General features: G+C 60.3%; 102 protein-coding genes and 1 riboswitch (1 of these 103 running past the window's edge). Of the genes, 50 read left to right on the forward strand and 52 right to left on the reverse strand.

The genetic code is table 11. The features are described from left to right. Positions 1 to 148 precede the first annotated feature (148 nt). Both dapE and IG627_RS10630 read left to right on the forward strand, forming a co-directional pair. Positions 149 to 1279 carry a succinyl-diaminopimelate desuccinylase gene (gene dapE / locus IG627_RS10625; protein ID WP_193192342.1) on the forward strand — a complete coding sequence of 377 codons (1131 nt, stop codon included), beginning with the start codon at positions 149 to 151 and terminating at the stop codon, positions 1277 to 1279. Positions 1280 to 1357: 78 nt separating this feature from the next. Further along, positions 1358 to 3310 (forward strand): alpha/beta hydrolase family protein, encoded by a 1953-nt coding sequence (locus tag IG627_RS10630; RefSeq protein WP_193192343.1) that lies wholly within the window; start codon positions 1358 to 1360, stop codon positions 3308 to 3310. Between the two features lie 50 nt (positions 3311 to 3360). Here the strand turns inward: IG627_RS10630 and IG627_RS10635 are convergent, their stop codons facing one another. The 3 genes from IG627_RS10635 to IG627_RS10645 form a co-directional block, all read right to left on the reverse strand. Next, positions 3361 to 3726: a hypothetical protein gene (locus IG627_RS10635; RefSeq protein WP_193192344.1), complete on the reverse strand. Its 366-nt coding sequence runs from the start codon at positions 3724 to 3726 to the stop codon at positions 3361 to 3363. A gap of 7 nt (positions 3727 to 3733) precedes the next feature. Then, positions 3734 to 4285, reverse strand: coding sequence for a flavodoxin (locus tag IG627_RS10640; protein ID WP_193192345.1), 552 nt, complete (start codon positions 4283 to 4285; stop codon positions 3734 to 3736). 277 nt (positions 4286 to 4562) lie between these two features. Continuing rightward, on the reverse strand, positions 4563 to 5036 hold the full coding sequence (locus IG627_RS10645; protein ID WP_193192346.1) for a Spy/CpxP family protein refolding chaperone: 474 nt from the start codon (positions 5034 to 5036) through the stop codon (positions 4563 to 4565). A gap of 168 nt (positions 5037 to 5204) precedes the next feature. Here IG627_RS10645 and IG627_RS10650 point away from each other — a divergent pair, with 168 nt between their 5' ends. From IG627_RS10650 to IG627_RS10660, 3 genes are all read left to right on the forward strand, one after another. Then, complete coding sequence (locus IG627_RS10650) at positions 5205 to 5927, forward strand: response regulator transcription factor (RefSeq protein ID WP_193192347.1); 723 nt, start codon at positions 5205 to 5207, stop codon at positions 5925 to 5927. Between the two features lie 6 nt (positions 5928 to 5933). Beyond that, the gene (locus IG627_RS10655; protein ID WP_193192348.1) at positions 5934 to 7307 is read left to right on the forward strand and encodes an ATP-binding protein; all 1374 of its coding nucleotides are present in this window, start codon (positions 5934 to 5936) and stop codon (positions 7305 to 7307) included. A 250-nt stretch (positions 7308 to 7557) separates the two neighbouring features. Further along, positions 7558 to 8241, forward strand: a complete 684-nt coding sequence (locus IG627_RS10660) for an SRPBCC family protein (RefSeq protein WP_193192349.1) — start codon at positions 7558 to 7560, stop codon at positions 8239 to 8241. Positions 8242 to 8290: 49 nt separating this feature from the next. On the opposite strand, the gene rluB is transcribed toward IG627_RS10660, so the two are convergent. From rluB to IG627_RS10685, 5 genes are all read right to left on the reverse strand, one after another. Continuing rightward, complete coding sequence (gene rluB / locus IG627_RS10665; protein WP_193192350.1) at positions 8291 to 9154, reverse strand: 23S rRNA pseudouridine(2605) synthase RluB; 864 nt, start codon at positions 9152 to 9154, stop codon at positions 8291 to 8293. Then, on the reverse strand, positions 9151 to 10254 hold the full coding sequence (gene scpB / locus IG627_RS10670; protein ID WP_193192351.1) for an SMC-Scp complex subunit ScpB: 1104 nt from the start codon (positions 10252 to 10254) through the stop codon (positions 9151 to 9153). The genes rluB and scpB overlap by 4 nt, the downstream gene beginning before the upstream one ends. Positions 10255 to 10316: 62 nt before the next feature. After that, complete coding sequence (locus IG627_RS10675) at positions 10317 to 11279, reverse strand: segregation and condensation protein A (protein WP_226864949.1); 963 nt, start codon at positions 11277 to 11279, stop codon at positions 10317 to 10319. 169 nt (positions 11280 to 11448) lie between these two features. Then, positions 11449 to 12072 (reverse strand): L-threonylcarbamoyladenylate synthase, encoded by a 624-nt coding sequence (locus IG627_RS10680; RefSeq protein WP_193192352.1) that lies wholly within the window; start codon positions 12070 to 12072, stop codon positions 11449 to 11451. Between the two features lie 100 nt (positions 12073 to 12172). Then, entirely contained in the window at positions 12173 to 13063 is an 891-nt protein-coding gene (locus tag IG627_RS10685) for a PHP domain-containing protein (RefSeq protein WP_319024549.1), read from the reverse strand. Positions 13064 to 13324: 261 nt separating this feature from the next. On the opposite strand from IG627_RS10685, the gene IG627_RS10690 reads away from it, so the two are divergent. The 9 genes from IG627_RS10690 (at position 13325) to IG627_RS20870 (ending at position 20659) form a co-directional block, all read left to right on the forward strand. Next, the gene (locus IG627_RS10690; protein WP_193192354.1) at positions 13325 to 14050 is read left to right on the forward strand and encodes a VC0807 family protein; all 726 of its coding nucleotides are present in this window, start codon (positions 13325 to 13327) and stop codon (positions 14048 to 14050) included. A gap of 42 nt (positions 14051 to 14092) precedes the next feature. Further along, positions 14093 to 14392: a YciI family protein gene (locus IG627_RS10695; RefSeq protein ID WP_193192355.1), complete on the forward strand. Its 300-nt coding sequence runs from the start codon at positions 14093 to 14095 to the stop codon at positions 14390 to 14392. 41 nt (positions 14393 to 14433) lie between these two features. Continuing rightward, a complete protein-coding gene (locus tag IG627_RS10700) occupies positions 14434 to 15114 on the forward strand; it encodes a TIGR04211 family SH3 domain-containing protein (protein WP_226864940.1) in 681 nt (226 codons plus the stop codon). Between the two features lie 122 nt (positions 15115 to 15236). After that, positions 15237 to 15821, forward strand: coding sequence for a peptidylprolyl isomerase (locus IG627_RS10705; RefSeq protein ID WP_193192356.1), 585 nt, complete (start codon positions 15237 to 15239; stop codon positions 15819 to 15821). A 3-nt stretch (positions 15822 to 15824) separates the two neighbouring features. Next, positions 15825 to 16583 (forward strand): pyridoxine 5'-phosphate synthase, encoded by a 759-nt coding sequence (locus IG627_RS10710; protein ID WP_193192357.1) that lies wholly within the window; start codon positions 15825 to 15827, stop codon positions 16581 to 16583. Continuing rightward, positions 16583 to 17458, forward strand: a complete 876-nt coding sequence (locus IG627_RS10715) for a Rossmann-like and DUF2520 domain-containing protein (protein ID WP_193192358.1) — start codon at positions 16583 to 16585, stop codon at positions 17456 to 17458. Before IG627_RS10710 ends, IG627_RS10715 begins: the two co-directional genes overlap by 1 nt. Continuing rightward, positions 17455 to 18249 (forward strand): TrmH family RNA methyltransferase, encoded by a 795-nt coding sequence (locus IG627_RS10720; RefSeq protein ID WP_193192359.1) that lies wholly within the window; start codon positions 17455 to 17457, stop codon positions 18247 to 18249. Before IG627_RS10715 ends, IG627_RS10720 begins: the two co-directional genes overlap by 4 nt. Positions 18250 to 18468: 219 nt before the next feature. Then, positions 18469 to 19518, forward strand: coding sequence for an OmpA family protein (locus IG627_RS10725; protein WP_193192360.1), 1050 nt, complete (start codon positions 18469 to 18471; stop codon positions 19516 to 19518). A 301-nt stretch (positions 19519 to 19819) separates the two neighbouring features. Beyond that, on the forward strand, positions 19820 to 20659 hold the full coding sequence (locus tag IG627_RS20870) for a thrombospondin type 3 repeat-containing protein (RefSeq protein WP_319024550.1): 840 nt from the start codon (positions 19820 to 19822) through the stop codon (positions 20657 to 20659). Between the two features lie 504 nt (positions 20660 to 21163). Here IG627_RS20870 and IG627_RS10735 read toward each other — a convergent pair. The 4 genes from IG627_RS10735 to IG627_RS10750 all read right to left on the reverse strand — a co-directional run bounded on the left by IG627_RS10735 (position 21164) and on the right by IG627_RS10750 (position 24128). Continuing rightward, a complete protein-coding gene (locus tag IG627_RS10735) occupies positions 21164 to 22489 on the reverse strand; it encodes an ankyrin repeat domain-containing protein (protein WP_193192361.1) in 1326 nt (441 codons plus the stop codon). 69 nt (positions 22490 to 22558) lie between these two features. After that, positions 22559 to 23143, reverse strand: coding sequence for a DKNYY domain-containing protein (locus tag IG627_RS10740; protein ID WP_193192362.1), 585 nt, complete (start codon positions 23141 to 23143; stop codon positions 22559 to 22561). Positions 23144 to 23200: 57 nt separating this feature from the next. Further along, complete coding sequence (locus tag IG627_RS10745) at positions 23201 to 23653, reverse strand: hypothetical protein (RefSeq protein WP_193192363.1); 453 nt, start codon at positions 23651 to 23653, stop codon at positions 23201 to 23203. A 19-nt stretch (positions 23654 to 23672) separates the two neighbouring features. Then, positions 23673 to 24128: a hypothetical protein gene (locus IG627_RS10750; protein ID WP_193192364.1), complete on the reverse strand. Its 456-nt coding sequence runs from the start codon at positions 24126 to 24128 to the stop codon at positions 23673 to 23675. A 558-nt stretch (positions 24129 to 24686) separates the two neighbouring features. On the opposite strand from IG627_RS10750, the gene IG627_RS10755 reads away from it, so the two are divergent. Then, the gene (locus IG627_RS10755; RefSeq protein WP_193192365.1) at positions 24687 to 26060 is read left to right on the forward strand and encodes a hypothetical protein; all 1374 of its coding nucleotides are present in this window, start codon (positions 24687 to 24689) and stop codon (positions 26058 to 26060) included. A gap of 100 nt (positions 26061 to 26160) precedes the next feature. Here the strand turns inward: IG627_RS10755 and metE are convergent, their stop codons facing one another. The 5 genes from metE to IG627_RS10780 form a co-directional block, all read right to left on the reverse strand. Then, complete coding sequence (metE, locus tag IG627_RS10760; protein WP_193192366.1) at positions 26161 to 28452, reverse strand: 5-methyltetrahydropteroyltriglutamate--homocysteine S-methyltransferase; 2292 nt, start codon at positions 28450 to 28452, stop codon at positions 26161 to 26163. Between the two features lie 490 nt (positions 28453 to 28942). Further along, the gene (locus IG627_RS10765) at positions 28943 to 29779 is read right to left on the reverse strand and encodes a CopD family protein (RefSeq protein ID WP_193192367.1); all 837 of its coding nucleotides are present in this window, start codon (positions 29777 to 29779) and stop codon (positions 28943 to 28945) included. Next, a complete protein-coding gene (locus IG627_RS10770) occupies positions 29776 to 30171 on the reverse strand; it encodes a copper resistance CopC family protein (RefSeq protein ID WP_193192368.1) in 396 nt (131 codons plus the stop codon). Before IG627_RS10770 ends, IG627_RS10765 begins: the two co-directional genes overlap by 4 nt. A 132-nt stretch (positions 30172 to 30303) precedes the next feature. Further along, positions 30304 to 31641, reverse strand: a complete 1338-nt coding sequence (locus IG627_RS10775; protein WP_193192369.1) for a PepSY-associated TM helix domain-containing protein — start codon at positions 31639 to 31641, stop codon at positions 30304 to 30306. A 60-nt stretch (positions 31642 to 31701) separates the two neighbouring features. Further along, positions 31702 to 34002 (reverse strand): TonB-dependent receptor, encoded by a 2301-nt coding sequence (locus tag IG627_RS10780; RefSeq protein ID WP_193192370.1) that lies wholly within the window; start codon positions 34000 to 34002, stop codon positions 31702 to 31704. Between the two features lie 257 nt (positions 34003 to 34259). Here IG627_RS10780 and IG627_RS10785 point away from each other — a divergent pair, with 257 nt between their 5' ends. Both IG627_RS10785 and IG627_RS10790 read left to right on the forward strand, forming a co-directional pair. Then, entirely contained in the window at positions 34260 to 35783 is a 1524-nt protein-coding gene (locus IG627_RS10785; protein ID WP_193192371.1) for an adenylate/guanylate cyclase domain-containing protein, read from the forward strand. After that, on the forward strand, positions 35776 to 36849 hold the full coding sequence (locus tag IG627_RS10790) for a tetratricopeptide repeat protein (protein WP_193192372.1): 1074 nt from the start codon (positions 35776 to 35778) through the stop codon (positions 36847 to 36849). The genes IG627_RS10785 and IG627_RS10790 overlap by 8 nt, the downstream gene beginning before the upstream one ends. A 26-nt stretch (positions 36850 to 36875) precedes the next feature. Here IG627_RS10790 and guaA read toward each other — a convergent pair whose 3' ends face one another. After that, complete coding sequence (guaA, locus tag IG627_RS10795; protein ID WP_193192373.1) at positions 36876 to 38453, reverse strand: glutamine-hydrolyzing GMP synthase; 1578 nt, start codon at positions 38451 to 38453, stop codon at positions 36876 to 36878. A 155-nt stretch (positions 38454 to 38608) separates the two neighbouring features. Continuing rightward, entirely contained in the window at positions 38609 to 40096 is a 1488-nt protein-coding gene (guaB, locus tag IG627_RS10800; protein WP_193192374.1) for an IMP dehydrogenase, read from the reverse strand. A gap of 193 nt (positions 40097 to 40289) precedes the next feature. On the opposite strand from guaB, the gene xseA reads away from it, so the two are divergent. Both xseA and IG627_RS10810 read left to right on the forward strand, forming a co-directional pair. Next, the gene (gene xseA / locus IG627_RS10805; RefSeq protein ID WP_193192375.1) at positions 40290 to 41642 is read left to right on the forward strand and encodes an exodeoxyribonuclease VII large subunit; all 1353 of its coding nucleotides are present in this window, start codon (positions 40290 to 40292) and stop codon (positions 41640 to 41642) included. Between the two features lie 117 nt (positions 41643 to 41759). Beyond that, positions 41760 to 44027: a transporter substrate-binding domain-containing protein gene (locus IG627_RS10810; RefSeq protein WP_193192376.1), complete on the forward strand. Its 2268-nt coding sequence runs from the start codon at positions 41760 to 41762 to the stop codon at positions 44025 to 44027. A 327-nt stretch (positions 44028 to 44354) separates the two neighbouring features. Here IG627_RS10810 and IG627_RS10815 read toward each other — a convergent pair whose 3' ends face one another. The 6 genes from IG627_RS10815 to pdxH form a co-directional block, all read right to left on the reverse strand. Beyond that, positions 44355 to 45332, reverse strand: coding sequence for an NAD(P)H-quinone oxidoreductase (locus IG627_RS10815; RefSeq protein ID WP_193192377.1), 978 nt, complete (start codon positions 45330 to 45332; stop codon positions 44355 to 44357). Positions 45333 to 45470: 138 nt separating this feature from the next. Beyond that, the gene (locus IG627_RS10820; protein WP_193192378.1) at positions 45471 to 47747 is read right to left on the reverse strand and encodes a TonB-dependent receptor; all 2277 of its coding nucleotides are present in this window, start codon (positions 47745 to 47747) and stop codon (positions 45471 to 45473) included. Between the two features lie 325 nt (positions 47748 to 48072). Next, on the reverse strand, positions 48073 to 49404 hold the full coding sequence (locus tag IG627_RS10825; RefSeq protein ID WP_193192379.1) for an RDD family protein: 1332 nt from the start codon (positions 49402 to 49404) through the stop codon (positions 48073 to 48075). Further along, entirely contained in the window at positions 49404 to 51095 is a 1692-nt protein-coding gene (locus IG627_RS10830) for a molecular chaperone HscC (protein ID WP_193192380.1), read from the reverse strand. Before IG627_RS10830 ends, IG627_RS10825 begins: the two co-directional genes overlap by 1 nt. Positions 51096 to 51148: 53 nt before the next feature. After that, a complete protein-coding gene (locus IG627_RS10835; RefSeq protein ID WP_193192381.1) occupies positions 51149 to 51421 on the reverse strand; it encodes a cupin domain-containing protein in 273 nt (90 codons plus the stop codon). Positions 51422 to 51452: 31 nt separating this feature from the next. Next, positions 51453 to 52091 carry a pyridoxamine 5'-phosphate oxidase gene (gene pdxH / locus IG627_RS10840; protein WP_193192382.1) on the reverse strand — a complete coding sequence of 213 codons (639 nt, stop codon included), beginning with the start codon at positions 52089 to 52091 and terminating at the stop codon, positions 51453 to 51455. 226 nt (positions 52092 to 52317) lie between these two features. Between pdxH and IG627_RS10845 the strand changes: the two genes are divergently transcribed. The 8 genes from IG627_RS10845 to IG627_RS10880 all read left to right on the forward strand — a co-directional run bounded on the left by IG627_RS10845 (position 52318) and on the right by IG627_RS10880 (position 60744). Then, positions 52318 to 53922 carry a 5-guanidino-2-oxopentanoate decarboxylase gene (locus IG627_RS10845; RefSeq protein WP_193192383.1) on the forward strand — a complete coding sequence of 535 codons (1605 nt, stop codon included), beginning with the start codon at positions 52318 to 52320 and terminating at the stop codon, positions 53920 to 53922. Between the two features lie 80 nt (positions 53923 to 54002). Next, positions 54003 to 55436 carry an aldehyde dehydrogenase family protein gene (locus IG627_RS10850; RefSeq protein ID WP_193192384.1) on the forward strand — a complete coding sequence of 478 codons (1434 nt, stop codon included), beginning with the start codon at positions 54003 to 54005 and terminating at the stop codon, positions 55434 to 55436. Between the two features lie 124 nt (positions 55437 to 55560). After that, positions 55561 to 55677: riboswitch (SAM-I-IV-variant riboswitch) on the forward strand. Between the two features lie 87 nt (positions 55678 to 55764). Further along, on the forward strand, positions 55765 to 55980 hold the full coding sequence (locus tag IG627_RS10855) for a hypothetical protein (protein WP_193192385.1): 216 nt from the start codon (positions 55765 to 55767) through the stop codon (positions 55978 to 55980). Between the two features lie 78 nt (positions 55981 to 56058). Next, complete coding sequence (locus IG627_RS10860; protein ID WP_193192386.1) at positions 56059 to 57258, forward strand: glycine C-acetyltransferase; 1200 nt, start codon at positions 56059 to 56061, stop codon at positions 57256 to 57258. Positions 57259 to 57375: 117 nt separating this feature from the next. Further along, positions 57376 to 58401 (forward strand): L-threonine 3-dehydrogenase, encoded by a 1026-nt coding sequence (gene tdh / locus IG627_RS10865; RefSeq protein ID WP_193192387.1) that lies wholly within the window; start codon positions 57376 to 57378, stop codon positions 58399 to 58401. A gap of 158 nt (positions 58402 to 58559) precedes the next feature. Next, positions 58560 to 59417 (forward strand): AraC family transcriptional regulator, encoded by an 858-nt coding sequence (locus IG627_RS10870; RefSeq protein WP_193192388.1) that lies wholly within the window; start codon positions 58560 to 58562, stop codon positions 59415 to 59417. A 31-nt stretch (positions 59418 to 59448) separates the two neighbouring features. Beyond that, positions 59449 to 60066 carry a LysE family translocator gene (locus IG627_RS10875; protein WP_193192389.1) on the forward strand — a complete coding sequence of 206 codons (618 nt, stop codon included), beginning with the start codon at positions 59449 to 59451 and terminating at the stop codon, positions 60064 to 60066. Positions 60067 to 60096: 30 nt separating this feature from the next. Then, positions 60097 to 60744, forward strand: coding sequence for a GNAT family N-acetyltransferase (locus tag IG627_RS10880; RefSeq protein ID WP_193192390.1), 648 nt, complete (start codon positions 60097 to 60099; stop codon positions 60742 to 60744). A gap of 3 nt (positions 60745 to 60747) precedes the next feature. Here the strand turns inward: IG627_RS10880 and IG627_RS10885 are convergent, their stop codons facing one another. After that, positions 60748 to 61461 (reverse strand): alpha/beta fold hydrolase, encoded by a 714-nt coding sequence (locus tag IG627_RS10885; protein ID WP_193192391.1) that lies wholly within the window; start codon positions 61459 to 61461, stop codon positions 60748 to 60750. Positions 61462 to 61645: 184 nt separating this feature from the next. On the opposite strand from IG627_RS10885, the gene IG627_RS10890 reads away from it, so the two are divergent. After that, positions 61646 to 62200, forward strand: a complete 555-nt coding sequence (locus IG627_RS10890) for a DUF1439 domain-containing protein (protein WP_193192392.1) — start codon at positions 61646 to 61648, stop codon at positions 62198 to 62200. Position 62201: 1 nt separating this feature from the next. Here the strand turns inward: IG627_RS10890 and IG627_RS10895 are convergent, their stop codons facing one another. Next, positions 62202 to 63443 carry a cation:proton antiporter gene (locus tag IG627_RS10895; protein WP_193192393.1) on the reverse strand — a complete coding sequence of 414 codons (1242 nt, stop codon included), beginning with the start codon at positions 63441 to 63443 and terminating at the stop codon, positions 62202 to 62204. Further along, complete coding sequence (locus IG627_RS10900) at positions 63444 to 64988, reverse strand: FMN-binding glutamate synthase family protein (RefSeq protein ID WP_193192394.1); 1545 nt, start codon at positions 64986 to 64988, stop codon at positions 63444 to 63446. It lies immediately after the preceding gene. A 127-nt stretch (positions 64989 to 65115) separates the two neighbouring features. On the opposite strand from IG627_RS10900, the gene IG627_RS10905 reads away from it, so the two are divergent. Further along, positions 65116 to 66204 carry a PA0069 family radical SAM protein gene (locus IG627_RS10905; protein ID WP_193192395.1) on the forward strand — a complete coding sequence of 363 codons (1089 nt, stop codon included), beginning with the start codon at positions 65116 to 65118 and terminating at the stop codon, positions 66202 to 66204. Between the two features lie 137 nt (positions 66205 to 66341). On the opposite strand, the gene IG627_RS10910 is transcribed toward IG627_RS10905, so the two are convergent. The 3 genes from IG627_RS10910 to IG627_RS10920 all read right to left on the reverse strand — a co-directional run bounded on the left by IG627_RS10910 (position 66342) and on the right by IG627_RS10920 (position 75657). Beyond that, positions 66342 to 67958: a hypothetical protein gene (locus IG627_RS10910; RefSeq protein WP_193192396.1), complete on the reverse strand. Its 1617-nt coding sequence runs from the start codon at positions 67956 to 67958 to the stop codon at positions 66342 to 66344. A gap of 850 nt (positions 67959 to 68808) precedes the next feature. After that, positions 68809 to 69219 (reverse strand): hypothetical protein, encoded by a 411-nt coding sequence (locus IG627_RS10915; RefSeq protein ID WP_193192397.1) that lies wholly within the window; start codon positions 69217 to 69219, stop codon positions 68809 to 68811. Between the two features lie 24 nt (positions 69220 to 69243). Next, positions 69244 to 75657, reverse strand: a complete 6414-nt coding sequence (locus tag IG627_RS10920) for an RHS repeat-associated core domain-containing protein (protein ID WP_193192398.1) — start codon at positions 75655 to 75657, stop codon at positions 69244 to 69246. A gap of 345 nt (positions 75658 to 76002) precedes the next feature. On the opposite strand from IG627_RS10920, the gene IG627_RS10925 reads away from it, so the two are divergent. Then, positions 76003 to 76311, forward strand: coding sequence for a GIY-YIG nuclease family protein (locus IG627_RS10925; protein WP_193192399.1), 309 nt, complete (start codon positions 76003 to 76005; stop codon positions 76309 to 76311). Positions 76312 to 76485: 174 nt separating this feature from the next. Here the strand turns inward: IG627_RS10925 and IG627_RS10930 are convergent, their stop codons facing one another. Together IG627_RS10930 and IG627_RS10935 are read right to left on the reverse strand one after the other, a co-directional pair. Continuing rightward, positions 76486 to 76662, reverse strand: coding sequence for a hypothetical protein (locus IG627_RS10930; protein ID WP_193192400.1), 177 nt, complete (start codon positions 76660 to 76662; stop codon positions 76486 to 76488). Then, positions 76662 to 77186 carry a DUF1097 domain-containing protein gene (locus IG627_RS10935; protein WP_193192401.1) on the reverse strand — a complete coding sequence of 175 codons (525 nt, stop codon included), beginning with the start codon at positions 77184 to 77186 and terminating at the stop codon, positions 76662 to 76664. The genes IG627_RS10930 and IG627_RS10935 overlap by 1 nt, the downstream gene beginning before the upstream one ends. Positions 77187 to 77545: 359 nt before the next feature. Here IG627_RS10935 and IG627_RS10940 point away from each other — a divergent pair, with 359 nt between their 5' ends. Further along, positions 77546 to 78319, forward strand: coding sequence for a TSUP family transporter (locus tag IG627_RS10940; protein WP_193192402.1), 774 nt, complete (start codon positions 77546 to 77548; stop codon positions 78317 to 78319). A 10-nt stretch (positions 78320 to 78329) separates the two neighbouring features. Here IG627_RS10940 and IG627_RS10945 read toward each other — a convergent pair whose 3' ends face one another. After that, positions 78330 to 79250, reverse strand: coding sequence for a LysR family transcriptional regulator (locus IG627_RS10945; protein WP_193192403.1), 921 nt, complete (start codon positions 79248 to 79250; stop codon positions 78330 to 78332). A 139-nt stretch (positions 79251 to 79389) separates the two neighbouring features. Here IG627_RS10945 and IG627_RS10950 point away from each other — a divergent pair, with 139 nt between their 5' ends. After that, a complete protein-coding gene (locus tag IG627_RS10950; protein ID WP_193192404.1) occupies positions 79390 to 80148 on the forward strand; it encodes an SDR family NAD(P)-dependent oxidoreductase in 759 nt (252 codons plus the stop codon). Positions 80149 to 80258: 110 nt separating this feature from the next. Next, positions 80259 to 80885, forward strand: coding sequence for an isochorismate family cysteine hydrolase YcaC (gene ycaC / locus IG627_RS10955; RefSeq protein ID WP_193192405.1), 627 nt, complete (start codon positions 80259 to 80261; stop codon positions 80883 to 80885). Positions 80886 to 80949: 64 nt separating this feature from the next. Here ycaC and IG627_RS10960 read toward each other — a convergent pair whose 3' ends face one another. Further along, the gene (locus IG627_RS10960; protein ID WP_193192406.1) at positions 80950 to 81645 is read right to left on the reverse strand and encodes an SDR family oxidoreductase; all 696 of its coding nucleotides are present in this window, start codon (positions 81643 to 81645) and stop codon (positions 80950 to 80952) included. A 54-nt stretch (positions 81646 to 81699) separates the two neighbouring features. Here IG627_RS10960 and IG627_RS10965 point away from each other — a divergent pair, with 54 nt between their 5' ends. The 6 genes from IG627_RS10965 to IG627_RS10990 all read left to right on the forward strand — a co-directional run bounded on the left by IG627_RS10965 (position 81700) and on the right by IG627_RS10990 (position 87082). After that, positions 81700 to 82020 (forward strand): DUF3301 domain-containing protein, encoded by a 321-nt coding sequence (locus IG627_RS10965; protein WP_193192407.1) that lies wholly within the window; start codon positions 81700 to 81702, stop codon positions 82018 to 82020. A 25-nt stretch (positions 82021 to 82045) separates the two neighbouring features. Continuing rightward, on the forward strand, positions 82046 to 82258 hold the full coding sequence (locus tag IG627_RS10970; RefSeq protein WP_193192408.1) for a DUF1653 domain-containing protein: 213 nt from the start codon (positions 82046 to 82048) through the stop codon (positions 82256 to 82258). A gap of 20 nt (positions 82259 to 82278) precedes the next feature. Beyond that, complete coding sequence (locus IG627_RS10975; RefSeq protein WP_226864941.1) at positions 82279 to 83406, forward strand: saccharopine dehydrogenase family protein; 1128 nt, start codon at positions 82279 to 82281, stop codon at positions 83404 to 83406. Between the two features lie 161 nt (positions 83407 to 83567). Beyond that, positions 83568 to 84098 carry a phosphatase PAP2 family protein gene (locus tag IG627_RS10980; RefSeq protein WP_193192410.1) on the forward strand — a complete coding sequence of 177 codons (531 nt, stop codon included), beginning with the start codon at positions 83568 to 83570 and terminating at the stop codon, positions 84096 to 84098. Continuing rightward, positions 84095 to 85162 carry an MJ1255/VC2487 family glycosyltransferase gene (locus tag IG627_RS10985; protein WP_193192411.1) on the forward strand — a complete coding sequence of 356 codons (1068 nt, stop codon included), beginning with the start codon at positions 84095 to 84097 and terminating at the stop codon, positions 85160 to 85162. Before IG627_RS10980 ends, IG627_RS10985 begins: the two co-directional genes overlap by 4 nt. Positions 85163 to 85279: 117 nt before the next feature. Further along, entirely contained in the window at positions 85280 to 87082 is a 1803-nt protein-coding gene (locus IG627_RS10990) for an acyl-CoA dehydrogenase (protein ID WP_193192412.1), read from the forward strand. 91 nt (positions 87083 to 87173) lie between these two features. Here the strand turns inward: IG627_RS10990 and IG627_RS10995 are convergent, their stop codons facing one another. Further along, positions 87174 to 88049 carry an AraC family transcriptional regulator gene (locus IG627_RS10995; RefSeq protein ID WP_193192413.1) on the reverse strand — a complete coding sequence of 292 codons (876 nt, stop codon included), beginning with the start codon at positions 88047 to 88049 and terminating at the stop codon, positions 87174 to 87176. 177 nt (positions 88050 to 88226) lie between these two features. Between IG627_RS10995 and IG627_RS11000 the strand changes: the two genes are divergently transcribed. Beyond that, positions 88227 to 89144: a DMT family transporter gene (locus IG627_RS11000; RefSeq protein WP_193192414.1), complete on the forward strand. Its 918-nt coding sequence runs from the start codon at positions 88227 to 88229 to the stop codon at positions 89142 to 89144. Between the two features lie 58 nt (positions 89145 to 89202). On the opposite strand, the gene IG627_RS11005 is transcribed toward IG627_RS11000, so the two are convergent. The 7 genes from IG627_RS11005 to IG627_RS11035 form a co-directional block, all read right to left on the reverse strand. Further along, a complete protein-coding gene (locus IG627_RS11005; protein WP_193192415.1) occupies positions 89203 to 90549 on the reverse strand; it encodes an ATP-binding protein in 1347 nt (448 codons plus the stop codon). Between the two features lie 17 nt (positions 90550 to 90566). After that, positions 90567 to 91241 (reverse strand): response regulator transcription factor, encoded by a 675-nt coding sequence (locus tag IG627_RS11010; RefSeq protein ID WP_193192416.1) that lies wholly within the window; start codon positions 91239 to 91241, stop codon positions 90567 to 90569. Positions 91242 to 91313: 72 nt separating this feature from the next. Continuing rightward, entirely contained in the window at positions 91314 to 91631 is a 318-nt protein-coding gene (locus IG627_RS11015; RefSeq protein WP_193192417.1) for a PepSY domain-containing protein, read from the reverse strand. A gap of 66 nt (positions 91632 to 91697) precedes the next feature. After that, positions 91698 to 92267 carry a glycine zipper 2TM domain-containing protein gene (locus IG627_RS11020; protein WP_193192418.1) on the reverse strand — a complete coding sequence of 190 codons (570 nt, stop codon included), beginning with the start codon at positions 92265 to 92267 and terminating at the stop codon, positions 91698 to 91700. A 287-nt stretch (positions 92268 to 92554) separates the two neighbouring features. Further along, entirely contained in the window at positions 92555 to 93919 is a 1365-nt protein-coding gene (locus IG627_RS11025) for an L-cystine transporter (RefSeq protein ID WP_193192419.1), read from the reverse strand. A 102-nt stretch (positions 93920 to 94021) separates the two neighbouring features. Next, positions 94022 to 94495: a TlpA family protein disulfide reductase gene (locus IG627_RS11030; RefSeq protein WP_319024555.1), complete on the reverse strand. Its 474-nt coding sequence runs from the start codon at positions 94493 to 94495 to the stop codon at positions 94022 to 94024. Beyond that, on the reverse strand, positions 94401 to 95801 hold the full coding sequence (locus IG627_RS11035) for a YihY family inner membrane protein (protein ID WP_193192421.1): 1401 nt from the start codon (positions 95799 to 95801) through the stop codon (positions 94401 to 94403). Before IG627_RS11035 ends, IG627_RS11030 begins: the two co-directional genes overlap by 95 nt. Before the next feature lie 194 nt (positions 95802 to 95995). Here IG627_RS11035 and arsC point away from each other — a divergent pair, with 194 nt between their 5' ends. The 5 genes from arsC (at position 95996) to IG627_RS11060 (ending at position 100235) form a co-directional block, all read left to right on the forward strand. Further along, positions 95996 to 96340, forward strand: coding sequence for an arsenate reductase (glutaredoxin) (gene arsC / locus IG627_RS11040; RefSeq protein ID WP_193192422.1), 345 nt, complete (start codon positions 95996 to 95998; stop codon positions 96338 to 96340). Beyond that, the gene (gene wrbA, locus IG627_RS11045) at positions 96340 to 96954 is read left to right on the forward strand and encodes an NAD(P)H:quinone oxidoreductase (protein WP_193192423.1); all 615 of its coding nucleotides are present in this window, start codon (positions 96340 to 96342) and stop codon (positions 96952 to 96954) included. The genes arsC and wrbA overlap by 1 nt, the downstream gene beginning before the upstream one ends. After that, positions 96951 to 97322, forward strand: a complete 372-nt coding sequence (locus IG627_RS11050; protein WP_193192424.1) for a DUF2069 domain-containing protein — start codon at positions 96951 to 96953, stop codon at positions 97320 to 97322. Before wrbA ends, IG627_RS11050 begins: the two co-directional genes overlap by 4 nt. 139 nt (positions 97323 to 97461) lie before the next feature. Continuing rightward, the gene (sppA, locus tag IG627_RS11055) at positions 97462 to 99339 is read left to right on the forward strand and encodes a signal peptide peptidase SppA (protein ID WP_226864942.1); all 1878 of its coding nucleotides are present in this window, start codon (positions 97462 to 97464) and stop codon (positions 99337 to 99339) included. A 185-nt stretch (positions 99340 to 99524) separates the two neighbouring features. Beyond that, complete coding sequence (locus IG627_RS11060; RefSeq protein ID WP_193192425.1) at positions 99525 to 100235, forward strand: glycine zipper 2TM domain-containing protein; 711 nt, start codon at positions 99525 to 99527, stop codon at positions 100233 to 100235. A gap of 25 nt (positions 100236 to 100260) precedes the next feature. Here IG627_RS11060 and IG627_RS21095 read toward each other — a convergent pair whose 3' ends face one another. Continuing rightward, entirely contained in the window at positions 100261 to 100557 is a 297-nt protein-coding gene (locus tag IG627_RS21095; RefSeq protein WP_319024551.1) for a DUF3175 domain-containing protein, read from the reverse strand. 272 nt (positions 100558 to 100829) lie between these two features. Between IG627_RS21095 and IG627_RS11070 the strand changes: the two genes are divergently transcribed. The 3 genes from IG627_RS11070 (at position 100830) to IG627_RS11080 (ending at position 104802) form a co-directional block, all read left to right on the forward strand. Further along, entirely contained in the window at positions 100830 to 101666 is an 837-nt protein-coding gene (locus tag IG627_RS11070; protein WP_193192427.1) for an HAD-IIB family hydrolase, read from the forward strand. A 148-nt stretch (positions 101667 to 101814) separates the two neighbouring features. Continuing rightward, on the forward strand, positions 101815 to 103038 hold the full coding sequence (locus IG627_RS11075) for a glycosyltransferase family protein (protein ID WP_193192428.1): 1224 nt from the start codon (positions 101815 to 101817) through the stop codon (positions 103036 to 103038). A gap of 9 nt (positions 103039 to 103047) precedes the next feature. Next, positions 103048 to 104802 (forward strand): alpha-amylase family glycosyl hydrolase, encoded by a 1755-nt coding sequence (locus IG627_RS11080; protein ID WP_193192429.1) that lies wholly within the window; start codon positions 103048 to 103050, stop codon positions 104800 to 104802. A 13-nt stretch (positions 104803 to 104815) separates the two neighbouring features. Here the strand turns inward: IG627_RS11080 and IG627_RS11085 are convergent, their stop codons facing one another. The 7 genes from IG627_RS11085 to IG627_RS11115 form a co-directional block, all read right to left on the reverse strand. Continuing rightward, positions 104816 to 105169: a hypothetical protein gene (locus IG627_RS11085; RefSeq protein ID WP_193192430.1), complete on the reverse strand. Its 354-nt coding sequence runs from the start codon at positions 105167 to 105169 to the stop codon at positions 104816 to 104818. 58 nt (positions 105170 to 105227) lie between these two features. Next, positions 105228 to 105644: a hypothetical protein gene (locus IG627_RS20880; protein ID WP_226864943.1), complete on the reverse strand. Its 417-nt coding sequence runs from the start codon at positions 105642 to 105644 to the stop codon at positions 105228 to 105230. A 51-nt stretch (positions 105645 to 105695) separates the two neighbouring features. Beyond that, positions 105696 to 106604: a trypsin-like serine peptidase gene (locus IG627_RS11095; RefSeq protein WP_193192432.1), complete on the reverse strand. Its 909-nt coding sequence runs from the start codon at positions 106602 to 106604 to the stop codon at positions 105696 to 105698. 270 nt (positions 106605 to 106874) lie between these two features. Continuing rightward, positions 106875 to 107240 carry a helix-turn-helix domain-containing protein gene (locus IG627_RS11100; RefSeq protein ID WP_226864944.1) on the reverse strand — a complete coding sequence of 122 codons (366 nt, stop codon included), beginning with the start codon at positions 107238 to 107240 and terminating at the stop codon, positions 106875 to 106877. Between the two features lie 68 nt (positions 107241 to 107308). Further along, complete coding sequence (locus IG627_RS11105; protein WP_319024552.1) at positions 107309 to 107929, reverse strand: phage tail protein; 621 nt, start codon at positions 107927 to 107929, stop codon at positions 107309 to 107311. Further along, complete coding sequence (locus IG627_RS11110) at positions 107926 to 110706, reverse strand: hypothetical protein (RefSeq protein ID WP_193192434.1); 2781 nt, start codon at positions 110704 to 110706, stop codon at positions 107926 to 107928. Before IG627_RS11110 ends, IG627_RS11105 begins: the two co-directional genes overlap by 4 nt. Before the next feature lie 64 nt (positions 110707 to 110770). Beyond that, a complete protein-coding gene (locus tag IG627_RS11115; protein WP_193192435.1) occupies positions 110771 to 111379 on the reverse strand; it encodes a hypothetical protein in 609 nt (202 codons plus the stop codon). Positions 111380 to 111751: 372 nt separating this feature from the next. Here IG627_RS11115 and IG627_RS11120 point away from each other — a divergent pair, with 372 nt between their 5' ends. After that, complete coding sequence (locus IG627_RS11120; RefSeq protein WP_193192436.1) at positions 111752 to 112516, forward strand: hypothetical protein; 765 nt, start codon at positions 111752 to 111754, stop codon at positions 112514 to 112516. Positions 112517 to 112561: 45 nt separating this feature from the next. Here IG627_RS11120 and IG627_RS11125 read toward each other — a convergent pair whose 3' ends face one another. Then, the gene (locus tag IG627_RS11125) at positions 112562 to 115039 is read right to left on the reverse strand and encodes a serine/threonine-protein kinase (protein ID WP_193192437.1); all 2478 of its coding nucleotides are present in this window, start codon (positions 115037 to 115039) and stop codon (positions 112562 to 112564) included. Positions 115040 to 115154: 115 nt separating this feature from the next. Here IG627_RS11125 and IG627_RS11130 point away from each other — a divergent pair, with 115 nt between their 5' ends. Further along, positions 115155 to 115343, forward strand: partial view of a sigma 54-interacting transcriptional regulator gene (locus tag IG627_RS11130; RefSeq protein WP_193192438.1) — the 5' portion only. The gene runs 1359 nt beyond the window's last position; the window shows 189 of its 1548 coding nt (coding positions 1-189); it begins with the start codon at positions 115155 to 115157; its stop codon lies beyond the right edge, outside the window.

The raw sequence follows: 115343 nt of genomic DNA on the forward strand, positions 1-115343 counted from the left end.
GGCGGCCAGGGATGGCCGCCGACGAGCCTACAGGGATGTACTCGTGGCGTGTCCCGCAAACGAATACCGGGAGCAGTGCTGCCATGCAACCGGCTACAAAGTACCGATCACTGAACTCGCTACAGGCAACAAAGCCAAAGGAATACCAATGACCCCAACCCTCAAGCTCGCCAGCGACCTGATCCGCCTAAGATCGATAACCCCAGATGACGCCGGCTGCATGCCACTGATGATCGAGCGCCTGGAAAAAATCGGCTTCGAGACCACCTGGCTGCGCCGCGGCGACACCGACAATTTCTGGGCGGTGCGCAACGGCAATGGCGATGGCCCGCTATTCGCCTTCGCCGGCCACACCGACGTGGTGCCCACCGGCCCCGAGGAAAACTGGCAGCACCCGCCCTTCGAGCCGGTGATCGAAGGCGGCTACCTCTTCGGCCGCGGCGCCGCCGACATGAAGGGCTCACTGGCGGCCATGGTGGTGGCCTGCGAGGAATTTGTCGCCGCAAATCCGGGTCACAAGGGGCGCATTGCCTTCCTGATCACCAGCGACGAAGAGGGTCCGGCCCACGATGGCACTGTCAAAGTGGTGGAGTGGCTCGGGGAACAGGGCGAGAAGATCGACTGCTGCCTGGTCGGAGAGCCATCGAGCACCGAGCGTGTCGGCGACGTGATCAAGAACGGCCGCCGTGGCTCACTGGGCCTGGAACTGACCATCTACGGCGTACAGGGCCACGTAGCCTACCCGCACCTGGCGGATAACCCTATCCACGGACTTGCCCCGGCGCTGGCCGAACTCGCTGCCGAGGAGTGGGACAAGGGCAACGACTTCTTCCCGGCAACCAGCTTCCAGGTATCCAATATCAACGGCGGCACCGGCGCCACCAATGTGATTCCCGGCGAAGTCAAAGTGGTCTGCAACTGGCGCTTCTCCACCGAGACCACAGCTGAGCAACTGGAGGAGCGCGCGCGCAAGATTCTCGACAGGCACGGCCTCAAATACCGGGCCGACTTCAAACTCTCCGGCCAGCCTTTCCTGACCGCCGAAGGCCCGCTGGTAGAAGCGGCGCAGGCTGCCATTCAATCGGTTGTCGGGTTCGACACCGAGCTGTCCACTGCCGGCGGCACCTCTGACGGCCGCTTTATCGCACCCACGGGCGCCCAGGTGGTTGAGCTGGGGCCGGTGAACGCGACCATTCACAAGGTGGACGAGTGCGTGAAAGCAGAAGACCTGGACAAACTCAAGGACATGTATCGGGAGATTCTGCAGCGGCTGCTGTAATCCGCTGTAATTGCGCGCATCTGGTCCGGTGCGCGCGCTTTCGCCATAATTAAAAAAAGACAGAAAGCGGACCGCCCAATGCTTCGGACCCTGGTTACCAGCCTGCTGCTCATCTTCTCCTCTACGGCTGTCGGTGTCAGCCGCATTCCACTGCAGGAGCTGATCAAGCACAAAGATATCCAACAGGTGAAAATTTCCCCCAAAGGCACCCACCTCGCCGTACAAAAGCTCTACGACGGCGAGCGTATCCTGGTGTTCATGTCGCTGAAACCGCTGGAGATCACCGGTATCCTGCGCTTTCGTGGCAAAGAGGAGGTAGGTAATTTCTACTGGGCCAATGACGAGCGAGTGGTCGCCGAAGTCATTTCCCGCAAAGCAGCCCTGGAAGCACCGGTCAATTACGGCTCCCTCTTCGCAATCAATTACGATGGTTCCAAGGGAAAGAATATTTTCGGCTGGGCCGCCGGCGAGCGCCAGACTGGTTCGCGCATAAAGAAAGCGGAAAGCACTTACGCCCACGCCACCATCGTCGACGTGCTACGCGACAACGATAAAGAGATTCTGGTATCCACTTACCCCTGGGCGAGGGACTGGGAAACTCACGGCGAAGTCTACCGGATTGATATCTACTCTGGGGTCAGGGACAAGGTATCCGGCCTGCCGCAAGTAGGGGGGCGAGCCTTCACCGACGGCCACGGCAATCTGCTGTTTGCCAATGGCACAGATCGCAATGGCGATGTCGAGCTATACCGCAAAGACAAGGTGGGCTGGTCCCGGATCGACGATCCACTGCTGGATCGCGCGACTCCTGTCGGGTTTGATATGGAAAGTAACGAAACCTACCTGGTGCTGGACCGCAAGAGGCAGACAGAACAGCTGATCAAGCTGGACTCCAGCGGCAAATATTCACAAGTATTCCAACACGGCATCTCCGATATCAGCGGTATCATTTACCACCCGGTCACCGACAAGCCACTGGGTGCCTACCTCCATCCCGATCTCCCCGATGAACACTTTTTCGACGAAGGGGATGGTTTTGCAGCCTTTTTTCGCGGCTTGAAGAAAGCTTTCGAAGGCTACCGCATTTCGTTTACCAGCTTCACTGAAGACGGCTCCATGGGAATCCTGAAAGTGCATGGAGACCGCCTGCCAGGTGATTATTTCGTGGTGAACATGCAAACCAAGAAAGTCGATTTTCTGTTGTCTTCCGCCGAATGGCTGGACCCCAGCCGCCTCAACCCGATGCGCGCCGATGCCTTTACAACAGAGGATGGATTACGTATTGGTGTCTACCTGACATTCCCGGCCGGCCAGACGGAAAAGCTACCGATGGTGGTCGTACCTCACGGCGGCCCCCATGCCCGGGACTATTGGGGGTACGACCGACAGGCGCAGATACTCTCCCAGAACGGCTACCTGGTACTGCAGGTCAACTTTCGCGGTTCCACCGGCTACGGCGACCACTTTTTTTCCGCTGGACGGCGCCAATGGGGGGGACTTATACAACGGGATATCGCCAATGCGGTGCATTGGGCGGTGGAGAAAGGCTACGCGGACCGCAAGCGCATCTGTATATTCGGCGGTAGCTTTGGCGGCTACTCCGCTCTGATGAATCCCATCCGCTACCCGGATTTGTACCAGTGCGCCGTCGGCTATGTGGGTGTCTACGACCTGGAAATGATGTACCGCAAAGGAGACATCCAACGTCGCGATCGCGGCATCTCCTACTTAACACGGGAGTTGAGTGAAAATGAAGATTTCCTGCGCGAGAATTCACCGCTGTATAACACCGACAAGCTCGACTTGCCGATGTTTATCGTCCACGGCGAACAGGACGAACGGGTGCCAGTAGAGCATGCGGAGGCCTTGCTTGATAAGCTAGAAGAGGACGGGAAGCCAGTCAAGACCCTGATTGTGTCGAATGAAGGGCACGGCTTCTACAGTGAGGAAAACAACCGGCGCCTCTACACCCAACTGCTGGATTTTCTCGATGAAAATATCGGTATCGGCGCAGCGGAGAAACGCGAATAGTATAGTGAGGAAAGGCGGCCCGCGATGGGCCGCACTGCACAAGAGGCGGTTTAGTGCAGGCGGCCGTGACCACCATCATTGCGCTCGACCTCTTCGAACGCATGGGTCAACACAAAGTAATAAATCACCTGCGGCTGGCCCTGCATCTCGGTGACCAGGTCGAAGTTGAACTCGCCCTTTTCACCGGGTGTTATCTGCACCGAAGTGACATGCTCCGGCTCGATAAACATCTCTGCCACCGGGCGTTTTCCGCGCATTACCTGTACCAGCAGTGTGCGCACATCCTCTTCGGTGAAGCGCCAGAAGTAGTCATCGTCATCGTAGATAACGGAGTCGGCGGTGCCGGCGCGCACTATGCAGTTGGGGTGCTCTGTCAGCCACGGCCAGAATTCTTTGAAGGAAATGGAGTTTTTCATCGGCCGATCAGTCATCCAGCTGCGCGACACTATCGGCACCGCCCTCGAGGCCAAATTCATCGGCGATCTGTCGGCACCAGCGGTTCAGGCGGCCGCCGGTCAGCTCCTCCTGCTGATCCTCGTCAATGGCCAGGCCGACAAACATGCCCTCGCCCTCAACCTCCGCCTTGGAGGCCTCGAATTCGTAACCCTCGGTGGTCCAGTGGCCGACGACAGCCGCACCCTTGGCGAATATCACATCGTGCAGCATGCCCATGGCGTCGAGAAAGTAGTCGCCGTAGCCGAACTGGTCGCCCAGGCCGAACAGGGCCACCGTCTTGCCGCTGAAGTCTATCTCCTGCACATCCTCCCAGAACTCCTCCCAGTCAGACTGTATCTGGCCGAAATCCCAGGTGGGGATACCGAAGATCAGCTGGTCGTAATCGGCGATTTCCAGTTGGGTGACATCGGCGATATCGTGCACATTCACCCGCTCCTCGCCCAGGCGGGCCTGAATACGCAGGGCCACCGCTTCGGTGTTGCCCTCGTCACTGCCGTAAAACAAGCCGATTTTGCTCACAATCACTCCTCTTCGCCCGGATACAGGCCCTACTTTCTGGTTTGAGCGGCGGCGTATTCTCCCAGCAATGGCGGGGCGCGGCAAGCTGAGGGAGTGGTCAGTGGTCGGCCGGAATTACAGGGGTGGACCTTGTATTCGCCCAAACCGCTGGCCCTCCCCCGCAAGCAGGAAAGAAGGGAACAAAAAACCCCCGCATTGCGGGGGCAAGGGGCTATGAATCTTTCGGGCTGTTGGGGTAGGAAAAGAACCCGATCGATTGCACAGGCGTTGGGGTTAATTACTCATCGTCCTGCCGGCGCTCACGCCGCTCCTTGCGGCGTTCCTTGCGCTCGGCCTTCAGCTGCTCCAGCTTGGCCTTCTGCTCGTCGGTGAGAATGGCCTCGAACTGAGTGCGCATCTGGTGCCTTTCCTGCATCTTGGCCACCTGCAGCTTGCCCAGCTCAGTGCCGAGACTGTCCAGGGTGGCCTGGTCTGCACCGGATTCAATGGCCTGGCGCAGTTGCTTGTGCAGCTCGCGCATCTGCTTGCGCTGTGCCTTGTGAGCATCGCGGTTGGCATCGCGATTGGCCTTCAGCTGCGCCTTCTGTCCCTCGGTCAGGTCCAGCTCCTCGGCCATATGTTCAAAAAAGTGTCCCTTGTAGTGGTGCGGATCCCGGTGATGATTGTCGCCGCCAAAGGCCATGGTCATGCCCGGTACTGCCAGAGTGCCAGCCAGTACCAGGCTGCCCGCCATTGCTTTCCAGTTTTTCATCGACGCTTCCTCGTGTTTGGTGTCGGTAGATGCATAGTAGGATCGGACCGTGTAAAAGAGGGATAACCGGGGTTAACAACTGTTAAGAACGGTTAAAAGCCCGAACCCGTGTCGCAACTGGCGCCGGGGCTTTGCATATAATGGCTTCAACTTACCAGAGAGCACACCATGAGCCGTATCCTACTGGTCGACGACGACACAGAACTGACCGATCTGCTGCAGGAGTTCCTCACCGGCGAGGGCTTCGAGGTGACGGTCGCCAATGACGGTGGCCGCGGTCTGGAACTGGCCCAGAGCCAGAACTTCGACGCCCTGGTACTGGACGTGATGCTGCCGGTGCACAACGGCTTCGACCTACTGCGCAAGCTGCGCGAGGAGGCTGGACCCGTGAGCCGCTCGCTGCCCGTGCTGATGCTCACCGCCAAGGGCGATACAGTGGACCGCATCGTCGGCCTGGAAATGGGCGCCGACGACTACCTGCCCAAGCCCTGCAACCCCCGCGAGCTGGCCGCGCGCCTGCGCGCGGTGCTGCGCCGCGGGCGACCCGAGTCCGGGGAGGCGGATGACGGCTCCTCCAGGGGCGCCCTTGCCAGCGGCCCCCTGCGGCTGCTGCCATCGGAGCATCAGGGTTACTGGGAAGAGCAGCTGCTATCCCTGACCGGCGCCGAATTCGCGGTACTGAAAGTGCTGGTGCAACATGCCGGCGAGGTGGTGAGCAAGGAAGTACTCACCGAGACCGCCCTGGGGCGCAAGCTGATGCCCTACGACAGGTCGATCGATGTGCACGTCAGCAATATCCGCAAGAAGCTCGCCGAACAGGGCGCCAGCCGCGACCTGATCATCAATATCCGCGGCGCCGGCTATATGCTCACCCAGAGCAAGGGCGACTGACCGCCGATGCGCAGCCTCTTCTGGAAGATGTTCTTCGGTGCCTGGATCACCGCCGTGGTGATGGTGGTGGCGGCGATCTATATCACCCACTTCGGCGAATTCGGCGACCCACGCCACGAGGAGCGCATGGAGGGCCCGGCCCTCTTCCGCGAGGTGGTGCACAATATGCGCCGCACCCGCCGTCACGGCCCGGAGCATTTCCAGCACTGGCTCGAACGCCAGCCGAAGAAGGTACAGAAACAGGTATTCGCCATCGACCAGCAGGGCCGCGAGCTGCTGGACCGGACACTGCCGCAGAGCATGGCGCCGCTGCTGACCAGCCTCAACTACCGCAATCGCGAATCCCATATGCTGGTGGACAAGAAGCCCACGGTGGGTTTCTTCCTGCCCCTGCGCGGCGGTGACAGCCTGAGGGTGGTACTGATTGCCGGCCACAGCAAGGAGGGCCTGCTGCTGCGCTTCCTGTGGCGCAACTTCTGGCCGATGCTGCTGCTGTCCATGCTCGCCTCCGGCGCCGCCTGCTACTGGCTGGCGCGCTACCTGAGCCGCCCGCTGGATCAGCTGCGCGCGGCCACGCGGCGGGTGGCCGCCGGCGAACTGGACTATCGAGTGGCCCCGAGCCTGCACAGCCGCAGTGACGAACTGGCGGAGCTGGCGCGGGACTTCGATTCCATGACGGCACAACTGCAGGAGTCCATGGCGGAACAGCGCCGCCTGATCAAGGATGTCTCCCACGAGCTGCGCTCGCCGCTGGCGCGACTGCAGGTGGCACTGGGTATCGCGCGGCAGAAGCAGGTGCAGGGACTGGACACCGAGCTGGACAAGATCGGCAAGGCCGCCGACTACCTGGAAGACATTATCGCCGACGTGCTGTCGCTGCCGGTCGCCAGCCAGGACCGGCGGCCACTGGACGACGTGGTGGAAATCAACAGCCTCGTCGCGGCCCTGCTGGAGGACCTGAAAGGTGAGGCGCAGGAAAAAAATCTGCGCTTTGAATTGGCCCCCGGAGTCGGCGAGTTCCTGGTCGCCACCCGCGGCAGTTCGCTCACGGCGGCTCTGGAAAATATCTTGCGCAACGCCATCAAGTACAGCCCGGCGGGTGGCAATGTCACCGTAGAAATCGACAGGCCAGACGGCAACTGCTGTATTCGCGTGATCGATTCCGGCAGTGGCGTCGCCGACGACGAGCTGCAGGCGATTTTCCGCCCCTTCTACCGCACCGACAGCGCCCGCACCCGCGAGAGCGGCGGCTTCGGCCTCGGCCTCGCCATAGCCCAGCGCACCATTCTCCACCACGGTGGCAGCATCGGTGCCACAAATCTTCCCGCTGCCGGGCTCTGCGTGGAAATACAGTTGCCGCTGCTGGAAATTACAGACTAGTGGGCCATGCGGGAAGTTCGGTAACAAAAGAGCACAGCCAATGCGTTCAGATCAAGGCGAGAAAGCGCAGGAATCGCAGCGTTATTTCAAGCTTTCTCAACGCAGAGCTGGACGCTTTGGCGACGCGAACTGTTACACAGCTTTCCGCATGGCCCACTAGCCCGGGCAATGTTGATAATTGCCTTGCGATAACTGATCATTGTCGTCGGCCGTGGTTTGAGCCTTCCACCAATAACAAAAGGGCCCCGCTATGCGCTGGATACTCTATATCCTGGTTTTCCTGGCACTGCTGGTACTCGCCGGCTTTCTGTTTCCGCGGGAGGTGACGCTGGAGCGCAGCGTGACCATCGCCAAACCCCCACAGACAGTCTTCCCCTACGTCAACAACCTGCGCAATTTCAACAGCTGGTCACCCTGGTACCAACTGGATCCAAATACAAAATACGAATACAGCGGTCCCGACGAGGGGGTAGGCGCGGCCATGAGCTGGAGCAGCGACAACCCCAATGTGGGTAGCGGCAGCCAGACCATCACCGCCAGCGAACCCGATTCCCTGGTGCGCACCGAGCTGGATTTCGGCGACCAGGGGGTTGCCACCGCAGAATTCCACCTGCAACCACAGGGCGGCGGCACACAGGTCACCTGGCAGTTCAACAGCGATATGGGCGGCGGCCCCATCGCCCGCTGGATGGGTCTGATGGTGAAAAAGATGGTGGGCGACTCCTACCAGCAGGGGCTCGACAAGCTGAAAAAACTGGTCGAATCGGAAGCCTCACAACCGCCGCCAACGGATGACATGGATAACGGCTCCGACTCCGAATTGCCGTCGGATGTAGACGATGCCATGGGCGCGGATCCCGAGGGTGTTGAATCGGAGATGGAGGACCAGACGCTCGAGGAGGAAGGCGAGGAGCCAATCGAAGAGAATCACTGAAGTTGCAGGCGAATAAAAAGCCCGCAATTGCGGGCTTTTTAATGGCGGTTCAGTCCCGCTGCGATTTGCCGCGACGCGCCGCTGCCGGCGGCTTGCGCAGCTTGCGACGCTGGCGCTGCAGGTTCTGCTTTTCCGCCTGGGTCAGCGGGCGCTGGCCCAGTTTGGGCATGCCGGCGGTCACACAGAGATCATCGATTTCCCGCGGCTCCATTTCTATCCACTGGCCGACACGCACGTGTGACGGAATAAATACGCTGCCGTAACGCACCCGTTTCAGGCGGCTGACGCGCACGCCCTGGGATTCCCACAGGCGCCGCACCTCGCGGTTGCGCCCTTCCATCACCACGCAGTAAAACCAGCGGTTGTTGCCCTCACCGCCGCTCTCGACAATATCAGTGAAACGCGCCGCACCGTCCTCCAGCAGCACGCCCGCCAGCAGGCGCTTCTTCACCTCGTCGTCCACCTGGCCCTGGATGCGTACCAGGTACTCGCGATCGATCACCGACGACGGGTGCATCAGCTTGTTGGCCAACTCGCCGCTGTTGGTGAACAGCAGCAGGCCGCTGGTGTTGAAATCCAGGCGGCCGACGGAGATCCAGCGCCCGGAGCGCAGGCGCGGCAGCCGGTCGTAGACGGTGGGGCGCCCCTCGGGATCGTGGCGCGAGCAGATCTCACCCACCGGCTTGTTGTACAGAATCACCCGGCAGCGGTTTTCCTCCGTCTCCGGCAGGCGGCGGCCATCGAATTCTATGTGATCCTCGCCGCTAACCCGCTCACCCAGCTCTGCCACCTGGCCGTTTACGGTTACCCGGCCCGCCTCTATGGCGCGCTCCATCTCGCGCCGCGAACCCAGGCCGGTGCGCGCCAGTACTTTCTGCAATTTCTCGCCCGCGGGCGAAGTGCCATCACTCATAGGGTGGTGTTTTCCACTTGCGCTTCTTGCCGGGTTTCGCCATCGGTATCGGCATCCCCGGAATCGGCTTTTTCGGTTGGCGCGACTTCGGCGCCGTGTGTCTCTGCGCCGCTGCCGGGGACATCGTCGCCGTCGGCAAACAGGCTGCTGGGAGGCAGCTCCGCAGACAGGCTGGCGCTGCTCATTCCGTCGCCATCGGCGGCCTCCGCCGCCAACTCCGGCTCGTCGACAGCCTCGTCTTCTGTAGGCTCGTCTTCAGCCACGGCGATATCGGCCTCGACTTCCGCTTCCCATTCCTCATCCGAAGCCGCTGGATGCGGCTCTTCGACCAGGCCCTCTGCGGCCTCGCCGGCAGAATCCTCGGCAACAGCGGCGTCCTCGACATCGACTGCGGCCTCAACTTCGACCTCAGTTTCACCGGCTTCCAGCTGGACAGCTTCGGCGTCCACCGATTCCTCCGCGGGTGCCGGCTCTGCAGAAGCGGACTCGACATCAGCTTCATCGCCCTGTGCCTGTTCCGGTGCGGCGCCGACCTGCTGATCCAGGTCCAGCGCCTGGTTCAGGCTGTCGATATCGCGGATTTCCGCCAGGGTCGGCAGGTCGTCCAGGGTCCGCAGGTTGAAGTAATCGAGGAATTCCCTGGTGGTCGCGTACAGGGACGGCTTGCCGGGCACATCGCGCTGCCCCACCACCTTGATCCAACCGCGCTCGGACAGTGACTTGACGATATGGGAGCTCACCGCCACGCCGCGGATCTCCTCGATATCGCCGCGGGTGATCGGCTGGCGGTAGGCAATGATTGCCAGCGTCTCGAGGGTCGCGCGAGAGTACTTTTGCGGCTTTTCCTCCCACAGTCGATTGATCCAGGGCGCCAGGTCTTCCGGCACCTGGTAGCGCCAGCCACTGGCCACCTGCTTCAGCTCGAATCCGCGTTCGGCGCAGCTGTCGGCGATCTGCTGCAGAACCTCTTTCAGCTCTGCCTTTTCCGGGCGCTCGCCCTCGTCGATCAGCGACAGCAGCCTGTCCTCGGACAGCGGCTGCCCGGCGGCCAGCAGTGCGCCCTCGACGATGCGGCGCAGTAATTCCGGAGCGATTGTCATCTCTTTACTCTAATTCACCTGTCCCCACGCTGCCGCGTGCGGCGCAAATTACTCAATCTCGTTCAGTGGGCCAGGGCCGGCTCGGCCGCGCCCTCCTCGAATTCGTCCCGGTCCCCGGCTTCCTGGTGACCCGGTTCCTGGCCGGCGGCGCGCACGTGTATCGGGCCAAAGGACTCGTTCTGCACCAGCTCCACCAGGGATTCCTTTACCAGCTCCATCACCGCGAGAAAGGTGACCACTACGCCGAGGCGCCCCTCCTCCACGGTAAACAGGCTCACGAAGGGCACAAACTGGCGGTGGCGGATGCGATCCAGCACCTGGGTCATGCGCTCGCGGGTGGAGAGCTTCTCCCTCTCCACCTGGTGGCTTTCAAACATGTCCGCGCGCCGCAGCACGTCGGCCAGGGCCACCAGCACTTCCTTCAGGTCCACCTCCGGATCCGGGCGCGTGATACTGCGGTCCGGCCCCTGGGCACTGGCCTGGTGGATATCGCGGCCCACGCGCGGAATCTCGTCGATATCCTCGGCGGCGGTCTTGAAACGCTCGTACTCCTGCAGGCGGCGGATCAGTGCCGCGCGCGGATCCTCGCCTTCCTCTTCCTCCTCCTGGGGCGGGCGCGGCAGCAGCATGCGCGACTTGATCTCCGCCAGCATGGCGGCCATGACCAGGTATTCCGCCGCCAGCTCGAAGCGCATGGCCGTCATCATCTCCACATAGGCCATGTACTGGCGGGTGATGTCGGCGACGTTGATTTCGAGGATATCCAGATTCTGCCGGCGGATCAGGTACAGCAGCAGGTCCAGGGGGCCCTCGAAGGCCTCCAGGATCACTTCCAGTGCATCCGGCGGGATATAGAGATCGGACGGCAGATTGGTGAACGCCTGGCCCTGCACCACGGCAAAGGGCATCTCGCCCTGGCGCGGGGACTCGCCGGTCGCGGCTTCGGCCGGCTGCCCGGCAGCTTCCGCCTCCGCCCCGGCCGCGGCGCCCGCCCCCGCCGGCGCCCGCTCCTCCTCTTCCTCCATCCCCTCCACCGCCGCGACCTCGGCCAGCACCTGCTCTTCCGCTTCGGCCATCACATCATCGGCTACTAGCTCTTCACTGGACACGCTGCCCCAACCTCGCTGTTCCCCAAAGCCGCTCTTTACCATCCAGAGGGGCAAACGGGCGATTATACATAGGTGCGCCGCCCATTTAGCCCATTATTTCATCGACGGGGCCGCATCCCTGACGGATCAGTTCCGGCTCGTCCCCGGTCAGGTCCACCACGGTAGTGGCCTCCAGGCCACAGAAGCCGCCATCGATTACCAGCTCCACCTGGTGCTCCAGGGTATCGCGGATATCGTAGGGATCGGTCAGCGGCTGTTGGTCGCCGGGCATGATCAGACTGCAGCTCATCAGTGGCTCGCCCAAAGCCTCGATCAGCGCCAGCACTATGGCGTTGTCCGGTACGCGCAGACCGATGGTCTTGCGCTTGGGGTGCATCAGGCGTCGAGGGACCTCGGCGGTGGCGGGCATGATAAAAGTGTAGGGACCCGGCGTGTGGTTCTTCAGCAAGCGGAACATCTGGTTATCCACCTTGGCATAGCTCGCCAGTTCCGACAGGTCGCGGCACATCAGGGTGAAATTGTGTTGCTTGTCCAGCTGGCGCAGGGCGCGGATGCGCTCCACCGCCAGCTTTTCCCCCAGGCGACAGCCCAGCGCATAGGCCGAATCGGTGGGAAATGCGATCACACCGCCGGCGGCGACTATGTCCGCCGCCTGACTGATCAGCCGCCCTTGAGGATTGTCCGGGTGAATCTGGAAAAACTGCGCCACTAATGCCCCCTGATATCAATTTTGGCTAGTGTGCCACAAATACTCCGTGCCAAGCAGCCATCCATGGCCGGTCGCAAAACTGCGCAGTGAGCGGCGCTCGTTAAGCGCGCAGCTTTTCCCACAGATTCCACACCGGCTCGACACCGTCGGGCAGTTGCACGCAGCCCAACTCGCGCCAGGGCTGCTCCGGCTGGTGAAAGTCGCTGCCGAGGGAAACGTGTAGCGGCGGCTGCCCCGCTTCCGCGGCCACAGACACCATCAACTGGCGCAGCTCGCGGGTCTGTACCGGGTTCTGGCGACCACTGAGCAGCTCGACCGCCTGCCCCCCGGCTTCGGCAAATTCGCACAGCAGGCGGCGCAACAGGGTGCGGGTCAGGCCGTACTTCAGCGGATGGGCCAGTACCGCGACACCGCCGGCTGCCCGGATGCTGTCGACCGTGTCCGCAAGTTGCGGCCAGTCGACCTTGACGTCGCCCGCCTTACCCGCCCCCAGATAGCGCCTGAAGGCGCGCCCGCTGTCCTCGACGTGACCGGCCCGTACCAGCCAGCGGGCGAAGTGCGGGCGACCGATAACCCCGTCGCCGGCCAGTTCCCGGGCACCCTTGAGGGCGCCACTGAAACCGCGCTTCTCCAGCCGCTCGGCAATCTGTTCCGCACGCTCCTGGCGCAGCCGCTCGCGCAGCGCTATGGCCTCCTGCAGTTCCGTGGATAAGGGGTCAATATTGAGGCCGATGATATGCACCTGCCGCCTGCCCCAGTGGCTGGAGAACTCGATACCAGGCAGAATGGAAACGCCCAACTGGTCACCGGTGCGCCGCGCTTCCGGGAGTCCGGCCACAGTATCGTGATCGGTAAGCGCCAACAGGGTCACGCCCTGGGATTTCGCCCTCGACACCAGCTGTGCAGGGCTTAAAATACCGTCTGACGCGGTGCTGTGACAGTGCAGGTCCACCAGACCCGTGTTCTCATTGGTTGTCAGGGCTAGTACCACAGGGCTCTCACACACATTCCAGACTGCACTCGATCGGGTAGTGACACCCGGTTTTGAACATTTGCCGGTTGCCGCTGTCACAGCGGGCATCCGGCGGATTCAGGGATAAGGCCCCGACCGACGGCTTTCCAGCGGGAAGTCCCGGGGAAAACCAGATTCTGACAGCGGCACCGTCAGCCGGGAAGCTATTTTGAATACTAGGGTCGTTGTCGATACGGCCCGGCGGAAAGCTTCCAGCGGGCATTATCACCGGAACCAGGCATGACCGAAACCAACCCGACCACCTCAGCGACACAGCAGCAACCGAAAAAGAAGGAAAGCCTCCTCGGCAACCTGCTGCTGAATATCGTCATTCCCACACTGATACTGACCAAGCTGTCCGGCGACGACTGGCTGGGCACCAAGTGGGCCATTGTGGTCGCGCTGGCCTTCCCACTGCTCTACGGCCTGCGTGACCTGCTGCAGTCCGGCAAGGTCAATTTCTTCTCCGCGCTGGGAATCATCAGCATACTGCTGACCGGTGGCATCAGCCTGCTGGAGCTGGATGCCAAGTACATTGCAATCAAGGAGGCCGCCATTCCGGGCCTCCTGGGTATCGCCACTGTGGCATCCCTCTACACCCGCTGGCCGCTGGTAAAGACCCTGCTTTACAACGACAGGATCCTGGATACCGCCAGGATTGCCCGGGTGCTGGCCGGCAACGGCAACCAGGGCGCCTTCGAGCGCACCCTGCAGCACGCATCCTGGATGATCGCCGGCTCTTTTTTCCTGTCCTCCGCGCTGAATTACATTCTGGCCGAAATACTGCTGCAGAGTCCGCCCGGCACCGAGGCCTTCAATGAAGAGCTGGGCAAGATGACCGCGCTCAGCTTCCCGATAATCGCCCTGCCGGCGACCGTTATCCTCATGCTGGCTCTCTTCTTCCTGTTCCGCCGTATCGGCAAACTGACCGGCCTGAAACTCGAAGAGATTGTGGTCCAGCAGTAAATCACTTTTCCCGACAACACCCGATAAGAGCAATAGAGACACATGTGGTACGCCATCATCAGTGAAGATGTGAGAGACAGCCTGCCGCTGCGCAAAGGTGCGCGCGCCGATCACCTGGCGCGCCTGAACCGACTCAAAGACGAAGGCCGGCTGCTGATCGCCGGCCCGCACCCGGCAATCGACAGCGAAGAACCCGGCGATGCCGGATTTACCGGCAGCCTGGTAGTTGCTGAATTCTCGTCCCTGGAAGAGGCCAAAGCCTGGGCCGACGCGGATCCCTATATGGAGGCCGGCGTCTACGCCGCCGTAACCGTGAAGCCATTCAAGCTCGTGCTCCCCTGATTTTTACAACACCATCTATCGATAAAAAAAGCTGTATCACAATGATGAAACAACTTACCGGCCTTACGGCCGCCACTGTCTTCGCCCTCAGTGCACCCGTCAGCGCACTGGGCGCGGATACCCGCTATATCACCGACCAGCTCCACGTACCCATGCGCTCCGGCAAGGGCAATGAATTCCGCATACTGCACCGCGGCCTGCCCAGCGGTACCAGGCTCGCCCTGCTGGAAGACGCCGCGGGCGACGGCTGGGCGCGCGTGCGCACTCCCGATGGCGACGAGGGCTGGGTGCGGCGCCAGTACCTGGTGTCCGAACCGGTGGCAGAGATCAAGCTGCAAAAGGCCGAAGCCGACCTGGCCCGTTTTGAGAAGATGGATCTCGGCGGCGAGGTGCGCCGCCTGGAAGAGGAAAACCGTAAACTCAATGTCGCGCTGACCACAGAACAGGAAAAATCCCAACAGCTCGCCGGCGAACTGAAAGAACTGAAGACCCTGTCTGCCGACGCCGTCGCCCTCAACCAGCGCCACCAGAAGCTGCTGCACCAACACGAACTGCTGAAACAGGAGCAGATTATGGCGGAGGCGGAGATACAGCGCCTGTCCGGCAGCGAGTCCCATAAGTGGTATATGTATGGCGCTCTCTCGGTCGGCCTGGGTGCCATCCTCGCCATGATAGCCCCGCATCTGCGACCGCGCCGTCGCCGATCCGAGTGGGCAAACTGATTGCGGAATGCGGAATGCGGAATGCGGAATGCGGAATGCGGAATGCGGAATGCGGAATAGTTTCGCGGCCGCGTAGATTGGGGTGAGCACTGCGAGCCCCAACAATCAAAGAGACAAGGACGATGCGTAAATTCTTCACATTTTTATTTACCTGCTTTCTCGCTTTGCCTACATTGGCCGACAATCCCCGGGTCGAGCTGAAAACCGACCTCGGCACCATTCAGGTCGAGCTTTATCGGGATAAGGCTCCGGCCACCGTGGAGAATTTTCTCACCTACCTGGACAGCGGCTTTTATAACGGGGTTATCTTTCACCGGGTGATTCCCGGCTTTATGGTGCAGACCGGCGGGCACACTTTTGATTTCCAACTCAAGGAAACCCGCGAGCCGGTGACCAATGAGTCTTCCAATGGGCTGAAGAATCTGCGCGGCACCCTCGCCATGGCACGCAAGAATGACCCGGACAGCGCCACCTCCCAGTTCTTCATCAACCTCAAACACAACGACCACCTGGATGCCGCGAAAGACAAACCCGGCTTTACGGTTTTCGGCAAGGTGACTCAGGGAATGGATGTGGTGGACAGCATATTGAATGAACCCCGCGGCCTCTACCGCGCCTTCCCACAGGCACCGAATGTTCCAGTGCGCATCCTCAACGCAAAAAGAATCGACGGCAGCGCCCTTGCCGGCAAGAGCCAAGGAGAATAAGCGGTGATAGCCCTCAGCGTTAACCTCAACAAGATCGCCCTGATCCGCAACTCCCGCGAAGGCAATCATCCGGACGTGGTCGCCCACGGGCGCGTCTGCCTGGACGCCGGCGCCCAGGGCCTGACGGTGCATCCGCGCCCCGATCAACGCCATATACGCCCCGGCGACGTGCGCCAGCTCGCAGAATTGTGCCGGGACCGCGAGGGCATAGAGTTCAATGTGGAGGGCAACCCCTTCGCCGACCCCCTGCAAGACTACCCCGGACTGATGTCCCTGGTACTGGAGACCCGGCCCGACCAGTGCACCCTGGTGCCGGACAGCAACGACCAGCTCACCTCCGACCACGGATTCGACCTGAAGCGCGACGGCGCCCGCCTGGAGCCACTGATCGCCCGGCTCAAAGAAGCCAATATCCGCGTCAGCCTGTTTATGGACCCGGATCTGGAACAGATAGCACTCGCGAAAGACGTGGGCGCGGATCGCATCGAGCTTTATACAGGCCCCTATGCGGAAGCCGTGTCCAGCCAGAGCACGGACGTGGAATCCATCTTTGCCGCCCACTGCGCAGCGGCCGAGCAGGCGCGCCAGCTGGGACTCGGCGTCAACGCCGGCCACGACCTGAACCTGATCAACCTGCCCCGCTACCGCACCCTGCCCGGCCTGCAGGAAGTCTCCATCGGCCACGCACTGACGGTGGACGCGATCAATATGGGGCTGGATAACGCGGTCAACGCCTACCTCAATTGCCTATCCGGCAACTGATGCCAACGCTCAATATTGTCGGCGCCGGCAGATTGGGAAAAACCCTGGGCCGGCTGTGGCAGCAACAGGGATTTTTCCAGGTCCTGTCGATCTGCAACCGCACGGAACAGAGCGCGCGCGCCGCGGTAAAATTTATTGGTGCCGGCAGCGCCTGCCCCTCCATCGAGTCCATGCAGGACGCGGACTGCTGGCTGATCGCCAGTGGTGATGGGCAGATTGTGACTATCGCCGAAGCCATCTCTGCGCGGCTGGCCGCCGAGCCGGCTGGCGAGCCTGTTGTCTTCCACTGTAGTGGCGCCCTCAGCTCCGAGATCCTGGCGGGCTGCAGGCCCGCCGCCATCGCCAGCGCTCACCCGGTGCACAGTTTCGCCGCCCCGGAAGACTCCCTGCGCACCCTGCCCGGCAGCAGCGTCGCACTGGAGGGAGATAAAATCGCGGTGGATGTGTTACAACGCGCTTTCGCAGCGCTCCGCTGCGAGACACTGACCATCGACGCCGGGAACAAGAGCCTCTACCACGCCGGCTCGGTATTTGCCTGCAACTATCTCACCGCACTGATGGACCTGAGCCTGCGCACCTTTTCCGCGGCTGGAATCGACAGGCAGCAGGCTCTGGAACTGCTGAAACCCATAGTCCTGCAGACAGCGGAAAACAATATGCGACTGGGACCGGAAAAATCCCTCACCGGCCCCATAGCCCGCGGCGATTCCGATACCGTGCTGGCACAGCTGGAAGCCCTGCAAAAAACGGATGCGCAACTGGCACAGTGCTATCGCCATCTGGGCCTCGCCTGTGTAGAGTTGGCGCGCCGCGGCGCGCTGTCGAGCGACGCCGCGGCCCGATTGACCGGTTTGCTGAGTGAGCCATCGCAGTGACAGACTCCCGCCAGGATTCAGATAAATACCTCAAGAAGCGCGCCTTCTTCGACAGCCTGCTGACCATCTACGGGCGCAAGCCCGTACTCGAGGCACTGGAAGACCTCTCGCTGCCGGTGCACAAGCTGCACCTCGCCGACAGCAACCGCCGCGACCAGCTGATCGCGCGCATGGAGCAGCTGGCCAGCGAGCGCCAGATAGAAATTGCATACTGGGACCGCAAGGGGCTTTCGCGCATCTCCAGGAATGCGCGCCAGGACCAGGGCGTGGCGCTGGACCTGGCCCTGCCCCACTACGGCACCACTGAGGCCTTCCTCAACGAAGGGAAAAAGGGCGGAAACCAAAAAAATTACGAGCTGCTCGCCCTGGACGGTATCACCAACCCACAGAATCTGGGCATGATCATCCGCTCCGCCTGTGCCGGCGGCATGGACGGGATCATACTGCCCCGCAAAGGCTGCGCACAGATAGACCCATTGGTGATCAAGGCCAGCACCGGGACTCTTTTCCGAATGCGCCTGCTGCGCTGTGAAGATCTCGCTCCGGCGCTGTCGGAGTTCAGGCAACAGGGCGCGCGCATCTGCGGCCTCTCCTCCCACGCGCAAAAGTCCCTGTCGGATTTCGGGGGCGAGGCGCCGACCATCTTTGTGCTTGGCAATGAAACCCGCGGCGTCAGCGATGACGTCGCCCGGCAGTGTACGCACAGGTTGCGCATCCCCATGCACAACAATGTAGAAAGCCTGAATGTCGCCGTCACCGCCGCACTGATCAGCTTCAGGCGCCAGATCTAACTTTCCCCCCTCAGGCCAGGCGGCGCATTCATTCAGAGTTGCCGCAGCCTGTCTCAATGATCCACCTATTTAAAGTTTATCGCGCCAACTTTGTGGAAAAGTTGGCTCTTTAAGCTACATATCTTCTTGGAACAAGATAATCGCCCAAAACGGACCTTTGGGAATAATCCTCCGCGAAAGGCCGCGGGTCTAATAACACCGATATAAGGACGTTTCTCTATGCGCCTTCTTTTTTCCATTGTGACTTCTGCGGGAATCGCCGCCTCACTACCGGCCGCAGCCGAAGGGCCGGAGGACGGCTATTTCGATCTGACGCCCTACATCAGCCGAGTCGACAAAGACCGCGACACCGATCGCCAGGCCGGCGGATTGCGCGCTGCCTACGGTTGGGGCTGGTCGGGGCCCTGGTATTCCGAGGTGCAGGTATTCGGCGCCATCCTGGAGACGGAGGATTTCGCGGAAACCCAGGGCTTTTCGGATCAGACCGACTACTACATGTACGGCCTCGGCTTCGACGTGGTGTATAACTTTGGCGACCGCGACGGCTACACCCCCTACCTGCTGGGCGGCCTGGGCGCCGTCTACGACGATGTACTACCGGACAGCGACGACACCACCAGCGCCTTTATCAATGTGGCCGCGGGCATCACCACCCAGGAGATCTCCCGCCGCGGCGTGCGCCTGCGCGGCGAAGTGCGCTACCTGCACGACTACTTTGAATCGGGTATGAACGACTGGCAACTGGCCTTCGGTATCAGCATCCCCCTGCGCTGCCCGCCGCCTCCCGTCGCCGTCGCACCGCCACCGGAAAAAGGGCCGGTCGAGGTCAACCTGGCGGACTCCGATGGCGACGGCGTACTGGACCGCGACGACCGCTGCCCGGACACCCTGCCCGGCGCCCAGGTGGACAGCGAAGGCTGTGTGATCGCCAACCAGGTCATCACCCTGGAGAACATACACTTCGAGTTCAACTCCGCCACCCTCACCCCCGCGGCCCAGAACGCACTGCTGCGGGTGGTTCGCTCCCTGCGCAATCAGCCCGGCAGTGAAGTGGAAATCGCGGGCCATACCGACAGCCTCGGCAATGACAACTACAACCTGAAACTCTCCCAGAGCCGGGCCAACTCAGTGCGCGCCTTCCTGATACGCAACGGCATCAATGCCGGCAGACTCTCGGCCAACGGCTACGGCGAGCAGCAGCCCGTCGCCTCCAACGCAACTGACAGCGGCCGCGCACAGAACCGGCGCGTCGAGATGCGCTTCCGCTAAAGACCCGAAAACACCCCGGACCCTACTCGCTCACCACTGACGTGGAGGGGCAAGCAGGGCCCGGACAACAATCCCCGAAACAAACGACACATTCCGATCCACTATCCAGAATCCGAAAAATAAAACCGAACAATAAATAATTCAAAATCAAAGGCGCATCTCCAATTCCCAAGGAGAAGCCTTTTCAGGAGACTCGAAAACGAAATCAATCGTTGCGCTGTCTCTCGCCCTACTTAATTCGACCCTGACAGGCTGTGGTGCAGACAGCAAAAGTTCAGGTATTTCCGACTCCCCATCGGCAGTGGTCAGAGACAGCGACGGTGACGGTGTCCCCGACAGCGGTGACAACTGCCCCATGGTGGCCAACGACAACCAGGCGGATCAGGACAACGATGGCAGCGGCGACGCCTGTGACCGCGACATCGACGGCGACGGCCTGCCCAACGACAGCGACAACTGCCGCATCCAGGCCAATCCCGGCCAGGAGGACCAGGATGGCGACGGCACCGGCGACACCTGCGATAACGATATCGACGGCGACGACATCGCCAACGACGTCGACAACTGCCCACTGGTGGCCAATCCCGACCAGGCTGACCTGGACGGCGACGGTATCGGCGACGCCTGTGACGACGAGCTGACCTGTGCGCCGGGCGAGTTTTTCGAGCCGATTGCAGAATCCCATGCCACCGTGGATTCGGATGATGGCGGACTCCTCAGCTGTATCGGCTGCTCAGTCAGCGACGAGGAGAATGTAATCGATGCGAATCTGGGGAATGCCGCCCGTATGGCAATTCCACTGGGACTGCTGGGTGACGGCGTCTCCATCCGAGTCGACGACACAAACACGGTTTACACAGGCAATCACCGTGTCGGCTTTATCGTGCAGAACCCAAGCTCCTTGCTGGATCTGACATTGCTGAATAGCATCACCTTGACGGCGCTGCTCGACAACTCAGCGGTGGCAAGCGCCTCCGGCGGCAGCCTGCTGAGCCTGTCCCTGCTCGCCGGCAGCGATCGCCGCCTGGTGACACTGGATACCGCTGGCGACTTCGACGCGGTACGCCTCCGCCTCGGTGGCCTGGCCGGCCTGCTGAACCAGCTGGATGTCTACGCCGCCTGTGTGGCGCAATTGGATTGACGGGTGCCAGACCCCCGCCCTCTGAGACCCGGCCAAAGCCGGGTCTTTTTTACCCCGGCGCCTTGCATCGGCAGCGCCGCACTGACCCGGTGCAGATTCTTATACTCCGATTGGACAAAAGCCCCATCCTGGTCTACCCAGTCCACAGAATCTGTGGATAACTCTGTGAGCAATATACCGGAAAATGCCTCCAGCGCCCGTGACACCGTTGTAACTCTTTTGTGAAGAAAATTTAATCAAAGCCAGAAATGATTAAAAATCAATAAGTTACAAACTGTAATAAATCGAGCTTGACAAAAAGAGAGCCTAAGTGCGGAGTGTAATCCGATGAATTCTGGCTGTGGAAAGCGTGCAATCAGGAGGGGCTGGCCGGGTGTCCAGCGGCGCCGATGCCCCGACCAGGCGGTGGGCGCCGATTCAGGCCAGGTCAAAAGTCTCGCGGAAGATGAATACCAGCTCGTCGATGGGACATCTGGGCAAATTGGCGCTCCATTACCGAATCGATCAACGGCAGTAGCTGGGGTCAGGATCCGGTGAGCGCTGATGATTCGAGGGGCCCGCTCCAGCGGCGATAAGCAGGCGCTCCATTGCCTCGGGCTTCGATCGATCATCTTTCCCGGAGTGGCCGGCCACATACTGCAGAGCGGACCGCCCCGCCTTGTCTGTCGCTGTCAGACTGGCCTTGGCCGCCAGCAACGCCCGGGCCGCTGGCAGATCGCTGTCAGAGGCCGCCCTCATCAACGGCGTACAACCGTCGACATTGGCGATGTCCGGGTTGGCCCCTGCCGCCAGCAAAAGATCCCGAATCTCCTCCCTGTTGTTCGCCACACTCAGGAAAAGCGGCGTGAAACCATAATTATCCCGAGCATTGACATTGACACCGGACTCGATGAGCAGGCGAGCCGTGGCCTCATCCCGGGACCACCCTCTCCTCTCCGCACTGTTTACAACGCGGTTGGCGACGCTGTTTGCAGTGTAGTGCAGGGCGCTCCAGCCTCTATCATTCACTGCAGCCACATCGGCTCCCGCCGCCACCAGCGCCTGAACTGCAGCAAAATTTCCATCATAGACGGCGTTCAAAAGCGGGGTTATACCGCGCTTATCGCCAATATCCGGGTCTGCACCTGAGGCCAGCAGAAGCTCCAGTACCGCACTCCGGCTATTGACCACACTGAGATTGAGCGGTGTTCTGCCTTTATTTTCCCGCGCATTGAGATTCGCTCCGGCTTCAACCAGGAGGCGAACCAGGGCCTGATCCTGGGACCTGCCTCCGTGTTTGGCCAGATTGGCGGTCAGGTGCAGGGCCGTCCAGCCCTCGCGATTTCTGGATTCCAGGTGAACCTGCGCGGACACCAGAGACCGGGCTGCAGGCAGGTTGCCATCGAATACCGCTCTCATCAGCGGTGTAAAACCGCTGTTGCTGGCAATATCCGGGTTCGCTCCCGCTGCCATCAGGAATTCGCGCATTTCCTGTCGCTGGTTTTCGACACTCAGATAGAGGGGGGTCTGGCCGTAGATGTCCCGGGCATCCGGGTTGGCACCGGCCTCGATAAGCAGGCCCGCCAGTTCCGTATCATGTGCCCGGCCAACGGTGTCCTGCACCGTAAAATGCAGGGCTGTCCAACCCTTTTCGGTAGTCGCAGCCAGATCGGCACCCGCAGCAAGCAGCGCCCTGGCAGCGGGCAGGTTTCCGGCGTCGACGGCGCTTATCAGCGGGGACCAGCCGGCAGCGTTGGCACTACTTCCATGTGCCGCATCAAACAGTTTTTGCTGGGAGCTGCAACCGGTCAGGGTCGTCAGGAACAACAGAAGAGTCAGCCTGAAGCGCATATGGGCATTTCCTTGCGATTGAAAATCGAATAATTCCCGTCCGGATTAGCGAGGCAAGCTTCCTAAAGCTCACTGACCATCCGGCTTGCCGTCATAGTAGCGATGATCTTTGTCACGCGCCCAACCTTCCCCCTCTACCACAAATGACTGCGAATCGGCGCCCTTTATGATTTTCCCGCAATAATAGACTCGACGCGTATCCCTGGCATAGAGTTCAAGACTGTCACCGAGAACCCGGAAACTATTCAAATCACAGTTCTTGATGGTCTTGCTGGTATAGAAGGCATTGCTGGCATCGCGGGCATAGTTGCGGTTCAGCGGTTCGAACGAACTGCCGTCCGCATCCGCAATCCGTTTTTTCCCCACAAATACCTGGGCACCATCCCTCAGAAAATCATGCTCCAGGTACTCGGATGTTTCAGGGCTTGGCTTGGTGAATCGATTGCCGTTATGGTAGACGCTGTGCTTGTCGACACCATACCAACCACCAAGGTAGCGAAAACTCACGACATCGATCCTTTCCTTCAGCCATCCCCAGAAGAAAACGTGATCCCTGTCCCTGGCGTAGCCGCCACCCAGCCTTTCAAAGGTATCGAAATCGCAGTGGACTTTTCTTCCAGCCCACAGTATCTCGTTATTTTCCTGCCTATACACACCGAATCCATCCGCATCAATATTGAAATCGAATCGACAAGTCTGTCGATCAACCCGTCAGTTAATCATCGGGAACTCAATCACCGGCAGTCTCTCAATCACCAGCAGCCTCTGGCGCAGATCCTCGACGCAGCGGGGGCCACCCAATTCCACGGTACCTGCATAGACCTCGACACCACCTTCTTCATGGTCATGTTCAAAAGGGATTCGAATCGCGTGGATCTCCACTGCATAGCGGTAACTGCCGTTTGCGAAGGCAAACGAGCGGGTCAGTATCGGACCCGGCTGCAGCGTGTTTTTTACCGCGACTTTTGACCTGTGCCGGCGCAACTCCAGTTCCGGCTTGCGAAGATCGCTGCCGTACTGGTAGATCATGTATTCGCCGTCCTCCAGGACCTGCAGTTTCTTACCCTCATTCGTCGTGCAATAGAAGAGCGGATCGGAAGCCGCGCTGGCGGCAGCACTGCTGAGCAAAGCGAGAAGAACAAGCGGGTACAACATCCTTTTCATATGGTGCTCACGGGTATTGTCAATCGGAAACTGGCTTCGAGGGGATCCCATCCACATCCAGCACACGCTGAATCATGCTTTCGGGCGTGCAGGACTTATCAGCCAGCAGCTCCTCATTGAGAAAGGCCTGGACACCCGCCATATCTTGGGGCGCCTCTCCTACAGGTCGGTAGGCCTCGACAATGACAATGTATCTGTACTCGCCGTTACGGAAGGCCAGTTGCTGCTGCCAAACTGGCCCTGGAAGCAGGCGATTGCGGACCGGAACCTCATCGCGCTTCCGGCGAATCTCCAGCTCGGGCCGGTCGATATCACTACCGTACTGGTAAACAAGCTCTTCGCCATCCGAGAGCAGGCGAAGCTCCTTACCCTCCTTTACCGCGCAGTGTAACAGCGGAATACTGTCGGCGAGAGCCGACACTGCAATGCCATTCAAGGCTACAGCCAAAACAAGCTGCCGCAAGATTGCGTTCATCTGGATTTCTCGTAAAGCAAGGCCAGTGTCACGACCCCGAAAGTCAGCTAATTCGAATGGAATGCGAGCCTACCCGGGTAATATCCGAGGAAATGCCTCCCGGAGATCGAACAATCGGAAGTGATGTTGAATTTTTAACGATCGGCGAGCTGGTAGAAAGGTAACCACAGCAAAAAACAGGCACATATCGGCAGGACCACAACAAATTTCCAACCACAGTCCGCACAGGGAGGTTAAGCACGGATCCAGGCCGCTTCCTGCTGCACAGAGAGCGCGTAGAATAAACGCCAGTATCAGCAAGGTCCAGCGACCTGGACAGAAATCTGTGTTCCCGGCCGAATATCAATCAATTGCCCGGTGGACGATGCAAATTTTCTGACCCATAATCGCGCCCGGCGGCCCACCGGATTCACTTTCTTGGGAAGTACCTACTCCAGCGCGCATCTTAAAGCAACTCGCCTTAAAGGCGGCGACAGCCTTCCTGCTTACTGAAAAACCTTCAACATCTTATTGCCCCCGTACGGAAACATTATCAATCCAGGAACTTTTGATTTAGACATGAAAAGACTTATTGCCTTGATCTGCTTGCTGCTGTTGGCATCCTGCGCCACCGTCAAAGAGTACGACAAAGACGCCATAGAGATAGTGGACGGACTTGCCTACGACAAGTCGCTGCTTGACCGGGGTGTACGGAACCCCATCACCGGCATAGTCCACAAACGGACTCCGCGCAGGATCTTCCAGTACCAGTACAAGGACGGCGTATTGCGCCACCAGCAGGATCACTACCCGGACGGCTTTCTCTCCTACCAGGCGGAATTCGACGAATTCGGCCTGCTCGACGGCGAAATACTGCGAACGGACACAAAGGAAAACGGCGAAAGGGGCCGCTACCGCCACGGCGTACTCCACGGCCAGTTCCACGAGTGGCACAACACTTCGGGCCTGGTATTCGACCGGACATTCGAGCTGGTCAACGGCGTGCGCCGGGAACAGCTGAACGCCTTTCCAAAAGGTGTCTGGTTGCCGACTGCCAGCTTCGAAAACAATTTTGATATCCGCGCGGCACGCCACACCCCCGACATCGATCTGGCAGACACCAAACTCCTGGACAACTTCACAGGCTGGGCCTGGAACACCCGCCGCGACGGTATCAGGCAAGCGCGCTACGAACAGGGCCGGCAACGCGAGCATTGGAGTTACAACAAAAAAGGCCTTCTCATCAGCTACCGGCACGCCCTGCAAGACGGCGGCCAGCTGAGGTGCGGTTTCTCCGAGGGTTATCTGCTCAGCTGCCGACAACAGGACGTCCGGGGGCGGGCCCAGGGTATCCAGCTCATCCAGAGCCGTCGAGATGGGAATTTCCGCTTCCTGGAGCACCACCTGAAAGACGGAACTCTGGATGGCACACATCGGCTCTGGGACGGTAAGGAAGGACTGCAGGCGGAAATGCTGTTCGTCAATGGTGTTCGAAAGGACAACCTCGAGCGCCTGGAGCGGGACCTCGATCTCCCCATGCCTTGGCTAGCGCCCGAGATGCAGCCGGACCAGGTGCACTATTTCACAAGCCGCAGCCGGGTTGGTAAGACCTTCAACGGCTGGGCCCTGGTACAGAAGAGCAACGGCAGGCTCGATTGGCTCGGCCACTACCGGGATGGCGCGCAGCTGGAAACCTGGGATTATCGGGGTGACAGCACCCTGGGCAGATACAAGCGCCACCTGCCCGACGGGTCCCTGGTATCAGTAACCTATCGGGATGGGGTGCTGACCAGTTACGAGGAAAAGAATGCCAGGGGCTACACCCACGGCCGCAAGCTCAAGCGCCGCTATGGCAAGGAAGAGTACAAGGATTCCCGCCACGAGAACCTCCGCCAGCAGGGCAAGACCACCCTATACAGCTGGAGCGAAAGCGGCGAGCTTATCGTCGATTAAAACCGAGCGGCCAACGGAAACAAAGGCACTATCCGGCCACTGCTGAACTGTGGGACAGCAGTGGCGCGAACCCGGTTTCTTCGTTTGGCTGATCCGGAATTTATTTCGCCTGCACCCGCAGAGTGTGCGCTGCTGCAACCATGTTCTTCAGTGCGGGAATCACTTCCTCCCATTGACGGGTCTTCAGGCCGCAGTCCGGGTTTACCCACAGGCGCTCTGCGGGAATGCGCTCCGCCGCTTTCAGTATCAGCTGCACGATATGCGCTTCGCTCGGAATATTCGGCGAGTGGATATCGTATACGCCCGGTCCGATTTCATTCGGGTACTTGAAGTTGTCGAAGGCGTCCAGCAGTTCCATATCCGAGCGGGAAGTCTCGATGGTGATGACATCGGCATCCATATCGGCAATGGATTCGATGATGTCGTTAAACTCGGAGTAACACATGTGGGTATGAATCTGGGTCGCGTCACTGACACCGTTAGCGGTGATGCGGAAAGATTCCACCGCCCAGTTCAGGTATTCCTTCCACTGCGACTGGCGCAGCGGCAGGCCTTCGCGCAACGCGGCTTCGTCGATCTGGATCACGGACACGCCCGCCTTCTCCAGATCCAGTACCTCTTCGCGGATCGCCAGGGCCAGCTGGTAGCAGCTGACGGATCGGGGTTGATCGTCGCGCACGAAGGACCAGTTCAGGATGGTGACGGGGCCGGTGAGCATGCCTTTCATCGGCTTGTCGGTAAGTGATTGTGCGTAGCGGGTCCACTTCACGGTCATTGCTTTCGGGCGGCTGATGTCGCCAAACAGGATCGGCGGCTTGACACAACGGGAACCGTAGGACTGCACCCAGCCGAACTGGCTGAAGACGTAGCCGTCCAGCTGCTCGCCGAAGTACTCCACCATATCGTTGCGCTCGGCTTCACCGTGCACCAGTACGTCGAGGCCCAGGGCTTCCTGCTCGCGCACACTGCGGGCAATTTCCTCCTGCATTTTTTCCACGTACTCGGCCTGGTTCAGTTCGCCTTTCCTGAACTGCAGGCGCGCCGCGCGGATTTCCCGGGTCTGCGGGAAGGAACCGATGGTGGTGGTCGGGTATCTGGGCAGTTTGAGATTGCCGTGCTGCAGCGCTGCGCGCTCCGCGTAGGCACTCTTTCTCTGGCCCAGCTCCGTGGTGATTTTTTCCACCGCTTCTTTCACCAGGGGATTGTTCACACGAGTTGATTCGCTGCGGCTCTGCAGCGCAGCCTTGTTTTCTGCCAGCGCTTTGGCAACGCTGTCGCGGCCGTTGTTGACCGCGGCCTGCAGGGTTTGCAGCTCATCCAGTTTCTGCACCGCAAAGGCCAGCCAGTTGCGTACCTCCGCATCCAGTTTTTCTTCACTGCCCAGGTCCACCGGCACATGCAACAGGGAGCAGGACGGCGCCAGCCACAGGCGATCCCGCAGTTGCGCGGCAATAGGTTCCAGCCAGTCGAGGGTCGCGTCGAGGTCGGTTTTCCAGATGTTGCGGCCGTTGATCACACCGAGGGAAACCACCCTGTCCTCGGGCAGCAGTTCGATCAGTTGGCCGACTTCATGTTTGGCATTGATCACATCCAGGTGCACACCGGCAACCGGCAGCTTGGCGACGCTCTGCAGGTTTTCTCCCAGGGTACCGAAGTAAGTGGCCAGCAGCAGTTTGACCCTGGTACCGGCCAGAAAACTGTACGCCTTGTCGATGGCCTGCAGCCACACACCGGGCAGCTCGGTCACCAGCGCGGGCTCGTCGATCTGTACCCATTCAACGCCCTGCTCTGCGAGTGCATCCAGCAATTGGCTGTAGAGCGGCAGCAGGCGATCCAACAGCGTCAACTTGTCGGAATCATCCTTGGCCTTACCCAGCCAAAGGTAAGTTACCGGACCGAGGATCACGGGTTTGGCATTGACGTTCTGCGCCCTGGCTTCCGCCAGCTGATCCAGCAGGCGGCTGGGATCCAGGGCAAACTCGGTGTCGGCGCTGAACTCCGGCACTATGTAGTGGTAGTTGGTATCAAACCACTTGGTCATCTCGCCCGCGGCCACGCCACCGCAGCAATCCGCGTGTTCCGCCGCCCTGGCGGAACGACCGCGCGCTACGCGAAAGTAGTTGTCGAGTTGGTCGCCGTGGAAGCCCCGCACCCGCTCCGGCAGATTGCCGAGGGTAAAGCTGGTATCGAGTACCTGGTCGTAGAAAGAGAAGTCGCCAACCGGCGCTAGATCCAGCGCGCCCTGGTTCTGCCAGTGCAGCTGGCGCAGCTCTGCGGCCAGGGATTTCAGCTCATCGAGGGAGCCCTGCCCCTTCCAGTAGCCTTCGAGGGCAAACTTGAGCTCGCGTTTGGCGCCGATGCGCGGAAAACCCAGATTGTGAGTCAATGCCATGGTGGTACCTGATTCCCAAAAATATCCGTAGGAGGTCGTTATCGCGGCCATGATATCGGGGCCAAAACTTGAATAAAAATGGTATATTTTCACAACATCTTTAGTTTTGTTCATGTAGCCACAACGGCTCAACGGGAACCGGAATTGGCCCCGAGCAAACCCTGTGGAGCTGCCCATGTCCGAGTCACCGCAAGACTTCCAACGCAAACTTCTGCCCCTGCCCAACGACCACGACAGGATCCTGGTGCATTCCTGCTGTGCACCAGGTGATGGAGTCGATTATCGCCTCAGGCATTGATTTCACGATTTTTTCCACATTCCGAATATCCGCCCGCGCAAGCAATAGCACCTGCGCGACACCAACAGGCACCGGGCCACCCAGGGGCGGGAGAGAATCAAACTGGGCGCGATGTATTACGGCCGCGAAGATCCTGCATGCATTGTGGATCCCGACAAGAACCGGAACTCCGGATACCCGCTTGCCGGCCAATCACTGGTGCGGCGACGTGAGGCTGGTCAGTATCGCAGTGGCGGCCAGGACGGCAGCAATGACCGCGATCTCGATGCCGATGGTCAGGCCCAGCGCGCGACGGGCAGCCGCGTGGCCGCTGCTGGCGAGCTTCGGGGTCAGGCTCAGTCTGTTGTACACGGCAAGGGCGAGCACCGCACCAGCCAGAGCGATCTTCGCACTGAGTGCGACGAGATAGGGGGTGAGTTCCAACGGCAATTTCACCAGCGCTAGGATCAACAACACGCCGGCCGCCACCATTGCGCCAATAATCCCCTCGGCAAGGCGGCTGAACCGGCGCACCAGGCACAGCAGTTCCACATTGCTCAGAGCGATACAGGCGCGCCGAAGAATAAACAGTGCACCCAGCCACCAGGCTGCGGCGGCCGCGTGGAAAACAACAATAAGTCCGGATGGCACATTGAGCGAAGCCGCGTGACCCGAAATGCCGAAAGATGCGAGCATCGCAACGGCGCCCGCCAGCGACCAGCCAAACCGCCCGTTAAAGATCGACGACAGCAACATCGCAAGTCCGCCGCCCAACTGTAATCCGGCGGCGAGACCGGCGGGCCCCAGCCAGACCGCAGCCAGTGCCCCCGACTCAAAAATGCCGCCGAGCCGGGTGAGCAGTACCAGCGTAGTGCCAACGGCTGCCGCAGTCGCCAGGCCTGCACCGGCGGTGATGATTCGGCACATCGCGGTGCCCGCCTCCCCCGCCTGCACGCCCAGGGCCATACGCGCGAAAACTGCGCCGGCACTGGCCAGCGCCCCTCCGTACAACAGCCATTTCAGCAGCGCCGCCAGCACCTCGAGTGTCAATGCCCGCGGTCCTGCTCGAGCGCGGCTGACGGTATGGCATCCGCTTTGATCACCAGGACAATGCTGCCGTCGATGGGGTGGCCGTCTCTAGACAGGGCCTTCCAGCGGATCTCATTACGGCCCCTTTTGAGAGCCGGTTGCTCCAGGAAAAAGGTTGTGGCGCTTCCGGAAGGCGAGATTTCCAGCCTGCGCTCGACCTTATCTGCACCGACCACCACAGCGCGGGTCAGGCGCGCCGGTTCATTGAAAGTGATTTCGACCCGTGTGGGCGAGGATGGCAGCACAGAGCCACTGGCGGGTACCGTGCTTTTTATCGTCGAGTGGGCGAAGGTCGGATTGGCAAATGCGATAGCCACTGCCAGCGCGACAGCGATTGCAAAAGAATTGAACATGCACAACTCCTCACAAGGGTTGGAAAAAGTCACGGAGTTATTTTGCAGCGGTAACCGCGGTGGTTCGCGCTGGCCTGTATCGGGCCCCGACTGCCTGACTGCTAGTAGCCCCGTTTAGTAGCTCCGTTGGATTCAGGCAAGGCCCAGCCAGCGCCGGGTGCCGGGCAGCTGGCGCAGCAGCAGAAATTCCGCAACGAACAGCACTATGAGGGAAATGGCCAACAGCGGCAGCAGGAGCGCCAGCCCGAACACAGTCACGCTGACCGCCCTGCCGGCTTTCCGGTTCGGCATGACCGCCGGCGCCCCCAGCTTGCCCGCCGGCTTGCGCCGGCGCCAGAGGATAAAGCCACTGATGCTGATAGCGGACAGGGCGGTGGTAGTGAACACCCCCAGCAGCTGGTTGAACCAGCCAAAAAGCTGGCCTTCATGGGCGGCGACACCGATACCGATGACCCGATCGACCAGGGGCCTGTCAGCGAAACTGCCGCGTTCCAGCAGCCCGCCGCTCCCATCGAGCCTGGCATTCTCCCGCCGGGGGCGATTCTGGTGGTTGGAAATCACCGACCAGTGGTGGCTGTTGATCTTGTCCCGTGATAACAGCACCGGCGGTGCGAATCCCAATTGGCGGGCCGCCTCCACAACGCTGCGATCCAGGTGGAGCTGCCGGGTCGACGCTGGCCCCTGCATCGCGTGACTGGCGTGCTCGCCCAGTACGGCGGCTTCCTCGGCGCGGCCGGCACTCCAGTCCTGCACCACCGCTACCGGCTGGCCCAGGCTGCGCACTTCCTTGAAGGCCTTGCCCCACACCAGCGACCAGGGCAGACCACTGATCAGCAGGAACAGGGTGAAGGCGGATACCCAGATCCCCAGGACGACATGCAGGTCGCGCCAGAACAGGCGGCCCTTGAGGTGGACGCGGGGATAAAGGACGCCGCCCAGGCCGCGGGCATTGCGGGGCCACCACAGATAGAGGCCGGTCAGGATCATGACGATGGCCCAGCAACCGGCCAGCTCTATAATTACCGATCCGACATTTCCCGCCATCAATTCTCCGTGAAAGGTGCGGACCTGGCGGATGAACTGGTCGTCGTAGCCAATGGTTTTCATGACCTCCAGGGTGTAGGGATTGACGTAGTTGAGGATGCGCTCGCCGCGCCGGTTCACGCTGATGAGCACAGCCTCCCGGTCGGTTTGCGGCAGCTGGTAATTCAGGAAGACACTGCCTGGCACGGCGGCGACGGCGGCGGCGATCTGCGCATCGGGGCTGTGACGTACACCGCTCGCGTCCAACTGCTGGTAGGGGCGGTTGACCAGGGCATCGATCTGGGGCTTGAACAGGTAGATGGTGCCGGACACCGCCAGGGTCAGGATGAAGGGGATACAGAAAATACCGGCATAGAAATGCCAGCGCCAGATCATGCGGTAGAGTCCGGCGCCGCCGGCCGTTGCAATCGCGCTAGTGTCGTTCATGTCTCGATTCTTATCCGGGTAGTAAGCCAGCTTGCCGCTCCCGGCCGGGATTGGCGCCCATCAATAGTCGTAGCTGAGGTTGAAGTACCAGGTGCGGCCGGGCCAGGGGTGGGCCACGTAGGCGATCTCGTCGGTGAGGTTGTCCACGCCCAGCCCCAGCGCAATGCCGTTCTCCAGGTCGTAGGTGCTCTTCAGGCCGAGCCGGGTGTAACCGTCCTGCGCGCCGTAGACATTGTCCTCGGTGTCCGTGTTGTCGGTGCGGCCAAAGCTGTCGCTGGCATATTGCAGGTTGGCCCCCAGGTCCCAGTTGTCGCGAAGCTGGTAGTCCAGCATCAGGTTGCCGCGCCACTCCGGCATGCGCACGCTCCGCATCCCTTCCAGGGTCGGGTCGGCCGCGTTCCTGACAGTGACGGAGTCAGTCCAGGCCAGGTTGAACCGCATGTCCAGCTTGCCATCGGCGAAACCGTAGACATTGGCAATGAACTCGATGCCGTCGGTCTCCACTTCATCCACGGGAATAAAGGTCCGGATGGACGCACCGCCGGGCAGGACGGTGGACTGGGACTCGATCCCGTTGTCGATGGTCTCGGTGAACAGGTTGACGCGCACCGATCCTCTCTCGGTCAAGCGCTCCACCATCAGGTTCTGGTGCAGACCATCTTCGGGCAGCAGGTCAGGGTTGGCCTCGTTGATGCTGTTGTAGGCCTGGTACTGGCTGAACAGCTCCTCCACGATGGGAAAGCGGTAGGCCCGGGCGATGGAGTAGCGGAAATTCCAGTCCCGGCTGGGCAGGTAGCCGATGGATAACTTCGGCGAGGCTTCGCTGCGGCTTTGCGAGGGCGCCTGGACGATATCGAAAGCCGGCGTGGCCGGATCGTCGTCGGAGTAGTAACCCTTGTCGCTCTGCCAGTCCTCGTAGCGCAGGCCGGCAGTCAGGTTCCACTGCTCATTGATATCCCAGCCGGCCTGCACGAAGGCAGCCGCAAGTCCGGTTTCACCGCCGCTGCGGCTGCTGTAGCTGTCCTGGCTGCCCGCGCGCCAGTGGCTGGAACGGTAGACATCCAGGTTGAGTTCATAGGCCTCGTAGCGCAGCCCGCTGACCAGGGTTACACCCGGCAGCAGGACACCGTCAACGGTCAGTTTGGCATCGGCGGTCTGCCAGCCGGTGTCGCCATAGTCGTTGACCTGGCCGTCGGGGGTGTAGGCCGGGTCCCTGGGGTTGCGGCCGGAGGAGCGGGTCTCGTCCCGCAGCACCTGGAACTCGTTGATGTTGAACTCGAGCCGGGAGCGCTCACTGAGGTCGCCCCTGAGGCGCAGGCCGACGGACAGGCTGTCGCGCTCCAGTTCGCTGACGCCCATACGGCTGGCCGGCACCGCAAACACCTGGCCACCCTGTTCCACAGTACCGCTCCAGACCCTGTTGCCATTGCTGTCGCGCAGGTAAGAATTGCGGGCGTCGGCCACAGTGCCGCGGTCTTCATAGGCCACATTGAGCAGGGCGCTCCAGTCATCGAAGTTGTAGGCGAGCTTGACCTTGTAATTGTCTGTCGCCGTGTCCTCCACACCACTGTCGCCGAACCACAGCTGCGGGTTGCCGCGGCTATCCTTGCCGGTCACGGCGCCCGTGACTGGTACCGGGCCGGAGGAAGACACGCCGGCGCCGTAGAAATAGGACTGGGGCTGGGCGGCGTTCTCCAGGTGGTTGTAGGAGAGGTAGAGGCTCAGGTCGCCGAGCTTGTCGCCGTAGGAGAGGAAGGTCTTGTAGCCACTGACGGTATCGTCGAAGCCGTAGGCTGCGAAGTCCTGGTTGTAGAGGCTGCTGTCGAAGTGGAATTCCCTTTTCTGGGGGATGGCGGACTCGATGACCACCACGCCCCCCATGGCATTGCCACCGTATTCGGCGGAGAAGGGGCCGTAGATCACTTCGGCGCGGGCGATCTCGCTGGCCGAAACCATGGTCCAGCGCGGCGCGCCGCTCCAGCGCGACTGCAGCAGATAGTGCAGTGGTACGCCATCGGCAAACACCATGGAACGGGAGGTCTGGAACATGTTGGAGCCGCGGATGCCCATGGTGCCATTGGAATCGCCAATGAATCGACGGCGGATAACGATGCTGGGCTCGTACTTGACGACGTCTTCGGTGGTGGCCACATTGATGGCAGCGAAGTCTTCCTGGGTGAGCACGCTGATCGGGCTGGCGTAGCCTGCCTCGCGACTGCCATGGGCGTCGCCCCAGACAACAACCTCCTCCACTCCCTCTTCTACGGCCTCCCCCTCGCTTTCCTGTGCCAGGGCACCACTATCGAAGAAGCCGAGCGCTGCGAAGGCCGCGGCGGACAACAGGGGGGCGTATTTGGTCATGAAAATGGCTCGGGCAATCTGGAAATCGGAAGCGCCATTATAGAAATCGAGTCATTGGCGACCATGTGACACATTGCCGCAGCTAGAATAGCCTGCTGCCGAGGCGACTGGAGATCGGGAGGATGACACTGAGCCAGATCCCAGCCTGCGCCGACCGGCGGGACTGCAATTGCGGTCCTTCCACTGCCCAAGAGCTGCTATAGTTCCCCTCCCCCGCTCGCCGGGCTACGTATAACTAAAAAAAGGGGAAGTCGCCGTTGAAAGCCAGGCTCAAGACCATGCTGTGGACCGTCACCAGCGTGTTACAGATGCGCCTGAACCGGTTGCTGCCCGGCCATATCCCGATTGCGTTCAAACTGGCGCTGGTCATGACCCTGCTTCTGGTGCTGGGAATGGCGAGCCTGGGCCTGTTTATCAGCAATAACCAGAATCTTCAGATGCGGGCACAGCTGCACGATTTCGGCAGCACCATGGCACAGCAACTGGCGAAACTCGCCAGTGAGCCGATTTTGTCCGAGGACAGCCTGAACCTGCGCATGCTGACCGCCAACCTGGACCAGGACGACAAAGTCCTCGGTGCTGCTATCTACGCCCATAATGGCGATTTGCTGTCGGCGGCCGGCATACAACCGGGCCGGGCCGATACCGTCTTCGATTCAGCCCGGGTGGTATCCCGCCCCTGGTACCGGCGCGCGGCGGACAGGCCCCCGGAGCGATTGATCAGCTTTATCGCGCCGGCCACCTACCGGGATGTCCGCGTCGGCTCGGCGGTGGTGACCCTGTCGGCGTCGCTGATGGACCGGGCCGCGACCAGGGCCCGCGATGCGATCGTCTACGCCACGCTGGCCATGACCCTGCTGGCGTCCCTGCTGGCCTACTGGCTGAGCCGGCGCCTGTCACTGCCGATCCACCACCTGATGGAAGCGACCCGGGCCATCGACCGCGGCGACCTGGCCATCCGGATCGACGACCGGCGCAACGACGAAATCGGCCTGCTATTCGAAGGGTTCAATAATATGGCGGCCGGGCTATTGCAGAAATCGCAGGTCGAGCAGGTCTTTTCCCGCTATGTGTCGAAAAACGTCGCCGACAAGGTGCTGGCCAACCTGGACGAGGTCCGCCTCAGCAGCCGGCCGGTCGAGGCGACAGTACTGTTCGCCGATATCGTCGGGTTTACCGCCATGTCGGAAAAGCTGCAGCCGAGCCAGGTCTCCGAACTGCTGAACGAATATTTCTCCTATATTTCGGGCGCCTGCTCCCTGTACGGCGGTGTGGTCGACAAGTTTATCGGCGACTGTGCAATGCTGGCATTCGGCGTGCTGGAGGACGATAGCGAACACGCATTCAATGCAGTCAGCTGCGCGGTGCTGATCCAGCGAATGGCGGCGCGATTGAACGAGCAACGCCGCGCCGCCGGCCGGCCCGAGGTCCACTTCCGCATCGGCATCAACTGCGGCGCCATGCTGGCCGGCAACCTGGGCTCCGACGAGCGGATGGAATACACAGTGGTCGGGGATGCGGTCAATCTCGCTTCCAGGTTTTGCTGCATTGCCGGGCCGGATCAGATCATTATGGGAGAAGAGCTGTACAACAACCTGCAGTCACGCATCCTCGCACAGCCTGGGCAGACGCTGCCGATCCGCGGCAAGTCGGCGCCGGTGAAAATCTACTCGGTGCGGGATATCCACCGCAGTTACCGGCCGCTGCTGCAGGCCAACCTGCGGGAGCTGCTGAGCTACCAGGTCAATCGGAAGAAGCAGCAGCTTGTCGGCCATGCCTAGTATGAGACTCCAGACCAGCCTCTACCTACTGCTATGTCTGTTGCTTTTGCCACTGCTGCCGGCCTGCAGCCTTATGCCGACGCAGCAACAGGCGCTGGAGGGTTTTTCGCCCGGCACATTGCAACAGGTCCAGCGGCAATCGGCCGAACTCGACCGATTGCAGAATCTGGCTGCCGTGACGCCGGCTCAGCAACAACAGATCAAACGACTGCGCGGCGATCTCCGGCGGTTCGAGCGCAACACAGTCCGCACCGCGAGCGGGCTGGAGCAGCAGGGCGACTGGCGCGGTGCCGAACAGGTTTTTCAAAGTGCCGCCGCCGCGCTGCCGGACAGCCAGCTACTGAGTGCAGCGCAGCAGGATATGGATGAGCGACGCCAGTTGCGTGAAGAACAGCTGCGTATGGAACTGGCAATCCATCGCGGCGAGCAGTTGCTGAAAGATGCCGAGGCCTACCAACTGCTGCGACAACTCAAGGGGCCCGGCCCACTGACCTGGCTTGAGCTGAACGCCTACCGGCGCAAATGCCGGGCATCGGCAAAAGAACTGCAACGCTATGCCCAGCGGGCGCTGGAACGACAGGACTATGCGCTGGCCCGTCGCGGCTTGCAGATTGCACAGCGCCTGTACGGCGACGACGATCAGCGCGAGGATATCCAGCGCGGTCTGGCCCTGGCCAACCGTCAGCTTCGCCAGGTGAAACGTCAACCGGTCAAGGTCATCGTTGACAATCGGGCCGCGGTGGAATTGCGGCAGGCGCTGGACGCCGGCGACCTGCTCGGCGCGCGACAGCAGCTGCACCAACTGCGGCAAAAGTCGCCGCGGCACCCGCAACTGCCGTCCCTGCAATCGCGGTTCCGGATCCAGTTAAATCTCCGGATCGAAACAGCGATCAAGCGGGGCAATGAGTTATACAGCCGGGGCGATATCGACGGGGCCCTGACTGTCTGGCGCCAGGCCGAAATCCTGGCCCCGGACAATGTCGAACTACTGGCAAGCATCGCCCGGGCGGAAAAAGTACTGCAGAATCTGCGGGACCTGTCGACACCACCCAGTACCAAATTCTAGGTTCCAGGCCCCGCCCCCCTACTCTCCTATTCCCACTCGATGGTCGCAGGCGGCTTGCTGGACACGTCGTAAGTCACGCGGGAGATATGCTCTATCTCGTTGATGATACGGTTGGAGACCTTCTCGATCAGCTCGTAGGGCAGGTGCGCCCAGCGCGCCGTCATAAAGTCCACCGTCTCCACCGCGCGCAGCGCCACCACATATTCGTAGCGGCGGCCGTCGCCGACCACGCCCACGGATTTGACCGGCAGGAATACCACAAAGGCCTGGCTGGTCTTATGGTACCAGTCCGCCTTGTGCAGCTCCTCGATAAAGATGGCATCCGCCTCGCGCAGGATGTCCGCGTATTCCTTTTTCACTTCACCGAGGATACGTACCCCCAGGCCCGGGCCCGGGAAGGGGTGGCGGTAGACCATGTCGTAGGGCAGGCCTAGCTCCAGGCCTATCTTGCGCACCTCATCCTTGAACAGCTCGCGCAGCGGTTCCACCAGTTCGAACTGCATATCCTCCGGCAGGCCGCCCACATTGTGGTGAGACTTGATCACGTGCGCCTTGCCGGTCTTGGCCGCGGCGGACTCGATCACGTCCGGGTAGATGGTGCCCTGGGCCAGGAACTTCACATCCTGCAGCCTGGACGCCTCCTGGTCGAAAATTTCGATAAAGGTGTTGCCGATGATCTTGCGCTTGGCCTCCGGCTCGTCTTCACCGGCAAGGCGGGACAGGAACTGCTCCTCGGCGTCGGCGCGGATCACACGCACGCCCATATTGTCGGCGAACATCTGCATCACCTGGTCGCCTTCGTTCTTGCGCAGCAGGCCGTTGTCGACGAAGACGCAGGTCAGCTGATCACCGATGGCCTTGTGCAGCAGCGCCGCCACCACCGAGCTGTCGACTCCACCGGAGAGTCCCAGCAGCACCTTGTCGCTGCCCACCTGCTCGCGCACCTTGGCGATGGAGTCCTCGATGATATTGGCCGGCGTCCAGAGTTTTTCACAGCCGCACAGTTCGAGTACGAAGTGCTCGTAGATGCGCATGCCCTGCAGGGTGTGGGTTACCTCCGGGTGGAACTGCACACCGTAGAAATTCTTCTCGGCGCAGTACATGCCGGCGATGGGGCAGGAATCGGTGGAGGCCATCAGTTCAAAGCCTTCCGGCATCTTCACCACCTTGTCGCCGTGGCTCATCCACACGTCCAGCAGCGCATTGCCGTCGTCGTCCAGGTGGTCCTTGATATCGTGCAGCAGTCTGGAGCTGCCCTCGGCTTTTACCTGCGCGTAGCCGAACTCGCGGATATTGCTGCCCTCAACGATGCCGCCCAGCTGGTGAGCCATGGTCTGCATGCCGTAGCAGATCCCCAGTACCGGCACACCCAACTCAAATACCACCTGTGGCGCCCGCGGTGAGCCGGCTTCCGGTACAGACTCGGGTCCACCGGCGAGGATGACGCCCTGCGGGTTGTACGCGCGAATCTCCTCGTCGCTCATATCGAAGGCGCGAATCTCAGAGAAGACGCCCAGCTCGCGCACGCGGCGGGCGATCAACTGGGTGTACTGGGATCCGAAATCGAGGATCAGGATGCGGCTGGCGTGGATATCTTGGCTCATGGCTTACTCGATAACATGGTGAAAAACGGCAAACGGACCTCGAAGGTCCGTTTGCGGCTTACTGCTGGATTTTCGTCATTCCGGCGCAGGCCGGAATCCAGGCGACCAGGACGTGAAACTGGATCCCGGCCTGCGCCGGGATGACGCGGAAAATCTTACCGCCCACCCACCGGGTAGTTGGGCGCCTCTTTGGTGATCTGCACATCGTGCACATGGGACTCACCCATGCCGGCCGAAGTAACGCGCACGAACTCCGGGCGAGTGCGCATGGTTTCCATGTCCACACTGCCGGTATAGCCCATGGCGGAACGCAGGCCGCCCATCATCTGGTGCACTATGGCCGACAGCGGGCCCTTGTAGGGTACGCGTCCCTCGATGCCCTCAGGCACCAGCTTCTCGGCGCCCTTGCTGGCGTCCTGGAAGTAGCGGTCGGAGGAGCCCTGGGTGCGGGACATGGCGCCCAGCGAACCCATACCGCGATAGGATTTATAAGTGCGGCCCTGGTAGAGCTCCACTTCGCCCGGCGCCTCTTCGGTGCCGGCAAACATGGAGCCCATCATCACCGCGTGGGCACCGGCGACAATGGCCTTGGCAATATCGCCGGAGTAGCGGATACCGCCGTCGGCGATCAGGGGCACACCGGTGCCCACGAGCGCCTGGGCCACTTCGCCAATGGCGGTGACCTGCGGCACGCCGACACCGGAGACGATGCGGGTGGTACAGATGGAACCGGGGCCAATGCCCACCTTGACGGCATCGGCGCCGGCTTCCGCCAGTGCGTGCGCCGCCTCTGCGGTGGCGATATTGCCGCCGATCACATCCACCTGCGGGTGCATCTGCTTGATACGGCGCACCCGCTCGATCACATTGCGCGAATGGCCGTGGGCAGTGTCCACCACCAGCACGTCCACGCCCGCCTCTACCAGCGCCGCAACGCGGTCATCGGTGTCCGGGCTGGTGCCGATGGAAGCGCCGACGCGCAGGCGGCCATCGGCGTCTTTACAGGAATTCGGGTACTGTTCCGCCTTGTTGAAATCCTTGACGGTAATCAGGCCGCGCAACTCGAAGTTGTCATTGACCACCAGCACTTTCTCTATGCGGTGCTTGTGCAGTAGCTCCTGCACCTGCTCCGGCGCCGCGCCTTCCGGTGCGGTCACCAGGCGCTCCTGCGGGGTCATGATGCTGGCGACAGTGGCGTCCAGGTTGGTCTGGAAGCGCACGTCGCGACTGGTGACGATACCTACCAGGTTGCCCTTCTCCATCACCGGCACGCCGGAGATGTTGTGGTGGCTGGTCAGGGCGATCAGTTCGCGCACCGTGGCGTCGGACTCGATGGTGATGGGGTCCTTGACCACACCCGCCTCGAATTTCTTCACCGCGCGCACCGCCAGCGCCTGGTCCTCGATGGACATGCTTTTGTGAATAATGCCGATACCGCCTTCCTGCGCCAGGGCAATGGCCAGGCGCGACTCGGTTACCGTGTCCATGGCGGCGGACACAATCGGGATATTGAGGGTGATATTGCGGGACAGTTTGGTCTTCAGACTCACGTCTTTGGCGGTTACCTCGGAATAGCCGGGCACCAGCAGGACGTCGTCAAAAGTGAGAGCTTCGCGCGCAATGCGCAGACCGGATTCAGACATGGACACTCAAACCTCGGCTTAAACCTAGATTAGCGGGATTGGGTATCGGCGCGATTATAGCCGCAACTTCACCGTCGGCAAAAGACTATTTGCGCAAAGAGTGCAATAAAAGCCCCATTATCCGGCAAATTGCTTTACGTCCACCGGCGATGCTGCAATATTGGCCCGCCAAATCCAGCTTCGCGAGCCTGAAATGCTATCCAGCCCCCCAAAGCCCAGCGCCAACCGCAGTGTCCTGTCGGTCAGCGACCTCAACCGGGAAGTCAAGCAGCTGCTGGAGAGCAGCGTGCCACTGCTGTGGGTCGGGGGGGAGATCTCCAATTTCGCCGCGCCCAGCTCCGGGCACTGGTACTTTACCCTCAAAGACGCCCGCGCCCAGGTCCGCTGCGCCATGTTCCGCGGCCGCAATCGGACAGTGGGTTTCCGGCCAGGGAACGGTCGCGAGGTGCTGATCCGGGCCAGGGTCAGCCTCTACGAGGGTCGCGGGGAATTCCAGCTGATTGTCGAGCATATGGAAGAGGCGGGCTTCGGCGCCCTGATGCGCCAGCTGGAGCAGCTGAAAGCCAGGCTGCAGGCCGAAGGACTCTTCGATCCCGCGCGCAAGAAGCCCCTGCCCTTCCTGCCCGCCAACATCGGCATAGTCACGTCTCCGACCGGCGCCGCTATCCGCGACATGATCCACGTGCTCGGCCGGCGCTACCCGGCGGCCAATATTGAGCTCTGGCCGGTGCAGGTGCAGGGCCAGGGCGCGGCGCAGCAGATTGCCGATGCCATTGAAAAAGCCGGCCGCAGCGGTCGCCACGACCTGCTGATCGTCGGCCGCGGCGGCGGTTCACTGGAAGACCTGTGGCCCTTCAACGAGGAGGTGGTAGCGCGCGCACTCGCCGCCTGCCCCACCCCCACCATCTCCGCCGTGGGCCACGAGACGGACACCACCATCGCCGACCTGGCGGCGGACCTGCGCGCACCGACGCCGTCGGCAGCGGCGGAAATCGCCAGCGCCAACGCCGCCGAGTTGCTGCAGACCCTGGCCACCTTCCAGCGGCGCCTGGCCAGAGCTGCGCAGTTGCAGCTGCGACACCTGCGCCAGCAGGTTCAACTGACCGGCAACCGCCTGCGCCATCCGCGCGAGCAGTTGCTGAACCGCGCTCAGCGGCTCGACCACCTGGAAATGCGCCTGATCAATGCCAGCCGCCAGCGAATCCAATCGAGGCACAACCAGCTGCAGGCCGCCCGGCGCGCCTTCGCGCACTGGCAGCCGGAACGCCGGATTCAGGAGAGCAGACTGAGACTGGCGCAAGGCAGCCAACAACTGCAGCGCGCCATGCAACTGCTCCAGGAAAAGCGCGCAGAACAGCTCAACCATGCGGCCCAGCTGCTGAACAATGTCAGCCCCCTGGCGGTGCTGGAGCGCGGTTATGCGATTGTCCGCGATGAAAAGGGCCAGGTGGTGAAAGATGCCGGCGATTTGCGCCCCGAACAGCCGCTACAGGTGCGCCTCGCCCGAGGGGAATTTTCCGCAAAAGTGGAGAGAACGATTACCTGATCCCACGCCGCCCCACCCACTGGGCGAGGACGATGCACAGGACTGACCACCCGGCCGCCGGGTAACCGGGCAGGTGCGACACTAGACTTCTGGCGTAGATGGCTGACGGAGCGGTCTATGCCGAGTCGTTACAAAGGCGCCCACTTTCCGGGCGCAACAATGTTCGCGGTCGCCCTGCTGGCCCTGTTGCTGGTTGCGGCCTGCGGCAAACCGGACCGCAAAATCGAAGAGACCGCCCCGGCCGAGTCTCCAGTCGCTGCGGACGAAACCCCTGAAGCCCCCACCGCTCAGAAGCGGATCGAATTTACCAACTACATTGAGACCGGCGACCTGGCCGCCCTGAAAAAGCGCGGCATCATCCGCTTTACCACCTTTTCCAGTCCTCTCGGGGAACAACTGCCACGATCAGCCATCGTCACGCAACGCCATATTGAGCTGGCTACGGCGCTCGCCAAAAAGCTAAAGCTGGAAGCCGTGTGGGTGGATGCGGAATCCCCCAGCCACGCCATCGCCCTGGTCGAGGACGGCAGCGCGGACATCATTGCCGACAACCTGACCGTCACAGAGGAACGAGAGAAGCTGCTGAACTTTACCCAGCCCCTGATGCATATCGAACAGAAGCTGGTCACCGGCACCCGCGGTCCCGATATCGACGACCTGCAGAAACTGCGCGATGTAAAACTGCTCGTCCTCGAGGGAACCACGCACGTAGATACCGCCAAGCGACTGATAAAAGAAAATCCGGATGCCAATATCACATTACAGGAAGTCCCCTACAACGACGACCTGGATGCACTCATGGACCTTGTCAATGAAAAGCCGGATCAAGCCTCCATACTTGATAGCAATGAGGCAGAGGGCATGCGCGAGTATCGCGACGACATGCGCATCGGAGCCAGCGTTTCCGAAAAGGAGAATATTGCCTGGGGGCTGCGAAAGGATTCAAAACGCCTGCTAACCACCATTAACAACTACCTGACCCGGAACCTGGTTACGGAGCGGACAGACCGCATCACCGACTGGAAAGAAATCAAGAAATCCGGCCTGATACGATTCCTGACCTACAACGGCCCCACGACCTATTTCCTTTGGAAAGGCGTATTGATGGGCTTTGACTACGACCTGGCCAAGGCCTTTGCCGACAAGCACAAATTGCAACTGCAGGTTATCGTGGTTCCCTACGATGAAAGCCTGATCGACTGGCTCAAGGCCGGGCGCGGGGATTTTGCCGGCGCCTCGACCACAATTACCGATGTCCGCAAGGAACAGGGAATTACCTTTACCAGCTCCTATATGGAGACACCCGAACAGGTTATCAGCAACAACAAGCGCCCGCCGATTGAAAAAGTGCAGGATCTCAGCGGGCGCACCCTGACACTGCGCCCCTTCTCCTCATTCTTGCCCACCGCAGAAGCAATCAGGGAGAGCGGGATCGACGTTGAGATTAAAACCGCACCGCCGGGAATGTCCATCTCGCAGATTTTCAATATGATCGCCGACGGACTGCTGGATGCCACCATCGCCGATACAGGTCAGGTGAAGATAGAGGCATCCCTGCAGCCCAACCTGGTCGCCGGCACTGTGCTCGGCGACCCGAAACCCCAGGGCTGGATGGTGGTGACCAAGAACTGGCACCTGCTGCAGAACCTCAACAAATTTATTGAGGAGTTTCGCCAGACCAAGCAGTATCAACGGAAATACGCGGCTTATTTCGAACCCGACAAACGTTTCACACAGCGGATCCGCGCGCGGGTAATCCCCGGGCAGGACCTCTCACCGTTCGACGAACTGGTCAAGGATTCGTCGCTGAACTATGACTTCGACTGGCGCCTGGTGGTCGCGCAGATGTGGCAGGAAAGCAACTTCAACCCCAAGGCGGTGTCACCCGTGGGCGCCCAGGGCCTGATGCAGCTGATGCCCGCCACCGCAGAGGAGATGGGTTTTCCACCGCCGGTGTTCGAACCGGATCGCAATATCCAGGCCGGCGTCAAATATCTTAACTGGGTAAGGGACAGGTTCGACCCGACACTGCCGACGGTCAACAAACTCTGGTTTACCCTGGCCTCCTACAATGCCGGTTACGGCCACCTCCTCGATGCCCAGCGGCTGGCTGAACAGTTGGGTCTGGATCCCAATGTCTGGTTCGACAATGTCGAAGTGGCCATGCTGAAACTGGCCGAACCGCAGTACTTCAAGAAAGCCCGCTACGGTTACGTGCGCGGCTCGGAACCGGTGCAGTATGTGCGCAAGATCAGCAATCTCTACAAGGCTTATGTCGACGTTGCCACCGGCGATGTCAGCGTACGCCCCCCCCTGCGCAAGCCGGAAACAGACCCCGAAAAACCTGCAAGCGGTTCGGGTGCCCGTGAAGAAGTGACCGAGTAAATTTCTCACAAGTGGACAGGCGACACTTCCAGGTCAGAAAAGCGGCCGGGCCGGAAAGGAGTTATCCAAAAAACCGCGCTACCATAAACCTGCAGCGGTTCCCTGCGAGTTCGACCACGCGGACTGACTAAAGGAGAGGCACGGATGTCTCCTATCAACAGCTCAGACTTTCGGAACCGCGCTATTTCAAAAAAGCGCGCTATGGCTACGTGCGCGGCGCAGAGCCGGTGCAGTATGTGCGCAATATCAGCAACCTGTACAAGGCCTACACCGACGTGACCGCGGGCGAGGTAGCCACAACCGGCCTCACCCTTCCGCGGCCAGCCGCTACAGGGTCAATACAATCTTGCCGATATGACCGCTGGATTCCATCAGCCGGTGCGCATCGGCGACGCTTTCCAGCGGAAAAGTGGCGGCAATTTGCGGGCGAATTCTGCCCGCTGCAATCAGCGGCCACACCTTCGACTCCAGCGCAGCGGCTATGGCCGCCTTCACCTCTGCCGGCTGCGGTCTCAGGGTGGAGCCGGTAAGGGTCAGCCGTTTGAGCATCACTGGCAACATATTCACCTGCACGCTGGCCCCCTGCAGATAGGCGATATTGACGATGCGCCCATCCTTTGCGGCGGTCTGGATATTGCGATCGATATAGTCGCCGCCCACCATATCCAGGACAACATCGACACCCCGGCCATCGGTGGCCTCGCGCACTATCTCGACGAAATCCTCGCTCTTGTAGTTGATCGCCCTTTCCGCCCCCAGCTTCTCACAGGCTGCACACTTCTCCGCGGAACCGGCAGTGGCAAAGACACGCGCGCCGAAGTTGCTCGCCAGCTGGATGGCCGTTGTGCCAATCCCCGATGAGCCCCCGTGCACCAGAAACACCTCTCCGGCCTGCAGCTGCGCGCGGTCGAAGACATTGCTCCACACGGTAAAGAAGGTTTCCGGCAGCGCCGCCGCCTCGACGATCGAGAGCCCGTCCGGAACCGGCAGGCACTGGTCGGCCGGCACCGCGACGTATTCCGCGTAGCCACCACCGTTGGCCAGGGCACAGACACTGTCGCCCGCCTGCCAGCGATCGACGCCATCACCGAGGGCCACCACCTCCCCGGCCACCTCCAGCCCCATTATCGGTGAAGCCCCGGGCGGCGGCGGGTAATAGCCCATGCGCTGGACGATATCCGGCCGGTTGACGCCGGCGGCGGTCACCCTGATCAGGACCTCTCCCGCCGCCGGGACCGGCTTGTCCCCCTGCGCCAGCTGCATTACCTCGGGGCCGCCGTGTTCTGGCAAGTCGATAAAGCGCATCAGTCACTCCGTTGCAAGCTCTTTGCTGTACTGCAAATAAGTTCGCGGGCAAGGGCCGCTCCTACAAAAGCGTTATCTGCGCATTGTAGGGGCGGGCCCTGGCCGCGATCAAAAATTCCGACAGAGACTTCTGCGGAATTACAGGTCGTAGGTCAGCTCGACGCCCATTACCCGGCCCTTGTTCAGCGGGGTGAATGTTGCACCGACACCACCGAGCGTAGGCGGCAGCTGGGTGTTGTTGCCTTCACTCAGTTCGTCCAGCATGTTCCTGCCGAACAGCGCCAGGCGGTAGTTGCCGGCATCCGGCACGAAGCCGATGCTGAAGTCGAGCATATCCACTTCCGACAGCATACCGCGGTTGTTATCGGTGTAGGGCGAGGTATCGCGGTGGTTGAAATTGATACGCGAAGTCAGGGTACCGACGGAACCCAGGGCCAGGTCGTGCACCAGGCCGACGCCGTAGGTCCAGGGGGCCAGGCGCGGAATATCCAGGCCCAGATCGACGTCGTTCACCAGGCCGTCGCCACTGATATCGCCATTGACGCTGTCATAATCGCCATCGACATAGCCCAGGTTAACGGAGAGCAGCAGGCTGTCACTGACCGCCGCCAATGCTTCAAACTCGGCACCGAGAATGGTGGCATCGGCAGTATTGCGAATAATCTGCGCAACACCGGTCAGTGCGTCCGGGAGGTTCTCCTCCCGCTGCATATCGTCGATGGTGTTGTGGAACAACGCCATATTGGTGCGCAAACGGCTGTCCAGCCACTCGGCCTTGGCCCCTATCTCGAAGCTGGCCTGCTCTTCCTGATCGGTTACCTGAGGCTGATAGGGCATGCCAGTTGCAGGATTGATACCCGCATTACGGAAGTTGTAGCCACCACTGCGGAAGCCCTTGGTCCAGAAACTGTACAGCTGCGCATCGTCGCTCAGATTCCACTGCAGGCCCACCTTGGGTGTAAAGGCGCTCCAGGATTCACTGCCCTCGAAGTCGTAGGCGGCACAGCCGTCAAGACTGCACAGGTTCAAGGGGATAGTTGCGATCTTCGCATCCTTGTCCTCGGTGGAATAGCGGCCGCCCAGAGTCAGCACCCAGGCATCATTCAGGTCGACATCGGCCTGCGCAAAGACACCCAGCGCCTGGTGGTCCTGGGTACCCCCGCCGGTAATATCGACAGCGCCGCCCGACAACAGGCGGTTTTCCAGGTAATCGATATCCTGGCTGAACCAGTAGACACCGGTGGTCAGTGCCGTGGCGCCGAAGCGACCGGCGTAGCGCAATTCATTGGAGACCTGGCTCTGCTCGATTGAGGTGTTGGCGTGGAATCCGAATACTGGCAGGGAATCGATATCCCCCAGGCCGATGGCGTCGTACTCGCGCCAGGCAAGGATATTGGTAATGGTGCCATTGCCGAAGGCCACATCCTGGTTGAACTCGGCGATCACCTGGCTCCACTCGTCCTCCTGGTAACCCTCCTCGTCCTGGGCCACCTGGAAGGAATCGTCGCTGTTGTCCCAGTCGGTGATGCCGAAGGCACCCGCTATCTGGGTCGCGCTGGGATAAACGTCGGTACCTACGATCAGCATATCGCTGCCGCGGTTCTGCGCCACAACGCCGTCGGAATCCATCCTGCCGTGCTCCATACGCACCAGCAAATCCGCAGTTTCGCTCAGCTGCACGCTGAAGCTCGGGCGTATAAACCAGGTATCGGAAGCGCCGGCGTTGTCATTGCCCGTGGCCACATTCTCAAACCAGCCCTGGTCGTTGTTGTAGTAAGCGGTCAGGCGGCCGTTGACGCTATCGGAAATGGCGCCATTGACGGTCATGGCTGCAATACTGTCCAGGTTATCGGTGGTGGACACCTTGAAGCGGCTGGTGAACTCCTCGCTCGGCCGGGCCGTCTTGATGACCACCGCACCACCGGTCACATTGCGGCCGAACAGCAACCCCTGGGGGCCGCGCAGCACTTCGATGCCTTCCAGGTCGAACAGATCGGTCACCACACCGGCGTTGACCCCCAGGTACATGCCGTCGACGAAGACACCCACGGTCGGGTCTATGGACGGAATCGAGCTGTTAACCCCCAGGCCGCGCACAGTGAAGTTAGCGGTGTTCTTGACCGTGCCCACATCGTCCAGCTGCACATTGGGCATCTTGAAGGCCAGGCTCTGCAGGTCTTTGGTCTGCAGGGCCTCCAGTTGATCGCCGGAATAGGCGGTGGCCGCCACGGGCACTTCCTGCAGCTTCTCGGCGTCGGCGCGCTTGCGCGCGGTGACTTCCACCTCTTCCATAATGGTGCTCACCGAACCCTCGGCGGCATAGGTGGTGTGGGCACCGCTGGCCAGCCACAGGGTAGCGACTGAACAGGCGGAAGCCAGTACAGCATGGTTTTTCATATTGAACGGACGTCCCATCTTTTCTCTCCATTGCTTTATATTTTTTATATCCAGCAACGGACCTACAGCGATCGGTACACAACAACCCCTTGTGCTTTTGTATTTTGGGATTCCGACCAGAAGACCGCGCTGATACATCGTCACCGGTATCGGTCGACACCGGTGACGGTAGAAGATTACAGGGTCACCCCAATCGGCGAAAGTCAATTTATCACCGATTGCAGGGAAAATTGCCCGGTTTGTCTGGAAAGGGAGATTAAATCCGTCGAGCCATTGAGGGAGACTCTATTGGCCGTAAAACTGCACCCTTTAAGGGCATTGACCAGGGGCAGTGATCGGCCTCTCAGTCGTTCTGTTTGCGCAGCTGCTCTTCGCGGCTCTTGCGAAAATTGATCACATAACTGCGACTCAGTCGGTCGTGGATCAAGTTGCCGCCGAGGAAGCAGTTGATCAGCCAGCCCACCTTGAACAGCGGCAGGGTTAAAATGAAACTGACTAATCTCCAGAGCCCGTGCAGGTAGCCTATGCGTTTGAACTGCCGGTTGGTCACCTTGTAGCCCAGCAGGTATTTGCCCGGCGTCGCCTGCCAGGGAGAGCACTCGGCAATCCAGGCCAGCAGCAGGTAGCCGAGCACAGCAATGGAAAACGCTATTAAACTGGCATCCGTCTCGGTTTTCCCCAGGGCTTTCATCATTACCGCCGAGCTAACAAGGCCCAATGTGACATAAATAAGAAAGATATCCAGCAACACGGCGAAGGCGCGCGCGAGCAGATGACCGAAATAGTAAAAATCCAGGTTCTCCTCGGGGGCCTGGCTCTTCTGCCTGACCAGCTTGCGGCCTCCGCGCAGGCCCCTGGCCGGGTCCGGGCCCGGCGTTTCCTCCTGTATTGACTGGAAAATCGCATCGGCCAGCTTCTCGTCGAACTGCCGGTATAAATGACCCCGGTTGCCGGACCAGTCAAATAGCAGATCGCAGTAGGTCAGGATACTGTTGGCGATCTGAGGGTGGCGCCGGTTCTCGCGGCCCTGCCGTTCCAGCTTCAGGCGTGCCAAATGCTCGAAGACTCCCAGCCCCAGGTTCCAGTTGAACTCCTCTTCGAGCATATAGGGCGTTTCGGCGAGAAAGCGCCAGAATTCCTCCCGATTGATGCGGTCGCTTTCCAGCAACTGATCAACCCGGCTCAGCACCCGATGGTACTCATCGATTCGCTGCTGCTGTTCCGCTTCTTCTTCAGCGCACCGCCGCTCCTCCTCTAAGCGCCGGTGGTGATCTTCGCTAACTGCGGGAGGCTGGCGCTCGCTGTTGGAAGACTCCTCTGGACCGGAACCCCCGCCCGCCATCGATGCGGACACCGCCCCGTCCAACTCTACCGCCATCTCGGGTTGAGCGCTCTCAACTGGTTGCAGTTCTTCCACTGGCAGCAAACTTTTTACCGGCTGAGGGCTGTCTACCGGCTGAGGACTGTCTACCGGCTGAGGGCTCTCAATCGGCTGAGGGACTGCCGCCGGGCGGCTCTCGACGATACTCAGCGCCCGCTTGTAGGCCGCGTGCAACTGCTGGAACTCCTGCGGCTTCTCGTCCGGCCGCGTCTGCTTCAGCTTCTTCGCATAGGCGCGCTTGATCGCGCGCGGGTCGTCGCAGGGATCTATGTCCAGAACTGCCCAGGGATTCATCAGATCCAATCCTCGCCGTCGAAGCGGTCGAGTATCTCCTGCAGGCTGGCCCGGGCCTTTTTAATCTCCGCCGGGTTCTGGCCCTCCAGTATCCGGTCGAAGTTTCCCAGGAGCTGGGCAATATAGTCCCGCTGTTCGCCCAAACTGGATTCATAGAGGCGCTCGCCACGGGCGATCAGTGCGCGGTTCTGCTCGTCTTCGCGGGGGTGGAACTTGAGCCTGGCGAGCTTTTCCAGCGAACTGGCTTTTTCCTCTTCGCTCAGCGCGCCGGGGGTAAATTCGATCAGCTTGTTGAAGGTCTTGCCGGAGGAGACCACGGTGACATCCACTTCCAGCAGACCATTCATATCGTAGCTGTAGCGGATATCCACCGCCTCCTCACCCTTGGGGCCCTTGGGAACAGGCACGCTCATCTCACCCAGGTAGACGTTCTTCTTCACCAGCCGATTCTCGCCCTGGAAGACGTCCACGCGCACCTCTGTCTGGTTTTCGTGGGCGGTCCAGACCCGGCGCACCACGCTGATGGGCACCACGGTATTGCGCTCGATGATGGGCAGGAAATACTCGCCCTGCTCCGGACTGTCCTGATTGATGATCCCGGTACCCAGGGTATAGGGGCAGACATCGGTGAGCACTATATCGTCCAGCGCCGCATTTCTGGATTTGAGGCCGGCCTGTATGGCCGCTCCCATCGCCACCACCGTATCCGGGTCCAGGTGGCAGGACGGCAGGCGGCCGAACATGCGCCCGACCATGGAGCGGAACAGGGCCAGGCGGGTGGAACCGCCCACCAACACCACCTCGTCGAGTTTCTGTGGCGGCAGGTCGGCATCGCGCATGGCGCGCTCTATCGGCCGTTTGGTGCGCAGCATCAGCGGGGTACTGACCTTCTCAAACCACTCGGCAGTCACCTGCCATTCGGCTTTGCGCGAGCCGAGCTCCAGCTCCAGGCACTGCCCGGACTGCTGGCTGATGCGGCGCTTGGCGGTTTCCATCTGCATATACAGGTTCTGCAACTGGCGCGGCGTGAGGGTGTTCCTGTCGAGCTCGAACTCGCGCAACACACTGTCGATCATCGCCTCGACAAAGTCCTCTCCACCGAGGAAATTGTCACCGGCGCTGGCGTGCACCTCCATGACACCGTCGAAAAATTCCAGTATGGATACATCGAAGGTGCCGCCACCCATATCGAGGATCAGGAAATTGCCCTCGCGCTTTTCGTGCAGGCCGTAGGCGATGGCCGCCGCAGTGGGCTCGTTGATCAGCCGCTCCACCTTCAATCCGGCCAGTTCTCCGGCGAGCTTGGTGGCGTGGCGTTGGTTGTCATTGAAATAGGCCGGCACGCTGATCACCGCCTCGGTGACCTCCTCGCCCAGGTAGGCCTCGGCATCCTCTTTCAGCGAGCGCAGTACCAGCGCAGACAGTTCGGTGGCGCTGAACAGTTGCCGGCCGAGCTTGACCTTGTGATCGGTGCCCATCAATCGCTTGAAGGCGGCGACGGTGCTGTCGCTGTGGTTGATCAGCCGCTCTTTGGCTGTTCTGCCCACCACCAGTTTGCCGGAGTCGTCCAGGCCGACCACCGAAGGCGTCAACACCTCGCCCAGGCGGTTGGGTATCAGGGTCACTTCCCCTTCCGCCAGTACACCACAGGCGCTGTTGGTAGTCCCCAGATCGATACCGATTACGGCCATGACTATCCCCCTCCGACAAATGGAACTATTCGAATAAAAATCTGGCGATTATTTTAAGTGGCCTTGTAACCGTATAACCAGCGCGCAGTCACACTGCCGGTATTGCGCACCGAGTGGTGCGCGCCGGCGGGGATCAGGAGCTCCTCGCCGATCTGCGGCCGGTGCACCCGCCCGTCTATCTCGACTTCCAGCGCCCCCTCCACCAGCATCAGGAGCTCGTCGGTGCGATGTACGAAATCCTCCCAGCATTGTCCGGGCGGATCCACCCACAGATCGCAACTGAAACCGCGCGCGGCCCAGCCCTTCTCGACGGATTTCCTGTCCATGACTCCCCCCTGCCGGAAACGGCGGCCCGCATCAGGGCGAAAGCCGCTCCACTTTCCACTGGCCACCGTCCGCGGCGCGATAGATAAAGCGGTCGTGCAATCGACTGGCACCGCCCTGCCAGAACTCCACCGCGTCCGGGATCACCCGGTAGCCACCCCAGAAATCCGGCAGTGGGATTTCATCTTCACCGTAGCGCGATCTGACTGACTCGAACTGCCGCTGCAGCTGTGCGCGGTCGGGCAGCGGCTCGCTCTGCTGCGAGGCCCAGGCGGCCAGCTGGCTGTCCCGCGGGCGGGTGCGGAAATAGGCGAGCGCCTCCTCCCGCTCCACCGGCACCGCGTGCCCGTAGACAATGACCTGGCGCTCCAGTGACTGCCACGGAAACAGGAGTGAAACTTTGGCGTTGGCCGCGATATCCCGCGCCTTGTGGCTGTTGAGGTTGGTGTAGAAAACGAAGCCGCGCTCGTCAAAACCCTTCAGCAGCACTATGCGCTGCGACGGCTGGCCACTGGCATCGGCAGTGGACAGGCACATGGAGCTGGGATCGGTGAGATCCGCCTCCACTGCTTCACCCAGCCACTGGCGGAACTGCTCTACCGGGCCCTCTTTGAGATCGGCGCGGCGCAGGCCGCCGCGCAGGTATTCCCGGCGCCATTGATCGATTTCCATTGTGTGACTTCCTTTGTTACTCAGCGGTGAAGTGTACTTAGTCCCGGCCCATTTCCCAATCGTGCGCAGACGGGCAGCTGTCGCGCAAATTTCCTTTCGCGACCGCGGACTATTCTCAATTATCCTGCGATTTTCAGGATTCATAAGCAGACTCTGCGGACGCTTGCGCCCCCTGCCGGCGGCCGCTAGGCTCCTTGCACTTTCAATTTGCCAAGGAAATAGCGGAATGTCCTCTGCACCCACATGTGCTCAAGTGTTGATGCGCCTGCTGCGCGAATACCAGGTGGAAAAGGTTTTCGGCATCCCCGGTGTCCACACCATCGAGCTGTACCGCGGACTGCCCGGCAGCGACCTGCAACATATCACCCCGCGCCACGAACAGGGCGCCGCCTTTATGGCCGACGGCTACGCCCGCGCCAGCGGCAGGCCGGGTGTCTGTTTCCTGATCACGGGCCCGGGGCTGACCAACGCCGCCACCGCCATGGCCCAGGCCTACTCCGACTCAGTGCCCATGCTGGTCATCAGTGCCGTCAACCGCCGCGAGGACCTGGGTATGGGCCGCGGGCGTCTGCACGAGCTGCCACGCCAGAGTGATGCCAGCCGCGGCTTCTGCATCTGGCAGCACACGCTGACCCAGGCGGAGCAGCTGCCGGAGGTGATCGCCCGCGCCTTTCAATTACTCTCCTCGAGCCGCCCGGGACCGGTGCATATCGAAATACCCATCGACCTGTTCTCGGCGTCCATGCCGGGCCGACTGGAAGATTACCGCGCCAGCCCGCAGCCACAGCTGCCCGCCGCCGGGGCCGGGGGCATGGCCACCGCGACCGAGTGGCTGCAAGGCGCCGAGCGCCCGGCAATACTGCTCGGCGGCGGTGCCCAGGCCGCCGGCGCCGAGGCCACCCGGCTGGCGGAAAAACTGGCCGCCCCGGTTTTCCTGTCCCTGGCCGCCAAGGGCGTGGTCGACGAACGCCACCCGCTGTGCGGCGGCGCCAACCTGAGCTTTGACTGTGCCCGCGCGCGGGTGGAGAACGCCGACGTGATATTGGCGGTGGGCACCGAACTGGCGGAAACCGACCGCAATCTGGTGCGCGACAACTACGCCTTCAAAGGCAGGCTGATCCGCGTCGATATAGATCCGGCCCAACTGGTGTGCAACGCCCGGCCGGACCTGGCCATCTGCGCCGACGCGCGAGAGACCCTGAAGCAATTGGACGACACCCTGTCCGCCCGCGGCGAAGGGGTGCGCAAGGTCGCCGAAGAGGAGCTGGCGCAGATACTGCGGGACTGCCGCGGCGAGTGGTGGGACGGCTCCGAGGCGCGCTTCCCCTGGGTAGAGGCGCTGCGCGCGGCGCTGCCGGAGGATGGCATACTGGTCACCGACTCCACCCAGCTGGCCTACAACACCAACCACGCCCTGCCCCTGTACAGCCCGCGCAGCCATCTCACCTGCACTACCGGCTACGGCACCCTGGGTTTTGCCCTGCCCGCGGCCATAGGCGCCAGGCTCTCGGGCGGGCGCGAGGTGCTGGCACTGATCGGCGACGGCGGCCTGATGTTTACCCTGGGCGAGCTGGCGGTGGCGGTGGAACAGCAGCTGCCGCTGCCGATACTGGTGTGGAACAATGCGGGCTACGGCGAGATCCGCGACTTTATGGACGAGGCGGAGGTGCCCCAGGAGGGCGTCAACCTGCGCACGCCGGACTTCGTCGCCCTGGCCAGATCCTTCGGCGCCGAGGGCTGCCGCATCGATAAGCCGGAGCAGTTGGGAAGCGCCGTAGCCGAAGCCCTGAATAGAAAGACTCCGACCCTGATCGAAATCACCGCCCCGTAGAGTGCGCCTTGCGCACCATTGCCATGGCGGTGCGCACGGCGCACCCTACGGCACAAGACGAGCCGACATAGAGAATACCCATGACAGATTTCAACAAACTGAAAACGGACAAACTGTATATCAACGGCCAGTGGCAGGATTCCCCCGGCGGCCAACTGCACCCGGTAGTCAACCCGGCCACCGAGGAAGTCATCTGCCAGGTGGTGCAGGGCTCGGCCGAGGATGTGGATGAGGCGGTAAAGGCGGCCAGGACAGCCTTCAGGAGCTGGCGCAATACCAGTGCCAGTGAGCGCGCCGCCTTCCTCAATGCGATCGCCGACGGCATGGAAGAGCGCAAGGAAGACCTGATCCAGGCGGTGTCCCAGGCGCTGGGGTGCCCGGCCCATATCACCAAGTGGCTGCATGTGGATGGCCCCATCTATGCGATGCGCTACTACGCCGATCGCACGTCCATCATGGAGAAAACCGAGAAGGCAGGCCACTCGCTGCTGATTCGCGAGCCCATCGGTGTCTGCGGCTTTATCACGCCGTGGAACTACCCGCTGCACCAGTTCGTCGGCAAGGTGGCGCCGGCGCTGGCGGCCGGCTGCACCATGATCGCCAAACCGTCGGAAATCACACCGCTGCAGGACTATGTGATGGCCGAGATCATCGAGTCCGTCGGCCTGCCACCGGGTGTATTCAACCTGGTACCCGGCGCCGGTCCCATAGTCGGCGCCGCGCTGTCGGCACACCCGGATATCGATATGGTGTCCTTTACCGGCTCCACCCGCGCCGGCGTGGAAGTGGCCAGGGCGGCCGCGCCCACGGTCAAGCGGGTGACCCAGGAGCTGGGCGGCAAGTCGCCGCTGATCATTACTCCGGATGCGGATCTGGAGAAAGCCGTGCGCTGGGGCTGCGAGGATGTATTCATCAACAGCGGCCAGACCTGTACCGCCCTGACCCGCATGCTGGTGCCGGCGGAGCGCTACGACGAGGCGGTGCAAATCGCGAAGCAGTTCGCCGAGGAAGTCGCACTGGGCACAGGATCCGATGCCCTGATGGGACCGCTGTCGTCAGCGCGCCAGCGCGACATAGTGCGCGGCTATATCGAGAAGGGTGTGGCCGAGGGCGCGCGCCTGGTGACCGGTGGCACCGAGGCACCGGAGGGCCTCGACAGGGGCTTCTACGTCAAACCCACGGTTTTCGCCGACGTCAACAACGAAATGACCATCGCCCGCGAGGAGATCTTCGGCCCGGTCACCTGCCTGATCCCCTACAGGGATATGGATGAGGCCATCGCCATCGCCAATGACACTGAGTACGGTCTTTCCAGCGGCGTCTGGGCCAAGGACGCCGACAGCGCACTGCCGGTGGTGCGGCGCATCGAGGCCGGCCTGTGCTTCGTCAACGGCGGCGAGTTCAATTACGACGCGCCCTTCGGCGGCTACAAGCGCTCCGGCAACGGGCGCGAATTCGGTGAAGCCGGCCTGGACGAGTTTATCGAACTGAAATCCGTGCAGCTGCCGGCATAAACTGCTGCGCCGCCCTCTCCGGAGGGCGGTGTGGCTCCCTGGCGGTCCGCGCGCGCAAGCCGGGCCGCGGGTGCCCACCTGGGCCGCATGCGCTTGACTGCGTATCCACTCCCCGTTATCTTTGCCCCCACATCCAGAGAGTGGCTGACGCCAACGCCAACCTGCCGACCGGGGCAAGGTGGTTTCCCTTTCGCAGTATGCAGAGGGGATGGGGCTTAGATATGCGACATATCGAGCAATCCAACCGGATACGCGAATCTACCGTTGTTCGCCGCTTCCACGTCAGTCCTCCAAGCGTTCTACTCAAGGTACGAGTATTGGAGGGACCATGTCCGAATCACCGCAATCCAGCACAGACGTTATCGAAATTCAGATAGCCAGCCAGCGCCAGCGCACCGCCGTACGTGCCGTGCGACGAGCCGACCGACAGTTGCTGTGGCAACTACTGTTCGAAACCGCGGAAGAGGCATTAAAATTCGCCACCAATTGCCGCGCCAGCGAGCACCCGGTTACAGCCCACAAGGCCTGCGAACTGGCGGGATGAACTAGAATCGATGGGCAGTGTTGCAATGCGACACCCATCAAGTGCCACAAGCACCAGACAGGAGCCAATAACAACACCATGTCCAAGCCAGAATCATTCTTCCAGCATCTGCGCGACGAACTGCAACAGATAGAGGCGGACGGTCTCTACAAGCGCGAGCGTATCATCACCTCCCAACAGGCCGCGCAGATACAGGTCAACAACGACACTGAAGTGCTGAACTTCTGCGCCAATAACTACCTGGGCCTGGCCAATCACCCGGACCTGATCCAGGCGGCCAAGGAGGGGCTGGACCAGTACGGCTTCGGCATGGCGTCGGTGCGCTTTATCTGCGGCACCCAGGACATTCACAAGGCGCTGGAATCGCGCCTGTCGGAATTTCTGCGCACTGAGGACACCATCCTCTATACCTCCTGTTTCGACGCCAACGGCGGCCTCTTCGAAACTCTGCTCGGGCCGGAGGACGCAATCATTTCCGACGCCCTCAATCACGCCTCCATTATCGACGGCGTGCGCCTGTGCAAGGCCAAGCGTTTCCGCTATGCCAACAACAATATGGGCGAACTGGAAAAGCAACTGCAGGCCGCCGACGCCGAGGGCGCCAGAACCAAACTGATCGCCACCGACGGCGTCTTCTCCATGGACGGCGTGATCGCCGACCTGAAAGCCATCTGTGACCTGGCGGACAAGTACAACGCGCTGGTGATGGTAGACGACTCCCACGCGGTGGGCTTCCTCGGCGAGCACGGCCGCGGCACCCACGAGTACTGCGATGTGATCGACCGCATCGATATCATTACTGGCACCCTGGGCAAGGCCTTGGGCGGCGCCTCCGGTGGCTTCACCTCCGGGCGCAGGGAAATCATCGACCTGTTGCGCCAGCGCTCGCGCCCCTACCTCTTCTCCAATTCCGTAGCGCCGGCGATTGTCACCGCCTCCCTGAAAGTGCTGGATATGCTGATGGAGGGCGGCGAGCTGCGCGAGCAGCTGCGCGAGAATTCCGCCTATTTCCGCCAGCGCATGACGGATGCCGGTTTCACCCTGGCCGGCGCCGACCACCCGATCATCCCGGTCATGATCGGCGACGCCGCCCTGGCCCAGCAGATGGCCGACAAGATGCTCGAGCGCGGTATCTACGTGATCGGTTTCTTCTATCCGGTGGTGCCCAAGGGCCAGGCCCGCATCCGCACCCAGATGTCCGCCGCGCATACGAAGGAACAACTGGATCAGTGTATCGATGCCTTTGTCGAAGTGGGCAAAGAGCTGAAGATCATTTAATTCAATTTCGATCGCGGCCATGGGCGGACGGCCGCCCCGCCGCTCCTACAAGGATTTTTAATCGGCTGTAGGAGCGGCCCATGGCCGCGATCAATTTATTCGCACGGCACCGAACCAATGAAAGCACTCTCAAAACTGAAATCCCAACCGGGCATCTGGCTCACCGATGTCGACGTCCCGGAACCGGGCCACAATGACCTGCTGATCAGGATCCGCAAGACCGCCATCTGCGGTACCGATATGCATATCTACCACTGGGACGAGTGGTCGCAGAAAACCATTCCGGTCCCCATGGTCGTCGGCCACGAATACGTGGGCGAAGTGGTGGGCATGGGCCAGGAAGTGGCCGGCTTTGAGATAGGCGACCGCGTCTCCGGCGAAGGCCACATCACCTGCGGCCACTGCCGCAACTGCCGCGCCGGCCGCCGCCACCTGTGTCGCAACACCTACGGCGTCGGCGTCGACCGCCAGGGCGCCTTCGCCGAATACCTGGTGATCCCGGCCCTGAATGCCTTCAAGATTCCGGACAACATCTCCGACGAGCTGGCGTCCATCTTCGATCCCTTCGGCAATGCCGTGCACACGGCACTGTCATTCGACCTGGTGGGCGAGGACGTACTGATCACCGGCGCCGGTCCTATCGGCATCATGGCCGCGGCCGTGGCCCGCCACGTGGGCGCGCGCCATGTGGTGATCACCGATATCAACGATTACCGCCTCGACCTGGCGAAGAAAATGGGTGCCACCCGTGCCGTCAACGTCAGCAGGGAAAAGCTGCCGGAAGTGATGAAGGAAATCGGCATGACCGAGGGCTTCGACGTGGGCCTGGAAATGTCCGGCGTACCGGTCGCCTTCCGTGATATGCTCGAGGCGATGAATCACGGTGGCAAGATCGCCATGCTCGGCATTCCCGCCGGTGAAATGGGTATCGACTGGAGTAAGGTGATCTTCAAGGGCCTGATCATCAAGGGCATCTACGGGCGCGAGATGTTCGAGACCTGGTACAAGATGGCCAGCCTGATCCAGTCCGGCCTCGACCTGACCCCGATCATCACCCACCAGTTCGGCATCGACGACTTCCAGAAAGGCTTCGACACCATGGGCTCCGGCGAGTCCGGCAAGGTGATCCTGAACTGGCAGTAATCCCCTGCCCTATTCGCGGCCACCGGCCGCTCCTGTAGGAGCGGCCCATGGCTGCGATAAACCTTCCCGCATCCACAAAAAATCCATCCCTGCCGCTTTGCATTCCGCGCTCCGGATCGAGGACAATAACTGCCCGATCGATCAGCGCAACCCCCCCAATGCCAAAGGAATTCTCAAAGAGCTGGAAAAGCGCACAACATCCCGACGTAGAGCTGTTCAGCGCCTCCTTCCGCAAGTTTTCCTTCGCCAGGCACTGGCATGACGAACTCGCCGTCGGCATAGTGCAGGCGGGCGCCGAGGGGCTGGACTACCGCGGCCAGAAAGCGCTGATTCCCCGCGGCCAGATAGTCACCATCAATCCCGGCGAGGTCCACACCGGGTTTGCCGGCAGCGACAGCGGCTGGACCTATCGCATGTTCTACTTCGATGTGTCGCTGATCGAAAACATCCTGGCCGAACACAGCCCCCATTGCGGCGCCATAGCCCCCTTTGTCAAAGGCCCGGTCGTCGACGACCCACCACTCTTTGCGCTGTTGCAGCAGCTGCATCTCAGCCTGGAAGACCCCAGCTTTGCCCTCGCCAGCGACAGCCTGATGACCCTGGCCATCACCACATTGTTCACGCGCCACGGCGACGGCAAGGTCGATGCGCGCAGCGGCAGAGACAACCACCGCAATTGGCAGCTGCGCGATTACCTGCAGGACAACTGGCAACGCAATGTCGGCCTGGATGAGTTGTGCCAACTGAGCGGCGGCAGTCGCTACCAGCTGATCCGCAGCTTCAGCGCCCAGTTCGGCATCACCCCGCACCAGTTCCTGATTCTGCTCAAGACCCGCGAGGCCAGAAACCTGTTGCAGTCCGGGCTGGCCGCCGCCGATGTGGCGGTGACCTGCGGATTCTTCGACCAGAGTCATCTCAGTCGCAACTTCAAGCGGATCTTCGGTATCAGCCCCGGTCGCTACCTGCGAGGGCCAGAGCGCAATTCTGTACAAGAGGGCAATCCAGTCACCAGGTAAGCTGCCCTTTTTTCTCAAAGGGACAGTCGGTATGACCCTGGATTTTCTTCTCTCCTGGCTGGCAGTGATGTTCCCACTGGTATTCAGTCCCGGCCCCGCCAATATCACCTTTGCCGCCGCCGGTGCCAACCTGGGGATTCGCGGCTCTGTGCCCCTGCTCACGGGCATCGATCTGGTGTTCTTCCTGAAATCACTGTTGGTGGGCTTTGGCTTTGTGGCATGGCTTCAGCACGGCTTTTTACTCAATCTGCTGCAACTGGCCGGCGCCCTTTACCTGGTTTACCTGGCCTTCAGTTTTTTCAAACCCGTGCAGACAGATACGGACTCACCTGCGCGCGGACTGGGTATCTGGGACGGCGTATTGATACAGGCAACGAATATCAAAGCCTGGATACTGGTGATCACCATGTTCTCGGTGTTCGCCCCCCAGCCAGACGGTGATACCGGCGATGTCGGTATTGTGACACTGGCGGTGATGCTGGCCATTTTGAATTTGCTAACCCACCTGTCCTGGATTGCATTTGGCAGTGCCCTGACCAGGGCTTTCTCCAAAGCGGAACACCAGGGTGTTAAAAATCTCCTGTTCGGCGGCAGTCTGTTGCTGGTGGCCCTGTGGCTGCTGCTGGACAACCCCCTGCTTGCTCTCTAAGCTGGGGAAAACCAGAAAAAGTGTTGGTCTATGTCCGAAATCTGTTTCCGCCCCTGCCAACCGGAAGACGCGGATGCTGCGGTTCCGCTGATCTATAGCTCCGGGCCCGCCGCCTTCGACTATGTATTCTGCGACAGATCCGAACAGCAATCGCGGGATTTTCTGCACCACGCTTTTATACGCGGCCGATCGGAGTTTGGCTATCGGCAGCATATCGCTGCAGTGCTGGAAGACAATGTGGTCGCCATCGGTGCCGTGCGCGATGCGAGCCAGAACTTCCCCTTCACGGTCGCCGCGCTCAGGGACATTTTCAGCTTTTATTCTCCACTGGCCGCCGCGCGCTCCCTGACCCGCGGCCTGCGCACTGAATTGGTGATACAACCCCCGAAGGCGGGGGCGGGTCTTATCTACCACCTGGGTGTGGCGAAGGAGCAGCGCGGACGCGGTATAGGCCGGAAACTGATTGCCGAGCTGCTGCAGACAGTACGCGCGCGGGCATTGCCAGTCGCAGCGCTGGACGTTGCCGAGTCCAACCCTCGCGCACGGCAGCTCTACGAGCGCCTGGGCTTCTCGGCAAAGTCCTCGAGACAATCCAGGCTGCAATCGAATTTCGGGCGGGTTCCCGACCACACCCATATGGAACTTGTACTGAGCTTCTCTGAGCAGCGCTCCCGGTGAAAGTCAGCGGATCAGCGATACCTGCCTTTCATAGGTGTAGGCCTGCAGGCCGAAGTGCCCGTAGGCGTAGGTATAGGTGGCATCTTCCCCGGCGATGCGGCTGGAGTGCACCCCAGCTACAGTGCAATAGCCTGTAGCGCATACGACCTGGTCCGACCAGCTCTTGATCGAGTAGACACGCGCGGCGATAGATTTTCCGTACAGCCAGTCCAGAAAGGGGCTGGATACCGACAGTCCGTTACTCCCACAGGTGCTGTTATAGACATTGAAGGGATAGGTTCCGCAGCTCCACAGACCCCGATAAGCACCGGCGACGCCGACAAATGCATCCACCTGGTCCTGTGCGCCCAATTTGATAATCTGCTGCGCGGCCAGGGTGACGCCCATCGAGTGGCCGATCACATCAATCCTTCCGGTACAGGAGGCGGTTATGGCGTCTGCGATGGCACTGCGAACCGGGTTCTCTTCCGTTCCGCTGTGGTCGTTGCAGGCGGCGCAGCTCTTGGAGCCCCAGCTGGGGCGGTGGATCTGGCTGTTGCTGTAACCCTCGTCCAGCAGTTGTTGGTAGGTATTGTCCCAGTCTGATGGCGCACCGGTATTGCCGTGCACCAGCACCACACTGTCGACACAGGCGGCCCGCACAACGGCAGCAGAAAAAAAGAAAAGCAGGGAGAGCAGGCTACTGACACATACGTCTTTATGGGATAGGAGTTTCATTATTTCTCTCTCGCAGTTACCGCCCGTCACCACTTTCTCCAAGGCGGCATCAATGGTTGAACGCCGACGGCATCGCCCACCCCCGTGGAACGAATCGAGCCACAGCACTCTGGGCCATTGATCGGTGCCGCGCTATACGACTAAAGTTGGAGGATCGCGTCCGTTTCATCCGGAGATTCGAAAAATGGCAAGACTGGTCGGGCTATTCGCTTTCGTAGCGCTGTTGCTCAGCGCCGCCGGCTACCTTTACTTCGCCGGCAAAGAATACGAAATCAGGATTCCAGAGGCGGAAATACAGGCGAGGCTCAGCGAGAAGCTACCGCTTACCAAAACCTACTTCTTTGTCTTCCAGCTGACCCTGGAGGAACCGCGAGTTCACCTGCTCGAGGAGAGCGGCCGTATCGGTGCGGGCCTGGACCTGACATTGAATGTCAAGGTCGGTGGCGAGGGGAAACCGCTGGACGGTTCGGTAGATGCCTCTGGCCGACTGCAGTACGATTCCGGCGAGGGCCAGTTTTACCTGGCGGAGCCGGTAATAGAGCAACTTTCGATACAGGGATTGCCGGGAAAATACGCCGACAGGGCGAAAAAAGTCATCGAACTGGCACTTACCGAGTACTACGCCACCCATCCGATCTACAAATTGAAAGCCGGGGACACAAAGCAGGCCGCGGCCAAGCTGGTACTCAAGAATGTATCCGTCAGCGGCGACGAACTGGTAGTGGTCCTCGGCATCTGAACTACAGGTTCAGCTTCCTGATCAGCCAACTGCTGCTGATCCCCTGCACCAGTAGTGAGAAGAGCACCACCCCAAATACCATCGACTGCACCGTCCACCAGTAGGGCAATTCCGTCGGCAGCGACAGTACCAGCGCCACCGCGATTACGCCGCGCAGTCCGCCCCAGCCCATGATCAACCGCCAGGCTTTCGGAATCGGCGGGCCGACGAAATGTGCCAGCGGCGCCATCAGGAATATGGCCATGGCGCGGGCGCCGACGGCAGCGACAATGGCGATCAGCATCGCCAGCCACTGGTGCCTGAACATTTCAAAAGTGATCGTCAGCCCCATAATCACGAAGATCAACGCCGTGAACAGCAGGCCCAGCCAGTCCCAGGTGGGCTCGGCATGCGCAAGGTAGGTTTCGCTCTGTTCGCGCAGGCAGGCGCGGGCCACTATGGCACAGGTCATCACCGACATGATGCCGGAGACATGTACAACATGTTCGGCAAGGTAGAAACTGCCGAAAGCCGCCAGCACCAGTGTCATCAATCCGGCGCCGGCGGAGCGCAGGAAGAGCACCACAATTGCGGTAACCAGCCCGCACAGCAGCCCCGTCGCCACTCCACCGAAAAAAGTCACGGCAAAATACAGGGCGACGTTGCCGGCACCGATAAGCGGCTCCCCGGTTTCGGCACCGCCCTCCATCACACTGTGGCTGGCCACGCCCAATACCAGCGTGAAAAGCACCACCGCCGCCGCGTCGTTGAACAGGCTCTCCCCTTCCACCAGGGTCAGCAGATCCTCACCCGTATCGCCCTGGCGCAACCTGGAGACCACCGATACCGGATCCGTTGCTGCCAGTATCGCACCGGTCAACAGCGCCGCTATCCAGGGAAAGCCGGTGGGGTGGCTGATACCGAAATAGGAGAGCAGCGCGATGATCAGTGCACAGACGACGACGCCAAGGGTGGAAAAAAGGCAAATTGGTCCCAGCCAGCGCTTCAATAACCGCGGTTCAATCTGCCAGGCGGCCTCGAAGATAAGCACCGGCAGTATCACGAAGAACACCAGCTGGTGCAGGTTTTCCGCACGCAACCCTGTATCGTAGTCGAGCACCGGCAATAGCATGCCGGCGAGCACGCCGGCGATCAGGCAGCCGAGTGTATTGTCGGTGCGCAGTATCCGGGCCAGGGCCAGGCCGACCACCGCGGCCACAGCCATATAGAGCCCCTGCCCCACCAGGGTGGTTACGCCTTCCATTTACCCCTCTCCGCTGTCAGTCGCAATCACCGACTTCGACTTCACATCCGGCACCAGTGCGCTCAACGGCACCGCCATACCGCGCTCGTCGATCACCTCCACATGGTGGCGACGCAGCTGGCGCGGTTCCGTCACGCCACAGGAATGGGCGATGGTACCCACCTCATACACCAGGTTGTGCGCGTAATTGTAGACACGCTCGGCCTTGTCCAGCGGATCCAGCCCCTGCTGCAGGTCCGGGTTGTGAGTAGTGACACCAGTTGGGCAGGTATTTCTGTTGCACTGCATCGCCTGGATACAGCCGAGCGCAAACATAAAGCCGCGCCCGCAGTTCACGAAGTCGGCGCCCATCGCCAGGGCCCAGGCCACCATCGATGGCGTCAGCAGTTTGCCGGCGCAGATTACTTTGACCCTGTTGCGCAGGCCGTACTCCTCCAGCAGATCCACCACCAGCGGCAGGCTGCGGTTGATCGGCAGCCCCATGTAATCCATCAGGCTCTGCGGCGCCGCGCCACTACCGCCGTCGGCGCTGTCGATGGTGATAAAGTCGGGCGCGAATTCCTTCCCGCGCCGCTCTACCGACTCGCACAATTCGTGCAGCCAACCGGTGTTGCCCACTACCGTCTTGAAACCGGTGGGTTTGCCGGTGACCTGGCGTATGCGGTGCAGCATATCCAGCAGGCCGTCCACGTTGTTGAATTCCGGGTGGCCGTTGGGGCTGATGGAGTCCAGTCCCTTCGGTATGCCGCGCACCCGCGCGATTTCCTCGGTGACCTTGATCCCCGGCAGTATGCCGCCCTTGCCCGGCTTGGCACCTTGGGACAGTTTCAGCTCGAACATCTTCACCTGCGGGTGATCCGCCACCTCGCGGAGCTTGTCGTCCGACAGCATGCCCTCGGTATCGCGCACCCCGTACTTGGCCGTACCTATCTGGAAGACGATATCGCAGCCGCCAACCAGGTGGTGCGCCGACAGGCCGCCCTCACCGGAGTTCAACCAGATGCCGGCCTGGGCCGCACCTCTCGACAGCGCAGTAACCGCCGGCACCGACAGGGCGCCGAAGCTCATGCCGGAAATATTGAAAATGGAACTGGTGGTATAGGGTTCCCGCGCATAGCCGTCGCCGACGGTAACCTCCCGCGGCGGCACGGCATCCTTCTCCAGGGTCGGGAAGGGGTGATTCAGGAAGATCACATCGCCGGGCTGGTTCAGGGGCCGCGTGGAACCGAAGGCCAGGGTGGAATCTACATTCTTGGCGGCGCGGTAGACCCAGCTGCGCTGGGCGCGGTTGAAGGGCATTTCCTCCCGGTCGAGGGAGAAAAAGTACTGGCGGAAGAATTCTCCCAGGTGCTCAAAGGTATAGCGGAAGCGCCCCAGCACCGGGAAGTTGCGCCGAATGGCCTGCTTGGTCTGGCTGACATCCGAGAGGTACAGGTAGAGTACATAGAGCACCAGCAGCACCAGCGCAAAGGCAAACAGCAGTGCGAATACCTGCAGTACCTGCACCGCAAAATTGCGGATAGCGGCTACCGCCTCAAGATCCATCTCTCAATTTCCTTACTTTGCTAGGGTCTACCCGACCGGGTCTAATTATATGCCCTTGCCGGAAGGCTTGCACGGAGGCGTCGAGTCACCATAAACTGTATATTTATACAGGTGCCGAGACGACGGTTTGGCCAACGAAGATCCCGACAGCCCCGCCCGCATACACAAGGGCCGCGGTGCCGCCAGCAACCTGGCCGGGCGCTTCGTGCCGTATGTCAGCTCCCGCGAGAGCGACGGCTGGCAGACCGAAGAGGAGCCACTGGAGCGGCTGTTGACCGAGGCGATAGAGGAAAAAGCCAAAACCATTATCAGCAGCAATAGCTCGCCGGATCTGCCGTTCAGCCAGTCGATCAATGCCTATCGTGGATGTGAGCATGGGTGCGTCTACTGCTACGCGCGCCCCAGCCACGCCTATATGGACCTGTCGCCGGGCCTGGATTTCGAGAGCCGGATTTTCTTCAAGCCCAACGCCGCGGATCTATTGGAGAAAGCGCTGCGCAAACCCAGCTATCGGTGCAGCCCCATTGCGATGGGCACCAACACGGATCCCTACCAGCCGCTGGAGAAAGACAAGCGGATCACCCGCCAGCTGCTCGAGGTGATGCAGCGTTTCAACCAACCGGTGACCATTGTCACCAAGAGCCAGCTGATACTGCGCGATCTGCCGATACTGGCGGAGATGGCACAGGACGGACTGGCGCAGGTGGCTATCAGCGTGACGACGCTCGACAAGGAGCTAAAGAGAAAGCTGGAGCCGCGCACCGCCGGACCCGCGGCGCGGCTGCGCACCATCGAGCAATTCAGCCGGGCCGGTGTCCCCACCGCGGTCCTGGCGGCACCGATGATTCCGGCACTGAACGACTGCGAGCTTGAAGCCATCCTCGAGGCATCCAGGAATGCCGGCGCCGATCACGCGGCCTATATACTGCTGCGCCTGCCCCACGAGGTGGCGCCGCTATTTCGCCAGTGGCTGGCCGCCCACTATCCGCAAAGGGCCGAACACGTGATGAGCCTGGTGCAGCAGAGCCGCGGCGGGCGCGACTACCGGAGTGATTTTGCCCAGCGCCAGACCGGCACAGGCGTCTTCGCACAGCTGTTGCGGCAGCGCTTTCGCGTCGCGATTGGCAAGCTGGGGCTGAACCGGCGCGAGCTGAAACTGGACTGCAGCCGTTTCCGGCCACCGCCCCAGCCCGGCGACCAGCAATCCCTCTTTTAGCCCCGGGTCCTGTAGGGTGCGCCCCGCGTACCAAAAGCCGCTTTTATACTGGCAACCGACCAGCTCGGCGGGCACTGCCGCTTTAAGTGGGCGACATGAAATTGACCAACAACACCAGGCAAGACTGTTGCGCTACTTCAGCCTTCCTTATCTGATACTTCCAGCTCCGCGAGCATACGCTGTAAGCGCTCGGCCTCGGGCCTGCCATCCAGATCCATTAATAGCGGCGTTGCCACCTCGGCAAAATAATCAGCATCGTTCAGCCGATACAGCTCCACAGCCAGCTCGAACGCAATAGCTGTCTCCCGGGGAGCGCGGAAATAGGCCTGCTCCAGCATTTCCGTATACTTCTCCCGCGGATAGCCAAGCATCTTCATCGCAAGCGCGAGGCCATACCAGTGTGTCGCGCCCGTATCGTTATTGTTGACCAAATAAACAAATTGATCCCGGATATCCCTCAGGACAGCCTTGTCTCTCTGTTGAGTCTTTCGGTGCAACTGCCGATACAACTGCAGCCAGGCCCAGGGCGACCGGAACCAGATACTCTCCCGCTGTGCTTGCGGTATGGTCGCCAACAGCTGTTCAGCGCTATCCAGCTCGCCTGCACCAATCTTCGCTTCGGCCAGACTGGCCTTCAATTGCGCGATTTCACCGCCCTTCTCCGAAACCTCTTGCAGAATCGAGCTGAGCTGTTCGGTCCGACGGGGCACATTGGCGAGGTACTGTGCTATTTCCTTGATCGCCTGGGGTTTGGACAGCAAATCCACCTTAATCGCGGGTGCCTCATAGTCCTGTGGCATGGCCGACGAGCGCACCGGGAATTTACCGTGAAATTGCTGGCGATACACTGCCTCTATATCGGCAATCGGCATCGACAGCGCCGATTCAAGCGCCTTGACCGGATCGGCCCCCTGTTGATACATACGCAGATACTCGCCGAACTCATCTGCCTTGCCACTGCTCAAAAGCAGCCAGTGCGCCAACATCCAGCCGCTGGCGTAGAGGCGGACGCGATCGCGCTTGCGCGCCTCTTTGGCGGTCAGCCGCAGCAGCTGTTCCAGCGGCATGGGGCGCATATTGAGCAGTGTCGCGGCACGACTCGCCGGCGGCGTGCCTATCTGGAATCGGTCGTCATCGGTAAAGCTGAGGGTGGACAACAACTCCGCAAAACCTTCACTGTACCAGTAGGGATATCGCTGGGTTCCCCGGCTGTATGTCAGAAAGTGCGTGTATTCATGGAACAGAAACTCTCGCGCCGGATGTATTGCATAGACGCCGCGACCGTCCAAATTGAGCAGTGCATAGCTGCCGACCGGCGTATTGTTGTAGACACCGCTGGTATTCAGCGACATCTTGTTGCCGACCATAGCCCCGTAACTGGCGCGATCGGCTGCGGCGATAATCGTCAGTTTCTGCGAATCCCCAGACAGTTGCAGCAGCCCGAGCGCCGCCACACGGAAGCCCTCCAACTCCCGCGCAAGTTTTTCCACCTCCATTGAATCGCCATTGGAAATAATACGGAAATTCGGTGAATCCGCTTGATACCAGCGGGAATCCACCAATCGCTCGGCATCCGCTGCAGTCACTGGCGGCATAAAAAAAACACCACCAAACAATAAAATTAAACAACGGATTTTTAACAATTTATAATTTTTGTACAACATACACTCAAAAAGATCCCTCACTGTCATCAAACCCCTCGTTGCCAGCCCGTCAACCCGCTGAACTACACTTGAAAAATAAATTTCTTGCAAATGAAATAGACCAACCAAGATACCGGGAGTGCCAGCACACAGAATAAGGTTAACATTTTTCTAAAATTTCCGGACTCCGCTCTAGGAAGCCCAAGAATCATGAGCCACAACCACGCAAACAGAGAAAAAACACCCAAGTAAAGCGGATCAAACCATGCCGCCCCTACCCCGACAGAGACACCCAAAAGCACAAATAAAAAAGCAAATCTTATAGAATTGGATCGAAGCATTTACTCATACCCATAAACAGCAATCTGAGCCGCCCTCTCAAGAGTAATTCGACCTTGTCCTATGCCGTAGATTACATCTCCAACTACCGCCAGAGCACCTAGTAGCGCCAATACAATTCCTGTAGTCACTCTTCCTATCACACGTGACACGCTGCAACTATGCGCATTGCCATATACAAACTCGACTACCCTTCTAGCCCCTTAACCAACAAACTCCGATGCCTTTCTGCCTGAGAGATAACTGCATCAATAACACGCTATTCGTTGCTATCTTGATTAAACTCGCCACATCTAACAGCCCAGTTTATATCCACAGATATCGAAGATCTCTATTAATTAGTGGGCACCCTATTTATTACGGCAAATGTAAAGTCCATCAGGGCCGCACTGGAATCGATATGAGGCCGTAAATTCCTGTAAACTTTAAGGATTAGCCGCGCCAATATTACGGGGTTTGGGCAGTAAACCCCACTTTAATCACTGGCGCCTTTCAATCCCGCGGCATGGCAGACGAGCGCAACGGAAATTCACCGTGAAATTTTTTACTATACACATCGGCAATAAAAATAGAGAAAAACCTTTCAAGCGTTTTAAACAGATCGCCCCTGTTGGCTCGAGAATCATTTCGTCGTAATAGCCATTAAAACAATAACCAGCATAGTGACAACAAAAGACCCAATCACGACAACATCAACAACTCTATCCCTCACCAGGGACTTATCATCATCGTTGCAAAACTTTTCAACAACACTAACATACCTACCATTTCTCTCAAATAAAACTATATTAACAACACAAATTCCGACCACAATAAAAAAACCAACCCACTTATTTAAAGTCGCCAACCAATCCAACTCAGACAAACCAGTAAACAACAATAGAAAACAGATTAGCAAAACATTCTGAACTAACACAAAACTCAAAATAATTGCTGCAGAAATATGCGTATCTGACCTCCCTCCTTCAACACGCTCACTCCACCTATACATACGATAATAAACCAACTCGTATAACCAAACTATTTTTGACATGCGAATCTCCGAAAGCCCAGGACATCAATTTCCATTATTATTCCAGTCGCCACCATTGGCTACATCAACGGAAAAATAGCTCAAACTCGCAATTGTACCAACCGGCCACGCCAAGCCTACGACCGCCATACCAATATCAACAAAACCTTTACCGATACCCTCTGAGTCCCCGGAATTATAGGAACTGGCAATATTTGACCCGGAAATTGCAACAGATCCAACAAGGGAGATTTTTCCCGCAGCTTTTATCATGTTTGCTGTTTTAAGAACACGAGTCCGACCACCCGTGTATTGATTTCCACCCCATGTCGGAGAATATGTCTTACCGTTCTTTCCCCGCCAATATCCTTCGCTGTCAACGAAGTATTTTTGACCAAAGTCTGACACAAACCCTGTTGTCCCAAGGAAAATAGACATCGAGGATATAACTCTACCCGAACTTGGATCAGCCGTGACTATAACTTCTTCATTATAAGTAGTTCCGGTGGGGGTGGTATTCTTCTGCTCATTCGCCTCGTCCGGGTCCCCAGTAGCCCCCCCCCCATTACCAGCAATATCCTCTCCTGGGCTCCCTACCGATTTATCTGGCACCTGAGACTGGTAGTCACTTATTACCGATTGTACAAACTCTGGACTCGATGGGCGAACGCCGGTCACACAAACGTCCGCATTGCAACCGAGACTTTCCATGTTGCCATATTGGGACAGCCATCCGCCGGAATTTCGGAGATTGTCTCCAGTAACGTAGTCAGTAAATTTCTGCCGGACAGTCATATAACCACTGGGGTCAGTGAAAGACAGAGGGTTATTCAACACATAGCTGTATCGGTTCCAACTCTGGCTGTTAGCCGGAGCCTGAACAAACGGATCCGGACTCAGGAAGCGCCCAAGCTGCGGATCGTAAACACGCCCGTTCATATGGATAAGGCCGGTGCGGTCCAGATGCTCGTGTCCGGTAAAGCCGCGCCTGGTGGTCAGCCCCTGGGTACTGAGCAGTTCCTCCAATTCCTGCGCCTGGATTTCACCCTGCCAGTCGGCGCTCCTGCGCTGGCCGAAGGCATCGAATGCGGTATCCAGGATGATATTGCCCGCCTCGTCCGTGACCTTCTCGATGGAACCGAGGTGATCGCGGTGCAAATACTCCAGCGTGCCGACAGTGACACCGGTCAGGTCAGTGGCGGCGACATGGAGGACACTGCTGTCGATACGGGTCTTCTGGATACGCTGGTAGTCCGGATCATTGGCGGGCAGAAGATCCTCGAACTTACCGACAATAAAGGCTTTTTCCGTGTGCAGTGTCTGTTCGGCCTCATCCCACCAGCTCGTCTCACGGTAGAAACGCTGGCCATTGGGGCCGTACTGGAAGCGATCCCTGGCCGTCGGCTTCAGGGTAGACTGGCTGTCGCCCACGGTGATTTCTGTCGGCAGCTGCCGGGCATTCCAGGTGATCCATTTGTCATCGCCACTTGCCGCATCATAGTAGGTGATGGCGCCATTGGCATCGTAGTAGAGGTCGTGCGCCACGCCGCCGATTGCGGCCTGGCTGACCGCATTCGGCCCGGCACTGCCGCCCTGGCCATACTGATAGCCGGTGACATTGGTATCTCCCGGATGGCTGCTGGTCTTGGCCAGGATATTACCCAGCTTGTCATACTGGGTTGTCAGCGTCCGCTGCACCGCGCCGTCCAGCGCGGTCTGTGCACTGACCAGGCGATTCAGGGCGTCGTAGCTAAAGGACTCCCGCTTGCTGACGGCGCCATCGTTGACCAGACGGCTCTCCAGTGTGCCATTCGAGCGCCACAGGTACTGGTTGTCCTGGATCTGGCTAGCCCCCGCGGTGGCTATGGATTCCAGGTGGCCTGTATCGGCATTGTAACTGCGGTTGCTCACCACGCTGTTGCCGTACACCTCCTCCTCTACATCACCGAAGGCGTTGACCGTATTAAAGGTCTTGAGCGGATTGGTGCCATCGGTAATTTCGTAGAGATACCCCTGGCTGTTGTACTGGTAGTGAGCTTCAATGCCGCTCGGGTAGGCCACGTAGCTGAGACGCCCATTGCCGTCATAACCGTAGCCGTGCTGGTAACTGCGACTTTCGCCTCCGGCCAGGAGGCTGGTAGTCGTGCCGCTCAGTTTGCCGCCGGTATAGCTGAAGTCCTCCTGGAATACCTGCGACCCACCTTCCGTATAGCTGCGGCTGGCCAACTGGCCGATTGCGCCTGCGGGATCGTATTCCCAGCCGGCGACACCATCTGCGTCCGTCTGCTCCAACAGACGCCCCAGCTTGTCGTACTGGTAGCTGATCATCTGTCCCTTGTTGTCCGACTGGCCGACGAGCTGGCCGAGGGCGTCGTAAACGGTGGTTACAGCGCCCAGGTTCGGGTCGGTCAGCCCGGTACGGTTGCCGGCCACATCGTATACAAAGGTCGATTCGGTATCCGGGTCGCCGTTTACCAGTACGGATTGCACCAATCCCATACCGTCGTACTCAAAGGTGGTGGCGACTTCCTCACTGCTACCTTCGGCGTCAACCGTTTTGACCAGGTCCCCCATCAGGTTGTAGAAGCTGCTCTTTGCCTGGGTTTCCTGGAAGGCCCCGACGGCATCGTGCACATCCTCCTCAACGGTAACCTGTACCTGGTTGCTTGCCGCAAGCGGCGAATAGCTGGTGCGTATCTCGCCATCGCCCGCTTTCTGTATGCGCACGACACGATTGCGAATATCGTATTCATAGATATTCAGCGGCTTGTACTCGCCGGCGAAGTAGGGCGCAGTCTCGAGGTACAGGCGTCCCGCAGTATCGTAGTTGTATTCGCGGCGGGAATCGGTGCTGCCGTCGAACGACTCAGTGTCCTGCTGTACCAGGCGCCCGAGCATGTCGTAGTAGCGCTCTACCGTAGGTGTAATCGCCGAACTGGTGCTCACCCGGTATGAAGCCAGCATATTCCCGTATACGGGGCAAACCCCGCCGGCACAGAAATCATAGCTGGTATTGAATACAACGCCGTCGGTATTGGTGCGCTGGACCTCTCGCCCAAACGGGTCGTACTCGATATTTGTAGAGCGGCTGTTGGCATCGGTTACCGTGGAAGGTTTGCCGAAGCGAGGGTCGTAGCTGACACCGATAGACTGCCCCAGGGCATTGGTAAAAGTACCAGGGTAGCGCTTGTCACTGTAACTGTCGGCAAGCGAAGTGCGGCTCTCGATATTGGCACCCGCAGTGGACTCGCTCAACAGGTTGCCAGTGGCATCGTAGTCATAGGTAATCGTCAGTTCATTCTCTGGATCGCCGGGGAAGCGCGTGACACTAGCGACCCTGCTACTGTTCCCAAACGGGGTGGCGACAAGGGTCTGCACTCGATCCGGCGAGGCGCCGATGTCACCATCGAAGTAACTCGCTTCCTTGCCGCTGGAAAAGCCGACTATCCAGGGGGTTGTTCTGTTGTTATAGGTGATCGCTGTTTCCGAGCTGCGTTTCACACCGCTCATCGCTGCCGGAGCGACCTCCCCCCAGTAACTTTGCGCACCTGAGTAGCTTGCACCGGTCGCAAGCTTGGTGGTGTGCACTTCTCCACTGATAAGCTCGCCAAATGTGCCACTGCCTACGGCAATCTGGTTTGCATCCAGGCGATAACCGATTACTTGGTTATTTTCAAGAATTGTCTGGAGCTGTTGCTGCAGATAGGGGTGGTAAGTTGAGCCACTACCCACGTCCAGCACCTCCGCCTGATGCAGGAACTGCTGCTGGGTCAGTACTTGCAGGTTATCGTCAAAGTTACCTTCATACTGCTGCAGGCGGGCTACCTTGCCGAAATGCGGGAAGTCCTGACGGAACTGCCTGTAGGTCACAACGCCGGTTTCGACATCGTAGATCTTTTGCGCATAATAGCCGAGAAAGCCCCAGTGGTTATCGCTCATCAGGCCAGTGCCCTGATAGCTGTATCGGGTAACATGCCAACCATCCGCATAGCCATTTGACCGGTGTAATTCGCTCACCACGCAGCGGTATTCACCGTTCACCGGTGCCAGCGGACTGGCTCCCGACGGGAGAATGCCTTCGCCGAAGGGGCGCTCACTGAACAATCCTTCCGTAGAGTTTTCACGGATCATGGTGTGGTAGAAACGGGTGCTCTTACCCAGACCATCGGTCACTTCACCCACGCCGGTCTTGATATCAATCGGGTTGGAGCCCTCGGGTTCAAGCCAACTGAATTCAAGCGGATTTAGGCACTCGCTGACCAAACCAGTTTTATCGTAGCCACAAAGCTGTACCTGCTTCAGGCGCCGATACTCTTCGGTTGCCGCCTCAGTGATAAGCCGGTATCCGCGAAGCAGCTTACCATCCAGGGATACGTTGATATGGTGCAGCAATACCAGCTGCTCCTGTTCGATCTCTCCGGCTTCCAGGGGCTGGGGCGGTGCATCGCTGCGGGTTCCGTATGCAAACTCTATCCTGGCATCGCCGCTATTGCCGTAGACAATCTCCAGTGGGTAGTTGATCCCCTCCACGGTATCCCGGTGATAGCGGTAGGTCATCGTATTGCCGAAGGCGTCGGTGACCTTGTTCAAGCTCCAGCCAAAGTGGACGGAGTCACCCGCCTTGAGCCGGCTGTCCTGGCTGTTACCGTATTCCTGAACCCGACCACTAGGCGTCGCTACCTGGAACCATTTTTTACCACTGGTCTCCTTGAGCTCGATCAAATTGAAGCTGTCGCGCAATGTGCGATAGCGCGCACCCGCCTGCCAGTGAGTACCTGAGACAAGCACCAGGGGTTCACCATCGAGGCACAGGGAGTCTGTGGAATCCAGTTGAATGGAGTCTGTGTCGGGGCGATTTTTGACACAGCGGCGTATAGCGCTGAAGCCGGTCAGCCTCCAGCCATAGCCCAGAATATCTTCCGGCAGCACTTCATTGTTGCGCTCCCGGTAGCGCGCACCCGAGTAATGAACTCCGATCTCCGGCATCAGGCCGTTAACACCGGGAGCCACCTGCACTGGCACGGAAACGACAGCATCGCCTTGATCAGTCACTTCAGCGCTGTAACCAATAGCGCCGGGGCTGGTCGCCGGCGCCAAGCTGACCGCCGGCACAATACCATCCAGGTTGTGTACGTCGATCCAGGGACTGGTCGTCCAGGAAGGGTAGCAGGCATCGTCATTACATGCGCGCACGCGATATCTGTATTTATCCGCAACGTCGCCACGGGCTTCATGAGTTTGACTCAATGGATTCGGGAGCTGAACAGAGTGCCAGCCTTCGTAACCACAAGTAGTCATACCGGTCTTACATTCTCTTTCCAGTTCGAAAGAAGTAACAATTCCGGAAGGCATATTCCATTCGATATCGTAATCGCCGAAATCACTCTCTTCCGGCAGATTTTGGAACTGAGTTTGTCCGGGTGGCGACAATGGGATATTTACGGGTACAGATTTTGTCGGAGACCAATTGCCACATCCACGACCATTGCAGGCTCGGGCCTGAAAGCTATAAGTACCTTCCGTACCTTCTGGCAGGCTGATGTCTTTCTTAGTGTTTAAGCCAAGGTTGGTGATACTGTTATCGCTCTTCGTGCAGCTGGCATCACCCCATGAAGATTTGCCCGGCGCCTTACACTGCAGCTCGTACTTGGTAACTGTATCAAACTGGCCGTTCACAGGGCTCCAGGCGACCTGGAAATCTGCGGCCTGAGTCCCAGAGCCCGGCTGGGTAAAGGTGCTCACAGGGTCCGGCTTACGATTAACGGTTATCGTGGAGGAATAGCGAAAATTACCCCACTGGGTGTACGAACCAATTGTCACATAAGCACGCACACGGTACCGATAAGTGCCATCGGCAAGCTTTCCTGACGTCGGCCTCGATATCGTTCGAGTGCTGGTATTTGCTTGTTTATAAACTTGCGACCAGCTTCCACTATTGTATTGCTGTTGTACTTGGTAGCCGGTGATTTTCGGCGGCGTGGCCGAAGCGCCCCAATTGAAGTTGAACTGACCGTTTCTGTCAGTTAAACCACTTGTTATATTGGAAAAACTCGCGCTAGACGGCGTATTGGGTTTAAAGGCAACATTTACCGTATGAGTATCAGACTGTCTGTCGTCCGGCTCCATACAAGTAGAGCCCATAAATTGCCAACATTTGGTGTAAGCACTGAAGGTAAACGTGTATACCCCAGACTTGTCCGCTGTGAATTCCTTGGAAGTTGTAAGATCGACATTGTAGGTCCCGTAGCTCTCAACACCGTCCCTGGAAATGGACAGCGACCTGCGATACCCACCGCCAGACATGTTGACAGTGAAAGTGCCTGTAGCATTCTCAGTCGGCCCCCAGATATCAACCGCCGCCAAAACATTCGATGCCGCCAGGAAAAGCAGCCCCCCAATTACTGAGCGGACAATACCCCTAAACACGCTATAAACCCCTTTCTTCTTTTTATACGCCAATATTGTTAGTTCAATTCTTAAACACTTATGTGGCGCATTTGTACCAATTCAAGTTAGTGAAGACTAGCTATCACTGGCGCCAGTATCAACGCTTTTCTGAGGCAAAATCAGACTGATCAACCAGCAAGCAAAGCGGTCAATTTTTGCTCATACAGTTGCCTGATCTGCTACATCAAAACAGAATCTGCTGATTCACTGGAAGAAAGGGATATAACACCTGCCCCGCGAAGTGGCACCACGGTTTCGACAGTCGCTAGTGGCTCCACTGATGTAGTTCGCAGCGGAGCTTCTCAAATCCCTCCAGCTAACGGAAAATGGACCCACAGCAACAGTGGAAGCAGTTTCTTGAGCGACTGGTTTGTCTATCTGATCCGCACCAACGGCGGCGCCCTCTATACCGGAATCACCAAGGATGTGCAGCGTCGCTTTGCCGAGCACCGGGACGGCGGCCCCAAGGCGGCCAAGGCGCTGCGCGGGCGCGGCCCACTGAAATTGGAGTTTCATCAGGCGGTGGCGGACAAGTCCGAAGCGTTGAAACTGGAGATGCAAATCAAGAAGTGGTCGAAGGAAAAAAAAGAGGCCCTGATTGCCGGTGGTGTGGGGTTGTCACTCTCGACAAATTGCTCAGGGCCCCAAGGGGATGGGCCGAAATAAACAAAATGGGTTTCGGCGCGCTACAGCTGACTGCTGTTAAAAACGAAATTCTGTTCGGTTTCCGATACAGCCGGGCCGGTAAATGCCAGCGCGGTAATAAAGACCATCGCGGTTGCGAAAATTAAACGCCTGATCATCGTCAACACCTCTCAGTGACGGCGCCTTCGCGGTCCTTCAGCGAACTGCGTGGAAATTTTTTGCCTCAAGTGACACCTGCTCGACACTCTCCAAAGGAGCTTCAGCTTCCTGAAGTCGCATTGCCAGCGCCAATCCCGCATCGACAACCATGGATCTCAGGACATCTGCGGGTAATTCGATGGCCGATCCAATCCGGGCTTTCAACATTTTCATCACTCGACCTCCGGTTCTCGTCGCTGGCGGATAATGTCAGGCAGTGCCGCGGCGAATGCGCCCACGGAAACTGCCGCCGTCAGAGTCAGGTAGGTGTCCAGCGATGTCTCCATGCCTGCGGCAAAGACCACCAGTACACCAATAAAGTAACTGGGAATATTGTTCACGCCGGTAATAAACTTCAGCATTTGTATACTGATGGCCGCGAGGAAGAGTGCCGCTGGCAGCGCCCATATTCCCAGCTCCGGGCTCCACTTGGCCGCCGCAGCCTGGGCGACTATTCCCAGCCCGAGGCCGGTTACTGCGCAGGCGAGATTGTAGGCGCCGTCGCGCAGCGTGGTGCCGCGGGTGTAGTAGGAGGCCCAGCCCGCGAGCGCCACCCACACCGGCAGGTCGGCCAGCAGGCAGAGCGCAGCTGCACCCGCGATCAAAGCCGCAGACAGCGGCGTAAAGGACAGCCTGGAAACTGCTCTGGGTTCCGCGGTAAATTCAGCTCTGTGTTCGCTGGTAACTGCCTGGCCCATGGGCCACCTCCTTTTGAATGTTCGCTTGCACTCGTCAAGCCCTGTTTGCCCAAAAAGGTTTTCGCGTGCCTCGCTGGAATCCGAATCCGGATTCCCGACAACTCCTTTCCGGCCATTGAATTCTGCACCCGGGGCCATTTCACCGGTATCAGATAACTTCACCATCCTTGCCCAAAATTCCAGGCGCACGGGATTTTCTGTGCAGCAGAGAAACCGGGGCTCTAAGTAAATACCGGTCGGTTATATGGATGGTCGGTCTGAGTTTCGCCAAATCGACTGACAGGGTCTGTCAGGAGATGTTTTTTTATAGCTGCTCGGGCAAAATAGCCGCCACCAGCGCCCCTCCGGAGTACCCCTTCATGGATCTGACAATTTCACTTCTGCTGATTTTCTTTGCCGTCGCCCTGCTGGCGGGCTGGGTGGATACCCTGGCCGGCGGCGGGGGCCTTATTACGCTGCCCGCACTGCTGCTCGCCGGAGTCGCGCCGGTCAATGCACTGGCGACCAACAAGAGTCAGGGCGTGATGGGTACCCTGACATCCTCAATCACGCTGTTTATGAAGGGACATCTGCGCGGGCGGGAGCTGATTCCGCTGATGGCCGCCGCGGCAGTCGGCGCCGCCCTCGGTACCTGGCTGGTACAGCGCATGGAAACCGGCTGGTTGAACTGGGTGATACCGCTATTGCTGCTGTGTGTGGCGCTCTATTTCTGGCTGACACCCAACCTGGGCAAAACCGAAGCCCGGGCGCGACAGACGGAAAAGCAGTGGGCGCTCACCTGGGTGCCTACCCTGGGCTTTTACGACGGCGTTTTCGGCCCCGGAACCGGTTCCTTTTACGCGGCCTCCGGCGTCGCCTTCCGCGGCCAGACCCTTGTCGACGCCACCATTCGCGCCAAGTTGCTGAACCTGACCACCAACGTGGCTTCGGTAGCGCTCTTCGCCGCCGGCGGCAAGGTGCTCTGGACCATAGGTGCAGTGATGATGCTGGGACAGGTGATCGGCGCCTATATCGGCAGTCACACGATACTGAATGGCGGTGCCAGGCTGATCCGCCCGCTGGTGATCACCATGTGCGTACTGATGTCCATCAGCCAGATAGCGCAGTATTTTGGCTGGATCAGCTTGAGTTGATCGACTTCGGTCAACCCGGCGAATCTATCAGCCGCGGTTTCATGATCTCAGCCATCCAGGCCATAAATACCTGCACTCTTTTCGGCAGGTGGCGGCGATTGGCGTAGAGCAGGGAAACCGGCATGGGCGCCGGGCGGTACTCGGGCAGTATTTCCTCCAACTCCCCCGACTGCAGATAGGGGTGCACACCGGCCTCCGGTACCTGGATGATGCCGAGACCGGCGATGCAGGCCTCCAGGTAGGCCTCAGTATTGTTGACGGTCACCGCGCCCCGCATCGGCAGCGACAGTTCCTCCTCCGGCCGCTCCGGGTCCACATATTCGAAACCGGCCGGACGCGAACCGAGGGTCAGCACATAGTGCACCAACCGGTGCTCAACCAGGTCGTCCAGCGATTTTGGGGTACCGTGTTCCGCAAGGTACTCGGTGCTGGCACAGCTGACCATGCGGTAGTAACCGAGGGGTCGCGCTATCAGGCTGGAGTCCTCCAGGGTGCCTACCCTCAGCACACAGTCGAAGCCCTCCCGCACCACATCGACAAAGCGGTCAGTGCTGGACAACTCTACCTCCAGGCCCGGATGCTGGCGCAGGAACTCCGGCAGGCGCGGAATCACCACATCGCGGGCTATGGGTAGCGGCATATCCACGCGCAGGCGACCGTGCAGTTCCGAAATATCCTCGCGGAACAGGTTCTGCAGTTCGTCCATATCCGCCAGCAGGTCCTGGCAGCGCTCATAAAAGACCTGGCCGTCCTGGGTCATCTGCACACTGCGGGTGGTGCGGTGCAACAGGCGTGTGCCCAGCAGGCTCTCCAGCTGCTGTATCGCGCTGGAGACACTGGCGCGGGACAGGCCAAGGCCATCCGCCGCCGCGGTAAAGCTGCCCTGCTCTGCCACCCGCAGGTAGATCTGCATGGATTCCAGCAGTTTCATGGACAATCACCAGAATTGATCAGATATTCTAAACAGTCTAGTTAGATTGTAGGCATTTATCCATTTCCAATTGACCAATAAGCTCTCTCCCGTCGATCGAAGACATCCATATGACAAGAGCCGACCACAGGAGCTGACCATGAAACAGAAAATTGCACTGATTACCGGCGGCAGCCGCGGACTGGGCCGCAACACCGCCCTGCAGCTGGCGGACAAGGGCGTAGACGTGATCCTGACCTTCCATAGCCGCGAGGCCGAGGCCAACAGCGTCGTCGCCGAAATCGAACAGCGCGGTGCCCGCGCCGCCGCCCTGCAGCTGGATACCAGCGACGTCACCAGCTTCGCCGGATTCGCCGACCAGCTGCGCCAACTGCTGCAGGACCGCTGGCAGCGCTACCAGTTCGACTACCTGGTCAACAATGCCGGTATCGGCATTCACGCACCTTTCGCGGAAACCGGCGAGGAGCAGTTCGACCAGTTGATGAACATCCACGTGAAGGGCGTCTTTTTCCTGACCCAGAAACTGCTGCCGCTGATTGCGGACGGTGGACGCATCGTCAACCTGTCCAGCGGTCTGGCCCGCTTCGCACTGCCCGGCTATTCCGCCTATGCGGCGATGAAAGGCGCTATTGAAGTACTGAGTCGCTACCTGGCCAAAGAGTTGGGTGAGCGCGGTATCGCGGTGAACGTGGTGGCACCTGGCGCCATTGAAACCGACTTCGGCGATGGCGTGGTGCGCGACAACAAGGAGGTGAATGCCTTTATCGCCTCGCAGACGGCGCTTGGACGCGTGGGCCTGCCGGAGGACATCGGCGGCGTTATCGCCTCGCTGCTATCGGAGGACAACCGCTGGATCAACGCCCAGCGGATCGAGGCCTCCGGGGGTATGTTCCTCTAACAAGCAGTGTGATGGGCCGGAATTCCGGCCCGTTTTTTTACACCGCGACGGGTGGCGCCTGTTTCTCGCTCAGCTAGGCTCATACTAACTACTTGAGGGAGAAGCCGCTCGTGAGCAAACCCTACATCCGCCTCGACAAGAGCAAGGCCGCAGTGCTGATGGTGGATCACCAGACTGGTCTGCTGTCGCTGGTACGGGACTTTGAACCGGACCGCTTCAAGAACAACGTACTGGCATTGGCCGACCTGGCCGAATATTTCCAGCTGCCCACCATCCTCACCACCAGTTTCGAGGACGGCCCCAACGGCCCGTTGGTTCCGGAACTGAAAGAAAAGTTTCCCGATGCCCCCTATATCGCCCGCCCCGGCCAGATCAATGCCTGGGACAACGAGGACTTCGTCAGGGCGGTGGCGGATACCGGCAGGAAGCAGCTGATTATCGCCGGCGTGGTCACCGAAGTCTGTGTGGCATTTCCGGCACTGTCGGCGATTGAGAATGGCTACGACGTATTCGTGGTCACCGACGCCTCAGGCACTTTCAATGATGTTACCCGCCACTCTGCCTGGAGCCGCATGGCCGAGGCCGGCGCCCAGCTCATGACCTGGTTCGGTGTGGCCTGCGAGCTGCACCGCGACTGGCGCAATGATGTCGAGGGACTTGGCACCCTGTTCAGCAATCACATTCCCGACTATCGCAATCTGATTACCAGCTACAACACCATGACCGGTCAGAAGTAATCGGCGAGCATGCGGGGCGGCGAAATGTCCGCCTCGCTATGCGCACCCAGGAATACAAATCGGCCTACCAGGGAATCTCGGTGCCGTCGTAGTTGACGAAGCGGCCGCTGTTTTCCGGATTCGTTTCCAGCAACACCTTTTTCAACCCCGCCACACTCTCCTCCGCAGAGATCAGCGCATTGGGCCCGCCCATCGCGGTCTTCACCCAGCCCGGGTGCAGCGCTATCACGCTGATACCCCGCTCGCGCAGGTCGACGGACAGGCTCTTTACGACCTGATTGACCGCTGTCTTGGAGGAACGGTAGATATAGCCACCGCCGGAACTGTTGTCGGCGATACTGCCCACCTTGCTGCTGACCACCGCAATCACCCTGTGCTCGCTGGCGGCGACATTGTCGGCGAAGGTCTCCGCCATCATATAGGGCGCTATGGTGTTGGACTCCAACACCCGGCGCCACTCGTCCCTGTCCACCTGGCCGAAGCTCACACCTTTGGGGCCGTAATATCCCGCATTGTTGAACAGAATATCGATGGCCTCGCCCTCCAATGCCTTGGCCAAGGTCGCCATATGCCCGTAGTCGGTCACATCCAGCTGGAACAGGCGCAGATTGGGGTACCGCTCGCGCAGTGAACGCAGCTCCGTTGCATTGGGCAGGTCGCGGCAGCAGGCCAGCACCCGCCAGCCGTCGGCGGCAAACTGGCGGCACATCTCCAGGCCTATGCCGCGATTGCTGCCGGTGATCAGAATGGTGCCGGGCACAATAACTCCTTCAATGGTATTCTTCCGCGTTTCGATGATAGCAATAATGGTCCAATGTACTACTCACTGAGCGATCTGTTATGGCTCTTTCTGCTCGCCCTGGGCGCCTGGTATTTCTGGGCCGGCATGGCGGCCAAGGAGCAGGTGCGCCGCGCGGCGACAGAGCACTGCCGACAACTGGGCGTGCAGCTGCTGGACGATACGGTGGCGCTGGTGCGCACCCGCCTGAAACGCGACAGCCGCGGCCAGGTGCGCCTGCAGCGCAGTTACGAGTTCGAGTTCACCTCCACCGGCGAGCACCGCTACGCGGGTATCGCCGTACTGCACGGGCGGCGCATAGCACAGATACAGCTGTCCCCCCACCACCTGGCCTGATTCGCCATTTAACCTGAGCAAGAGTATGAAACGCGGCATCTATCGCCACTACAAGGGCAATCTCTACGAAGTGATGGAAGTGGCCACCCACAGCGAGAGTGGCGAAAAGCTGGTGGTCTACCGGGCGCTCTACGGCGACTACGGTGTCTGGGTGCGCCCGCAGGAAATGTTTGCCGAAACGGTGGAAAAGGACGGTGCACGGCTGCCGCGCTTCGAACTGTTACAACCGTTTGACTAGTCAGAACCGACGCCATAAGGTTGCGTCACCCAATTTCCGCAACCGAATCTACAGCCAATTTTAAAAAACAGGGTCACTCGGTGAACAAAAAAAGAATAATGATCTACGGTGCCAACGGCTACACCGGCGAACTGATCGCTCGAGAGGCGGTGGCCAAAGGCTACCGCCCGATACTGGCGGGGCGCAATGCGAAGAAGCTGCAGCCACTGGCGGAGGAACTCGACCTGCCGGCCATGGCCATAGGCCTGGACGCCACCGAGACCCTGGAGCGCACGCTGCGCGATATCGACGTGGTGATTCACTGCGCCGGCCCCTTCTCCGCCACCGCCGAGCCCATGATGCGCGCCTGCATCAATGCCGGCACCCACTATCAGGACATCACCGGCGAGATGGAAGTCTACCGCGCGGCCCATGCGATGCACGCGGAGGCCAAGGGCGCCGGCATAGTGCTCTGCCCCGGTACCGGCTTCGATGTAATCCCAACTGACTGCCTGGCGGCGGCGCTGCACAAGGCCATTCCGTCGGCCACTCACCTGACCCTGGGTTTCGATTCCAATTCCGCAATGAGTCCCGGCACCGCCAAAACCTCCATCGAGAGCCTGGGTGTCGGCGGCGCTGTGCGCCGCAACGGCAAGATCGAGATTATCGGCCACGGTGAGCTGACCCGGCAGATCAATTTCGGCCGCGGCGAGAAGTTCGCCGTCGCCATTCCCTGGGGCGATGTGGCCACCGCCTACTACTCCACGGAAATTCCCAATATCGAGGTCTATATCCCGATGAGTCCGCGCCGGGCCAAAAAAATGAAGCGGATGAACAGTTTTCGCTGGCTGTTGCGCATGCAGTGGGTGCAGAACTGGCTCAAGGGCAAGGTGGACAAGTCGGTGCGCGGCCCCAGCGAGGAGAAACGCTCGGAGCAGCAGACCTGGGTCTGGGGCGAGGTGCGCAACGACCGCCGCGGCGAGCGCAAGATAGGCCGGGTGGTGACCGCCAACGGCTACGATGTGACGGTGCACGGCTCCCTGGCAGTGATGGAATTCCTGCTCGACTACAAGGGCAACGGCGGTTATTTCACGCCGTCGAAGCTGTGTGGTAGCGAGCTGGTGGAGAGGCTGCCCGGGTCCGGCACCATCAAGATCGGTATCGACTGAAGTGCGAAACCCCTGATGGTGCGCATGGCGCACCCTACACTCGCCATTGCCCCTTCCTGTAGGAGCGGCGTCACTTCCCCAACGACCAAATCCAGCCAGATTTCACGGTTCTGACATAATTTGGTCAAGTCGGCGCAACATTGGCTTCGTAACTTGGCGGCATGCGAAGCTTACCTCTGACCCTGAAAAGTGTTGACGTCTCGCTGGTACTGCACATGGCGCAGCGGGCCGCGCGCCCCTCGTCGCGCAAGCGCTACCTGTGGCTGTCGAAGAGCGGCGACGGCTGGCTGTACCTGCTGTCGCCGTTGATAGTAGCGCTGTCCAGCACCACTGCCGCGGCGGTACAGTTCTTCTATGTATGCGGCACCGCCTTCGCGGTGGAGCGCTCCCTCTACTGGACCATCAAGAACACAACCAAGCGCTTGCGCCCACCGCAGGCCATACCCGGTATGCGCTCGGTGATTGTCGCCCACGATCGTTTCAGTCTGCCTTCCGGGCACACCTCCGGTGCCTTCCTGTTCATCACACTGCTGTCCCAGGCCCTGAGCCCGTTGTGGCTGCTAGGCTATTTCTGGGCCGCTGGCGTGGGCACCTCGCGGGTTGGCCTGGGCGTACATTTTCCCACCGATGTCTGCGCCGGCGCCGCCCTCGGCACCAGTGTCGGCCTGTTGATTAGCGGAGCCTTTTTGTGAAGATTCTTTACGGCGTGCAGGGAACGGGCAACGGCCATATCTCCCGCGCCCGCGCCATGGCAAAGGCGCTTCTCGATCACCCGGAACTGGAAGTACAGTGGCTGTTTTCCGGACGCGAACCGGACAAACTGTTCAGCATGGAGCCCTTTGGCGACTACTGGTGGCGCGAGGGCCTGACCTTCGTGCACCGCGAGGGCAGGATCAATACCCTGGCCACCGCCAGGCAGCTCAATGTCGGCCGCCTGCTGCGGGATATCCGCGAACTGCCGCTGGACGACTTCGACCTGGTGATCAGCGATTTCGAACCTGTCACCGCCTGGGCGGCCAGGCGCCGCGGCAAAGCCAGCCTGGGGCTCGGCCACCAGTACGCGTTCAACTTCCCGATTCCGGCGCCGCGTTTCAACTGGATGGCGCGCGGCATCATGCGCGCCTTCGCGCCGGTGCGGAGCAGCCTGGGGATGCACTGGTACCATTTCGGCCACCCGATACTGCCGCCAATCGCGCAACCGCACGCGCAATCCGGAGACGGCGACCACATACTGGTGTACCTGCCGTTTGAACACCATGCACCACTGTTGGAAGAGCTGGCCAGGGTGCCGGAGCAATTTATAGTCTACGGCGCTCCGATCAACCTGCCGGCGGCGGATAATATCCAGCTGAAGGCCCCCTCCATCGAGGGCTTCCAGCAGGATGTGGCTACAGCCAGGGCGGTGATTTGCAACAGCGGCTTCGAACTGATCGCCGAGACACTGACCCTGGGCAAACCCATACTGACTCGCCCGCTGGCCGGCCAGTTCGAGCAGGAGGCCAACGCCCAGGCGCTGCGCGAGTTGCAGCTGGCACAGGTGGTCGGGCGGGTGGATGCCAACAGCATCAGCACCTGGTTGCAGGACAAGCCCGCCGGCGTGCGCATCCAGTGGCCGGACGTGGCCGGCAATATTGTGCGCTGGTTGGCCGATGGCCGCCGCCAGTCGCCGTCCGAGCTGGCCGACGGCCTGTGGGAACAGGTGGTACCGGGCCGCGCCGACAGGAAAAGCGCGGCAGCGCAGGCCACCGCAGACTGATCCCTCCCCGCCCGGGTCTCCGGACCCGGGCCAACTGCCATTACCTTTCAGGTCATTGACCCATTCCCCGCGTGTGCGTTTACTTGGCGCAGTTCACAGAATAATTGCGGGGTAGTCATGGCCGACCAGTTGCTCAACGAGCGCGATATCGAATTCCTGCTGTACGAGTTTCTCGATACGGAGCAGCTGTTGCAGAGGCCGCGTTACCGCGAACACTCCCGCGAAATCTTCGACGCAACCCTGAAAACCGCGCGCACCATCGCGGACAAATATTTCGCCAACCACAATGCCAAGGGCGACGCCAACGAGCCCAGCTTCGACGGCGAAACAGTGCACCTGATCGAGGAGACCAAGCAGGCCTGGGACGCCTTCGCCGAGGCCGGTTTCCTCGCCGCCCACTACGATTTCAACGAGGGCGGCCTGCAGCTGCCGGAAATCATCCTGCGCGCCAGCCTAGCCACTGTCAGCGCGGCCAATGTGGCCAGCGCCGGCTACCCTTTCCTGACCCTAGGTGCCGCCAACCTGATCCACTCCTTTGCCGACGAGAAACTCAAGGCGCAGTTCCTGCCGCCGATGATGGACGGTCGCTACGCCGGTACCATGGCGCTGACCGAGCCGGACCAGGGCTCCTCCCTGGCCGATATCCGCACCAGCGCCGAAGCGGCGGCGGACGGCAGTTACCGCATATTCGGACAGAAGATGTTTATCTCTGGCGGCGACCAGTCGCTGACAGACAATATCGCGCATATGGTGCTGGCCAAGATCAAAGGCGCCCCCCCGGGGGTCAAGGGGATCTCCCTGTTCCTGGTGCCGAAATTCCTGCTGGACGAGAATGGCGAACCCGATAAGCGCAACGATGTAAAGCTGGCCGGCCTGCTGCACAAGATGGGCTACCGCAATACGACGTCGACTGTGCTGAACTTTGGTGAAGACCGCGGCGCCGTCGGCTATCTGGTGGGCGAGCCGCACAAGGGGCTCGCCTATATGTTCCAGATGATGAACGAGGCCCGCATCGGCGTCGGCGTCGGCGCGGCGGTACTCGGCTACCAGGGCTACAATTACTCGCTGCAGTATGCCAGGGAGCGCCCCCAGGGGCGGCTGCCGTCGAACCGGGACCCGCAATCGAAACAGCTGCCGATCATCCGCCACGCAGATGTGCGCCGTATGCTGCTGATGCAGAAATCCTATGTGGAGGGCGGCCTGGCCCTGTGCTTTTACGCCTCCTCCCTGTTTGAGGACCAGCGCACCGCAGAGACGGAAGAGCAACGCAGGAATGCTACGGCGCTGCTCAACCTGCTCACGCCCATCGTCAAATCCTGGCCGTCAAAATATTGCCTCAAGGCCAACGAACTGGCGATACAGGTGCTGGGCGGCGCCGGCTATATTCGCGAGTTCCCACTGGAGCAGCTCTACCGCGACAACCGCCTGAATCCGATTCACGAGGGCACAGAGGCGATTCACGGACTGGATCTGCTCGGGCGCAAGGTGCCGGCGGACAACATGGCCGGTTACGGTCTGTTGCAGTGCGAAATGCGCAATACTCTGATGCAGGCCAAGGATATTGAAGCGCTAGCGCCGCTGGCCGCTGCGTTGGAGGATGCATTGGAGAAACTCGACGTCGTCACCCGTTCCCTGTTCGGGCAGATGCAGCAGGATATCGATCGCGGCCTGGCCAATGCGACCCTCTATCTGGATGTATTCGGCCGCGTGGTGGTGGCCTGGATCTGGCTGCGCCAGGCGCTGGCCGCCGAGGGGGCGCTGTCGGCTTCTGTTTCGATGGAGGAAGGGAATTTCTATCGAGGGAAAGTACAGGCGGCGCGCTTCTATATAGAGTGGGAGCTGCCGGAAATCGAAGCGCAGGTCGCATTGCTGACGAGTGGCAATATGCTGCCCTTCGAGATGGACGAAAGCTGGTTCTGACCCGGTTTTTGAATGGGCAAAGGAGTGAAGCGACCTGCCCATCTCAGGCGCGCTTGATGGGCACGTTGCGCTTTGCCCATCCTACAAAATTTCAGAGGCTGCGCAGATACTGCCCCGGCGTTACGCCGAAATGCCGCTTGAAGTGCGCGGCGAAATGGCTCTGGTGCGCAAAGCCACAGAGCCCGGCCACCTCCACCTGGGCGCTACCCTGTTCCAGCAACTCCCGCCCGCGCTCTACCCGCACCTTGTTCACGTACTGGTGCGGCGTCAGGCCGGTGCTGATCTTGAACATACGCGCGAAATGAAAGCGGCTGAGGCCGGCAGTCTGCGCCAGTGCATCCAGGTTCAGCGCTTCGCCGAAGTGCGCCTGGATATGATCCCGCACGGCGTTGTACTGGCGCCGGCTGAGTCCGCCCTTCAACGGGCCCGTCAAACCATTCGGTTTCACGTAGCTGCGAATCAGCTGCCCCATCAGTTCGTAGGCTCCCTGCTGCAACAGCAGCCGCTCGCCGCCCGCCACCCAGGGCGTATGCAACAGTACCCTGCAGGCGGCGTTGATCTGCGGGTTTTCGAAGAAGGTCAGGTCCGGCAATTGCACCCGACGAGGATCGCAATCGAAGGACTCCAACGCAAAGTGCCGCAGGCCGGCATCGGAAATATACAGATGGACAAATTCCTGGTACTGGCCCACTTCCCACTCGGAATCCTGGGTCGCCGGCATCAGGCACAGCTTGTCCGGCGCGCCGAAGCCGCGCCCCGAGTTGCGTCCGTCCAGGCGCCGGGTGCCGTAACCGCCGCGCAGGTACAGGCTCAGCGTGTGGTGGGCCACCCGATGGTAGTGGACATGGACATCGCGGTTGCTCCACAGCGCCAGGGACAGGTCCAGGTTCAGGTCGCAGTGGTTCAGGCGCCTGGCACCGGCGCCGTCGAGCACCTGCTGCACCGTGGCTGCCACCGGCTTCGCCATACACCGACCTCCAGACAATCTTCCTCTACAGAGAATAAGCTAATCGCAAAGCCACCGCGGGACAATTGCCCGGGCACAAAAAGCGCAAGAATCTGCTAAACAGCGCAACTTCCTGTGCGACCCGTATGGTCACCGCCACTAAGCTCTACTCCCGATAGCAGTATTGAGGAGTCATCCATGAACCTGTTCCTGTACGCGAGCACCGTGGTGCTCTGGGGCACCACCTGGATCGCCATCCATTTCCAGCTCGGCGAGGTACCGGTGCTGGTGTCGGCCTTCTACCGCTTCGCCATCGCCGGCGCCCTCTTCCTGCCGGTACTGATCTTGCTGCGCGGCGTGCAGAAGACCGGCCCGCGCGACCACGGCTTCTTCCTGCTACAGGGCGGCTGCCTCTTCTCACTCAACTTTATCTGTTTCTACACCGCCAGTCAGTACATAGTCAGCGGCCTTATCTCGGTGGTGTTTTCCGCAGCGATTCTGTTCAATGCACTGAACAACCGCCTGCTGTGGAAGGAGCGCGCCGAGCCCGGCGTCTACCTGGCCGCGCTGCTGGGAATCGCCGGGCTGGTGTTACTGTTCTGGGATTCCATCGCCGGCGGCCGTTTCGATAGTGACGCGGCACTGGGACTGGGGCTGTCGCTGCTGGGGACCTACTTCTTCTCCCTCGGCAATATGGTTTCGGTGCGCCACTCGAAACGCGGCCTCAAGCCCTGGACCAGCAACGCCTATGCGATGATCTATGGCGCGCTGATTCTGCTCGCCTGCGTTCTTGTCACGGATACCCAATGGAAACTGGACACCAGCCCTGTCTACCTGGGCAGCCTGCTGTACCTGGCGATTCCCGGGTCCATCCTCGGCTTTACCGCCTACCTGAGCCTGGTGGGCCGCATAGGCGCCAACCGCGCCGCCTATGCGACGGTGCTGTTCCCGATCGTCGCCCTGAGCCTGTCGGCCTGGTTCGAGGGTTATCGCTGGAGCGCGACCAGCTTTGCCGGTCTGTTCCTGGTGTTGCTGGGGAATACGGTTTCTCTGGGTGGATTCAGGGTTCTCGGACAGTGGAGACTGCGGCCTGATCGGAAGAGAATTCCCTTGTAGGGGCGAAGGTGCAGTGGGCGGCCGTTGGCCGCCATGCCGAGCTGGAGCTCCCAGGCGGTTACAGGGTCGCCCTGATCTCAGTGCCACCCTCGGGTCGCGGCGTCGCAGTGATTTCGCCCTCGTAGCTCTCGACGATATCCACGACCACGGCCAGGCCTATACCCTGCCCCGGCTGCTGCTGGTCGGCGCGCACTCCGCGCTGGGTAACTTTTCGCCACTGCGCCTCGTCGAGTCCGGAGCCATTGTCGGCGACGCTGACCTGCAGCTTGCGCCCGTCGCTGGCATTGCGAATATCCACGCTGAGCTCGCCGGCGCCGTACTTGTAGCCGTTGTCCAGCAGATTGCCGAGCAGCTCCATCAGGTCGCCCTCGTCGCCATAGAAGAGGGTGCTTTCGTCACAGGCAAGTTGCACTTCGGCGGGTTTGTCCCGGTAGACTTTCTCCAGTGCATCGAGGATTTTCCGCACCAGCGGTGCCACCGGTACGCCGCGTAGAATCGACTTGGGCGAAGAGGTGACGGCGCGGCCCAGCTGGTAGCTGATAATGCTGTCCATACGCTGCACCTGTTCGATCAGTGTCTCGTAGGCGGTGCGGGCATCGCTGGAGAAATTCAGCCCTTTCAGCACTGCCAAGGGCGTCTTCAGGCTGTGGGCCAGGTCCGCCAGTGTGTGCCGGGTTTTCTCCCGCTGGCGGCGTTCGTTTTCGATCAGTAGGTTGAGGTTGTCGGTCAGCGGCCGCAGCTCCCGCGGGAACCTGCCCTCCAGCCGGTCACTGCCGCCGCGCTGCATCTCCTGCCGCGCGCGGGCCACGGGGCGCAACGGTGCCAGGCCCCCGCGCCACACCAGCCACCGGGCCACTACGAGTAGCAGGGCGCCGAGACCCAGCCAGCGCCACAGGGTCGAGCGATACTGCTCCAACTGGGCGCGCAGCGGTGCCGCATCTTCCAGCACCACAAAGGTGAACTGGTTTTCGTTGTCCAGGCCCCAGGCCACCCCCTGGCGAAAACTGGTATAGCGGCCGGCGTCGCCGGGTAGTCTCACCTGGCCGAAGGCCTGGCGCCCCTGGGGCAGCGGGTGCGACGGCAGCTGCGGCACCGCCAGCGAGGATTCGGAACGCCAGATAACCCGGCCGCGCTGGTCGGTGACTGCGCCAATCAGGCCTGAGTCCGGCTGGTTGAAACGCTGCTCCGGCAGCACCGGCGGAAAGCGCAGTCTGTCGCCGTCCGGCTCCGCCACCGCCAGCAGCGTGTAGACGTACAGCTGCAGCTCGCGCTGTTTGGCCTCGTCGAGGGAGGAGCGGTAGGCGTGCTCCAGCACGCCGGAAAAAAACAGCAGAAAGCCGACCAGTACCAGACTGGTCACCAGGGACAGGCGCCCCTTGAGGGAGTTGAGTCGGGACGAGAGCACCGAAACTGCGCCCCTGCTTACTGCGGCGCGACGAAGCGGTAGCCGCGACCGCGCAGTGTCTCAATGGGTTTCAGCTGCGCCGCCGCATCGATTTTCTTGCGCAGGCGGCCGATAAATACCTCGATCACATTGCTGTCGCGGTCGCAATCCTGCTCATAGATATGTTCGGTCAGTGTGGTCTTGGACACCACCTCATCCGGGTGCAGCATCAGGTATTCCAGCACCTTGTACTCGAAGGAAGTCAATTCCAGCTCGGTGTTGGCCACGGTCACCCGTTGCGAGCTGGTATCCAGTTCGATGGGACCCGCCTTGATGGTGGGAGAGGAAAAACCGGCGGAGCGGCGCACCAGCGCATTCAGCCGCGCCAGCAGCTCCTCGGTGTGGAAGGGCTTTACCAGGTAGTCGTCGCCGCCGGCCTCGAGGCCCGCCACCCGCTCCTGCCAGTGGCCGCGGGCGGTGAGGATCAGGATGGGGAAATGCTTGTCCTCGCCGCGCAGTGTCTGTATCACCTGGATGCCGTCCATTTTCGGCAGCCCCAGGTCCATCACCGCCACGTCGTAGGGGTACTCGCGGCCCAGGTAGAGCGCCTCCTCACCATCCGGCGCCTCGTCGACGGTATAGCCGGCACCGCGCAGGGATTCCGCCAGCTGCTGCCGCAGCAGCATCTCATCTTCTACCAGGAGTGCGCGCATCTTGTCCCCTCAAAATCTTTTGGAATCTATTTGCAACCGCGGTCGCTGCCCCGACCACTAGCGGGCCGCTCTCTACCGCGAGATGCGCCCGCTCTGCTTGTCCACATAGACCACATACACCTGGCTTTTATCCGACAGGCCCTTGACCCGGTACATGGGGCGGCCGTTCTTCTGCACCTCGGAAACCGCCAGAATCTTGCCGCCGTATCGCCGTTTGACGATGGACGCCGCCTGGTCGCGGGAGACTTCCTGCTTCTGGACCCGGATAATTTCCGGTCGGAAATCCACCCTTTCAAAGACGACCCCGGCCTGCAGCGGCAGGGCAAAGCTGCCGAGCAGCAGTGCGAATACAACGGGAGTCGGCCGGAATACGGCGCGGATTAATTTCACGGTGCAGCTCCTGTGGGTACCCGGGTTTCGATCCTTCAGGGTCGATAGTTTTTGTGGCCGGACGGATCAAAAGGCCGGCGAGACATCGACGCGAACCCTGATTCTATCGCCCGGGTGCTGGTCAGTGCGAGTCAGATATTCCCGCCCATTATAACGGTAACGCACGTCGTATCCGACCAGCTCGCGGTGGGTAACGAATTCGTCCACCACCTGGCAGCGCTGTTCGGTGACATACCGGGTGGGCGCACTGGCGCGGCTGATCTGGTTGCCCACCAAGGCGCCGACGGCGGCACCGGCCACGGTGGAGGCGCCGCGCTGGTGACGATAGTGGCGGTAGTGGTGGCGGCCGCGGTGGCCGCGTTTGCCGAGATTGTTGCCGATGGCAGCGCCGATCAGGCCGCCGATCACCGTGCCCGCCGGAGAGACCGGCTGCTGGTAGGCCACCTGCTCGTCCCAGCACTGGGTGCGCGGCGTGCGTACCTGCACGTCGGTATAGATAGGGGTCACTTCGGTAACGGCGGCGTAGTCATAGCCGTCATCCGGGTAGTAACCGCTATCGCCGGCGCTGGCGCGGGCGCTGAAACCCACCAGCGCGGCCACCAGGGCACCCGCGAGAAGCTGCTTGTAGAGTTGCATGATCTGTCTCCCGTTGATCATCGACGGGAGCAGAGTAAGGGGGCGGGACTGAATCGAAGCTGAACTCGAGGCTGAATCAAGTGGCAACCGGGGGGGGGGGGCGACGTCCACTCGCCACAAACGACGGGGGCAATCCCGAGCCGCTGCCTGCGCAGGCGCCGGTGCTGCTTCGGGGGCAGGTGGCGCCGCCTCCCCGCCACATTGCGCCGCCGGCCCCGCGGCCGCCCCTGGAAGCCGATCGACACCGTCTTTCACTTAGGAGCGGGTGACAGTCGGGGCAAAGGTTGTCAGCCCTCGATAATTTCCGGCCCGGGGACTTCCTCCCCCAGCCAGCGCTGGGTCACGGTGCCCGCGGTCATGGCCCCGTTGACGTTCAGGGCCGTGCGCGCCATATCGATCAGCGGCTCCACGGAGATCAGCAGCGCGGCGATGGTCACCGGCAGGCCCATGGCCGGCAGCACCACCAGTGCGGCGAAGGTAGCCCCGCCCCCGACGCCGGCGATACCGAAGGAACTGATCACCACCACTGCCACCAGGGTGGCCAGCCACACTGGGTCCAGCACATCGATGCCCATGGGCACTGCCACCATCACCGCCAGCATCGCCGGGTAGATACCGGCGCAGCCGTTCTGGCCGATGGTGGCGCCGAAGGAGGCAGAGAAGTTGGCGATGGCCGGTGAATTACGCAACTCATCAACCTGGGTCTCCACATTGAGCGGAATGGTGGCGGCACTGGAGCGGGAGCTGAAGGCGAATACCAGCACCGGCCACACCTTGGCGAAATAGTGCAGTGGGCTTATGCCGTTCACCAGCAGCAGCAGGCCGTGCACCAGGAACATCAGTGCGATGGCTGCGAAAGAGGCCACGACGAAACTGAACAGGTTCAGGATATCCGCCCAGCTGGAATTGGCGATCAGGCTCGCCACCAGGGCCATGACCCCATAGGGGGTGAATGCCATTACCAGGCGCACCAGTTTCATGATCCACACCTGGGCGACGTGGACAAAGGTTTCTATCTGCGCGCCCTCTTCGGGAAATTCCCGGCGCACCGCCAGTGCCGCCAACCCCAACAACACGGCAAAGACAACCACCGCAATGACCGAGGTATCGCGGGCTCCGGTCAGATCGAAGAAAATGTTTTTCGGGATAAAGGAAGTCAGCATGGCCGGAATACTCAGGTCTGTGACCCTGCCGATACGCTCGTTCAGCACCTCCACCCGCGCCGCCTCCCGCGCGCCCTCCACCAATCCGGCGGCGGACAGGTCGAACAACAGCGCCATACTCACACCGATCAGCGCCGCTATCGCCGTGGTGCCGAGCAGGACCGCCAGCACCGACACGCTGATCTTGCCCAGGGCCTGGGTGTGGCTCACCTTGACCACCGCGGCGAGGATCGAGATAAGCACCAGGGGCATCACCAGCAGGTGCAGCAGATTGACGTAACTGTCGCCGAGCATCTCTATCCACGGCAACACCTGCGCGGGCACTGCGCCCCAGCCCCGCGCCAGCTGCAGCAGGCCACCGAACAGCAAGCCAAGCAACAAGCCGGCAAATACCGCCGGCGCCAGCGATTCCCGACTCCTGTGCCAAAGGTGCAGCGGCCAGAGCAGGAAAACAAAAAAAAGCAGCAGAAGTAGCGAACTGAAGTGCATATTTAGCGGGTCCCGCCCAGGGCAAAACTGAAAGGTGGCGGCATGCTAACAGCGGCGCGCCTATCCCTTATAGTTGCTTTTGTTATAGTTCTATAAGCGCCACTATTTCACGGCGGCTTCCAGGCTCTCGACCGTCTGCGGTCCTACCAGCGTCCGCAGCCAGCGGCCATCGGCGCCGACTATAAACGTTGTCGGCAGCACTTCCGGCTTCTCCTGCCCCCAGCGCCCCGCCGGCTCGGCGATCAGCACCGGGAACTCGATTCCCATTTTTTTTGCCTGCTCCGCAGTGCGCTCCGCGGGCAGTTGATCGTAATTGATGCCGACGACCATCAAGTCGTCCCTGCCGCGGACGACCTGGTTCAGCTCTGGAATTTCCTCCCGGCAGGGCTTGCACCACTCGGCCCAGTAATTGACCAGTAAGACCTTGCCACTGATATCTACGGATTTTCCATCGACCGCTAACAGTTGATCGGGGCTGCGGTCACAGCCGCTTATTGCGGCGACTAACCACAGACAGGCTGCCCACCGTATCGTCCTCGGCTTTCGCCTTGCCACTGGCTGAACCACGCTTGCCACTCCCGCGTTTGCTTTTGTTTTTGTCATCCTTATTCCCTGCATCATCACCAGACGCCGCAGTGCCATCTTCCTGTCTGCCCGCCGACTCCTGATCCAGAGCCTGGCGAAACAGCTCGCCCAGATCCAGAGACAGTTTTTCGCCGGCAAATTGCTGCGAATCCGCGAAACGCTGTTCGACCTCTGCGTACCAGGGTTTACCGTGCAGCTCGCGGTGGCTGTATTCGGGGATGGGAGCCGGGTTCAGCCACTTGGTCAACTCCATTAACGAAATGGAATCCAGATCCCGCAGCAGCACATAGTCGTTGCGTTCCGTCTGGGTGACCAGTTTGTGGTCCTGCAGAACCTGGCGTATACGCCGCCACTGGGCCGGTTTGATGCCCGCGCGGGAAATGTCCTGCTCCCGCAGCGGCTGGCCGCGCTGGTATTTCTTGAAGAACTCCCACAGCAGCACCAGGGTTGCCACCACGTCCGAGTACTTCCGGCCCTGGGTGGCCGCGTGATAGGCAGACAGGGTGCGCACCAGCACACAGCCCGCCAGCACTATCATCCACATCAGGTAGATCCAGATCAGGAACAGCGGTACAAAGGCGAAGGCCCCGTATATGGCCTGCACAGAGCTGCGCGCAACAATCGCACCGAACAGGATTTTCGCCACTTCAAATGCAAAGGCGGCCACCACACCGCCCACCAGGCCGTGGCGCAGCGGCACGCGGCAGTTGGGCACGGCGATAAAAAGCAGGGTAAAAGCGATGGCGGTAAACATCCACGGCAGCACCCGCAGCAGTATCGGCAAGAGGCCCAGGGTGTCTCCTTCCGGCAGGAACATTTTCTGCGAGAAGAGGAAAGTGGAAGCCGCAAAACCGGCGCCGACCAGGATCGGGCCCAGGCTCAGGATGGCCCAGTAGAGCAGGAAACTGGAGACGCCGCTGCGCCCGCGGGGAATATCCCAGATGGCATTGAAGGTTCCCTCGATATTGCGCAGCATCAGGCCCGCGGTCACCAGCAGTATGGCAATACCAGCGCCGGTCAGGCGCTGGGCCTGGGAGGAAAAGCTGCTGATGTACTCCTGCACCTCGCGCCCGCTCTCCGGCACAAAGTGGGAGAAAATCTGCTCCTGCAGCCTGCTCTCCAGACCGGCAAAATCCGGGAACAGCGACAGCATCGCATAGCTGACCGTCACCAGCGGCACAATGGCGAACAGTGTCATATAGGTGAGCGCCGCCGCGCTCTGGCGGCAGTTCTTTTCGTTGAACAGCGTCCACAGGGAGGTGAAGAAGCGACGCCAGCGGTGCACCATTTCCGTCATGGATATTTCCGTTTTTTTCTTGTGCAGTTGGCGAGTTCAGATCCTGAGACCGGGCAACGTGACAACGCCGATGCGCAGGCGCCGACGCAGCCCCGAAGCTGTAACAAGGTCCAGAACAACCAGGCCCGACGGGAAATGAACTCTCAAACCTTATTCGGTTAGAATACGCCAAACCTTAACAGGATACCGCCATAATGTGGACGATTTACCACAATCCCCGTTGTTCAAAATCCCGTCAGACCCTGCAGCTGCTGCAGGGCAATGGCATTGAGCCGCAAGTGGTTCTCTACCTGGAAACGCCGCCCGGCAAAGACACCCTGGCCGATCTGCTGAAGAAACTCGGTATAGGCGCGCGCGAACTGCTGCGCAACGGCGAAGACGCCTATAAAGAGCTGCAGCTCAAGGACAGGAGCCTGAGCGAAGAACAGCTGATCGATGCCATGGTACAGCACCCGATCCTGATCCAGCGGCCAATCGTCGTCAAAGGCGACAAGGCCGTGCTGGGTCGACCGCCGGAAAATGTGCTGGAGCTGATCTGATGGCCAGCGACGCCTATGTGCTGATCCTCTACTACAGCCGCAACGGCGCCACCGCCAGGATGGCCGCCGAACTGGCCCGGGGCGTCGAGTCCACCGGCATGGCCGCGCGCCTGCGCACCGTGCCCACTGTCTCCCCGGACACAGAGGCCAGCCTGCCACCAATACCCGACGAGGGCGCCCCCTACTGCACCAACGACGACCTGCGCGACTGCGCTGGACTGCTACTCGGCAGCCCCACCCGCTTCGGTAACATGGCCTCGCCGCTGCGCTACTTTCTGGACCAGACCAGTGATATCTGGCTGGAGGGCAGTCTCTCGGGCAAGCCCGCCGCCGTATTCACGGCCACCGGCAGCCTGCACGGCGGCCAGGAGAGCACCCTGATCTCAATGATGCTGCCGCTGCTGCACCACGGCATGCTGATCGCCGGCATCCCCTACTCCGAACCCGCCTTGAGCCATACCAAGAGCGGCGGCACCCCCTACGGCGCCTCCCACTGGTCCGGCGGCAACGACGGTGAGCTGAGTGAAGACGAAGTGACCCTCTGCCGCGCCCTGGGTGCGCGCACTGGCAAATTCGCGCGCAGCCTCGCCCGCGACCGGGGAGAGCCGATATGAGCGATTCCGGCAACTCAATCGACAAAAGCAGCGTTGCAGGCAAGCTGCGTTTCGCGCGACGGCTGAACTGGTTCTGTTACGGCGGCCTGATGCTGCTGTTCGCGGTGCAGAACCTGTTCCTGCCCGGTGGCTCCATCAAGTGGTGGATACTGCAATCGATACCTCTGCTGCTGGTGCTTCCCGGGATGCTCAAGGACCACTACCGCAGCTATCTCTGGCTCTGTTTTATCCTGCTGCTCTACATTACTGCCAGTATTGTCGACGTAATGATGCCAGGCCGCGGTTGGCAGCATGGCGTATTATTACTGTTAAGCCTTACCCTGTTCTTCTCTGCGATGATGACCAGCCGCTGGCAGCGTATGCAGTAGAACCCGGGCGCAATTGCGCGAGCTACAGGTCGGTGGCGGCCCTTCGCGTCTGGCATAGGATCTAATTTGCCACTTACGTCTTGAGCCCACTGACGCCAATTGATTCCAACATGCAAACTGCACCAAGGAGTGTTGAGGTTTGACTGACACAAGCCATCACAAAGGATTTATGCGCAGCTTCTTCGGCGCCATCGGCGGCGCCATAACCTGGCTGCGCCGCGTATTCACCAACCTGCTGTTCCTGTTGTTACTGCTGTTTATCGGTATTGCCATTTTCGGCAAGGACGAGCAGCTGACCATTCCCCAGGGCGCCGCCCTGCGCATAGCACCGGCCGGGTTCCTGGTGGATGAATTGTCCCAGCCCACTACACTGCCGGCCTTCTTTGGCGGTCCGTCCGGTCCGACAGAAGTCCGCGTCAAGGACCTGGTCGACGCCATCGACAGTGCCGCCAAGGACAAGCGTATCTCCTCCCTGGTGCTGGAACTGGACTATATGGTGGGAGCCAACCTGAGCAAGCTGGAGGAAGTCGGCGCAGCGCTGCAGCGCTTCAAGGCCGCCGACAAGCCCATCTACGCCGTCGGCGACAACTACACCCAGGCCCAGTACTTCCTCGCCAGCCACGCCGATAAGGTCTACCTGAACCCGATGGGTTCGGTTCTGCTGACCGGATTCGGCGCCTACCGCAACTACTACAAGAGCGCGCTGGACAAGCTCAAAGTCAATTTCCACGTCTTCCGCGTGGGCGACTACAAAGATTTTATCGAGCCCTATACCCGCGACGACATGTCCCCTGCCTCGCGGGAGAACAACCAGCGCTGGCTACACGAACTCTGGAGCGAGTTCACGGAACAGGTCACGGGCCTGCGCAACCTGCCGCCACAGTCCATCGATGTCTTTATCGACGAACTGCCGCAGAAGCTGGAGGAGCACAATGGCAGCTGGGCCGAGGCCGCCCTGGCCAGCAAACTGGTGGACCAGCTGGCCAGCCGCCGCGCAGCCATCGATGAACTCAGGAAGAGTATCGGCGCGGAAGAGAAAAAGCCGGGCTACAAATCCATCGATGCCCTCGCCTACCTGCGCAACCAGAAACTGACCCAGATACCCAAGCCTGGCAAGGACAGCGGCAAGATAGGCCTGATCTCCGCCAGCGGCGCCATCGTCGACGGCGAAGCACCGGCGGGCCAGATTGGCAGCGCAACCCTGGGCAAACTGATCGCCGACGCGCGCGAGAAGAAGGTCGAGGCCCTGGTGCTGCGCATCGACAGCGGCGGCGGCTCCGCCTTCGCCTCCGAAGCCATCCGCCAGGAACTGCTCGCCACCCGCGAGGCGGACATTCCGGTGATCATCTCCATGGGCAGCGTCGCCGCCTCCGGCGGCTATTGGATAGCCACCGGCGGCGACCGCATCTGGGCCTCACCGTCTACCATCACCGGCTCCATCGGCGTCTTTGGCGCCTTCCCCACTTTCGAGGACTCCCTGGAACATATCGGGATCTACAACGACGGCGTCGGCACCTCGGAACTGGCCGGCACCATGCGCCTCGACAGACCCCTGCCGGAAGCCGCCGCCAGCGTGCTGCAGCAGGGGGTGGAAAACACCTATGCGCGCTTCCTGCGCATCGTCGCCGAGGCCCGCGGCAGCACACCCAAGGAAGTGCACAAGATCGCCCAGGGCCAGGTGTGGACCGGCCGTGCCGCACAACAGCTGGGCCTGGTAGACGAACTGGGCAATCTCAATGACGCCATCGCCGACGCGGCGCAGCTGGCCGAACTGGAGCAATACGACGTGGTGGAAATCCAGCGCGAGCTGACCCCGGGCGAGAAATTCCTGCGCGCCCTGGCAGACAATGTGGACGCCCGTATCTCCGCCAGCTTCGCCAGAACCATCGAGTCCAACCTGCCCCTCGGTGCCTGGCTGCAATCCCTTGAACCGGCCCTGGCCCCACTCGCCGAGCTGCAGAGTTACCGCGACCCGCGCGCCCTCTATGTGCGCTGCCTGGCCTGCCTGGCGCCCTGACCGAATCCCCCCTGTAGGAGCGGTCCGATCGCTCCTACACCTCCCCACCATTCAGCACCGATTCAGTGCTGATAAGCGAAGCTGCTCCCAAGTTGTGACCTGTCCCCCTCGGGCGTTGCGGCGAAGTGATAGCATCCGCACCACTTTGACCCACCCGCGGGATCGAACAAATCCGGGAGATAAATGTGAACAAACTGAAACTTTTCGCGACTATCGCCATCATCAGCAGCCTGGCGGCCGCAACCCACGCCGACCCACCCGAGGGCCGGGGCTGGAAAAAGCACCGCAAGCACGACCACACCGTCCGCAAGGAGGAGTTCTGGGACGGCAACTGCAAAGTGGAGCGCAAGTGGGAAGCTGATGGCGACTACAAGGAAGAGCGCAAGTGCAAAGCGGATCGCCACTATCACCGGCCTGTCGCCCAGGTAGTGGTGCTCCCCCCGTGGTTTGACCAACGCGCCGACGAACCCGTGTACGAGCCCGAATGGCGCCCGGCCCCCCGACCGACAGCGGCCCGCTGCAACAGTGACAAGGTCGGCGCTGTGCTCGGCGGCCTGATCGGCGGCGTACTCGGCCACCAGATCGGCGGCGGCGACGGCAAGAAGCTGGCGACAGTCGGTGGCGCCATCGCCGGCGTGCTGATCGGCGGCAAGATCGGCGAACGCATGGACGCCCGCAACCAGGCTTGCGTGGGCCAGGCGCTGGAGTTCGCCCCCGAGGGCCAGCGCATCACCTGGCAGGACAGCGGCCAGCAGTACGCCGTGACCCCGGGGCCGGTGGAGAAGCGCGGCGACAACTACTGCCGTTCCTTTACCGCGGAAGTCGGCGGCGAGCACGCCGAGCAGACCCGCGGTTCCGCCTGCCGCCAGCCGGACGGCACCTGGGTGCGACTGTAACCACTGCCACTCTGGCCGGGCGGTGTCAGCGCTTTGACGGCGCCCGGTCGTACAGTTTCCGCAGCTCATCCTTGGCTGCCTCCAGCCGTTGGCGCTGATCCCGGGGCAGATTGCGCCCGGCGCGATTGATGTAATAGCTCAACATCGACATGGCCGAGCGAAACGGCTCCGCCTTGCGCCTTTTGCTGCGTTCCGCCGAGCGTTTCAGGGAGCGGGCTATGGCGCGGGGATCCTTGAGGGTAAAGACCCCCGCCTCCAGATCCATTGCATCGCTGGTCTCCGCCACCCTCTGGGACCAACGCTTGGGTTTGGCCTGTGCCACAAGAGCCCTCCCCTGAAAGCCCACTCGATACAGACAATGTATTGTGGCCGCCGGAGGCTCAACAGGATCCGCACCAAATTGGCGCATACGAGTAATCACTCCCAGCCCCGCACACCATTCTGACGCAACCTTCCTCTCGAGCCGCCAAATCAATGTCTTTTATGACGCCATTCAGCGGCGTCCGGGCGCCGTACTGACTCATATTTTCCCGACTGGCACTATTTTTGGATCTATAGATAGAGAGAGTCAGAAAGCGCAAATAATCCCTGGCGATGACACAGAATAATTTTATTGACGGCCACTGGCTGATTGCCAGCGACCTGGATGGCACACTGCTAGACCACTACGACTATTCACACGCCCCGGTGGACGAGTTGCTGCGGCAGCTTGAGCGGCGGCGGGTGCCGGTGATACTGAACAGCAGCAAGACCTTCCCGGAGATGCTGGAACTCCGCCGCCAGCTGCACAACGGCCACCCTTTTATTGTCGAGAACGGTTCCGCGATCTTCATTCCCACCGGCTATTTTCCTGAAGTACCTGAAGGCGCGCGCGAACAGCGCGATTTCTGGATCTTCGAAACAGGACTGCCGCGGGAACAACTGCTCACCTTCCTGCGCGGGGATGCCGGGGAACACGGCTCTCCCTACCTGAGCTTTGCCGCGGCCTCCTGCGATGAAATTGCCGAGGCCACCGGGTTGTCGCCGGAACAGGCACTGGCGGCCCGGAGTCGCGACTACTCGGAGCCGCTGCTGTGGCGCGGCAGCGAAGGGGAAAAGCTGGCTTTCGAGGCCCGTGTCCGCGCCTCCGGTATGTCCACTCTGCAGGGAGGTCGTTTCCTGCACCTGCTGGGCCCTACCGACAAGGGGAAGGCCACTCTGCAATTGCTGGACTGCTATCGCCAATACCGGGATATCGACTACCGGTTGATTGCCGCCGGCGACAGTCCCAACGACCTGGATATGCTCAAAGTAGCGGATATCGCCGTGATAGTGCGCGCCGCACATCGCCCGCCGCCGCAGCTGGAAGAGGCTACCAGGCGGCGGGTAATTGTCAGCGAGGCCATAGGCCCCGCCGGCTGGAAGGAAACCATTGGAGGGTTGTTTTCGTAGGGTGCGCCGCGCGCACCAACTCCCTAGCGCCGCGCCGCAATTATGGTGCGCAGGGCAAACCCTACAAATAGCGATAAAAATAAATCTCAAGTCGATTGAATCAGTGCGAGAAAACGTGAACCCCCGATAAGCCGAGCAGGAGCCTCCCGTGACCGATTTTTTTCAGAATGGATCCATCACCACACTGCACAATCTATGCAACCGTTCACTGGAAGAGATGGAGAAGGAGCTGTTGGAGTTCTCCCGCCGGCGCCCTATGTCGCTGCTGCTGCCATCACTCTACTCCGAGCTGGAGGGCGAGGCGCTGCCGAAGATTCTCGACGAACTGGCCCAGGTGCCCTACCTGTCGGAGATAGTGATAGGCCTGGACCGCGCCGACGAATCCCAGTACCGGGATGCGCTGGTCCAGTTCCAGCGACTGCCACAGCATGTGCGCGTACTCTGGAACGACGGCCCGCGACTGCGGGAGCTGGATGCAAAACTGGAGGAGCGCGGCCTGGCACCGATGGACCCGGGCAAGGGACGCAATGTCTGGTACTGCCTTGGTTATATCCTTGCCTCCGGCAGGGGGGAGGCGGTGGCGCTACACGACTGCGATATCCTCACTTACGACCGCACACTGCTGGCACGACTCTTCTACCCGGTGGCAAATCCCAACTTCAGCTATGAATTCTGCAAGGGATTCTACTCCCGCGTCTCTGCCGGCAAGATCAACGGCCGCGTCTGCCGCCTGCTGGTGACGCCACTGATCCGCACCCTGATGAAGATCTACGGCCACACCGACTACCTGACCTACATGGACAGCTTCCGCTATGCGCTGGCCGGCGAGTTCTCCTTCCGCCGCGACGTGATCAACGACCTGCATATTCCCAGCGACTGGGGCCTGGAAATCGGTGTACTGTCGGAGATGTACCGCAATTTCTCCACCAACCACCTGTGCCAGGTGGATATCGCCCACCGCTACGACCACAAACACCAGGCGGTGTCCTTCAATGACGACCACACCGGCCTGTCGAAAATGTCCATCGACATCGCCAAGTCCCTGTTCCGCAAACTGGCCACCCAGGGTATCGTCTTCTCCAGCGAGATATTCCGCTCCATCAAGGCCACCTATTTCCGTATCGCCCTGGACTTCGTGGAAACCTATCGCAACGACGCTATCATCAACGGCCTGAATTTCGATATCCATCGCGAGGAGCAGACCGTAGAGCTGTTTGCCAGGAACCTGATGAAGGCGGGCCAGGCGTTTCTCGACAACCCGATGGAAACGCCGTTTATTCCCAGCTGGAGCCGTATCACCAGTGCTGCACCAGACTTCCTGCAAGAACTGCAGGCGGCGGTGGAGGCAGACTTCGAAGAGTACAGCCAATAGCGACCCGATATGAGCCATCCCCCCCTGCAAGAGAGCACCCGCGAGATACTCCAGAAAAAGCTGTGCGATCACCTCGCGGTTATCTACCCAGATTTCAACAGGGAAGTCCTGGCGCAACAGCTGGTGCAGGTGATGCGGCTGGACGAGGATTGCCAGAGCCCGCTGCCACACAAAAATCTGTGGGACGAGACCGATGTGGTGGTTATCACCTATGCCAACACAATCCTCAGTGAAAACCAGCACCCGCTGAAGGCGCTGCACCACTTCCTCAAGACCCATTTCACCATGCTGATCAACAGCGTGCATATACTGCCGTTTTTCCCCTACTCCAGCGATGACGGCTTCGCGGTAATCGACTACAAGCGGGTGGACCCCAAGGTGGGGGACTGGAACGATATTCTGCGCATCAGCACCGACTTCCACCTGATGGCGGACCTGGTGATCAACCATTGTTCATCGCAGCACCAGTGGTTTGTGAATTTCCAGGCAGGAAAATCTCCGGGCAACGACTACTTTTTTACCGTGGATCCCAACGAAAACCTGGCCGGCGTGGTGCGCCCGCGCACGACACCGTTGCTGCGCGCCGTGTCCAACGGCGACGCCACAAAATGCGTCTGGTGCACCTTCGGCCACGACCAGATAGACCTGGATTTCCGCAACCCGCAGGTTCTTCTGGAGATGGTGGATATTCTGCGCCTCTACCTGGATATGGGTGTGCGTATCTTCCGTCTCGATGCGGTGGCCTTCCTGTGGAAGAAAATCGGTTCCAGCTGTATCAACCTGGAGGAAACCCACGAGCTGGTGCGCCTGCTGCGCACCCTGATCGAACACGCAAACCCGAATGCAGTCATCATCACCGAGACCAATATCCCCAATCGGGAGAACCTGTCCTATTTCGGCAATGCCAACGAGGCCCACTGCATCTACAACTTCTCCCTGCCGCCGCTGCTGCTCAACAGCCTGGTCAGCGGAGACTGCCGGCACCTGAAGAACTGGCTGATGAGCATGCCGCCGGCACAGAACGGCACCACCTATTTCAACTTTATCGCCTCCCACGACGGCATAGGCCTGAGACCGGTGGAGGGGCTGCTCAGCGATGAGGAGCAGGAAGCCCTGATCCAGACAATGGAGAATTTCGGTGGGCAGATCTCCTGGCGCGCCCTGGACGATGGCAACAGGAAACCCTATGAAATCAATATATCGCTGTTCGATGCACTGAAGGGCACTACGGCCGGCGAGGACGAGTGGCAGCTGGAGCGGTTTATCTGCGCCCACGCCATAATGCTGGCCCTGGAGGGAATTCCCGGCTTCTACCTGCACAGTCTGGTGGGCACCACCAACGATTACCAGCGCATGCTGGAGCACGGCCACAACCGCGCCATCAACCGGCGTCAGTGGCAGGAGCTGGAAATCAACCGTAAACTCAGGGATGCCACCAGCCACCACTACAAAGTCTTCTACCAGTTGCGCCACCTGATCCATTTGCGGCGCGAACAGCCCGCCTTTCATCCCAACGCCACGCAATTCACCCTGCACCTGGGAGACCGGATATTCGCCTTCTGGCGCCAGAGCATGGACCGCCGCCAGAGCATCTTCTGCCTGAACAATATTTCCGACGCGCCGCAAACGGTGCCGCTGTCGAGCCTCAACCTGATCAGCACGGACAAGTGGAAGGATCTGATCAACGAACAGTATTTTGAGGATATGCTCGACTCACTCACGCTGGAACCCTACCAGACGCGGTGGATAACCAACCGCTGGTAGCTACTTCGCCCAATCAGTCGGCGACAAAGAGTAGATGCAGGCCCCGCATGCGGGCCTCCGCCGCCAGGCTGTCCAATGCCCCCAGCAACACCAGCTCACAGCAGGACGCCTCGACCACGAGCGCCGCCAGCTCCGCGCGCAGTTCTCCCATCTGCTCAACCTCAATCAACAGGTCGGCCTCGGCACCATACTGGTGACGCCACAGGCGCCAGAGCAACGGGCACCGGTCGCACCTCTGCTGCACCAGTGGGTAGAGGCATTGCCAGTCGGCATCACTGATGTGCCCCATGGAGGCCGCTCTCTCCGCACCGCCAAGCAGTGCTGCATCCGAGTTGTTTCTTTCGACTAGAAAAATATCTCTCGCCATAAGTCATAGCGCGGTTCCTTAGGAGTTCCACTCGCCAAGTCACCGCGCTCTCCTGTAGCTATCGGCACCCGGCGCTATTTTCCGGGAACAGGGTCACCACCCTGCCACCGCTCTTATCGACAACCAGCCGCACCCACTTCTCGCTATTGGTGCCTACTACGACCCCCATATCCTTGTCGTAGCAGAGATTGCCGTCGGACTGCACTGTACGCCGGTCGTAGTCCGACTGGACCGTTTCGCACAGGCTCTGTCCCTCGGGCACCCCATTGCAATAGTCCGTCGTAGTGAGCATGAACTTACTCTTGTACGGATATGTCGACGGAACACAGTGACGCGGGAATACGTGATTGTAGCTGACCTGCGTATAGTCGCAGCCCGGATCTGAAACCTCGACGACCCGCTCGCTGGCACAGCCAGCAGAAAGCAGCAGCGCGGATAAAATGGAAATCCCGAGGGAATGATTGACTTTTTTCATTTTAAATTCCTCTTGTAAAAATTTTCGATAGATGAATTATCCTGATATCCATCAGATCCGGTGGCAGGGTTTGGTTGTGGCGTAGTTGAAAAGCGCTTCGGTGGTAGCGTCCAGCACCGGACTCCAGACAGCGTTCTGGATACCGCTGGCGGCGTGGGAATTCAGCCCGTAGATACGTCGTCCCGGACCGTTTTTCTCATCCGTTTCAACCCAGGCGCCGCCGCTGGATCCATGTCTCATCGGGTTGTCTTGCATCAGGATCAGGCCGGCCGTGCGCGTGGACAGGTAGCCGCGCACCGCGTACATAACATGCCCGTGGCCGTAGTTGATCGGGTAGCCGAAGCTGGTCAGGTCATCCCCCGCATCTCCGTAGAAGAGTTCCAGTGGGCTGCCGTAGTCGCGCGCGGCGACCAGGAAGGCGTAGTCGTAGACCGGGTCCGGATTTTGCCCGTCGTGCCACTCGCTACGCACCGTCATTTCCGCAACCTGGAAGACCTCCGAGTCCTCGCCGCCGTAAACCCGCTCGAACAGGAAATTGCTGTTCCAGCCTCCGGATTGCGGATCGCGCACACAGTGGGCGGCGGTCAGCAGGATGTTGCCGGCGCCGGCGAACTCGGCGCTACACCAGGACTCATCGCCGTCGGCATCGAGAAACATCAGACGCCCGCCGGACTGGAAGGGTGCCCGGCTCAGGTCGGCGACATAGGGGACACCGCTGCCAGGCGTACGGGAGCTGCCGTCGATCTCCAGTTCCGGCCCCAGCGCGCTGTCCGGCAGCACTGGCATATCGACAGGTTTGGCCCTGGCGCGCCGCTCCGGAGTCCAGAAGTCCGCCGCCTCCTTGGGATTTACAAAGGTATTCCTGCGGCACTGGTTGTCCGCGGATGCCGGCTCGATATTGCAAGCCACCAGCGCGAACACCGCGGCGGCGCCGTACAGGTATTGATATAATTTATTCACGAGTATTCTCCTCTGTTTTTTGATAACGGGAACGATCCTTTTCATCCCCGTGACCATGCTAGGCATATCGGTTAAAACGATTAAGCGATTCCGATTCAACAGGGGAGAAGAAAACGTGCAAAAAGTTGCGCAGCGGAAAAACACAGACGCAGCAAAAAAAATCTTCGATACACGAGCCTGTGTGATTTAAAAAGTGAAGTTTCCACGCACGGATGTGCGCGGCGTGAGAAAAGCGGAGGGAAGCGTAAGAATGAGAAAGACTGGCCGATATTATGTATCGTCAGAGATTGTTTCCAGGAGAGACAACAGCGTTTCCCGCACCTTCTCCGGCAGGCTTCGCATACGCGCCAGCAGCAGGAACTCCCGGTCGCTGACGGCGCGCCCCTTGTGCTGATCCATATGGCCGCGGCCGCTTAAAAGCCAGTCGAGCGATATGTCCAGGGCGCGGCAAAGCCTGATCGCATTATCGGTAGAGATGGCCCCGCCGCGCCGCCAGCGGCTGATACAGCTTTCGTTGACCCCAAGCTCCAGTGCCAGCGGAGAGATTTTTTGCACCCCACGCGCGCGCAACACCCGCTCCAGGCGCGCCCCCATGGAGCCGCGCTCCGTTGCCCTCGGATTCAGCGGCTGCAGCAAACACAGATGTGCAGATGCAGCAGCACCCTTTTTCGCAACCACTCCCGAATAATTTTCCACAGTATTCCTCACCGGCACTTGATAATGTAATTCACGTAAATATTGACCGGACGGGTCTCACTGCTGCTACGCGCCGGATCGCCATCGGGCTTGAGCGGTGACACACTGTCGGGCAGTGCCGGACCACCGCTGGCAGTGGGTGTCGTGGGCAACTTGACCTTGCCGGCCTGGAACTGCGCCTTGCCGGTGCCGATCGCGGCCAATTGATAGCCGTGCTGGTGGTCTTGCAGGCTGTCTTCCTGTGTCGACCCCACCCCGGAATAATTTTGCCCTGTCACCGGGGACTTGCGCTCCGTCGCATCCGGATCGATGTCGGCGTCGGCGTCGGTACAGCGCAGGAAAAGCCCGCGGTAATCCGGCAGGCAGAAAGTCGCCTCGCCGTCGCCGCCGTAGAGGGTACCGATGGCACTGAACAGCATCGGGTAGAGTGTGATCCCCAGCTCGCGCCCATCGCAGAGAAGCCAGCCCCACTCTTCCAGACACAGTGCCGGCTGCTCCGGCGCCTCGAGATCGTCGCTCTCGAAGGGGGAGCCGAGCTGTCCGGCGTAGGGGCACACTGTCCCCACCGGGACACCGCCGAGCCAGTCCCCGGCAAAGGGCGGCGGCGGAAACAGTGGTTGCGCGATCACGATTCGCCCTCCTTGAAAACAGGCAGCTCGCCGCTGTCCTGCAACACCGTCATTTCCGTCGGCACCACCAGCTCCCAGCGGTCCGCCGGCGCCTCCCGCGGCGGCTCGCTGTCGGCCTCCTTGAGGGCGTTGACCAGGTTGATGTAGCGGTAGTCGGGCTCATTCTCCCGCTCCGGGCAGAAGGCGGGCGCCAGCGTATCAACGCCTGGCCAGATCTGCCCGCTGGCGAGAAAGTAGAGCATGCGGTAACTGAACTTGGGCGAGACCGGCAACAGCACGCGGCTAAACCCCGCCTGCAGGAAGGCACTGAAGAGCTCGTCCTCGCCGCGGTACCGCTGGCTGATGGCGGTACCCAGGTCGTTTTCCGTCTTCACGGTAAAGGCGTAGGCCATTTCGTCCCAGGCCAGGGCGCGCTGGAAAAACTGCACATAGCGCTCCTCCCCCAGCGCCAGGTCGCCGCGCTCGCCAGTCAAGGCTTCTACTTCGCGCAGCAACTGCCGCACTATATTCCGGCGTAGTTCCTCGCGCACTGTTTCGCGCACGCCCAGCTCGGAAGCTTTTTTCCGGTTCCCGGGCCAGCCGGACAGGGTGTCGTAATAGCGCTGCCTCTGCTGCTCGCAGCCGGCGGCTATGGCCCTGTAGGTGTCCAGTTGCCAGCGTTCCAGGGCCTCGGCGGTCAGCTCGGCTTTCACCTCGATGGCAACGCTGTAGGCTCCGCAATCGGCAGCCGTCACTACCGCCGCCGGCACCTGCTCGGTTTCACCATCGAGGTACAGGGGTTCCTCCTCGCCGCCCGGGTACTGGCAGCGTCTCTGGCCAACAGCAATGCTCAGCTGCAGATCATCGCTGCCCGGACCCGGCGACACAGACACTTTCGCGCTGCTCGCGCCATAACCCGGCTCCACCGACAGCGACTGCCAGCTGACCGGGTCGCCCGACTGGAAGCTGGCGCTGCTGCGCGACTCCCGCGACGGCGGCGGTTGCAGGTCCACAACCTGGTATTCCGCCGCCAGCCTCGCGTAGTAGCTCGGGGATTCGGGATCGGTAGAGATATCCAGGAAGGTCTCGACCCCGAAATCGACCAGCGGCGGCGGCTCGCGCAGCGATAGGCCGCGCAGGCTGAAGGCACTGGCGATATAGCCCCGCGCCGGTTCGCGCACGAAAAACTCGAGCACAAAGCACCGTCCCAGGGCGACAGTCCAACATTGGTAGACCTTGTTCACCCAGCGGTAGACGGCGCGCACATTGGCTTCCATCTGGCTGGCGTCGACGCGCCGCAGCGTGTGGGACTCGTCCCGGTTGAGGCTGGCACTGCTGCGCTGCCAGTGCACCCGCCGCGCCAGGGAGGACGCGGCGCGCTGGGTCAGCGCGCGGGCGCTGCATGCGACTTCCTCTGCGGCGACTTTCTGCGGCTGCTCATCCACCGGTTCCACCCTGCCGTCCACGATTACGGTCAATTGCTTTGCGGGCGGGCCGTACTGGCTCTCATAGTGGTACTGGAAGTTTTCCTTCAGGGTGTTGAGCGTTTCTGCCAGCAGGTCGCGGCGCTGGCCGGCGGATTCGCTGCTGTAGCTGTCACTGCTCTCCTCCGAGGCCAGTTCCTCCACGCGGGACTCGCGCAGGCTCCTTTGCGACGACTCCTTGTATTCACCGCGCATCACGTTCTCTATCCCGCTGACCTCGCCCAGCTCGTAGCGACAAAGGCGCTGGCGTACCAGCTCCAGGTCGCCGATCGCATAGGGCACAGGGGCCACGAAGTCCCCGCCGCCCAGCCCGCCCTGCGCCGGCGGCATCGGGAACAGGGTGCCGGGCAGTACTGTGGTGGCCTCGATGCCCGCCTGCAAACGGGCGGCGGGCCAGGCCGCGGGCTTGTCCTCGCCGTCGACAATACGCCCGATCAACCCGGCCAGGGCCAGTGTGCGCAGCAGCTGGTCAGCGAGCTGCCGGTTGAAGCCCGGTTGCACCGAGAGGGCAAAGAGGTTTTGCCAGCAGCGCTGGCTGAGCCTGGCATAGGCCTCGCCCTGCCAGTATTCGGCAATGCTCTCCCAGCCCCCCATATCCAGCGCCGCCTCGGTGCGCTGCTTGAAGGCGCCCAGACTGGCCGGCGGATCCGCACGAAATTCCATATCCAGGTGCGACAGCTGGTCCATCGGCGCGCCCAGCGCGGCGATGTCGCGCAGGTAGCGACCGCTGTAGGGTGGCCTGCCGGAGAGAAAGAGATCTGCCTGTTCCAGCATCGCATCGCGCCCCTCTGCGCGCGCAGCGAGTAGCTGCCTGTAGAGACTGTCCTCAGGCGCAGACTCGGGATCGTACTGAACAAAGCGGTCGCGCAGTTCCGCCGCGCTGATATCCGGCCACTGGGCCAGGTAAAGATAGGGAAAAAGGTCCGATTCCAGTGAGCGCTCCACCAGCAAGGCCTCCTCGGAGGCTCGATCGTCTGGCGCTGGCGGTGTTGGCTGCGGCGGGGATTCCGGAAACAACACCACGTGATCCAAATGGCAGTTGGAGCCGTTGGCGGCATCGGGATAATTGAAATTGTCCACCACCAGCTTTGCCGGCTGCGAATCAAACTTTAACACTCCAGTGACGCGAAGCCGGTTGTCTGACGGATCCTCTACGGAAAAGGCCAGTGGGTTTCTCCCGGGCGGCAGTGGCAGGGGTTCCTCGACAATGGTGGAGCTCCTCCAGCGCACCTCCACGCGATCGTCTGCAGACCCGATGTACTGCCAGCTAAAAAAGACGGGGCCAATCTGTCGGCGCCCTATGTATTGGTTCATGACCCCACTCCTCAGTATGTATACGGGGAAACCGCCGGCACCCCGGCGCCGGCGGATTTCCCGGTCAGGCGACCTCGATATCCCAACCACTCCACTGGGAGCCGGTAATTACCGCCGTCTGGCCCTCGAGGATCTCGGTTTCGGTCAGCGATATCTCCGCCTGTACCAGGCGCTGCCCCTTGTAGGTAAACTCGCTGACAACTGCGAGGTACAGGCTGGAGCGGATATCCTCCATCAGTACGGCACCGGGAGTGATTACCTGCGGCTGGTAGATGTCGTCGTCATCCTGCTGGATATGGCCGATAACACCCATGCCGTACCTGTTCTCGACATGAACCTCGTTCAGTACCAGCTCGTTGAAGTTCTGTACCGTCTCGGCACCACTGGCCTGGTGATCCTGGGAATCCACCGAGGTCACGACAAAATTCGCGGTCAGCTCGGCAAAATCGATTTGATTGGTGGTGTAGCGGGTAGCTTCCGGGTTGTTCGGGTCCTTGGAGTAACGCGCAAATACTTTGAAGTCGGAAGGTACAGTGACCACCGCCTCACCACCGGGAGGCGGCTCGGCAATTTTCCAGGCCACCGACTGCAGGGACGGGCGCATGATCGGCTTTTTGTAGATGGCGATGCGCGGCAGTTCCGCACTTTCGTTAACAAGGGTAATGGTCGACATTGGAAAGACTCCTTTTATTGAATTGAATCGCAGCACTTTTTTGCCGCGTCCAAGCGGGTAAATCCGGCTCGGCAATCAATACATCTCAAAACCCATGCCAACTTTAATTCCCATAAAAATCAATAACTTAGAAAAATTGATAGCGAGCGGGAGCAGTGTCGACGGTGTCGGCAGTGATGGCCCCGACACTGCCGACAGTCGACGGTTGTCGTGGTGGGGGCGGCAGGTATAATCCCCGGTGGGAAAAAAACCTTCCCCTCAGAGCCTGTTGAAAATAGCTATTCAACAGTCCAACAAAAACAATTCGAATAAATCCCGTAAAGGCAGAATAGCGGTATTGCCTCAAGCGCCGGCTACATCAAAGGAACTGCAATGTCTCTGTTTAAATCCCTCGATACCACAGCTCCCGACTACACCCTCACGCTCAACTTCAACAGCCAGACGCTGGAATTGGAAGTTCCGGTCGAGGTCATGTCTGTGCTAAAGGGCAGCAACCTTTTACTGCGCTTCAACAACCTGCCCACTGGCTGGTCGCCGATGGTGGAGTTTCGCAACGGCGGTGGCGATATCATTATGGCCGACGGCCCCTTTGAGCAGATGATCGTCGGCAGGAACCAGGTGCTGGCCGTCAACGCTCGCTCGGATATCGACCAGTTCCACTTTCGGGCACTGATACAACGGGGCTTCGGCATTCACAGCCACAGTGACACCGCAGTGATGTTTACCAGATGGCTGCCATTCAAGCTGAACAGCGACTCCCAGCAGGAGCGCCTGCTCAAGATCCGTGTACTGCCGGACGGCGACGGCCTGACGGTGGACAAGCCGCAAGTGACCATTCGCGGGGGCATGCGGGTACAGTGGGATTTCAGCGAGGTGGCGCAAGACAACCACCAGCCGATGGTCGCCTACGGAAAACCGATGCTGGAGCAGCAACCCGCCGACAACCAACAGTTCTTCGGCCCTCATGAGAGCTTCGTCTACCGCGGTAATACCTCAGTCGAAGGCAACGGCAACAACGGCATCAAGGGGATCTACCGCTACGAGGTCTACCTGCTGGATATTCGCACACGGGCAATAGTGGTTAAGTCCAGTGCTGATCCGCAAACGGACAATGAAGGGGATGTATCACTTAAGTAAAATGAATAATCTAGCTGCGAGCTATAGTATATACATTTTCAACGTCTATTCTTTTCCTAGCATCGCAGGAAGGGAGGTGCTGGAAAAAGCCGGCAGACTAAACCAGCGCTTATCCATACCTCCCTCAATCGCCGCCTGGGCGTTCACCAGGGCCGATTCATTGTCTCCGGCCAGGGCGTAGACCAGGGATGCCTGGTAGGCAACTTCCGGATCCCCCTCGGACCTCAGCAATGCCATCAGAGTCATCCTGACAGCCTCTCCTTTCATCCCCAGGTGCGCCAGACATTGAGCTTCTACCATTCTCCCGTAAGCGTCAGCGCTACCCGATGCACGTTGCGCATTTAATATCTCGCCGTATAGAGCGAGGGCCGCTTCGCGGTTCCCCAGGGCCATTTCCACATCTGCAAGATTTAGCATGGCTACCCGATGCCCTGGCTGCAACTCCAGAGCACTGACGAACTTTTCTCTTGCTTCGTCGTACCTCTCCTTCAGCATCATTGCGAGGCCAAGGTTTACCAGATAACTTCTATGGCGCTTCCTGCTCAGCAGTTTCCCGTATGTAGAAATCGCCAGATCCAGGTCACCGTAGAGTAGTTCCACCAGGCCCGACTGCCCCAACACCAAAGTATTCCCCGGCGTTAACTTCAAAGCATCAGCGATATGATTTCTTGCAGTCTTCACGTCCCCAACACGGATTGCCAGGGAGGTTGCCTTGTATCGCGTACTCCATGACAGGGGAGTTGTGGCAGCAGCCTCTCGCAAAAGCCGATTCGCGGCATCAAGATCTCCCTTCATTTCCTCCAGTCTGGCCCTGTCGACCAATATCGAAGGATCTCCCGGCGAAAGTCTCTCATAATCCTGCAGCAAGTTTTCCGCATGTTGCATTTCCCCCTGATCCATTGACAGCGTTATCTCCCTCTGGAGGACGACTAACGGGTTCGGATAATACTCACCAAGGTGCCCTAGAACACTTTTCGAGTAGTCTAAATAGGATCTGTCCTGGGTGTCCGAAAATAAATCGTGAGCCAAATCTAAAGACAGAATTTCACCCGCAGGAAAAAAAGGTGAATTCGACAGCAGATCCACCAAATCATCAAATAGTTTTTTCCTGTCACCGACTCCCTGGTTTAGGGCCGAATAGACCTCAACAAATCTATGATAGTTTTCAGTAGATAGAGAAGTGAATTTCTGTGAACCCTTTAATTGCGATTCTTCGTAAAGCGCCAATGTCTGGGAAAGAACTGCTTGTGCGCTTTGCTCTATAAATCGTTCAGGAACAGAAAACTGAACGTGCTCCAATAAGGCGCCATCGCTCGCCCGCACCCTTTGCAACTGCACATTATCCAGCGGATTTTCCGGCATGTAGCGGATCTGTATCCACTCATCGGCACCCGCCAGCCTTGCCAGCTGAGCCGGCCCCGCCTTTTCAACTAGCGGCTCATGGTCAAGTAGCGGCTGCACCGAACCCAACAGGTGCAAGCCATTGACCACACTGCTCCAGATCACCGCATCCAGCGCTGTACCCTCTCCCTGCCGGTAGTATTGCGGCTGCGCTAGGAAAACCCGCAGCTGCCGCTCGGAGACACTCGGCTCGGAGATAAAGTAAAAGAGCAACCCGAGCGGAATTGCACAGAAAATCACCCACCAACGCCGGGGCTTCAATCGGGGAAACCCCCACCTCGGCGGCGCGACCTGTCGCTCGAGCGTGTCGCTACGGAAACGCTTCAGGGTCAGCACCGCCTCGCTGAGTGTCGACAGGCGGCGCTGCGGGTCCTTTTCCAGCATTCTCAGCACCATTTCCGACAGTGCCCCCGGCAACCGCCGGCGCAGCATCTCTACCTCCCCCGGCTGGCTGTTCAGCAACGCATTCAGGGTGGCGGCAGTATTGTCGGCCCTGAAAGGGCGCTGGCCGGTAAACATTTCGAACAGGACGCAGCCGAAGGAGAAAATATCGCTGCGGCTGTCCAGCGGACGGCCCATCAGCAGTTCCGGCGACATATAGGAAACTGTGCCGGCCAACTGCTGCAACTGGCCACCGTCCCCGGAAAGGGTCTGCAGTTCATCCGCCATGCGCCAGTGCGCAAGGCCGAAATCGAGAATTTTCGCCCTCCCGCTGTGATCGACCATGATATTTGCGGGTTTCAGATCCGCGTGGACCACCCCTGACTGGTGGGCATAGTGGAGGGCTTCGGCGAGTTCCAGCCCGAGGTGGGCGGCGCTCTTCAGTGGTATTTCACCGGCAGCCAACAGCGACGACAGGGTGTTGCCATGGATATACTCCATGGCGATGCAGGGGCCCTCGGCGATAAATCCGTAGATGGTGACTATGCCGGGATGCTTCAGCGAAGAGGCGACCCTCGCCTCATGGATCAGTCGCTCGACGCGCCCCTCACCCACAGCCGCGACATACTTGAGAGCCAGGTCGCGCTCGAGCAGCTTGTCATGCGCGCGGTAAACCACACCCATACCGCCACAGCCGATTTTTTCGACGATCTGATATCCGGCCACACTTGTCGGATGCAAAACCTTCCCCCAAACATCGGATCAACCTGCTTGCGGTGGTGAAAACGCGACTTGGAACAATCGAACGACTATATCATAATCGCCGTCCACCAGTTCTCAGGAGGACTGCTGTACCATGGATGAGCACCTGGCATCGGAGGCCGATGAGTGTACGCTGGAGCCATCTGGCCAATTCCAGTTCGAACACGAAATCCTGCAGCCACAACTGACTATTCTCTGGCACCCGCAGCGCCGCCTTATCGGGGCCCGCGCAGCGGTACTCTGGGACAGCGCGGGCGAATTCGAAATATCCCGATGGGTGCCG

The sequence above is a fragment of the Microbulbifer taiwanensis genome (assembly GCF_014904815.1).
In the GTDB taxonomy this organism is placed as follows: Bacteria; Pseudomonadota; Gammaproteobacteria; order Pseudomonadales; family Cellvibrionaceae; genus Microbulbifer; species Microbulbifer taiwanensis.

Coding starts and splice junctions, on each gene's coding strand:
- dapE (WP_193192342.1), top strand. CDS start 149: ATGACCCCAACCCTCAAGCTCGCCAGCGACCTGATCCGCCTAAGATCG.
- IG627_RS10630 (WP_193192343.1), top strand. CDS start 1,358: ATGCTTCGGACCCTGGTTACCAGCCTGCTGCTCATCTTCTCCTCTACG.
- IG627_RS10635 (WP_193192344.1), bottom strand. CDS start 3,726: ATGAAAAACTCCATTTCCTTCAAAGAATTCTGGCCGTGGCTGACAGAG.
- IG627_RS10645 (WP_193192346.1), bottom strand. CDS start 5,036: ATGAAAAACTGGAAAGCAATGGCGGGCAGCCTGGTACTGGCTGGCACT.
- IG627_RS10650 (WP_193192347.1), top strand. CDS start 5,205: ATGAGCCGTATCCTACTGGTCGACGACGACACAGAACTGACCGATCTG.
- IG627_RS10655 (WP_193192348.1), top strand. CDS start 5,934: ATGCGCAGCCTCTTCTGGAAGATGTTCTTCGGTGCCTGGATCACCGCC.
- IG627_RS10660 (WP_193192349.1), top strand. CDS start 7,558: ATGCGCTGGATACTCTATATCCTGGTTTTCCTGGCACTGCTGGTACTC.
- rluB (WP_193192350.1), bottom strand. CDS start 9,154: ATGAGTGATGGCACTTCGCCCGCGGGCGAGAAATTGCAGAAAGTACTG.
- scpB (WP_193192351.1), bottom strand. CDS start 10,254: ATGACAATCGCTCCGGAATTACTGCGCCGCATCGTCGAGGGCGCACTG.
- IG627_RS10675 (WP_226864949.1), bottom strand. CDS start 11,279: ATGGAGGAAGAGGAGGAGCGGGCGCCGGCGGGGGCGGGCGCCGCGGCC.
- IG627_RS10690 (WP_193192354.1), top strand. CDS start 13,325: ATGACCGAAACCAACCCGACCACCTCAGCGACACAGCAGCAACCGAAA.
- IG627_RS10695 (WP_193192355.1), top strand. CDS start 14,093: ATGTGGTACGCCATCATCAGTGAAGATGTGAGAGACAGCCTGCCGCTG.
- IG627_RS10700 (WP_226864940.1), top strand. CDS start 14,434: ATGATGAAACAACTTACCGGCCTTACGGCCGCCACTGTCTTCGCCCTC.
- IG627_RS10705 (WP_193192356.1), top strand. CDS start 15,237: ATGCGTAAATTCTTCACATTTTTATTTACCTGCTTTCTCGCTTTGCCT.
- IG627_RS10715 (WP_193192358.1), top strand. CDS start 16,583: ATGCCAACGCTCAATATTGTCGGCGCCGGCAGATTGGGAAAAACCCTG.
- IG627_RS10725 (WP_193192360.1), top strand. CDS start 18,469: ATGCGCCTTCTTTTTTCCATTGTGACTTCTGCGGGAATCGCCGCCTCA.
- IG627_RS10735 (WP_193192361.1), bottom strand. CDS start 22,489: ATGCGCTTCAGGCTGACTCTTCTGTTGTTCCTGACGACCCTGACCGGT.
- IG627_RS10745 (WP_193192363.1), bottom strand. CDS start 23,653: ATGAAAAGGATGTTGTACCCGCTTGTTCTTCTCGCTTTGCTCAGCAGT.
- IG627_RS10750 (WP_193192364.1), bottom strand. CDS start 24,128: ATGAACGCAATCTTGCGGCAGCTTGTTTTGGCTGTAGCCTTGAATGGC.
- IG627_RS10755 (WP_193192365.1), top strand. CDS start 24,687: ATGAAAAGACTTATTGCCTTGATCTGCTTGCTGCTGTTGGCATCCTGC.
- metE (WP_193192366.1), bottom strand. CDS start 28,452: ATGGCATTGACTCACAATCTGGGTTTTCCGCGCATCGGCGCCAAACGC.
- IG627_RS10770 (WP_193192368.1), bottom strand. CDS start 30,171: ATGTTCAATTCTTTTGCAATCGCTGTCGCGCTGGCAGTGGCTATCGCA.
- IG627_RS10775 (WP_193192369.1), bottom strand. CDS start 31,641: ATGAACGACACTAGCGCGATTGCAACGGCCGGCGGCGCCGGACTCTAC.
- IG627_RS10780 (WP_193192370.1), bottom strand. CDS start 34,002: ATGACCAAATACGCCCCCCTGTTGTCCGCCGCGGCCTTCGCAGCGCTC.
- IG627_RS10790 (WP_193192372.1), top strand. CDS start 35,776: ATGCCTAGTATGAGACTCCAGACCAGCCTCTACCTACTGCTATGTCTG.
- guaA (WP_193192373.1), bottom strand. CDS start 38,453: ATGAGCCAAGATATCCACGCCAGCCGCATCCTGATCCTCGATTTCGGA.
- guaB (WP_193192374.1), bottom strand. CDS start 40,096: ATGTCTGAATCCGGTCTGCGCATTGCGCGCGAAGCTCTCACTTTTGAC.
- xseA (WP_193192375.1), top strand. CDS start 40,290: ATGCTATCCAGCCCCCCAAAGCCCAGCGCCAACCGCAGTGTCCTGTCG.
- IG627_RS10810 (WP_193192376.1), top strand. CDS start 41,760: ATGCCGAGTCGTTACAAAGGCGCCCACTTTCCGGGCGCAACAATGTTC.
- IG627_RS10815 (WP_193192377.1), bottom strand. CDS start 45,332: ATGCGCTTTATCGACTTGCCAGAACACGGCGGCCCCGAGGTAATGCAG.
- IG627_RS10820 (WP_193192378.1), bottom strand. CDS start 47,747: ATGGGACGTCCGTTCAATATGAAAAACCATGCTGTACTGGCTTCCGCC.
- IG627_RS10825 (WP_193192379.1), bottom strand. CDS start 49,404: ATGAATCCCTGGGCAGTTCTGGACATAGATCCCTGCGACGACCCGCGC.
- IG627_RS10830 (WP_193192380.1), bottom strand. CDS start 51,095: ATGGCCGTAATCGGTATCGATCTGGGGACTACCAACAGCGCCTGTGGT.
- IG627_RS10835 (WP_193192381.1), bottom strand. CDS start 51,421: ATGGACAGGAAATCCGTCGAGAAGGGCTGGGCCGCGCGCGGTTTCAGT.
- pdxH (WP_193192382.1), bottom strand. CDS start 52,091: ATGGAAATCGATCAATGGCGCCGGGAATACCTGCGCGGCGGCCTGCGC.
- IG627_RS10845 (WP_193192383.1), top strand. CDS start 52,318: ATGTCCTCTGCACCCACATGTGCTCAAGTGTTGATGCGCCTGCTGCGC.
- IG627_RS10850 (WP_193192384.1), top strand. CDS start 54,003: ATGACAGATTTCAACAAACTGAAAACGGACAAACTGTATATCAACGGC.
- IG627_RS10855 (WP_193192385.1), top strand. CDS start 55,765: ATGTCCGAATCACCGCAATCCAGCACAGACGTTATCGAAATTCAGATA.
- IG627_RS10860 (WP_193192386.1), top strand. CDS start 56,059: ATGTCCAAGCCAGAATCATTCTTCCAGCATCTGCGCGACGAACTGCAA.
- tdh (WP_193192387.1), top strand. CDS start 57,376: ATGAAAGCACTCTCAAAACTGAAATCCCAACCGGGCATCTGGCTCACC.
- IG627_RS10870 (WP_193192388.1), top strand. CDS start 58,560: ATGCCAAAGGAATTCTCAAAGAGCTGGAAAAGCGCACAACATCCCGAC.
- IG627_RS10875 (WP_193192389.1), top strand. CDS start 59,449: ATGACCCTGGATTTTCTTCTCTCCTGGCTGGCAGTGATGTTCCCACTG.
- IG627_RS10880 (WP_193192390.1), top strand. CDS start 60,097: ATGTCCGAAATCTGTTTCCGCCCCTGCCAACCGGAAGACGCGGATGCT.
- IG627_RS10885 (WP_193192391.1), bottom strand. CDS start 61,461: ATGAAACTCCTATCCCATAAAGACGTATGTGTCAGTAGCCTGCTCTCC.
- IG627_RS10890 (WP_193192392.1), top strand. CDS start 61,646: ATGGCAAGACTGGTCGGGCTATTCGCTTTCGTAGCGCTGTTGCTCAGC.
- IG627_RS10895 (WP_193192393.1), bottom strand. CDS start 63,443: ATGGAAGGCGTAACCACCCTGGTGGGGCAGGGGCTCTATATGGCTGTG.
- IG627_RS10900 (WP_193192394.1), bottom strand. CDS start 64,988: ATGGATCTTGAGGCGGTAGCCGCTATCCGCAATTTTGCGGTGCAGGTA.
- IG627_RS10915 (WP_193192397.1), bottom strand. CDS start 69,219: ATGTCAAAAATAGTTTGGTTATACGAGTTGGTTTATTATCGTATGTAT.
- IG627_RS10930 (WP_193192400.1), bottom strand. CDS start 76,662: ATGAAAATGTTGAAAGCCCGGATTGGATCGGCCATCGAATTACCCGCA.
- IG627_RS10935 (WP_193192401.1), bottom strand. CDS start 77,186: ATGGGCCAGGCAGTTACCAGCGAACACAGAGCTGAATTTACCGCGGAA.
- IG627_RS10940 (WP_193192402.1), top strand. CDS start 77,546: ATGGATCTGACAATTTCACTTCTGCTGATTTTCTTTGCCGTCGCCCTG.
- IG627_RS10945 (WP_193192403.1), bottom strand. CDS start 79,250: ATGAAACTGCTGGAATCCATGCAGATCTACCTGCGGGTGGCAGAGCAG.
- IG627_RS10950 (WP_193192404.1), top strand. CDS start 79,390: ATGAAACAGAAAATTGCACTGATTACCGGCGGCAGCCGCGGACTGGGC.
- IG627_RS10965 (WP_193192407.1), top strand. CDS start 81,700: ATGTACTACTCACTGAGCGATCTGTTATGGCTCTTTCTGCTCGCCCTG.
- IG627_RS10970 (WP_193192408.1), top strand. CDS start 82,046: ATGAAACGCGGCATCTATCGCCACTACAAGGGCAATCTCTACGAAGTG.
- IG627_RS10980 (WP_193192410.1), top strand. CDS start 83,568: ATGCGAAGCTTACCTCTGACCCTGAAAAGTGTTGACGTCTCGCTGGTA.
- IG627_RS10990 (WP_193192412.1), top strand. CDS start 85,280: ATGGCCGACCAGTTGCTCAACGAGCGCGATATCGAATTCCTGCTGTAC.
- IG627_RS10995 (WP_193192413.1), bottom strand. CDS start 88,049: ATGGCGAAGCCGGTGGCAGCCACGGTGCAGCAGGTGCTCGACGGCGCC.
- IG627_RS11000 (WP_193192414.1), top strand. CDS start 88,227: ATGAACCTGTTCCTGTACGCGAGCACCGTGGTGCTCTGGGGCACCACC.
- IG627_RS11010 (WP_193192416.1), bottom strand. CDS start 91,241: ATGCGCGCACTCCTGGTAGAAGATGAGATGCTGCTGCGGCAGCAGCTG.
- IG627_RS11020 (WP_193192418.1), bottom strand. CDS start 92,267: ATGCAACTCTACAAGCAGCTTCTCGCGGGTGCCCTGGTGGCCGCGCTG.
- IG627_RS11025 (WP_193192419.1), bottom strand. CDS start 93,919: ATGCACTTCAGTTCGCTACTTCTGCTGCTTTTTTTTGTTTTCCTGCTC.
- IG627_RS11035 (WP_193192421.1), bottom strand. CDS start 95,801: ATGACGGAAATGGTGCACCGCTGGCGTCGCTTCTTCACCTCCCTGTGG.
- arsC (WP_193192422.1), top strand. CDS start 95,996: ATGTGGACGATTTACCACAATCCCCGTTGTTCAAAATCCCGTCAGACC.
- wrbA (WP_193192423.1), top strand. CDS start 96,340: ATGGCCAGCGACGCCTATGTGCTGATCCTCTACTACAGCCGCAACGGC.
- IG627_RS11050 (WP_193192424.1), top strand. CDS start 96,951: ATGAGCGATTCCGGCAACTCAATCGACAAAAGCAGCGTTGCAGGCAAG.
- IG627_RS11070 (WP_193192427.1), top strand. CDS start 100,830: ATGACACAGAATAATTTTATTGACGGCCACTGGCTGATTGCCAGCGAC.
- IG627_RS11080 (WP_193192429.1), top strand. CDS start 103,048: ATGAGCCATCCCCCCCTGCAAGAGAGCACCCGCGAGATACTCCAGAAA.
- IG627_RS11085 (WP_193192430.1), bottom strand. CDS start 105,169: ATGGCGAGAGATATTTTTCTAGTCGAAAGAAACAACTCGGATGCAGCA.
- IG627_RS20880 (WP_226864943.1), bottom strand. CDS start 105,644: ATGAAAAAAGTCAATCATTCCCTCGGGATTTCCATTTTATCCGCGCTG.
- IG627_RS11110 (WP_193192434.1), bottom strand. CDS start 110,706: ATGAACCAATACATAGGGCGCCGACAGATTGGCCCCGTCTTTTTTAGC.
- IG627_RS11115 (WP_193192435.1), bottom strand. CDS start 111,379: ATGTCGACCATTACCCTTGTTAACGAAAGTGCGGAACTGCCGCGCATC.
- IG627_RS11120 (WP_193192436.1), top strand. CDS start 111,752: ATGTCTCTGTTTAAATCCCTCGATACCACAGCTCCCGACTACACCCTC.